This is a genomic window from Thalassotalea ponticola, from assembly GCF_041379045.1.
In the GTDB taxonomy this organism is placed as follows: domain Bacteria; phylum Pseudomonadota; class Gammaproteobacteria; order Enterobacterales; family Alteromonadaceae; genus Thalassotalea_A; species Thalassotalea_A ponticola.
In genome coordinates, this window is the sequence record NZ_CP166871.1 from 173015 (window position 1) to 288357 (window position 115343).

Consider the following 115343-nt stretch of genomic DNA (forward strand, 5'->3'; position numbering starts at 1 on the left):
GATGGCGTATCTCAAAATAAACACCTGATTGATTGAGCCCGCCACTTTGTCCGACCAGGGCTATGGGTTCACCCACTTCTACGCGCTCACCGACGTTTTTCAACAGGGTTTGATTGTGGCCATACAGGCTCATATAACCATCACCGTGGTCGATTACAATCACTAAACCATAACCTTTGAGCCAGTCGGCAAATAACACTGTGCCATTGTATACCGCGTTAACATCTCGCCCGACTGGGGCGCGCATCATCACCCCTTTCCAACGCAAATAACCTTGCTTTTTAGTACCAAAACTATGTGCAATTCGGCCTTTAACAGGCCATTTTAATTTTCGTTTGAGTTTGCTCAAACCATTCAGTTCTGTTTGCTTTTGCAACTGTGCTTGTAGTTTGGCTAAGGTTTTAATTAGCGATCTTTCTTCGTTTTCAAGCTTGTTTAAGCGCTGCTTTGAACCGCGAATTTTGGCATTTAACGAAGCTATCGTTTGCTCACGGCCTGCTTGCTGTGCAACTAATTCTTGTTGTTGCTGCTGTTGTTGTTCAACCAGCTTAGTTAGCTTGTTCGCTTGCTCTTGCTGTTGTTGCTCAACATCAGCGAGCTGTTCGATAGTTTTAGTAAAGGCACCAATACTGTCGATACGCGCATCATTGACATAGGTGTAGTAGGTCAAGGTGCGTTGTACTTGCTCCGGTTTTTGCTGATTGAGCAGCAGTTTTAGGTAGTCGTGATGACCTGATGAGTAAGCGCTGCGAAGTTGCTCTCCCAACAGTTGTTCTTGTTGCGCTTTATTGGCGTTAAGCTGCTTTTGTTGTTGTTTTAAATCACCGATTTTTTGTTGCGTAAGCTGTAGCTGCTGCTTTGTTTTATTCAGTTTTTGCGCCGATTTAGCAATCGCTATATCATCTTTTTTGAGTTGTTCTTGCAAGTCGGCTATCTGTGAATTGCTTTGTTTAAGCTCTTGCTTTTGCGATTCGATTTGTTGTTTTACTACGTTTAAGTCTTTGCGAGTTTCACGTTTTTCTTGCTCGGTTGCAAAAGCCAAGCACGGCAACAAACAGCAAAGCATTAACGCTCTGCTGTATTTGTGACGTCGAATCGTTGGCAGGGCGCTACTCACTTAGCGTCATCAATGGAGTACCTGTCATTTCAGCTGGCTGCTCCATTGCCATAAGGTGAAGAATGGTCGGCGCAATATCACTTAACGCACCCGACGAGGCCACATTGGCGTGTCGGCCCACGTAGATCAGTGGTACTGGCTCTGTGGTGTGTGCGGTGTGAGCTTGACCTGTTTCACTGTTGACCATCATTTCAGCGTTACCGTGATCGGCGGTAATCAAACACTCGCCACCGACGCGCTTTAATGTGTCAACAACTCTGCCGATAGATTTATCTACCGCTTCGCATGCTTTAACCGCTGCGTCAAACTTGCCTGTATGACCGACCATATCACCATTTGGGTAATTGCAAACGATAACGTCGTATTTACCCGACTCAATAGCATCAACGAGTTTGTCGGTTAACAAGTTCGAGTTCATTTCCGGTTGTAGATCATAGGTGGCCACTTGTGGCGATGGCACTAAGATGCGATCTTCACCGATAAAGGTATCTTCGCGACCACCGCTGAAGAAAAACGTAACATGCGCATATTTTTCTGTCTCAGAAATGCGCAATTGTGTCTTGTTGTGCTTTTCTAACCAAGCGCCCAGCACATTAACCAAGTCTTCGGGTGGGAAGGCGATGCTGGTTTTTATATCTGCCGCGTATTCAGTGAGCATGACAAAATCACTGAGTTGTGGAATTTTTTTGCGCTCAAAACCATCAAAGTTTGGTTCGCTAAAACAGCGTGTAAACTGACGTGCGCGATCGGCTCTAAAATTCATAAAGATCATTGCATCGCCATCGCGTACTTCAATGGCATGACCATCGCTGTCAAGGATGCGCGTGGCGCTGACGAACTCATCATTTTCATCGCGTGCATAGGCGGCTTCTAATCCCGCCACGGCGTCTTGAGCTGTGTACTTTGCGTCACCGCTGACAATGAGATTATACGCTTGCTCAACTCGCTCCCAACGCTGGTCTCTGTCCATCGCGTAGTAGCGACCGATCAAGGAAGCGACTTGTCCGTTACCGAGTTCTGCAAATTTTTTCTCGGCTTTTTGCAATGATGCCTCGGCACTGCGCGGCGGCGTATCGCGACCATCGAGAAACGCGTGTAAATAAACCTTTTCGGCGCCGCGTTGTTTGGCCATCTCCAGAAGCGCAAAAATGTGATCTTCATGGCTGTGTACGCCACCTGGCGACAACAAACCAAATACGTGAATGGCGTTGCCTTTGCTTTGAGCACCGTCAATGGCGTTTACTAACGCTTGATTATTGACTAATTCATTATCTTCAATTGCTTTGGTGATACGGGTAAAGTCTTGATAAACAATGCGACCCGCTCCAAGATTGACGTGACCGACTTCTGAGTTGCCCATTTGCCCTTCAGGAAGGCCTACGGCCATGCCAGAGGTGTTGATAAGCATGCTTGGGTATTGTTTAAACAACGAGTCCATCACCGGCGTGTTGGCGTGGAATATTGCATTCGATTGTTCGTTTTCGCGGTAACCCCATCCATCAAGGATTAGCAGCACCATAGGCTTTTTGTTACTCATTAAGAGGCCTCAGATTCAAAGTTTGACGGTTAGCTCAATTGATATACCGATAAATTTTGCCAAATAACTTAGCAAAGAGCTATAGGCATAGCCAATTCTAGGCTATATTTTTCCATTATACTGGATTCTTTAAATGCAGACGGTATACTTGGCCTTCAATTTATTTATTACCAGTGCAACAGAGATACGAACCAAATGGATCAGTTTTTAACATTTATCGCAAACAATCAATTATTGGCCATGTTGTGGTTGGCGATAGCAACGTTACTTGTAGTGTCAATTATCAAAAGTAAGTTGTCAAAAATTAACGAGATAAACCCCCATGAGTTAACCTTATTAGTTAACCGAGAAAATGGTGTAATCGTTGATATTCGCAATGATGGCGAGTTTAAGAAGGGTCATATTATTGGTTCAAAATCACTGGCTCTTGACAAAATTAACGAGAATAATTTTCAGGGCCTTGAAAACAGCAAAGACAAACCCATTATAGTGGTATGTACAGCTGGAATTTCTGCGGTAAAAGCGGCCAATGCGTTGGCCAAGGCCGGTTTTGAAAAAGTCAGTGTACTCAAAGGTGGGTTTAACGCTTGGCAGAGTGCCAACTTACCCATTGCCAAGTAACAAATTAACGTCACGTCTAGGAAAGTAGAAAAATGACACAAGTGGTAATTTATACGCGTCATACTTGTGGTTTTTGCGTTCGAGCAAAAATGCTCTTACAGCAAAAGCAGATTGATTTTACCGAAATAAGCATTGATGACTTTCCTGATAAGCGGACAGAAATGATTGAACGCAGTCACGGGCGCACGACTGTGCCGCAAATATTCATTAACGAGCAACCCATTGGTGGCTGTGATGACTTGTTTGCACTGCATTACAACGGCCGTCTTGATGCACTATTAAATGAATAATTAAATCCGTATTGAGACAATACATTATTTTTATATTTAGGAAGTAAACATGTCAGAAGTAAACCAAAACCCTGAAGCAAACGGTGCCGATCAACAAGCTCAACCGCAATTTGCTATTCAGCGCATCTACACCAAGGATATCTCATTTGAAACTCCAGCAAGCCCAGCTGTTTTCCAAAAAGAGTGGCAGCCTGAAGTGAAACTTGACCTTGATACGCGTTCAAACCAAATTGCGGAAAACACCTATGAAGTGATTTTAGCACTAACGGTTACGGCTAAGCTTGGTGAAGAAGTTGCTTTCCTATGTGAAGTACAACAAGCAGGTATCTTCAGCGTTGCTAACATGCCTGAGCCACAATTAGCACACACATTGGGTTCATTCTGTCCAAACACTTTATTCCCGTATGCACGTGAAGCGGTAGCAAGCTTAGTATCGCGCGGTACGTTCCCACAATTAAACTTAGCACCAGTAAACTTTGACGCGTTATTTGCATCATATGTACAAAAACGCGCAGCCGAAGCTCAAGCTGCTGGTGAGCAACCAAAAGTAGACGCTTAATGGTCGCAACACGAGCGGATATTAGCGTTATAGGCGCAGGGTCATATGGCACTGCGCTAGCGTTCTGCTTGGCCCGCAATGGTCATAAAACCCTATTGTGGGGGCGCGATAAGCAGCATGCAGAGCAAATGCAAGCATCGCGCAGTAATGATAAATACCTACCGGGGTTTACCTTCCCTGAGTCACTGCAAATCGAGTCGGATTTAGAGACTGTTATCGCGGCCTCTGATAACTTGCTGTTAGTGGTTCCCAGTCACGCGTTCACCGATATGCTGCATCAAATTAAGCCGCTGCTTAATACTCAGCATCGCCTTGCATGGGCAACCAAGGGGTTAGACCCTGAGCACGGCCGTTTACTCAGCGAGGTGACTGAAGAGTTATTGGGAGAGCAGATACCATTAGCGGTGTTGTCTGGCCCAACGTTTGCCAAAGAAATGGCAGCGGGCTTGCCAACGGCAATTACAGTAGCTGCAACTAACGCCAATTTTGCTCACGACCTTTCAGAGTTATTGCATTGTGAACGCAGTTTTCGAGTTTACGAAAATCACGATATGCTCGGTGTTCAGCTCGGAGGCGCGGTGAAAAACGTGATCGCTATCGGTGCCGGTATGGCCGATGGAATGGGCTTTGGCGCCAATGCTCGAACAGCCTTAATTACCCGAGGCTTAGCTGAAATGTCGCGCCTTGGTCTCGCCATTGGCGCTCAGCCACAAACGTTTATGGGTATGGCGGGTCTTGGTGACTTAGTGTTAACCTGTACCGATAACCAGTCGCGCAATCGGCGTTTTGGTTTAGCCTTAGGGCAAGATCAGTCGGTAGAAAAAGCTATGGCTGATATTGGTCAGGTGGTAGAAGGTTACCGCAATACCAAAGAAGTCTACATGTTAGCGCAACGAGAATCGGTTGAAATGCCTATAGTAGAGCAAATATATCAAGTGCTCTATCAAGCAAAACCGGTCAAAGAGGCGGCGCTTGATTTGCTCGGACGGGATCGCAAAAGCGAGGCTAACTAAAGCACAAGCACATAGCTACTCGCGGTGCAGTTAACGCTTAACTTAAACGCCTAGAGCACACAGTTCTAGGCGTTTTTATTTGGCAAATTGTTATTTTTTTAAGCTGAGTTTACCGGTAATTCGCGACTTTTTATCACTGCTATTGGCATTGCTGCGGTGTTTTTGGTTGGCCGGACGAGTGGGTTTTGAATTGCGGTGCGACTGGCCTTTAGTTGATTGGTCGCTATGCTCGGCTTTGACTCGTGCTTTATTGGTCGACTTTGGCTTCTGGTTGTTACCTGCAACGTCAGGGTTGTGCTTTGGTTGATACTTTACTTCTTTACCGAGCTTTTGTTCCGCACGCTCAGATGTTTTGCGCGAGCCAGCAACTGCTTGGTTGATTTGTTGCATCTCCTTGGCGGTTAAATAGCGCCATTGGCCAGCTTTTAAGGTATCCAAAGAGATCGACATAATGCGCGTGCGCTTAAGACTGGTAACCTGATAACCTAAGTATTCACACATGCGTCGAATTTGCCGATTTAGCCCTTGTGTGAGCACAATTTTAAAACTGTTTCGTCCTGTCGCCTCTACCTGACACGGTTTGGTTACCGTCCCCAAAATAGGTACACCTTGCGCCATGCGTTTAACAAAGCGCTCACTGATCGGTTTGTCAACGCGCACTACGTACTCTTTGTCATGGGCGTTTTCAGCGCGCAAAATTTTATTGACGATATCGCCATCGTTGGTTAAAAAGATCAGTCCTTCTGAGGGCTTATCTAGGCGGCCAATAGGAAAGATACGCTCGCGATGAGCTATGGCATCAACAATATTACCGCGCACTTGTCGTTCGGTAGTACAGGTAATACCTATCGGCTTGTTGTAAGCGATGTAAATGCGATCGGATTTATTGTCGGCGACGGCACCGATGGGTTGACCATTCACTTTAACTACATCGCCTGGCATCACTTTACTGCCGAGCTCGGGTGGCTTGCCGTTAATGGTTACTTGCTGTTGTTCAATTAACTTATCGGCTTCGCGACGCGAGCAAAAGCCGCTATCACTGATGTATTTATTTAATCGTTTACCGCTCGCTGTGTTCACTTTGGCACTCTTGCTGACATGGATTGGCGTAATTATCGCTTAAATTGGTAAAAAAAGCATAAAAAAACCGGTCGATTGACCGGTTTAATAACGCGCTTGAGGCGATTTATTTACGCTTCATCGCGTCAAAAAATTCATCGTTAGTTTTCGTCATCGCTAACTTATCAATGAGAAACTCCATCGCATCAATTTCACCCATTTCATGGACGATTTTACGCAGAATCCACAGTTTTTGTAGTTCATCTGCTTTGGTCAGCATTTCTTCGCGACGGGTACCAGAACGGTTGAAGTGGATGGCTGGGAATACGCGCTTTTCAGCGATTTTACGAGATAAGTGTAGTTCCATGTTACCGGTACCTTTAAATTCCTCGTAAATAACTTCGTCCATCTTAGAGCCAGTATCTACAAGCGCGGTTGCGATAATCGTTAAGCTACCACCTTCTTCGATGTTTCGCGCAGCACCAAAAAAGCGCTTAGGGCGATGTAGGGCATTGGCGTCAACACCACCGGTAAGGATTTTACCCGATGATGGAATCACGGTGTTGTAAGCTCGTGCTAAACGGGTAATTGAATCAAGTAGAATCACCACGTCTTTTTTGTGCTCGGTTAAACGCTTGGCTTTTTCAATGACCATTTCCGCTACTTGTACGTGACGGCTGGCTGGCTCGTCAAACGTTGAAGCGACAACCTCGCCTTTGACAAGGCGTTGCATTTCGGTCACTTCTTCAGGACGCTCGTCAATTAACAACACCATTAACTCACATTCGGGGTGATTGTGCGCAATACTTTGGGCGATGTTTTGTAGTAGTAGTGTTTTACCCGCTTTTGGTGGTGCAACGATAAGACCGCGTTGTCCCTTGCCAATCGGCGCTGCAAGATCGAGTACACGCGCGGTGATATCTTCTGTACTGCCGTTACCGCGTTCCATGGTTAAACGCTCGTCCGGATGCACAGGTGTTAAGTTTTCAAATAAAATTTTGGTGCGCGAGTTTTCCGGTTTGTCAAAGTTAACTTCATTGACTTTTAATAAGGCAAAATAACGCTCGCCATCTTTCGGTGGACGGATTTTACCGAAAATCGTGTCGCCGGTGCGCAGGCTGAAACGGCGAATTTGGCTTGGCGAGACATAAATGTCATCAGGACCGGCTAAAAACGATGAATCGGCACTGCGCAAAAAGCCAAAACCGTCTTGTAAAATTTCAAGAACCCCGCCACCAAAAATATCTTCGCCGCTTTTCGCATGCGCTTTCAAAATAGCAAAAATCACGTCTTGCTTGCGATTGCGAGCTAAGTGCTCAAGATTCATACTCTCTGCCAGCTTTAAAAGCTCGCCAATAGGTTTATCTTTTAATTCGATTAGATTCATAGTGAAGGGTCTTTTGATTGTAATTTGTTTTTGCTTACGTTATTTCGGGTCTAGAACAGGAGTAACTGCCGAAACGAAAAGGGTTAATAATAAAGAGTTTAGGTATGTTTAAGTTAAAACTAGCACTAAAGTCGCCTTAGGTAAAGGCTGCTTCACAGCTAATTGATGAACATGATTATGGTAGGGATTTTACGTAATGTAAAGAAAAAAGGCCAACACTCGTTGACCTTTTTACTCGAGCTTAACGCCAAATTAGACGTTGGCGTCCAAAAACTCTTTTAACTGATTTTTCGATAACGCACCAACTTTTGTGTCAGCTACTTCACCGTTTTTGAACAGTAGCAGCGTTGGGATACCGCGAATACCAAATTTTTGTGGTGATGCTGAGTGCTGATCGATGTTGAGTTTAGCAACAGTTACCTTGCCGTCGTACTCGTCAGCGATTTCGTTTAGGATTGGAGCGATCATTTTACATGGACCACACCACTCAGCCCAGAAATCAACAAGAACTGGGGTAGATGAATTAACAACGTCATCAAAGCTGTCATCAGTTAACTGTACAATTTTATCGCTCATTATATTCTCCAATGTGTATGCGTTACGCGCATTAATTCGCAATTCTCATAGATCTTGGGTCTCAAGACAACAATTACAAGGGGCAAATCTGTAATTGCGTTAATTTTTTACCTATCAACCGACAATAACCCATTTTACAGAAGAAAAAACTGTTTATCATCTGCACAAAGGCAGATATAAATATATCATTCTGTTACTATATATCTAATCTATTGTAAAAATTGAGTGTTATCGCAAAAAGCATGAATAAGACACATTTAACCCACGTTAAGTTCAGCGAGTTAGGTTTGAACGAAAAAGTGGTTGCCGGTCTTGAAAAGATGGGTTTTCACAACTGCACCATGATTCAAGCACAGTCGTTACCCATTGTTCTCACAGGTAAGGACATTGCTGGTCAGGCGCAAACGGGTGAGGGTAAAACCATTGCCTTTTTAGCGGCAACATTTCATCACTTGTTGCAAGTTCCTGCGCCATCGCACAATCAGCCTCGTGCTATTATTATGGCACCAACTCGAGAGCTAGCGATTCAAATAGCCAATGACGCTAAACACATGGCTCAACAAACGGGGATGCGTCTTGGTGTGATATACGGTGGCGAAGGTTACGAAAGCCAACGCCACACCCTAGAGCAAGGGGTTGATATCCTGATCGGTACTTGCGGTCGCTTAATCGATTATTACAAGCAAGGTATTTATCGCCTAGACAATATTGAAGTGGTGGTGCTTGACGAAGCTGATCGCATGTTTGATCTCGGCTTTATCAAGGATATTCGCTTTATGTTTCGCCGCATGCCTGCGCCGGATAAACGCTTGAATATGCTGTTTTCAGCAACGCTATCATACCGCGTAAAAGAGCTGGCTTTCGAGCACATGAATGAGCCGGTGAGCGTAGAAGTTGAACCTGAACAAAAAACCAATGTGCGCATCAGCGAAGAGCTATTTTACCCGTCAAACGAAGATAAAATGGCCTTGTTGCAAACGCTTATCGAAGAAGAGTGGCCCGATAAAGCCATTGTGTTTGCCAATACCAAGCACAGCTGTGAGCGTGTATATGCCCACTTGCAAGCCGATAATCACCGCGTCGGTTTGTTAACTGGTGATGTTGCCCAAAATAAGCGTCTGAAAATTTTAGAGCAGTTTAGTAAAGGTCAATTAGATATTTTGGTGGCCACCGACGTAGCCGCCCGCGGTCTGCATATCCCCGCTGTAACTCATGTGTTTAATTATGATTTACCGGATGATTGCGAAGACTATGTACACCGCATTGGTCGTACGGGACGCGCTGGTGCAACCGGTCATGCAATCAGTCTGGCCTGTGAAGAGTACGTATTTAATTTACCTGCGATTGAAGAATATATCGACCATAACCTGCCGGTGAGTAAATACGATCCGGATGCGTTGTTAACTGACTTACCCAAGCCTAAACCCAAACAACGCCGTCATCGCCCAGCGCCAAAGCGCGGGGGCAAAGGCAATAGCAAGCCGCGCGGTCAAACTTCGAGGTAGTTTGCTGGTGACAGATAAATCGCTTCCATCGTGCTCGCAGCCTTTATATGCGGTGATCGATTTAGGGTCAAACTCATTCCATATGTTAATTGCACGCTTAGTCGCCGACAGTGTGCAAATTGTCGATAAAGTAAAACGCAAAGTGCGTTTAGCTTCAGGGCTTGATAGCGAATACAACCTAGATGCCAAGGCCATGGCTCGAGGCTGGGAGTGTTTGAGTTTTTTTGCTGAACGGCTACAAGATATTCCACCGCAAAACATTCGCGTTGTCGGGACCGCAACGTTGCGGTTAGCGCAAAACCGCCAACAATTTCTCGACCGAGCCGAGCGCATTTTAGGGCATCCGATTGAGGTTATCTCCGGCCAACAAGAGGCTCAAAATATATACTTAGGCGTCGCTCATACTACCTGTAGTGCCAACAAACGCTTAGTTATAGACATCGGCGGCGCAAGTACCGAGCTCGTTGTTGGCGAAGGCTTTGACTGTGCCTTAGCATGCTCGGTTAATATCGGTTGTGTAACGTTTAATAAGACTTTTTTTAAGGGCGATCAATATACTCACAGCTCGTTTGAACAAGCCGTTACTGCGGCGCGAACGGCACTTGCCCCGCACAAACAGGCGTATCAGCAACAAGGTTGGGATATTGCTTTAGGCGTCTCAGGCACATTGCAAGCAGTCGCTGAAATTCTCACCGAACAAGGTAAAGTACAACAGATCACCCGAGATAATCTGCAACAAATCAGCGAGCTCGCGATTCATTGTGGTCACTTAGCAGCACTTGAGATAGAAGGCTTGACCGCTGAGCGCAAGCCGGTTTTTGTTGCCGGATTAGCGATTTTGATCGCCATCGTCGATGAGTTTGAGCTAACGCGTGTGATCCTTGCGCAAGGGGCAATTCGAGAAGGTATTCTATACGAATTACTGCCCAATATGCGCAATGTAAATATTCGTCAGCGCACTATTAGCGGCTTAATTCAGCGCTTTAGTATTGATGAACGACATGCGTATCGCGTCGCCAACATTGCCGATTCTGCGTTTACTCAGCTGGCTAAAGCCTGGTCTTTAACTTTGCCTATGTCGAGTATTTTACAGTCGGCGTGCGCGTTGCACGAGATTGGCTTGTTACTCGAATACAAAAACAATAAACAGCACGGTCAATACATTTTGGCGAACGCCGACTTAGCTGGTTTTTCACAAGCAGAGCGCTTGTTATTGATTGCACTGGTCGGCAATTACAAGGGAGACTTTGACCACCGGGCAATTGACCAACAAAATTTTATCGACTCGCAATCGACCTTGTATCTCATTGTTATTCTGCGCTTGGCCGTTATTCTCGCCAAGCGACGCAAAGATGATGTGATGCCATCATTTCGAATTAACGGCAAACCTCAGGCGGCACAGTTGGTCTTAGACCGCTCATTTTTACACAGCCACCCACTGATATCAGCCGAGCTAAAGCAAGAGGTTACCGATTTGGCTGCACAAGGCTTTAACTTGACCATAAGCGCGAAAGAATAACGTTCGCAGTACTCAAGGTGTCTTGGCTCAGACAATACCGCTAGCGCAGCCGGTGACAGCTGTGTTATCTACCCACGGTGTTTAGACATTACGCTTTTACCGATCTCGGCATCGAGCTGATGCTGGCCCACGCGCAGGTAACTACAATTAACACTGAGCCGATGACGGTTGGGGTGCTGATACTCTCGCCGAGCAAAAAGTAAGCGGCCACAATGCCGTAAACGGGTTCTAAGCTAAAACTCACGCTGACAGTGAAGGCGGGAAGAAAGCGCAAACAGTAAATGATCAATGCATGAGTAAGGGCGGTGAAAAACACGCCGAGCACGGCAAAGGCAAGCCAGTCCGTTGTGCTTGGCAGTTGTGGCCATACAAACAGCCACGGTGTTAGCCAGATTAATGCGGCGCCCTGTTGGAATACGCTAATCACCACCGGGTTGTGTTGTTGTACGTAGTGGTGATTAAACACTGTTAATAGGGCAAAACTGAGGGCTGAAAATACCCCTAATACCACCCCTAGCCAAGTGGCATCGCTTACTGGCTGATGAGCGACTAACAAGTACACGCCCAATATACAGAGTAGGCCTTGTACCAGCAGTATCGGCTGAATCGTCTGTTGCAATAAAACGCGGTTTATCAGCGGCACAAACAATGGAAACGTGGCAAAGGTAAGCAGACCGACAGCAACATTGGTCAGTTGAATCGATTGAAAAAAGCTCCACCAGTGCAAGGCGAGTAAGACGCCGCTGATCAACAATCGCCGGCGCAAGCGCGCATTGATGTTTAAGTTGAGTTGCTTGCCGTAACTGACGATATAAAGCGCGATAAACGCGAATAAACAGCGACCCCAAACAATGTACAGTGCGGGTAGTTCAATCCATTTAGCAAATAGCGCACACACAGCTAACATGGCGATAGCTGTGTGCAGAACAACAAAGGCTTGCTTGGGCGACGTTATCTGTTAGCCCTCTTGTAACCAACGGGCGACGTCTTTGGCAAAGTAGGTGAGGATGCCGTCAGCACCGGCGCGCTTAAATGCTAATAAGCCTTCCATTACGCAGGGCCTTTCGGCTAACCAACCGTTTTGAATGGCCGCCATGTGCATTGCGTACTCACCACTGACTTGATAGGCGTAGGTTGGCACTTGAAAGTTATCTTTAACGCGGCGAACGATATCTAAATACGGCATACCAGGTTTTACCATAACCATATCGGCACCCTCGTAGATATCTTGGGCTATTTCGTGTAACGCTTCATCGGAATTAGCCGGATCCATTTGATAAGAATACTTGTTACCGCCTTTAATGTTGCCAGCTGAGCCGACAGCATCGCGAAATGGTCCATAGTAATTTGACGCGTATTTGGCTGAGTAAGCGAGAATACGGGTGTTGACAAAGCCGTCTTGCTCAAGCGCTTGACGAATGGCGCCAACACGGCCATCCATCATATCCGAGGGCGCAACCACATCGGCACCGGCACGAGCATGAGATAATGCTTGCTTGACTAAAATGTCTTTGGTTACGTCATTTAGTACATAACCTTGTTCGTCGATAATGCCATCCTGGCCATGTGTGGTGAACGGATCTAAAGCGACATCAGTAATCACCCCAAGTTGCGGAAACTTGTGCTTAAGCGCACGCACAGCTCGTTGTGCAAGGCCATCGTCATTGTATGCTTCTTCAGCCATCAATGACTTATTCGCTTGTGGTGTGACTGGAAATAACGCAATCGCAGGGACGCCCAAATCAACCAGTTCCGCCGCTTCTTCAAGTAATAAATCAATACTCTTGCGCTCGACGCCAGGCATTGACGGCACGGCTTCTCGCTGTTGTTCACCCTCGAGAACAAAAACAGGGTAAATAAGGTCGTTAACGGTAAGTTGGTGTTCCGCCATTAAACGACGAGAAAAGTCATCGCGACGCATGCGGCGCATTCGACGTGCGGGAAATTGGCCAAATTGATTGACGTTGTTCATGTGCAGATAGCTCCTAGTCAGCCAGAGCAAATAATCGATTGCTATTTGCCGTGGCGTGTTCAATAAGTAAGTCTCTGTCAACCTGCATAGCGGTTGCCAATGTATCGACAACGCTGTGTAAATACTTGGGCTCGTTGCGACTTGATTTTGGTTTTGGACGAATATTTTTAGGGGTTAAATACGGTGCATCGGTTTCAACCATAACCCGGTCTAAGGGAATGTAGCGGGCAATATCATATAACTCAGTACCGCGTTTGGGATCGGTAATCCAGCCAGTAATGCCAATGTACAGGCCCATGTCTAAGCACTGTTTTAATTGCGGCTTATCACCGGTAAAGCAATGGCTTACGCCACCGGCTAATTGAGGCGTGTATGCGCTGAGTATTTGCTGCCACGTGGTAAATGCATCGCGTTGGTGTAGAAACACCGGCAAGTTAAATTCAACCGCCAATTGCAATTGTTGGGCAAACACCCGCTGCTGATTTTCAGGGCTAGAAAAGTTGCGGTTAAAGTCTAATCCACACTCACCTACCGCTTTTACTTTTGGGTGTTTCAATAACGCTTTGAGTCGGTCGACGTAGTCGTCTGGGACGTTATCGGCGTCGTGAGGGTGTACTCCAGCGGTGCTATACAGCCCTGAAAATTGGCTGCACAGCTGCGCTGCTTGCTCACTTGCGTCAACGTTGGTGCCGGTGATCAGCATCTTGGTGATCCCCGCTTGTTGGGCACTAGCAACAACCTCGGCTCGGTCGTTATCGAATCGCGAGCTAGTGAGATTTACCCCAATATCAATAAGCATAGCGGTATCTAGTTAAGCCGTTTGATTTTGGTGGTGCGGTTAGAGTCAACGGCGCTAATGGTAAACGAATTAAAAATACCGCGCGAGATAACCACCTCTTGACCGGCTTTAAATTTAATTCGTTTATTGGATAAGGTGCGCCATTGCTGGCCGTTTTCGAACCACAGGGTCCACTCGCCGTGCAAGCTTTGTTTCGCCTTGCTGATCGTCATCGTTAACGCGTCGACGGCCTGCTCTTGTTCGGTCATTTTGTGCTCTAGACCAAAGCCGGCTTGGACGGAACCTTGCGCAGTGTCGCTTGCCGCGTTAGTCGCAGCCGCCGTCGCCGCCGTCGCCGTGGTCACAGTAGGTGCAGGGGCTACAGCCTCAGGTACCGGGTCAGTTGCTGACGGGGCACTCGTTGGCTCGCTTTTCAACGAGTTGGCGACGCGGTCGTAACAGGCGAGTCGGTCATCGTTATTGTTAATGTTGCTACAATCAAGCCAACGCTGGGAGTCAAATGCGAAAGCAGAACTGCACGTCAACAGTGCTACGGTAAGTAATATAGGTCTCATTTTATCTTATTCACCTTGTTGTGCGGTATCGTCTGCGTCTTGACGAGGACGATAAAAAGAAGCCAAAACTAGCCCCAATTCAAATAACAACCACATAGGTAGTGCTAACAGGGTTTGCGAAATTACATCAGGAGGAGTTAACAACATACCTACCACGAATACCCCGACAATAACGTAAGGGCGTTTGGCGCGCAAGCTTGCCACCGTAGTGAAACCGGTCCAACACATCAGTATGATGGCAATCGGAATTTCAAACGCTGCGCCAAAGGCAAAAAATAGCTTTAATACAAAATCGAGGTAACTGGATATATCGGTGGCAATAGTGACGCCTTCTGGGGCAACGCTATTAAAAAAAGCAAACGCCAAAGGGAACACAATGAAATACGCAAACGCAACGCCGCCGTAAAACAATATACTTGAACCAAACAGCAAGGGGGCGATTAACCTTTTTTCGTTGGCATAAAGGCCCGGCGCAATAAACGCCCAAATTTGATAAAGAATGTATGGCATCGCGGCGAAAATAGACACCACCATGGTGAGTTTAAAGGGCGCAAAGAAAGGCGAGGCAACGTCTGTGGCGATCATGTTGCTGCCTTCTGGCATCACCGCCAATAACGGCTCGGCTAGATATTGGTATATATCTTGGGCAAAATAGGCCAAACACAAAAACACCACCAATACACTAACGACCATAGCTAATAGTCGCGAGCGCAGTTCTAAAAGGTGTTCAAACAAAGAAGAGCCTGAAGATGCATTTGTCATCGCTTATATCACTTGTTATTGCTGTTTTCGGGGTGTGAGCTTGAGTTGTTGTCTGGTGCAGAGCGCTCGCTATCAACGGCTGACGGGTCCTGATTGAGCGGATTGTGTTGTTTGGCGTAAGGGCGATTGGCATCTGCGGCTGCCGACTTGAGTTGATCAACCGAATCCTGTAGCTCAGGCGACAAATCTTTCATGCCCTGTTGTTCGGCCTTGCGCAAGTTTTCGTGTAACTCATGAATGCGCAACTCTTCTTTCAACTCGGTTTGTACCGAAGAGCTAAATTGTTTGATATTGCGAACCCAACCTCTGACCGTGCGAATGGCCACCGGCATGCGTTCCGGTCCAAGCACCACCAACGCCATGACGGCGATAACTGTCAGCTCCCAAAAACCAATATCAAACATCGACTACGCCTGATCTTTTTCTTTTGATTTGGTTTTATCTTGTTGTTGATCGGCTTGCTTTAATTGTTCAACTTTTGGTTCTGCAGAGTCTGATTTGCTGTCTTGCTCGTCATTTACCGCTTTTTTGAAGCCTTTTACCGCTGAACCTAAATCGCTACCAATGTTGCGTAACTTCTTGGTTCCGAATAATAAAATAATAATTGCAAAAATAATTAACAGTTGCCAAATACTGATACCGGCCATACCCACTCCAGAAAATCTTTATATCTAGTACAAGTTTGTGCCATATCATACCAATTTACAAACGGATATGCCTAGTGATTTCCTCGTTATACGATAATTATTTATTTGATATCTCTTAGTTTTTTAACTATTTGTTAAACTAAGGTGGCGTTGTTCTAACGGCTATTTTTACCGACTAAGTTTATGAGAATAAAGGGTAAATGAAAATCATCTGCATTGGCATGGCCATGCTGTTTGGGTGCTATACAAGCTTCGCAGTGTCAGCTGAAGAGGAGGAGCAGGAGTACGCCGAATATATGATTGTTCACCCCAAGCCAGAGGATGATTGGTTATTCGGTTTTCACTCAACCATTAGTGATTCTTTTTACGGCACCGCCAAGTGGTTTGACAGTTTTTTTGCCACCGATGAAGACGATGACATCACGCCTACCTCATTAGCTCGTATTCGCCTTGGTTATGAACCTAGAGCACGAGATTTTGCTGTGTTTACCCAAAAATTTAAGTTGCGGGTGAAGCTTCCCAATTTAGAAGATCGCGTTGATTTATTGCTGTCAGATGAAGATGACGATAGTCGCACCTCAACTAAAGACGAAGCAGATCGCCTGTCACGAGTAAACCGAGAAGAGGCGTTTACGGCATCGCTGAGGGTGGTAAATGTAGACAATCTAGGCGAATTTATCGACTCTCGCGTAGGTATATCGGGGGGCGATATTTTTGTTAAAGGGCGGATGAAGTTACAGTACGAGCTCGCCGAAAAACACCGTTTTGAACTAGAGCCATCGATATATTACTACCTCGACGACGGCCTTGGCGCGCGCCTGTTTATGGAATACGAATTTAACTATTCTGAAAAGCAACAATTTCGAGTCAATTACAGTATGCGTGGCTCAGAATCTTTTCACGGTTACCGCTGGCGTCATGGCTATTTTTATTTGCATCAAATCGATCGCTTTAGAGCGACCAGCTTGGGAGTCGAAATATATGGCGAGGACAACGGTGACGACGATTTTTTTATCGACAACACAGTGCTAAATTATCGGTTTCGGGTTAATGCCTATCGGCGCTGGCTGTATTTTGAAATTGAACCCTTTATTGAGTGGCCGTATGACAACGATCACAAACCAACGCCAGGCATTGCTTTGCGCGTTGAAGGCTATTTTGAAAAATCACAACGTTAACCGCTTATCCCGCGCCGCGCAGTGAGCCAACGAGTAATAAGGCGCTTAATACGCCAGTGATGGTGGCCGCAACGGGCGCATTAAATACTGCCAAAATACCACTAGTGATCAATAGCGAGCTACCCGTTATGGTTAACCTCAAACGCTTAAATTGCTGCTCTTGGCGGCGTTGCATATCAGCCAACAGCTGCTGTTGCTGTTCCGCATTTTTGTGGCCGGACTGTAGGTATTGATAGACTAAGTTGGGCAGTTCAGGCATTTTCTCAGCCCAATAAGGCAAGTTGTCTTTGATCGCGTCAAATAACGCTTTGGGGCCCATTTGTTGCTTAACCCAATCTTCTAAAAACGGTTTGGCGGTTTTCCACAGATCCAGCTGTGGATACAACTGTCGGCCGAGACCCTCAATATACAGTAAGGTCTTTTGCAGCAACACTAATTGCGGTTGTACTTCCATATTGAAACGGCGGGCAGTGTTAAACAAATTGACCAGCACTTGACCAAATGAAATCTCGGCCAGCGGTTTTTCGAAAATGGGCTCGCATACGGTGCGAATAGCAAATTCAAATTCATCAACACTGGTGTCTCTGGGCACCCATCCAGAGTCGACATGTAGTTGCGCTACTTTGTGATAATCGCGATTAAAAAAGGCGACGAAATTTTCTGCTAAATAGCGCTTGTCTTCTTTGTTCAAGGTACCAACAATGCCGCAATCTATAGCAATCCAAGTGGGGTCGTTAACATCGGTAACGTCAACAAACACGTTACCTGGATGCATGTCCGCATGAAAAAAGCTATCGCGAAACACTTGCGTAAAAAATACTTCCACGCCGCGTTCAGCGAGTAGTGGCATGTTGACATTGAGTTGCTTTAATCGCTCAACTTCGCCAACGCCGACGCCGTAAATACGCTCCATAACCATGACGTTTTTATGGCAAAATTCACTGTAAACCTCAGGTACATAGAGAATTTTGTCACCGTCAAAATTGCGTTTTAACTGAATGGCGTTGGCCGCTTCTCGCAGTAAATCCAATTCGTCCAATATCGTCCGTTTGTATTCGTTTACTACTTCGACGGGGCGAAGGCGCTTACCTTCAGTGTAAAACCGGCTCAGCAGGCGCGCAAAGGTGTGCATCACTTGGATGTCGGCGTGAATGGTTTTTTCGATATTCGGTCGGATAACTTTGATCACCACGTCGTGCTCTTTGCCATCAATCGACAGCGTCGCAGCGTGAACTTGAGCAATCGATGCCGACGCAAGCGGGTTTGCTTCAAAATGGCTAAAGTGCTGGTTAAATTTTTGTTCACCAATGGCATCGACAATAATACCTTTTGCGGTATCGCGGTCAAACGCGTTGACATTGTCCTGCAACAAGGCCAATTCAGCGGCAAATGCTTGCGACAGCAAATCGCGCCGTGTTGACAGCATTTGTCCAAACTTAATAAATACCGGTCCTAAGCTTTCAACAGCCAAGCGAAAGCGTTGTTCAATTGGTTTGTCTTTGTGTTTATTGCGCAACCAAAACAAGCTCGTTCGAGCGATTTTTGCTGCCAGTGGTAGGCGCTCTCGCGGGATGAGTTCATCAAGACCGTAGTTGAGAAAGGTTTTGACGATTTGATAAAGGCGTTTGCTGCGCACGAAATATCCTACCTTATTGTTTTATTAGCCGGTTGGCAGCGTTTTGCACGCGTTGCGCTAATTGCGCTGTTTGCTGTTGCAGTTGCGTTACTTGTTGGTTGAAATAGGCAACGTCACTGGTACTGACCACCAGTTTTGCTTCGTGCAATAAAAACTCACTGGCGTCTTCACTGATTTGCTGTTTGGCAAAGTGTAATTTGCTCGCCAACCAGTTGACTAATTTCACCGTTTGATGGGTTGGCACGTCACCAATATAAACGGCCAGTTTTGATTGCCAATCGAGCGATAGCGAATCCTTTATGCTGGCAAATTGTTGCGCCACTTTAACGTCGCCAATAATATCGAGCTCTCCCGATTTTATTAGCGAGGTTAACAACTCTAAATTTTTTAGCTTAGCCAAGGTTTGCATATTGGTGGCAATGAGACAGTCATCGTTGAGTTTGTTGGCGATAACACTAATATGGCCTTGGCTGACGTGAAACGTCAATGGAAAGCCAATTTCATTGACTAACAGCGTCAGTGAGCGATTGTCTAAGGCCGATAACTGGTTAACGACCAATGGCTCATCAGCGAGAACCGCATTGACAAGGCGCTCTAATAAAGCAGTTGCCGCTTGCTTGGGCATCAGTTGGTCTAATCGGCTGTTAGTCGCAGGGGACGCCATTAGAACTTGTAACCCTTGTGCAATGCGACGATACCACCGGTTAAATTGTGGTAACTAGTCTGTTCAAAGCCGGCATCACCCATCATTTGTTTTAGTGTTTCTTGATCGGGGTGCATGCGAATCGATTCAGCGAGGTATTGGTAGCTATCACCGTCTTTAGCGACGAGTTCACCCATTTTGGGTAAGATATTGAACGAGTAAAAATCATAGGCTTTACTCAGCAGTTCTTGCTCGGGCTTAGAGAACTCAAGTACCAACAAGCGACCACCGGGTTTTAATACGCGATAAATTGACGCCAGCGCCTTGTCTTTGTTGGTGACATTGCGCAAGCCAAACGCAATGGTGACAATATCAAACGTATTATCGTCAAACGGCAGAGCCTCGGCATTTGCTTGAACGTAATCAACGTTGCCAACCACGCCGCGGTCGCGCAGCTTATCACGGCCTACCTGCAACATCGATGAATTGATATCCGCTAAAATAACCTTACCCGTTGGTCCGGTCAGTTTGGAAAACTTGGCGGTTAAGTCGCCTGTGCCACCGGCTAAATCTAAAATTTGATTACCGGGGCGCACACCGCTGGCATCAATAGTAAAGCGTTTCCACAGACGGTGAATGCCCAACGACATTAAATCGTTCATCACATCATACTGTTTTGCTACCGAATGAAATACTCCGGCAACCAAGGATTCTTTGTCGTCGGTATTAACGGTCTTGTAACCAAAATGGGTGGTGTCTTTATTGTCGTTGCTCATGAAAAACGCTTAGCTCTGGCAAATTACAGGTATAGTGTTAGTGTAAAGGATAATTGTGGGCAGGGAAAATGGTTTTAACAATTAATCACCGGGCAATAACATCGACACGTTCTAGGCATTAGAATACTTTTCTTTTTGTGCTAGCCAGCGATTTATCAGGCGTTGGGCTAATTCTGGGTATTGACGCCACAACAGATACGCTTGCTGTTGTATTTCTGGAATTAAGTCGCCGTCGCGAACTAAATCGGCAATTTTCAACTCGGCTAACCCGGTTTGGCGCGTACCCAGTAGCTCGCCGGGTCCGCGAATTTCTAAGTCTTGCTGTGCCAAGTAAAAGCCATCGTTGGATTCGCGCAAGACACTGAGGCGCTTGGTTGCGGTTTTCGACAGCGGACTTTTATACATCAACACACAATGAGAAGCGACACTGCCTCGGCCGACGCGACCGCGCAGCTGGTGCAGTTGCGCGAGTCCCAGTCGCTCCGGATTTTCGATGATCATCAAGCTGGCATTGGGTACGTCAACGCCAACTTCGATCACTGTGGTGGCCACCAATAAGTGAATGTTGCCGGCTTTGAACTCATCCATGACCGCTTGTTTTTCATCGGCTTTCATTCGACCGTGCACGAGTCCGACTCGCAAGCCTTGCAACTGTTGCTGTAAATACTCTGCGGTATCCTCTGCCGCTTGGCATTCAAGCACTTCCGACTCTTCGATTAAGGTACACACCCAGTAGGCCTGACGATTGTCATTCAAGCAGTTGAGGCGCACTCGCTCAATTACCTCATCGCGACGTAAATCCGAAATGGCAACCGTTTTAATCGGCGTTCGCCCAGGTGGTAGTTCATCAATAATCGAGGTATCTAAGTCGGCGTAGGCGGTCATTGCCAAAGTACGCGGGATCGGTGTTGCGGTCATGATCAACTGATGTGGATAACAGCCATCAAACTTGCCTTTTTCACGCAATTCCAAACGTTGCTGCACGCCAAAGCGGTGTTGCTCGTCGATTATCAGCAAGGTCATATTGTGAAACTCCACTTGCTGTTGAAACAGTGCGTGGGTGCCGACAATCATTTGTAACTCACCGCTTTTTATCGCTGCCAGCGTTTCTCGTTTTTGTTTGGCTTTGCCTTTACTGGCTAACCACGCCACCTTGATCCCCAGAGGTTCAAACCACTTGCTAAAGTTTATTGCATGTTGTTCGGCCAAGATTTCAGTCGGTGCCATCAGTGATACTTGATAGCCTTGACCTATGGCGGTAAGCGCCGCCAATGCCGCAACCAAGGTTTTACCAGACCCCACATCGCCTTGTACCAAACGCATCATTGGTACGGTTTGTTTTAAATCTTGACGAATATCGCTGACCACCCGTTGTTGAGCGCCGGTAGGTGAAAACGGCAAACTGGCGAGAAACTGTTGCTCGAGGGTGGTGTCTATGGTCATTGCCTTAGCCGGGTGCTTATCACTTGATTGGCGCAGTTTAAGCATGCTCAGGTTATGAGCGAGCAATTCTTCGCGGATCAACCTGATTTGAGCAGGGTGACGCCCTTGTTCGAGTAACTGAGTTGACATCTCAGGTGTTGGCTTGTGAATTTGCTTTATCGCCTCGGCTAAGGTGAGACCGTCGTTGCGAAATTGTTGTGGTAACAGCTCTTCTACTTGGCCCCGTTCAAGGCGTTGTAGCGCTTGTTCACAAATGTTGCGAATGCTGATTTGGCGCAAGCCATCAGTTGTTGGGTAAACCGCCGTCAGCGTTTGCTCTACGGGTATCGCATCTTGGTTTGCATCGGCGATCTTGTATTCGGGGTGAATCATTTCAAAGCCCCGACCACCGCGCTGAATCTCACCGAAGCAACGAACTGTGGCACCCGTTGATAAGTTGTTTTTTTGGGCAGCAGAAAAGTGGAAGAAGCGCAAGGTCAACTCTGCGCTGCCGTCATTAATGCGCACCAATAGCATGCGCCGTTTGCCGAACTGCACGTGATTGTCAACAACGGTGCCAACGACCGCGACATGAATGCCTGGCATCAAGTCGCGAATTCGGTAAACTCGTGTGCGATCTTCGTATCGCAACGGTAAATGGAACAGCAAATCCTGCACACTGCACAGACCGAGTTTTTCAAGTTTACTGGCAATACTCGGCCCCACGCCTTTAAGCACAGAAACGGGCACTTGCGCTAAGTTTGCGAGCCCTTGATGTTGTGAGAGCTGTTCGAGTTCCATGTTGTTTGCTATCGTCACTGTTTTCCGTTGGACGTTTCACCTATTTGCTGACGTTGATCACGCGCTAACACTGAGGGTTAATCGTCGAGATCTTGCCACGCTTCTTTGTTCATTTGCATTTTTTGCCACCACTGCTCGCTGGCGACGATTTGGCCGTCGGCATCAATCTGCGGATAAGGCAAGCCCTTGCGTTGGCACGCTTGGGCAAAAATCGGGTGACCGCCTTCAAATAACACTTTATTGCGTTGCTCTTGGCTAAGCTGCGAAGGGGTATCGTACATTCCCGCAGCTTGGCGCTGGCGTTGTGCCTCATACAAGGTTACCGCGCACGCTACGCTCACGTTTAACGATTGCACCATGCCGACCATCGGAATAATAATATCTTGGTCGGCCATTGCCAACGCCTCGTCAGACGCACCAAACTTTTCTTGACCTAAAATGATCGCCGTCGGCTTGGTGTAATCAATATCGCGAAAATCGACGGCAGTATCAGACAAATTGGTAACCAATATTTGCATACCCTGCTCTTTGAGACGACTAAGTGCCTCTTTGGTACTGGTATAATTGTGTAAATTGACCCAGTTTTGCGAGCCCAGAGCGGTGCCACCACCGACGCGCATACGCTCATTTTTCCACACGGCGTGAACGTCGTTGACGCCAATTGCATCACAGGTGCGCACCACAGCGGCTAGGTTGTGTGGTTTGTGCACGCCTTCCATGCATACGGTTAAGTCTACTTGGCGTTTGTTGAGCATATCGAGTATGCGTTTGTGTCTTTCAGGAGTCATAAATATTAGTTTAGGTTAGGAAGTTCCAAAATGCCGTCTATTTCGATATCCACGCCCTTGGGAAGTTGGCTGACGCCTATCGCTGCGCGCGCTGGATACGGTTGGACAAAGTACTGCGCCATGATTTCATTGACCACGGCAAATTGATTTAAATCGGTCATATAAATATTGACCTTGACCATATCATCGAGTCCACCACCGGCAGCTTTACACACCGCTGACAAATTTTTAAATACCTGATGGGTTTGCGCGGCAAAGTCACCATCGACAATAGTCATCGATTCAGCAACGAGCGGGATTTGACCAGAAAGATACACCGTGTTGTTGACTTTAACGGCTTGACTATAAGTGCCAATAGCACTGGGTGCGAGGTCTGTATTGATGATTGTTTTCATTGTAATCTCTTTTATTTTCTTGGTCTAAACACGCGCTGAACATCCGGCATTCTTTTTATTTTACGAATAATATCAGCAATATGGATGCGGTTTTGACAGGTTATTTCCATCGAAATAAGGTATAAGTTCGAATCTTTTTCTTCTGTTGATAAGGTGCGAATATGGGAATCCGCCTTGGTAATAATAGCGGTTAGCTTGGACAAAGCACCTTGGTGGTTGATGATTTCTACTTTTATCGCCGCCACAAACTCGTTGTCGATATCCTCATCCCAACGCACGGGGAAAAATTTACCCAGTTCTTTTTCTCGGCCTTTAATATTGCGACAACCGTCTTGGTGGACCATTAAACCTTTACCCGAACTCATGTAGGCAACGATATCGTCACCAGGTATCGGGTGACAACACTTGCCATAAGTAACTAACATGCCCTCAGAGCCTTTTATCGGCATTTTTGCTTTGCCGTATATCGGCGCTTTCGCGTCACTGGTAAATTCACCGGTTAAACGCCGCGCAATACCAATACTCAGTGCATTGCCGAGGCCGATGTTAACCATTAATTCGTCGAGATCCTTATAACCGGCTTCTCTCACCACTTCGTTAATGACCTGCTCACTAATACTTTCAAGCTTGGTACTGCCCAGTGCGTGGGTTAGTAATCGGTGACCTAAATTGAGCGACTGGTTGTGTTCCATCGAACGCAGGTAGTTGCGGATTTGCAATCGGGCTTTGGCAGTGACCACAAAATTGAGCCACGTCGCGTTGGGGCGTGCCCCGCTCGAGGTAATAATTTCTACCGTCTGTCCCGATACCAGAGGCTTTCTCAATGGATATGGCTTGCGTTCTGCTTTGGCACCAACACAGCTATTACCTACATCAGTGTGCACCGCATAGGCAAAGTCGACAGCGGTGGCTCCCATAGGTAACTCAATAATTTTGCCGTCTGGGGTAAACACGTAAATCTCTTCTGGGAAGAGTTCGGTCTTTACGTTTTCAATAAACTCAAAACTACTACCAGCGCTGTGTTGTAGTTCCATTAAGCTCTGCATCCATTTGCGTGCGCGCACTTGCGCGGTGGTGCCGTCGTTAGTATCGCTTTGTTGTTTGTACAGCCAGTGAGCGGCAACCCCTCTATCCGCCATGTGGTCCATATCTTGGGTGCGTATTTGAATTTCCACCGGTATACCGTGCGGTCCGACGAGAGAGGTATGCAACGATTGGTAGCCGTTGGTTTTGGGAATGGCGATGTAGTCTTTAAAGCGGGTTTCAATTGGCTTGTACAAATTGTGCACCGCCCCTAAAGCGCGATAACAGGTATCAAACTTGTTATCGACAATAATGCGAAATGCATAAATGTCCATCACCTCGTTAAACATTAATTCTTTGCTCAACATCTTTCGATAAATCGAGTAAAGGTGTTTTTCACGTCCGACGACTTGTGCGTCAATACCCGATTCTTCCAAACGAGCGGCGATCTCTTGGCGAATATTTTCAATGATTTCTTTGCGATTGCCCCGCGCCTGTGAAACCGCTTCTTTCAGAGCTCGATGACGCATTGGGTACAAGGCTTGAAAACCCAACAGCTCCAATTCGTTTTTAATGCCGTGGATACCTAGCCTGTTGGCTATCGGGGCGTAGATCTCCAGTGTTTCGCGAGCAATGCGTCGGCGTTTATCGGGGCGCAAAGCTCCTAAAGTACGCATGTTGTGGGTGCGGTCGGCAAGCTTTATTAGAATAACCCGAATGTCCTGCACCATAGCCATGATCATTTTGCGAAAGTTTTCGGCTTGCATCTCTTGCTTGTTGCTGAAGCTGAGCTTATCGAGCTTACTCACCCCTTCGACGAGCTCGGCGACGGTATTGCCAAATTGTTCGGCTAACTCATCACCAGTAACCTCGGTATCTTCAATGACATCGTGTAATAACGCAGCCATTAAGGTTTCGTGATCTAAGTGCATTTCTGCCAAGTTACGCGCCACCGCCACAGGATGAGTGATGTATGGATCGCCACTTGAGCGCATTTGTCCATCGTGAGCGTTTTGGGCAACGATATATGCTTGTTTTAATTGTTCAACTTGGTCATCAGGCAAATAGGTTGCCGCCAGTTTTTTTAATGGTTCAAAAAGGTACACTTAATGCTCCAACACCATATGTTGCGAAGAATGTTATAGGTTACTACAGGATATGATTGGCTCTTCTAAAGATACCCTTTAATTGCAAGAAAGCCAATGACAGAGTCATTGGCTTTTCTTTATACGTCGACATAAGAGAGTGCTCTCTTATACTTGATTTCCAACAATAGCAGCAACGGCAGCAAGCTCAGCTGATTCGTGCTGAACAGCTTCTTGGCGATCTGCGTTGTCCATAACTTCGTTGTTAATTAGGTTAGCTTCAATTTCACGAAGCGCCAACACCGTTGGTTTGTCGTTTTCTTCTTCAACCATTGGGTCTTTACCACCGGTTGCGATTTGACGTGCACGACGAGCGGCAACAAGTACTAGGTCAAAACGGTTGCCTACTTTTTCAACTGCATCTTCAACAGTAACGCGAGCCATCTATTTACTCCACAAAGCTAATTTTAAATCGGTAAGTACGATAGTTTACTAAATGCTTAATCTTTATGCTAGATCTTTGTCGATCTAAATATTGATCATCGGTATTTATTTTACCTGCCTTACTGTTACTGGCTCACTAGCTGTTCGAATAACGACGCGTATTTTTGCGTTTGTTGAGAGCGCTTCAGGCGCTGGTTGTTGATGATAATATTGAGATCGTTCAACGCTTGCTCAAAATCGTCATTCACCACAATGTAATCGAACTCTTGATAGTGCGAACACTCGGCTTTAGCCGCGGTCATTCGATCGCGTATCACCTCATCGCTGTCTTGGCCGCGGTTGCGCAAGCGTTGTTCGAGCGCACTGATTGACGGTGGACAGATAAAAATACTGGTTACCTGTGGTTTTTTTAGCCGAACTTGTTGTGCACCTTGCCAATCAATATCGAGAAATACATCAATACCTTGCTCTAGCTGTGCATCAATGGCGGCTTCGCTGGTACCGTAATAGTTACCAAATACCTCTGCCCACTCGTAAAATTCGCCATCGGCAATGCGTTGTTCAAATTGCTCTTTGCTGACAAAGTGGTAGTGTACACCGTCTTGCTCACCGGGGCGCGGTGCTCGGGTGGTGTGTGATACTGAGACCTGCATTGGTCGACTGTTGTGTTGCTCTAACAGAGCTTTGATTAGGCTTGATTTGCCGGCGCCGCTCGGTGCCGAAAGAATAAACAGGTTGCCAGAAACCATCACTTTGATTCCTCAAAATGTAAGATACGCTAATTTGCATGCTATTGTAGCCTAAAAGGCTTGAATCGACTATATCAATTAGACCGATAATTTTAGCGTTCAACCACCGAATCGTTGAGCGTTAGGCGCTGTTGATATAAGTCCAAATACAGTGACATCGAACTTTGTACTAGCTGTTGCTGCGCCTCGGTAAGGGGCTGATTGTGTTGTTTAAATGGGCTAAAACTCGTCGAATTCTGCACGTTTTGGTACCAATGACTAGCCCAAACACCATCACTAGCTCGCGATCCTTTTGGCCAACAAAGCATGGCTGGATCAAAGTCAATGTCGAGTTGGCGACAAAGCGCTTCTAACATGCCCTTGGGGTTGTTGACCACGTCATCACTGTCAATAATCGGAATGTGCTTACCGGTTATGGTACACAGCTGTTGATACAGTTGATGCTGGCGCACAATGCCGATGTCGTCGGCGTTCACATCGGTCATTTTTTTCACATAGGATTGCACCACATCGCGCGGGTTGCGAATTAAAAAACAATGGTCTATCGATTTACACCAGCTCAGATCGATCTCGTTTAACATGTGATGAGTCATCATTTTTTGATAGCAGATCGGCGTGTTGAAAGTACCGGTAAGTTGGTTGACTACCTGTTGCCAAGTACTCGGTTGACTGGCAATAACAGATTCGGCCATGGGGTGTGGCAACCCCGTTTGCTGCAAATAATAGCCGTAAAACGGTTCGTCAATAACTTGGCAGTCACCTCGATTTTCAAACGAGCGCATCATTGCCGTTGAAATATTGCGCGGTCCCGACCACATGGCGATTATCTTGCTCATTATGTCACTCCTAGCGGCATTGTTCGCAAATCATTTGTTGATAAAGGTCTTGCAAGCGTCTAACCATCGGCCCTTTGCCATCATTGGCAAAGCTGCCAATAGTTCGCCCATCGACTTGCGCCACTGGGGTTACCCCAGCAAAGGTTCCGGTAACAAATGCCTCATCGGCGGCATAAACGTCAGACAAGGTGAAGTTACCTTGTACCACGCTTATTCGATGTTTTTTGCACAGCTCAATGACATTGCTGCGGGTGATACCGGCGAGACAGTAATTACCAGTTGAGGTGAATACGGTGTTATCGCGAACGAAAAAAAAGTGGGTCGAATTACAGGTGGAGACAAACCCGTGAGGGTCGAGCATCAGCGCCTCATCTGCACCGGCTTTAGTAGATTGTATGCAGGCAAAGATGCAGTTGAGTTTGGAGTGGGTATTGAGCTTTTGATCCTGTACATCAGGCGCACCGCGCCGCACGTAGACGGTATAGAGATTAAGACCGAATGTATCACTGGTGGGGGAAGGTTGTTTGTATTCGGCAATAATCACAATGGTTGCTTTGCCAACATTGACTCTGGGATCCTGATACGGCGTTGATTTTTCACCGCGGGTCACCATTAAGCGAATGTGCACATTATCGTCCATATTATTGGCTTGGCAGGTGTAGAGGATGCGCTCGATAAGCTGTTGTTGACTGATGCCGATATCTAAATCTAATGCTTTGGCACCATCGTAGAGTCGACGCATATGACGGTCGATAAAAGGCAGTTTACCCCGATGTAGGCGCAATCCCTCCCAGACGCCATCACCTAAAATAAAGCCAGAATCAAAAACCGATATTTTCGCCTCATTCCGGGCGAATAGCTCACCATTGATGTTTACTTTTATATCTTGGTTACGCGGATCGGCGCCGCTGTGATGACTACCTTTATGCATGCAAAGCTCTGTATAATATAAAGAAAATACTTAGGCTAAGTTAACGCTAATTATGGTGTTGGTCAAATAGTATACGAAGTGAAAAAATGCGAGAAAGAAAGCGTAGCAAGGTGTAAAACACGAGCAGCTAACCGGGCTTGGCTAAGTCCGGTTAGCTGTGATGACGTAACGCAGGATGCCTTAAAGAACTTTGGCTATGCTCTTGGCTAAGTAATCCACGTTTGAATTGGCAATGCCGGCAATGCTCATGCGACTTGAGCCAACCATGTAAATGCTAAACTCATCTTGTAGGCGTTGCACTTGCTCAGGGGTAATGCCTAAAAATGAAAACATACCTTTTTGTTGGGTGATAAAGTTAAAGTCGCGGGTTACGCCTTGTTCTTTTAGTTTATCTACCAGCAGTTGGCGATTACCATTGATGCGGTTGCGCATTTGAGCCAGTTCTTGATGCCATTGCTGAGTCAATTCTGTTGAGTCTAAAATGGTTTCAACAATGGCGGCGCCGTGCGCAGGTGGCATTGAGTAAATACAACGAACAACACTCAACAACACCGAGTATGCGACGTCGGTAACGGTGCTGTCTTTACCAATGATCGAACAGGCGCCAATGCGCTCGCGGTATAAGCCGAAGTTCTTTGAACACGAGCTGGCTAAGATCATTTCATCGACGCTATCAGCCATTAAACGCACGCCATAGGCATCTTCGTCTAAGCCATCGCCAAACCCTTGATAGGCCATATCAATAAGTGGAGTGAAACCCTTTTGTTTGGCTATCTCAGCCATGACTTGCCATTGTTGTTGATTTAAATCCATACCACTTGGGTTGTGACAACAAGCGTGGAACAGAACAACATCATCACTGGCCACGTTTTCAATGACGGCTTTCATGTCGTCAAATTTTAGATTTTTATTGTCGAAATCGTAGTAAGGGTAAGTTTTGACGTTGAGACCTGCGGCTTGAAATAGACCTGTGTGGTTCGCCCAAGTCGGGTCGCTTACCCAAATGGTCGCGCCTGGTTTACAAGCGCGGATAAATTCAGCAGCAACTCGCAATGCACCGGTGCCACCCGGGGTAGATACTGTGCGCACCCGATTTTGTTCTATTACTTGGTGCTGACCAAACGCGAGTTCGGTCATTTTTTCATTAAACAGCGGTGTACCAGCAGGACCAATGTAAACTTTGCTATCTTCGTTATCAAAGCGCATTTTCTCAGCGATTTTTACACAATCGAGAATCGCCGTATGGCCGGATTCATCTTTGTAAACACCAACGCCTAAATCAATTTTATTTGGATTTTCATCTAGTCTGTATTTTGCCAGAAGGCCCAAAATTGGGTCGGCTGGTAAAGCTGATAAATTGCCGAACATGGTCGTAATTTCCTGAATGTTAAGTGTGCCCTTACCAATGTGGTTGCGGCCGTTGCAATGAAACGTAAAGAATATATCAGAACGCGTTACAAATTAAGACAAAACTGTGAATTTTTAGCGTTGCGATGGCTTGCATCTGTGCGCTTTTTTGTACGCTTATACGCTATAACCATAGTGCACTAGATCAGTAGTGCACTAATCAAACCGATTAAGCCGCCAAATACACCACCCCAAACGACCAACCAACCAAGGTGTTTTTTGATCATGTCTTGAATAATTTGTTTAACCAATTGTGGGGTTAGCTCATCTAAACGCTTATTTACGATGGCTTCTACTTTGTCCCGTACCGAGGCGATGACATCCGGTTGCTCAAGCTCAGCGCGCACCATCTCGTGAAAACTATCACTGCTCGATATCTCAACCAATGAAGTTTTCATTTTATCAATAAACTTTTGCTTTAGTGGTTGCAATGCTTGGCTACCGCCAAACATAGCCAACATACTGGCAAACTGAGACTCTTCAATGGTCTTCACTAATGAGTCAAACGCCGGTTCTAAATCAACCTTGGCGATGATGTTCGCCAGATCAAAGTCGCTCGCTCGGCCATCTTTTTCAGACAGAAAACGATCGATATTTTGTTCGGTAAAAAATTGTGTCATCATCAAATCGCGAATGCCGGCTTTAAATTCTTCAAAGCGCGCTGGAATCACTCCTGAGCCATACAACAACGGCACTTTTTCAAATAGCATGTGAATAGCCAGACTGTTGGTTACAGCCCCCGATAAAGCAAATAAGCCAACATAAAATACAATGTCATTTGCTAGCACATAGCCAGCAACTGTTGCTGTTAACGCTAAGGTGTTGGTTATCAATGATTTATTCATAAGCAGATCATCGTTTATGGTTAACGAGTTAAGACAAAAAAGCCCATGTTACAAGGCGCTATGAAGGCTTGCAAGAGAGCTTGCGTTAGAGTCTTAGCAATGTAGCTACGATCGCCTGTTACCACGTTGTCTGAAGATATTTTAAAGTTTGGTTGTTGACGCATTGAGTAAAGCTCTTTTGTCTTTCTGCCCGTGGCAAACTGGTTAATACCGCACTTACTTGTTTGAGGTTTTGTTGGCGCTCAGATGATTCAAGATCGGCCATTTGATCGTAAAAACAAGCAAAAATACCGTAGTTTAACGCTTGATCTGAGGCGAGTGAATGTTCACCAAGACAGTCGGTTAATTGCTCCGCCAACTGCGCTTTGTCGGTGTCCTCAATCAGTGCCTTTAAATCGACCCACGATTGCTCTTTGGCGTGTAGGCAACCCGCATACATATCGGCGACAGCAACTTTTGGCATCAGCTCCTGATGCTGTTTGGCAAACGCCTTAACGATAGGGCTTTGCTCGTTGTCCTGTTCTGTTGAGTCGGTATCAAAGGCATGCGCAGTGTGGCTGAACACAGCCAGCAATATGACACTGAAAAATGTTTTCATAAGTGAGGTTCCTTGCAGGGTGTGTGCACAGGGTAATGAAAGTTGGCGTAAAAAAAAAGCCCCACACGCTGTAGGGCTCAAAAAAAGGGATATCTCAGGGAGAGAAAAGAGTGAAATAAGTCACTCACTGCCAATTATAACTAGCTTGGTTTGAAAAGCTGTTATGCAAGTGTAATCGTTGCACTAAAATTGTATCACTGCTCAGTTTGGCAACCCGCACGTGGCAAAGCCCTTACTGAGTGGCTTTCTCAACCGGATACAAATGCACATCGCGCTGTGGAAATGGAATGGTGATACCTTCCTCATCAAACGCCAATTTCAGTTGTTCGTGAATGGCAAAATAAACATCCCAGTAATGCTCTGTTTTACTCCACGGGCGAACAAACAGGATAATGGAATCACTGCCGTGCTCGGCGACAAATATATCCGGTTTAGGTTCTTTTAAAATGCGTTCATCTGCCGATAAAACACGTTCAATAACCTGTTTTACATGGGGGATGGAGTCGCTGTAACTGACGCCAAATTTCATATCGATACGGCGGGTTTTAAAGGAAAAACTGTTGATTAAACAACCGTTAGACAACAGCCCGTTGGGGATGAATACTTTGCGATTGTCGAGGGTAATCAAAATGGTATTAAAAATTTGTATTTCGTCGACTCGACCAATATAACCTTGTGCCTCAATCACATCGCCGGCTTTAAACGGACGGAAAAATAAAATGATTATGCCACCGGCAAAGTTGGCCAGGCTGCCTTGCAGTGCTAAACCGACGGCAAGACCGGCGGCACCGAGTAGGGCAATTAACGATGCTGTTTCAACCCCCAGCATTGATGCGAAAATGATAATCGCGATAGCTTTCAACGCTAAGTTGATGATGTTAAGTAGAAATTTTTGTAGGGTGATTTCAACCTTGCGCTTCGTCATCGCCGCGTCAATAAAGTTAATAAAGCGCTTTAAGATCCAAAGTGAAATCCACAGAACAATGACCGCAATGACAATTTTGGTGGCTAAAACCATCGTCATTTCGGCAAACGTATTAAGGTGATCTTGCAGTGATAAAGGACCTGCACGGTTGACAATTTCGACGTCTTCAAGGGTGTCCATACAAATTTCTCTCTCATTTTTATTGGTATCTTTGACTATAGACGATTCTCAATAAAATTTGCGTAACCAAGACATTTTTTGCGACGCTGACCACTGCAGCGCGACGAGACTTGCCCGCATCGGGTTAATAGAGTGAGTAAATCAAGGTTAAGCAACTCCTCTGTAGCCTCATTTTTGAGGCGCCTTGTTGATTAAATATGTTTAATAGCTGGCATACTTGGTATATTAGCGCGGTTGTTTACGGGGCTTAACTGGCGCTTTTTCGGCTTGAGCTGATCAGGCTGGCGCAGGTGAAGCTCAATGTGATGGTATCCATTTTTTACAGATGAATGTTGTGAGATGAAATTTATTTTAGGCTTCGCCATGTTGTTGGCGTATCAATTACTGGGTGAAGTCCTAGTGATTTTATTTGAATTACCGGTGTCGGGGCCGGTTATCGGTTTATTGCTGTTATTGGCGACGCTGATTATTCGCGGTCGCGTTGGTGAATCACTGACCACATCGTCAACTCACCTACTTAGCCATTTATCGCTGATGTTTATCCCAGCAGGAGTGGGTTTAATGACTCACTATCAACTGCTGACGAGTGAATGGTTAGCGATAAGCGTTGCACTTGTGGTTGGCACCTTGTTGATGTTGGCAAGCTGCGCACTGATTATGCAATTTTTGCTCAAGCGCTTTCAGGCGGAGGCTTTCGATGATCAGTGATGCAAAACTAGCTGCTTTAGCGACATTGTTGCAAAGCTCAGAGCTCACCGGCTTAATTATTACCTTACTGGCTTACACTCTGGCCGTGGCGCTGTTTAAGCGCAGTGGCGCAAATCCGATCGTTAATCCGGTTATCGTCTCGGTGATCATCATTATCAGTGTGTTATTGGTGACGGGCATCAGTTATGAGCAATACTTTGTCGGCGGCAAACTCGTTCACTTCTTACTCGGTCCTGCGGTGGTCGCGCTGGCCATTCCGCTATATCAACAAATACACCGCATTAAATCCTTGCTGCTACCAATTACCATCACCCTAATGTGTTCAATTTTTATCGGCGCGTTTAGTGCGATTTATTTAGTTCAGTGGTTAGGTGGCAGTGAGTTAACCCAATTGTCGATTGCGCCTAAGTCAACAACCACCCCTGTGGCGATGGGTATTGCCGATAACTTAGGTGGCATTGTGTCACTGGCAGCGGGATTAGCCGCCATGACCGGCGTAATCGGGGCGATATTTGGCACTAAGGTGTTCTCGTTGGTCGGGGTAAAAGACGACAGTGTCAAAGGCGTTGCAATGGGACTAACATCTCACGGTATCGGTACCGCGCGAGCGTTTCAGGTAAGCCCTACGATGGGGGCTTTTTCCGGTTTAGCGATGGCTCTGACCGCTTGCGTAACTGCGATACTGCTACCACTGATTTTGGCGTTTTTTAATTTCATTTAAGCTATCGCCACGTTGTCGAGTTGAGATAGCCCTTTAATGTGCTATCTCATCTTCGGCCATCACTAACCGCCTAATAATTCAGTTAAAATTGGTAAGTCCCAATGGCGCTTGGCAGTAATCGCATAAAAACTTTCGGTTACCGACTCTAAGCTGCCGTAATTTTTTAACACACCCGTTTGGATCTCGTCTTGTACGACGACTTCGGGCACCACGGCAACGCCTCCCGCATCGCGCGCTAACAGGCGCAACATTGCCATATCATCTACTTCGGCATACGGGGTAACACTGATCCCGTGTAATTCACAAAACATATCAAACTGACTGCGAATTTCGTTATTCGCACCGGGTAGGAGTATTTTGACCTCAGCCAGGGCTTGTGGAAATGACAAGGCGTTAAATTGGTCGGTATTCGGACCGACCAAACACACGCGTTGTTGCGCTAACAGTTTACAGCGCCACGGGGTACTTGAGTCAGACGCCACCGCGCGGTTTGATAAGATTAAATCCAGTTTGTGCACTTGCAGTTGGTTGAGTAAGTCATCTAGATTAGACGATTTGATCACCAACTTAATGTTGTTTTTGCCGATCACCGGCTGGAGAAAATTTTCTTGGAAGTTTCGCGATAAAGTGGCACTGGCACCAATGCGTAATTGCTGCACTTTTTGATACTCGCCCGTTTGCATTGATGCCATTAACTCGCTCGACAAATTAAAGATACTCTCGGCGTACTCCAATACCAAATGACCCGCCTCACTAAGCAGTAGCGAGCGACCTTGACGGTAAAACAAATCGTGTCCTAATTGACTCTCTAGTTGACGTATCTGCGACGACAGCGCTGACTGCGACACATTCAGTTTTTGTGCTGAGCGCGTTAGGTGACCCTCTTTTGCCACCGTCCAAAAATAATATAAGTGATGAAAATTTAAATGGCGCATAACAAGAGACCCTCAATTGTTCTGTTTACGAGAACGATTTGTGATTAACTATCTATTTTACATTGGTATCGCCTTACTGCAACATAAGTGCGAATAAAATAATGCATTAAGGGAGATCACAGTGATTGCATGGTTACTTAACGGTGGGCTTGTCGCTGTTATATATATGCTCGGGTTGATATTGAGCTTGGCTCAAGGCCAGCGGGTTTGGTCAATTGCCCGCGTAAGCGCATTGCTGAGCTTGTTAGTGAGTGTGTTGACACCACTCGTGTCATTGGTTTATCAACCGCAGACCTTATCACCCATTATTGCGTTGGTTACCGCACTCGTCGCCTTTTTGGGTTGGGTTATTATTAGTTATTCGGCCACTTATTTGCAGGGGGATTCAAGACAGCCGCGATTTGTGCGCGCGATGTTATTTACTATCGCTAGTGTATTGGTCTTGGTCAGTAGTCAACACCTGCTACTTATGGTCCTAGGCTGGAGTGCCAGCAGTGTTGGTCTGCATTATTTACTCACCCATTATCAACACAGAAAAGCCGCGCAAATTGTTGCCCATAAAAAATTTATCGTCAGCCGCTTAGCTGATGTCAGCTTGATCGTTGCACTGGCACTTATCTACCAAGCCGTTGGCTCGCTGTCGCTTGACGCACTGCAGACCAGCCTACAAAATTTATCCGCAGGCCAAACACTGCCCAACTCTCTGCATGTGGCGGCAGTGTTATTTGTTATTGCCGGCGCTTTAAAATCGGCGCAATTACCATTACACGGTTGGTTAATTCAAGTCATGGAAGCGCCCACCCCGGTATCCGCTATCTTACACGCAGGGGTGGTTAATATGAGTGGCTTTGTGCTTATCTCGCTTGCCGCCTTGCTAAACCAGGCGCCTGTAGCACAAGCATTACTGGTGATTATGGGTAGCATCACCGCGGTACTGGCGAGCTGGGTGATGATGACTCGGATCAGTATTAAGGTGCGCTTAGCGTGGTCGACATGTGCACAAATGGGGTTTATGTTGATTGAAATTGGCCTCGGGCTATACGAGCTCGCCTTACTGCATTTGGTTGCCCACTCGCTCTACAAAGCACACGCATTTTTATCGGCTGGTGACGTGGTTAAATACAATCGTCAACAGGATTTAATCGGCAAAGAAAAAGCCATATCAGGGGCAGTGATTTCAGTATTTGCCAGTGCCAGTTTAATTTGGTTGATGACCCTAGCGTGGCAGTTTTTATTCCCTAGCTTGCGCTTGCCGACCGCGGCAGTGGTGGTTCTAACCCTAGGCTTTGCGCCGCTGTTCTGGCAGGGGAAGCACGTTTCTTGGTCAAGGTTGATGGTAGGGGCTGGTTTGATAGCGGTGCTGTTTCACGTGTACTTGTTATGGCACTGGCTATTTGCCGGAATTGCTCCCACGGCCAACCCCGTCGATGGCACCTTACTGAGTATTGTGATAGTCAGTTTTACTCTGTTATACGCAGGACAAGTGGTCATTCACTTATACGCTAAACAGGCATTAGTAAAACGCATTTTTCCTTGGGTTTATAACGGTTTCTATCTCGATGAAACCTTTACCCGGTTGACCTTTAAACTTTGGCCAGCAAAACTCGATTTGGCCGGTTCAAAACCGTCCATTAGCACATCGACGCACAGTCAATATACCGACAAACCAATGAGAGATATGTGATGAGCAACGCAAGTGTAAGCAAAACTGTAACTGCGGCTGAGGATATCGGCGCAACCATAGATGATGTAGGGCTTGAACAGGCAATAACCAGCGTTTGCAACAGTATTGCGCCAACGTGGCCACTGGATCAAATGATAGCAGTGAATCCGTATTGGTCTTTGGTCGATAAGCCATTTAGTCAGGTCGCTCATCACTTGGCGCTGTTTGCTGGTTCAAATTTAACTATGTCGTTGGCTTACTATGGTAATTTGTGGCGACAAGGTGAGATAACTGAACCCGACGTACGCCAAGCGCTAGCGCAATTAACCGACGATGACAGCCGAGAACGACTAACGGCTCAGTACAATCTTGACGCCATTATTGACGCGGTGTCGTTACCAGAGCAGTCACTGCCTACTGTACCGCTGTTATGTGATGCATTAGACGCACATCGAGATTTGCAACACCAACCGGCGTGGTGTGACACCATTACTCATCAAATCGCCCAGTTTTGTGCCGCTTACTTTGATCAGGATCAGGCAGACTGGCATCCAAATGACACGCTTGGTTTGTATCAGAGCTGGCGCGAGACGCTAGCACATGATCACAGCGTGGCACTGTTAATGAAAGCACCGGATATTGCCAGTAAAGCACGCAAATTAGCCGCAACGCCTCGCTTGCAAATTGCCCAAGCGTTACAACAATTAAATGTACCCACAGAGCAGTGGCGCGACTACTTGCAAGCGATAATCTATCGCATTGGCGGTTGGGCGGCGTGGTGTGCCTATCGACAGTTTCAGGCCGATTTACAGCAACAAGACAGCGATGAGTTAGTCCACTTGTTGGCTATTCGCCTCAGTTGGGAATGCTTAATTGACGATAATATTCGCCATGCACGTTCGCTGTGGCAGTACTGGCAAAACCAGTGGCAACAGCACTTTGCCACTTATCAGCCGAATAACACTGACATTAAACTGATTTGGCAACGCGCGCACGAGTTGAGCTATCAGCGACACCTAGCTCATGTGTTGAGCTCGTCGCCGGTTAATAAACGACAACCGCAACAACCTGCGCAGGCATTGCCGCACAGACCACGAGTGCAAGCGGCGTTTTGTATCGATGTCCGCTCTGAGGTCTATCGTCGCCATTTTGAAGCACAAGGCAATGACATTCAAACCTTGGGATTTGCCGGCTTTTTTGGCTTGCCAATTCGGTATAATCCGATTGGCAGTGACGCCAAAATTGAGCATTTACCTGGGCTTTTCGCGTCATCAATGGCGGTTTGCGACTCAACCGGCTGTGATCAACAAGATAAAAAAATCGCCGCTAAACGCCAACAGGCATTAGCTAAAAAGCAGGGCTGGAAAGCCTTTGTCTCGGCGCCAACATCGGCATTTACGTTAGTCGAAACCCTAGGATTGAGTTACGTCGCCAAGTTGGTCAAGCACAGTTTGCCAAGGCGCTTCAAGCCGCAACCGACGCAGCTAGGCTTGTCAAAAGCTCAAATGCTAAAACTCAGTCCAATGCTTAACGTCGATGTCGGACAACAGTTGGAGTTGGCAAAAAATATCTTATCGGCAATGGGGTTATCAGACAATATCGCCCCCATTGTGTTATTGGTTGGACATGGCAGCGAGAACATTAACAACCCGCAAAAAGCCGGTTTGGATTGCGGCGCGTGCTGTGGTCAAACGGGTGATGTCAATGCCCGTGCCCTCGCCCATTTGCTCAACAGTGAAGCGGTGCGCCAAGGGCTAAAAGCAGAGCATATTGATATTCCAAGTGATACCAAGTTTATTGCCGCATTACACAACACCACCACTGACGAAGTGACGTTATACGACACGCACTTTGGTGACGTAGCCGATACCGAGATCTATAACCAGCACCTGTCTTGGTTAACAAAATCACTGGCTAAAGCCAGTAAACTGACTCGTCAAGAGCGCGCTCAGCAACTTGGTTTACAGGGCTTAGTCAGCGATCCTGAAAAACTCGCGCAAGCGTTTAGCAAGCGAGCGACCGACTGGTCGCAAACGCAACCTGAGTGGGGGCTTGCCAATAACGCGGCGTTTATCGTTGCCCCGCGCCATCGCACTCAAGGCCTTAATTTAAACGGGCGGACGTTTTTACACGACTATCAAAGTGAACGCGATGAAGATGCCAGTTTACTGACTCAAATAATGACCGCACCTATGGTGGTAACCAATTGGATTAACATGCAATATTATGCATCGACCGTTGATAACTCGCGTTACGGCAGTGGCAATAAAACCCTGCACAATGTGGTTGGTGGACGCCTCGGCGTGTTTGAGGGTAATGGTGGTGACTTGCGCATCGGCTTAGCAAAACAGTCATTACACGATGGTGATAATTGGTTGCATCAACCGCTTAGGCTCACGGTGGTGATTGACGCCCCGAGTGAAAAAATTGAATCGGTGATAAACCAGCATCACCTGGTGGCTAATTTAGTCAATAATAACTGGTTATACATCGCTCGCTTTGCTGATGATGGCATCCACTTTTATCAACAGGGACAGTGGCAAGCGCTAACCGATTGTCAATAAACGCGCTTAAACCAATGTGCGCTATTATCAGCCAAACAAATAACAGAATAGCAAGATGAACAAAAAAAATCCGCAGTCTACCCCGACAGCGTTATGTAACCAAACCCATGTGACCGACGCTCAGAGCGAGCGACAAACAGTGGTGTTACTCACTAAGCACGGGAAACAGCAACAAGTGGCACCCGAGTTAGCAAAATTAGGCTTTCGCGTTGAGGTAACACAACAATGTGATACCGACCAACTAGGCACCTTTTGCGGTGAAGTAGAGCGAAGCTTGTCGCCAATTGAGTGCGCGATCAAAAAAGCGCGTTTGGCGACTGAAGTATCCGGCGAGCGCTGGGGGCTGGGTAGTGAAGGCAGTTTTGGTCAGGGTCCAATACCTGGGTTGTTCAATTGGGACAGCGAACTTTTGGCGCTGTACGATGCTACAACTCAACAAACCATCGTCGCCTCAGCCGCTGGACCGGTGATGCTTACGCGTTATCAAGGTAATGATCTCAATGCGATGCGTGCGGCTTTAGCTGAGGTAACACCTGGCCAGGCGTTGATTTTAAAAACCGAGTCAACGATAAGCAAAGGCTTGGCCACGGTTGACGACGTCGTTGAACGACTGAGGTCTTCGCAGCTTATTGAAAATGAGACTAAACTTGTGGAATCTATCGTGGTAGAGCCTGATTTACGAGCGATGCACTGTCCACAGCGCCAAGCCTATATTGTAAAGGCGGCACAACAATTGGTTGAACGCATGCAATCATTGTGTCCACAGTGCAACGCACCTAATTTTTACTATGTTAAAGCCATTACGGGCTTACCCTGTGGTGATTGCGGTACGCCGACAGAGCGGGCCAAGGCGTATTTGAAGCAATGCTCACAGTGTCAGCATCAGTACCAACAGCCTTGCGCTGAAGCCGTCGCCGATCCTTATGTATGTCAGTGGTGTAACCCATGAAAACGCTCATTTTAGACTCGAGAAAAGCCAAAGATATTGAACGTGCAGCAACCTTGCTAAAGGCTGGCGAGCTGGTCGCCTTGCCTACCGAAACGGTATACGGTTTAGCAGCAGATGCCAGTAACCCCGAGGCAGTGGCAAAAATTTTTGCGGCTAAGCAGCGACCCACGGATCATCCACTGATCACCCACATTGGCGATCTAGCAAAGCTTAAAAACTGGGTTAAGCAGGTACCTGATTGGGTTTATCCACTCGCCGAAAAGTTTTGGCCAGGTCCGCTTACGTTAATTTTTGAGCGGGGAGAGCATGTATCGGATGTGATAACCGGTGGTTTACCGACCATTGGTATTAGGATACCTGATCACCCGTTGCTGTTGTCTTTGCTCAAACAATACAACTTGGCCGTTGCAGCACCGTCGGCCAATCCGTATCAAAAGCTAAGCCCGACGACAGCCGAGCATGTGTTGGCTGGACTTGATGGTAAAATTGCTGCCGTAGTTGATGGCGGTCCGTGCCAAGTGGGCACCGAGTCGACCATCCTGCGCATTAGTGAACACCGTGCTGAAATCCTGCGCAGTGGTCCGTTGGCAGCCGCTGATTTACAGCCCTTTGTCAAAGTGCCAATCAGCACGCCGTTGGCACACCAGCAGGCGGTATCTGGTAATAAAAAAATCCACTACCAACCCAATGCGAAGGTGGTTATTTGCTCGAGTGATGAAATTACCCACCGAGTTGCCCAGAGTGATACTAATACCGCGGTATTGCTGTATGGCCAAGGTGTTAGTGATGAGGGCAGAGATAAGCTCTCGTGTCGAGTGGTAAAAAACATGCCGGTAGATCATCACGGTTATCGCAAGGCGCTTTATGCGGCGTTATACGAGCTGGATATCATCGGCGTGCAGGAAATCTTGATTGAGACGCCACCTAAAGAGGAGAGTTGGAATGATATTTGGGATCGCTTGAGTCGTGCGGCCGCAAGTTAACATTGAGACTGAGTGACTAATATAATAAAGCGTTGCTGCTTGCGTAATAACGACAGACAGCAACGCATTATATACATCATCGGGCGGTGCGCTAAGCAGTGCGCTAAGTAGTGGCTAAGTTTATTTTGGCAACAGCACCACAGCTTCACCATCAACACACACTTTACCGTGTTGATCGACAACTTGAGTTTTAACCGTGGCAATGGGCTTGTCGTCGCGGATATGTGCTATGGTCACTATGGCCGTCACTTGATCACCTACGTAAACAGGGCGCTTAAAGGAGAGGTTCTGACCTAAGTAAATCGTACCTTGTCCTGGCATTTTATAACCGAGCAAACCTGATATTAGGCTGGATACCAACATACCATGTACAATGGTGCCACCAAACTGAGTATTTTTCGCGTACTCTTCATCCAGATGGACAGGATTAAAATCTTCCGATAACTCGGCAAATTGACCAACGGCTTGTTGATCAAATCGCTTAGTAACCTGTGCTGATTGTCCTACTTCAAACGTCATGCAGTGTGCTCCTTTACTGTGTCAATTTCGATATCGCCGCTAAGTGGGGCAATGCGTTGGCGAACATAATCACCTGGCGCATTGGCAAGAGACTGGTCGAGTGTGCGCGCTGCAACTTGCTGGTCATCGCTGATCGAGGCCATCCATTGCATCCAACTCGGCCAAAAGCTGCCTTCGTTAAGCGTGGCATTTTCAAACCAGGTATCGGCATTGTCGCACAGCTCACCGGTAAAGTGGCCGTATTTGCCGCCTGGTGGGTTAATGATACCGGCGATGTGCCCAGATTGGCCCAACACAAAGGTTTTATCGCCACCGAGCTTAAGCATCCCCTGATACGTACCTTGCCACAAGGCAATATGATCTTCGATGGTTGAGACGAAATAGGTTGGAGCGTTCACTTTCGCTAAATCGATCGGGGTACCTCGAACGCTAAACTCACCTGTTTGCACTAACTCATTTTGCAGGTAAAAATGGCGTAGCATGGTTGAATGTGCTTTGCCCGCAACATGAGTATTATCGCAGTTCCAATACAGTAATTCGTGCGCCACAGGGCGCTTACCTTTTAGGTAACCATCGATGTAATAGTTCCAGTAAAGGTTATTTTCACGCAATAAACTAAATGAAACAGCAAGTTGTCGTCCATCCATAATACCGTTAGCCGCATTTTGCTGTTCGATGGCTGAGACCATAGGCTCATTGATAAAGTGCCCCAACTCGCCTGGGTGACTAAAGTCTAAGATGGTGGTAAACAAGGTTGCCGATTGCACCCTTTTTTTCATGCGCCGAGCAGCCATATAAGCCATGGCGGTGACGAGTGCTGTACCGCCGATGCAGTAACCAATAGCGTTTACCTCTCGTTCTCCACATGCGGTTTCAACGGCATTGAGGGCTTCGACGACACCATCAACAATGTAGTCTTCAAAGTCAATTTTGCCACCAAGTTGCTTGTCGGGGTTGACCCACGACACCATAAATACCGTTTGGCCTTGGTCGACAAGATATTTAACCATCGACTTTTTCGCACTCAGGTCCATGATGTAATACTTGTTGACAAACGGTGGCACAATTAAGCTTGGTCGTTTGGCGACTTTTTTGGTGGTTGGCTGATATTGAAGTAATTCAAATAGGTGATTTTTAAATACCACTTTACCCGGCGTTGCCGCTAAGTCTTTACCCAGTTCAAATGCGCTTTGATCGGTCATACTGATGTTGAGCATACTGGCACTGCGCTTAAAATCTTCACTAATAAGCTGCAAACCATCAATCAGGTTCTGACCATTAGTTTGTTGGGTAAGTTTTAAAATTTCAGGGTTCAACGACAAAAAATTACTCGGAGCTAAGGCGCTGGTGTATTGGCGGGCGAAGAATTTCATCCGATTTTTTTGCGCGTCATCGGTGTCAGGTAGATTATCAATCCACTCAAAAATATTATTGCTCATCGCCAGGTAAGATTGCTTGATAAAATCGAACCAAGGGTGCGAGTGCCACTCATCACTGTTAAAGCGGCGATCGCCTTTTTCTGGCGAGACCAAAGGCTGGTGATTACTGTCAGTGGCACGCAACATGGTATTTTGAAAAATGGATACTTGATCTTGCCACCACTTCATTTGTTGATTTAACAAGTGAAATGGATTTTGCGCGTTTTGATTGACGGCGCTTGAGAAATCGTTGGTTTGTAAATTTAACAGTGAACTAAATGTTTCTTGCTGTGATTTTGTAATTGATTCAAGCATTTGTTGGTTTACTTGGCACATTGAATCAAAAAGTTGAGAGAATCCAGGGATGTTCATAAGAAGTCCTTTGCGTTAATGCAGCACAGAAAAGAGAGCTCGGGCGTGTTTACCTTTGTTTAATCATGCTCATGTAGCTAGTGCAAAAAATAGCCCATTGTAAACAATGCCAGCAAAGGTCAACGCCCGAGGTGATAGCTCTCCCTGTGTGATCTGTAAAGCAGAGTGCGGTCGTTGCTGGCTATACCGCCGCTTTCGCCGCAGACTCATAAGCCGCTTTTAGATCTTTGTTAATTTCGACTAATTTTTGGGTATCGGCTTGAACGCGCGCTTGAATTTCTTTGGCTAGCTCAACTTGCTTAGCACCCAGTTGGCTGATGTCTGCCGGTGACTGAATTTCGCTTAATTGCTTAAGTTGAGTTAAGCCAATCTCACTGTAAAACTTTGCAGAGTCTAATTGCGCTGCCGTTAGCGTTTCTACTTGTTTTACCACTGCGCTGTTAAGTTCAACCCACGGTTTCATTCCCGCTTGGACTTGTTCGCTAAATCCTTTAAACATGTCGTTGTACATAATTTTCCCCTTAGCTTGTTGTGAATACTTTTTGTACTAGTTGAAAAATATACAAACATTCGTTTAAAGTAAAGACTCTACTCCTCTGATCAGTTACAATGTTTAGGTTTTATACCTATATTTGATGAATAATTATTCTTATTGTTTTGGTGTTGGTTTTTTTGAGTATTAGCTCTATCAAGGGGTGCAGGCCAATGGCAAATATAAAAAATGCCAGTTGTTTAATTTTTATTCAATCGAAATTTTTTTTATAAATTTGTATTTATTTTAGGGTTTTGTTGGTTTTTTAGATGCTGTTCACTAAGTGGTTGCGCTTGTTATTGGTTTTTTTATTTTGTCGTATAAAGTAAATTCATTGACGTGAATAAGCTATATAACGTAATTTTTAGTCCATTTGGAGTATGCATAAATATTCTTTTGTCTAGGCTGGGGTAAGGCGCAATGCGTTGTGTTTCTCGCGTTGTTTTGATTTGCAATGTTGAATATATCGGTGCTGATTTACAGCTTTTAGGCTGGTAACACTAAGCAGTACTTATTGTTGATTACTGTGGTGTTACGGTAAGTGTAAACAAATTGTATTAACGCTTGTTTTTTAAAGTAATCTTTAGCATATTGGCGCAGAAAGTTGGTCACTACTATTGGCTAATAAGTACTTATGAGTACCCAAAAAGCTTGAGACGACTATAATCAAATTATTATTTGCCTGTACCGTGTAAGTCGCGTGTGTATATCGCGTTACCTTGGCTATCTTCGATCTGGGTCGTTGCGGTAAATGTGGTGACTGGCAAAGCTTAATATCCAACAGGTACGGCATCAATGCGCGCATTTTTATCTCTATATCTCTCCAATTTGTTTTTAGTCGGTGGCTCGGGCCTGCTCACCACGTACTTGGCGGTCTTACTAACCCGCGATGCGGTATCAACCGGTTTAATTGGCTTAATGACATCCTTGTATTATTTAGGTTTGTTACTCGGGGCGAGAATTGGCTACATGTTGATCGCAAACGTCGGTCATATTCGCACGTTCGGGGCCAGTACGGCCATTGTTACCGCCTGTGTTGCCTGCCACGGTATGGTTGATAACACCTACTTTTGGTTGTTATTGCGCTTGGTCGTGGGCATCGCGATGATGTGTAATTATATGGTGTTAGAAAGCTGGCTGAACGAACAGGCCAGTGCTGAACAACGCGGGCGGATATTTTCGGTGTATATGATCACTTCTTATTTGGGCACGATGTTGGGGCAGTGGTCTTTGTCGTACTACCCAGAGCTTGGTCTGGAGCCGCTGCTACTTATTTGTTTGGCACTGGCAATTGGTGTTGTGCCACTGACCATCACCAGACGTATTCACCCCAAGCCACTAAAGCCAGTATCGGTAAGCTTTTTTTACTTTTTCAAGAAGGCGCCACAGGCCCTTATGGCGGTATTCTTTGCCGGTATGATCAGCGGTAGTTTTTACGGCTTGGCACCGGTGTTTGGGCAAAAGGCGGGGTTTGACGCCGAACAAGTCGCGCTTTACATGTTTGTTACCGTGTTAGCGGGCTTTTTAGCACAGTGGCCAATGGGGGTGTTATCCGACAGGGTCGCGCGCAGTGCATTAATGCGCGGTAATGCACTATTTATCGCGATTATATCGGCTTTTATTTTTGTTTTACCTGTGCACCAAATATACTCATTTGTACTTACCTTTGCATTTGGTTTGGGTATTTTTACCTTGTATCCACTGAGCTCGGCGTTGGCTAATTCACGTGTTGACGATGAAGATAGAGTGGGTATTGCATCGGCCTTGTTGATTTCGTTTGGTTTAGGTGCGGCACTCGGTTCGGGGGTACTTGCCAAGGTGATGGATATGTTTGGTTATGCATCATTGTACGGGGCGACAGCCATACTGGCATTCATCATGCTTATCGCACTCACCTTAATAAATACCCAGCAAGACGACGAAGAGCCGGGCGAGAACGATTACATGGTGTCAGCGTCCGATGTTAATGCCTCGCCCATGGTTTCCTCACTTGATCCGCGTATTGAAGAAGAGGTCGCCCAGGAACAACTTATGGTGACCGATGAAGACGAGATGTTACAAGAACTCAATGAAGAAGAGCAGCAACTAGAAGGTGAGTGGGAGCAGCTCGTCACTTCGGTGAATAAACAACGCGACAGCGATGGATAAACCGACGATATTGACATGAACAACGCGAGTATCAATAGCGTTAGTTACACTCGTCGGCAAGACATGTTTTAAAGTCATTGATAAACGCTGGGTTTTGATTGTCTTTGCGATAGGCTAAATATATCGGACGCAATACCTGTAGCTGTGTGTCAATTAGATGCAACGATTGATCATTGAGCTGCTCAGCCACCAGTTCGCTTGGTAGGTAGGCAAAGCCGCCATTACTGCTGATGTATTGCTGGGCAATTTTAGCGGTAGTGGTTTTTAAACACGGCGTTAGTTTGTGGTGCATGGCGTGTTCTTTGGCAAAGGTTAACCCCCAATCGACCATCACATAGTTCGCCACATCATCGCTAAATTGCGCCGAGCTACCCACCAGCGACAAACTAAAATGGGCGAGCTTTTCACAGTGAATTTCATGGTCGCTAATTGGATCGGTGAGGAGTGCAACATCTAATGAGCGATCTAATAATTTTCGTTGAATGGCTTCTCTTACCGATATTTCGGCACTCAGCACAAACTGTTCAAAACGCGATATAAGCAATGGCATGCGCGAGTTTAAAAATGCATCCCAGACATTGGACGTGGTCGCTAAATAGACGGCGGGTTTTTGATTGGTTATCCGCTTGAGCGCCATCTTTGATTCGTCTAACTGCTTCACCATTTGATAGGCGTAAGCAAGCAGAGCCTCTCCCTGCTCCGTTAAACGCAAGTTGTTTTTATCGCGAATCAGTAAGCTTGTATTGTAAAAGCTTTCCAGTTGCTTAATGCGCGCGCTAACGGCCGCGGGCGTTATAAATAACGTATTGGCTGCATGGCCAAAATGCCGGTGGTTAGCCACCTCAATAAAGGTTTTAAAGACGCGAATATCCATGCCAAAACATACAACAAAGATCAACATACCCAAGGTAGAATCTAACTAAAACTTGTCGTCACGACAAATTTTTTTTGATGTTTTTAACGACATTTTTTGCATACATTTACAAAAAATAACGTTTTTGACAATCACCTATGAGAGGGTTAATCGTGGAAACAGATATTCGCAAAGGTATAAACAGCTTTTATGGTGACCCCATTTTTAAAACGGGCCTTTCGCGTAGCGGTCATTTCACTATAAAAGAAGCGCAGTTGTTAAAAGACTACGGTTGGACGTTACAAAGCTTAAGTAACGGCACGTTATTTGCCGATAACAATGAAGAGCGCACTTTCATTGAGCAAATAAACAGTGACGAACCGCCGACGCTGTATTTGGCCTCGCTTTGGAAAAAGTACTTGGCCGCTATACAGCGCAGTAAGGTTGGTTATGGGTTTTCGGTGTGTAATCGCGCGCCGGCGACATTTGAACCAGCCCCGGATTATCGCAGCAGTGATGATTTGGAATTTATGGACTAACCATTGTCACGTTTGCAGTAAATCAATACGCTAAGGCGCGGTATTTCGCGCCTTGATAATCCAACAACTAACGATACGCACGTCGGCTTGGTGTTGTTCGCCACATAGACACTGCTCAACGGTATTAATACTCCCACCTTTTTTGCATATATTGGCTGATGTGTAACAATAAATTACACCGTAGCCAATTACATATACCGTTGATGAAAACATTAACTACCCTGCTAACGCTGCTTGTTGCCAGCGCCTCAATTGCTCAAAATGCGGTGGCAAAAAACAGCGAACCATATCAACACTTCCCAGCGCTTGAATCGCCAAATACGCAAGTTGCGCTGTGTCATTTAACGCGCTTTAATCAGCAGCTAAAGGCAATTACTGACAAGCCCGAGCTGTCTGCGCAAGACATGGTAAAAGTGCATCAACTCACCTATACCCTCGAAAATGCGTTGATGCGCTTACAAACCGATTTAAAAGACATCGCGGCTGATTTAGAAACGGTGCACATTGCCTCGGAGCAGCTTGATGCCGCTGCGATTAAAAGCGCCGGTGACGACTACTTACAAGCGCTAGACCTACTGCTCAACCCCAAATCGTGTCCTTAGCGATAGTTAAAGCTCTTGAGCTGATAAACTCGGTTAGCGACTCGCGAGCGATACATTGCTTGGCTATGGTTAATTAATACGCCCAGTTCGGGTACGGTTAGCAGGTGTGGTTTTGAGCCATTGGCAACGTGTGATAAGCCGCTAGCCGAACTGACTTGTAGACAGTCGACCTGCACAGAGGTAAACAAAATAGGAGCAGTGATGATGCGATGTATGTATCTTGCCGGCTTGCTGATGATAGGCCAATTACAGGCCGAACCGTTAAGCCAACAGCAGCTTGAGGCCGAAGCAACAAAACGAATGCAAAGCTTTGCCGGTGAATTGCAGAGTACCCTGATGAATGCGATACAGGCGGGCGGACTTGAAGCCGGCGTTGAAGTGTGCAGTGCACAAGCGCCAGAAATAGCTAAAAAATATTCCAAAGACGGTTGGCAACTAAGCCGAACCAGCCTGAAAACCCGCAATCCAAGTAATCGAGCTGATGCCATGGAAAAAGACGCTTTAATGGGCTTTGTTGATAAAATGGCACAGGGGCATCAGTTGACCAGTTTGAGCTTTACGTCATACAACGTTGAAACACAGCAATTTGTATTGATCAAACCCATAGGGACGCAAGCGGTGTGTTTAAGCTGCCACGGCAATGCAATTGACCCTAAACTGCACGATAAAATTAAATTGCTTTACCCCGAAGATACCGCAACCGGTTTTAGTCTTGGCGATTTACGCGGGGCTTTTGTGGTGCGCTATCAAGGCGTTGCAGAACAATAGATTTTGCCGCGGGTCATGACATACGCGATTTATTAAAGCGTTGGTGTAAGCGGTATTGCATCATAGCCGGCTTTTCACGCGCACAACGCTTTGACACATCGCTTATTATTGATTAAATTCACTGCTTAATTTCAGCGACACCATTATTAATACAGACATTATGAATACAAAACGCAGCGCGAATAGCGATTTAGTTAAGCAGGGTGACCTCGAGGTCATCTATATTGCAGGCGGTTGTCTGTGGGGTGTTCAAGAATTTGCCAAACACATCCCTGGGGTAGAGCATACGCAAGCGGGTAGAGCCAATGGCAGTAGTCACACAACTGATGCTCCTTATGATGGCTACGCAGAATGTGTAAAAATCACATTTAATCCCAACGCGGTCTCTGTTGATTCACTGATGGACTACTTCTTTGAAATTATTGACCCCTACAGCCTAAATAAACAGGGCGATGACGTAGGTGAAAAGTATCGCACTGGTGTTTACAGTGAACACGCACATCACCTTGATACCGTGCGCAAGTATATTGCTGCCCGTGACGATAGCGACGATATTGTGGTTGAGGTACTGCCTTTGTTGAACTATGTGAAAAGTGACGACGAGCATCAAGACCGACTGACTCGTTTTCCACAAGACTATTGTCATATTCCTCAAGCGCTGTTGCACAAGTACAAGCCCCAATAAAAAAAGCCCCAATTTTTTGCTGGGGCTTTTTTTGTCACACGGTGTGAAACACCAATCTCGGTTTACAACTCGCTTTACCTGTTGGCTGTTACCCGCGTACCAATAACTAGTGCCACAGCAATGGTTATAGCACCTGCTGCTAAGCGCATTAGGTCTTCGGTTGAGCGCTCATCTGCTTCACCAAACACAAACAAAGAGGCAAACATAGCTAACGGCACCACCGCATTGTTAAATGCCGAGAGCGCACCAACGGTGGTTTTCGTTGCACCTTTATTCCAACAGAAGAAACCGATGCCAGAGGCGATAACGCCGAGGTACACTATCACTGCCCATTGTTTAGGGCTGGCTGATAACGGCACGGGTATTTGATTAAAAATAACCACGGTTACCAAGGTTGTGAACAGCAACGCGCCGAGGTACAAAAAGCCAAATATCGCGCTGTTATCTACCTCAGGTCTGGCGTGCTTCCAGTTGCGGTAATAAACCTGACCAAAAGCGAATGACAAATTGGCAATTTGCATCAGAGCAAAGCCCAACCAGATGTCGTCAGTGGCAAATGTGTCGGCTTTTATTATGGCCGCACCTAATACCGACAATAAAGCAGCCACTAAGTACCACGGGGTAAATTTGCGTTTGCTCAAGTCGTAAATAAGCACCACGTACAATGGCGTTAACACACTAAATAACGCCACTAAATGCGACGGTAAAAAGCGAAACGCCAACATGTAACAGGTATACATCACCCCATACTGTATTGCGCCCAATCCAAGCAGTTGTAGCTTTTCTTGGTGGTTGGTTTGTCCCAATTTTAGAAACGGCAAAAACGCCAGTGATGCCAATAGCAATCGCATATCGGCGATTTGCATTGGCTCAATACCTTGTAACGTGTTGCCAATGAGGCCAAAAGAAAAGGCCCAAATTAGCGTAGTGATGGTCAAATACAGCATGGTTATATCTAGTTTTGTCAGTTAGCTTATTGTGGCACGTTAAGTGCCACATGACTCAAACTTTTACCAGTGGTAATTGGCGGTGATCGAAAACTGGTCGCCGCGTCCTGGTGTGCCCGGAATTTCTTCAAATGATTCATCCCATGCATTATCCACGGCAAAGACAATGTCGAGCGCGTCAAATTGTACTGGTGAATAGGTGAGGGTGATATGCGTAAACAGGGCACTGTCATCACCATTTCTCAAGGCGTTGTCTTGTTGTTTTCGCCACTCGTTGTCAATGCGCATTTCAAGGCTTTCACCAAGCTCCCAAATGGCACCAAGCGTTAGCCGATGAGGTGGATAATTTAACGCGTAAAAGCTGGCGTCGATGCTGTCGTCAAAGTAATTTTCAGATTTGTCTAAGAAGGTATAACTGACAACAATGTTGGCACTGTCGAACGATTTAATGGCAATAAACTCAACCCCAATGGTTTCGATATCCACTTGGTTTGCCGAACGCGCCGAGGTTGAATCAAAACTGTAGGTCCAGTCGGTGAGTTGATTATCCCAGCGGTAGAACACGGCAGAGTCAATGCGCCAATCAAGATTTTCTACTGATAAGCCCAGCTCTAAATTTTTACTGGTTTCGCGTTGAAGGTCGTAATTACTGCGAAATAGCCCGCCGGTGTCGCTACCACCAATGGCCGAATAACCTGCCACTTGTGTAGCTTCAGCATAAGACAAATACAGGTGACGAGTCGAGTTATCAGCATTTACTGTATGCCAAGACAAATCACTGATAAATGAAAAATCGGCGTCGTCGCGATTGGTATCGTCAAACGCGCCACCTAAGCGAAAGGTCAGACGTTGATTATCCGCTAGGTTTGTTTGGTACTCTGGTACCACACTGACTTTGTAGTAGTCACGCGAGGTGAAGTTATTTTCCAAGGTGGTTGATTCAATGGAGTCGGCCATCACTTGACTCGAGTAGTTAATCGATAACCCATCATTGACATGGTGCTCACCGGAAAACGCTAGCGATTTAACGTCGGTTTGGTGAAATGCTTGAAACGCTCGCGGATTTTCTCGTGAGAAAACGTAGTGATCATTGTGTTTGCGATAGTACGCCGACAGTTCAAAACTACTGTCAGAGCCGTATTGTTGGCCGTGATTGAGCATCAGTAATCGGGTGCGCAACTGTTCGGTTTCATTGACATTGTACGGCGTATACATGTTAGGCCAGCCAAAGAATTTTTCTTGGTAGCCAAAAAACAGGTCGGTTTGAGAGTCGCTGTCGCTGTATTGCAGGCGAGCAGAAGCGCGTTCAAACTGATGATCGCCGTTGTCTATGCTACCGTCACTTTCAGAGCGAGAGTACTCGCCCTCAACACCCCAGCTGCCTTGGGCTGAATTGCTTGGCCACGTGTACGCGCTATACAGGCGCTGTATGTTAAAGCCATTATTGCCGAAGCCTGCCGATAAGCCGCCACCGGTATTAATCTGTTTCCATTGATACGACACACTACCCACCGAACTGTTAACGCCGTATAAAGCGTTATCGACACCGGTTAAAATTGCCGCAGCGGTTAACATTTCTGGGGCAATCGGGATTTCAGCAAAATAGTGTCCGGTTTGCGGATCGTACAGTGTTGCGCTGCCTACGCGAAATCCGGTGTTTTCAAAAATACCACCGCGAATGGTCACGTCAGCCTGAGCTTCTGCCATATTGCGCGACTGTAAATCAACACGAGGGTCATACTCTAAGTTAGAGATCGGAGAGGCAAATGTTCCCACGGGAAGCGTATTGGCGGTTACCTTGCCTTCAACCGTGATATTTTCAATATTATCAGTGTTTGTTTCGGCATTGGTATCAGCCAAAGAGACCATGGAGATGGCACTTAATACCAAGGTGTTGACAGCTCGGAGCATTATATTTCCTTTTACACTATTTTTATTTTCAAATTTGCAGTTAGCCGCAGTGGCCGTCTGTATACCATTGCAACAATCGATATACTGAGACTTGGCGTGCGACAAAGCGTGGCTGCATTATAGTGATTTGCTATGTCGCGTTAAGGCTTGAGTCGGCAAATGGTTTACCAATGGTTGATTTTTAAGCGGTGGGGGCGTTATACTAGGTACAGTGTCTTGGTCTAGTATACTGAGAGCCTTGGCGATGACTTGAATCTACACCGAGTATTGCTTGATGGTTTTTCTCACTGATGGCAGCATTCGTCGACTAACCGGCACGACTTGCTCGTTGCTCAGGTGCAAATTGTTTCCCCCGTCCGCTGTATTGCTACTCAAACAAGATACCTGTTCGAGATTAACAATAAACGAGCGGTGCACTTTTAAGAAGGTCGACGGTAGTGCAGTTTCTAATTGCTTAAGCGTACCCGAATACAACACTTGTTTTTGATTTGACATGTGTACCTGTACGTAGTCGCCAGAGGCTTGGCAATAGGCGATATCTGATGTGCTAATAAAGTGGGTTTTACCACCAACCGAGGCTTCTATTTTGGTTGGCGTTTGCTGTTCTGCTTGTTGTGCTAAACGATACTCTAACTTAGCAATTAATTGTTGATCTTTGTTGCGTTCCAATTGCAGTAGCGTCAGCTCTTGGGCGTGTCGGTTAAAGATAAACATCAGTAATACACCAATGATCACAAAGTGGATGATTTCGTGAAAACCCGATGCGCTGTAAACTATGGTCATGGCGATAATACTTTGTACAATCAACCATTTGAGTAAATTTTTATCTTTTGACCGGCGCCAGCAAAGCCAAATTTGCACTATGCCCACCAACAGCGGCACAAATATCGCCAACGTGGTTTTGGTATCGAATCCCGGTATAAATAAAATCGCTAATATTGACGCAAAAGCACCCGTATAAATCCAGTGTAAGGCGTTTTTGGGGTGCGTTTTAATGGAGCTGTAAGTGAGTAATAACACACCCAGCACAAACGAACACAAGGTGACGACCACTAACCGCACATCGTGATATGGGTAGCGATAATCCAAAATTCCCCGGGATAACTCGGTAAACAATTGAATAGCGGCGATAAAACACAGTGCAGTAAACAGTTTAAAGTTTACAATACTCGGTTGTTTAAGGCTCAGCATGAGAAAATACACACCACCTAACACAAAGGCCCCAACCAGTACTAATCCCCATGCTGAATAGCGTTGCACAAAGGACTTGGGATCCGCATATCCGCCAAAACCGATAAGGTGGATTGGGTGATCGAGCGACACCAGACTTCGATGACCCGACAAATGCATCACCAGTTGATTGTTTTTGGCTTTAATTAGATGTTCAGGAATAAAGAAAACGGTGTCCATATGCCCTGATAGTTCATCTTGTTCGCTGTTGGCCGGAGTGCCATTTGTCCCTAACAGCGTATCATTTAGGTAGACGACACTGGATGCTTTACCAAACAGGTAAAGTCCGTATGGGGCGGCAAACATTGCGGTTGCTTCGGGCTCGTCAAAGCTAAATTTAATCCAGAGTTCGCGTTGTTGAGGATCAATGCTGGCAAGTACAGTTTCACCACATTGCGGTTCATTAAACTCGGGTAACTGTTGTTTTGGCTGGTCAAATTCACATACGGTTACGGCTGTAGAATGAGAAAACGGCACCACCCATTCACTCGCTTTAGCCTCAGTAATGCTTGCGGCAAGAATAAGGGTAAAAAATAAAAATGTGATATATTTCAACTTTATGAGTGACATATTTTGGCCAACCGTTTACCGAAAATACCATACCGTTTGTCCATTCACCACGATTTTATTGGCCTTTGACCGAATAAAACTCGCATTGCTCAGAGCTTAGCCTTTTAATGAACACAAATTGAAAGGAGACGCATATGAAACTTAAATTATTACCACTTACTGCCTTAACCTTAACGTTATCGTTACTGCCACAGGTACACGCAACGCCGTATAAAAATGAAACACCGATAACATTTAAAGCTCATAGTGGTGAGACCACAGACGCTTATGAAGGCCATTTTTTTGTACCTGAAAATCGCGCAAAGCCAAATTCGCGTTTGATTCGGGTTGACTATGTTCGCTTTCCTGCACTGAATGAAGCGAAGGGTTATCCCACCGTGTATTTGTCTGGTGGTCCTGGCGGTTCAGGTATTGGTACCGCACAAGCACGCCGCTACCCAATGTTTCAGGCAATGCGCGAGTTTGGTGACGTAATCGCTCTCGATCAAAGAGGCACTGGCCGCTCACAACGAGCGCCTAGATGTGAATCGAATTATCGCGTGCCATTGGACAAGGTGGTTAGCCAACAACAGATTGTCGAAAGTTACCGCAATGCGGCCGAGCAATGTTTTGCAAACTGGCAGGAGCAAGGTTGGGATATTCATGGTTACACCACCGAGCAAAACGCATTAGATCTTGAATCGCTGCGTCAACATCTCAACGCCAAAAAAGTGAATTTGTGGGGCATTTCATATGGCTCTCATTTAGCCATGGCGGCGATGCGAAATATTCCTGATGCACTCAATAAAGTGATAATAGCCAGTGCCGAGGGATTGGATCAAACGGTTAAACTACCGGCGCAAACAAATCAATATTTTCAGTCTGTACAGTCGATCATTGACCAACAGCCGCTGGGTAAAGACGTTACCGATTTACCCCAACTTATGCGTTCGGTACACGAGAAACTGTTAAAGCAGCCGATTGCCCTGTCTGTTACAACGCAACAGGGCGGCGAGTTGTCGATATTATTTCAACCTCACCACATACAAATGCTTGCCAGCATGATGATCGCTGATCCGAATCAGTACGTGGCGATGCTCGTGCAAATGTATCGCGAGCTTGATCAAGGTAAAACGACCGTGATCGAGTACATTCTGCAACAAGGTGTGTTTAACAACCAACCCATTGGTTTTGATTTAATGCCTCTGGCGATGGATGTGGCATCGGGTATGTCACCGGCGCGTGCAACACAAGTTGATGAACAGCTAAAAAGCGCATTATTGGGGCAATGGTTAAACTTCCCAATGCCAGCGCTTAATCGCATCGATACGGATTTAGATTTAGGTGACGATTTTAGAGCGCCGTTGACGTCAAACGTGCCCACCTTGTTGTTTACTGGCACGCTTGATGGTCGCACCTACCCACAAGAACAAACCGAGGCGGTAGCTGGGTTGAGTCAATTAACCCAAATCACGGTAAAGCACGCAGGACATAACTTGTATATGTCATCTCCTGAGGTGTTTGAGCGAATGCGCGCATTTATGCTAGACAAACCCGTTGACCAAACGGCTATTGAACTGCCGTTACCGGATTTGGCGTTCAAACCTCAGTAAGCGCAATGAGTTTATAAAAGTAGCCTTTTATCCTGCTGGGTAAAAGGCTACTTATTTGCGTTGATTGATGTAGCCATTGCAGTGGTGCTTACTCCAGTGTACCGAGGAGAAAGAGCCAAAATTTTTTAATAATGTATTATCTAATATTGTGCATTATTGCTCTGGTACGTGTGTTGCTATTTCTGTATCACCAACAAAAATTCACTTCGTTAATTCCTTTTCCCATGTGGCCCCTAAAATGCCACTGAACAGCGGCGCAAAGAGTAACCACAGCCAAGGCATTGGCGATGGGTTAAACCTGATTAAGCGAGTTGCTGAACTTTGTGGTTGGTCAGTTAATGTGGCTACTACAAATGATGAATTTCATTTGTCGATTCAGATAACCGCAGATGAGATTTGAACTAACGAAATAGGCCACATACCAGCAAGCCTGTAACGATTCTAATTACTAGCGGTAGTTATTTTCACTGTGTATGGTTAAGCGCACGCAGTGCTTTTTTGCCTTTTTGAACCTTCCAATAGCCGTAGTAAAACATCAAACTTATCCAAGTGACGCTCCAACACACTACGTACAGCCACTGTTTACTTGACGTGATCAACGGCTCAGCGGAGAACCACTGTTCAATGACAAATACCAAAAGCATCGATGCTGTGACAATGAGATTGGCTAAATTAAACAGTTTGCCGACTTTTATGTCGCTGTTGGCACGAGCGATGAGATAATGGTGATACGCGTTGGTGTCGGCGGTTAACGCCTGTTCACTGCGTTTGCGAATATTAAAAAATTGCCAGCCTAACCAAACGCCAAATACACACGCGATAGCTAACCACGCTAACACTACCGCAGAGGCACCGCGTTGCCACATAATAATAAACATGCCAACTAAGACTAAATTACCTAACAAATCGGCAGCAAAAATAAGCGCATTGTTGCGTTTGGCTTTTTTGCCAATGCGTTCTAATTGGTTAGCAGTTGGGCCATTATCAGGCTCTATTGAACGCCAAATATCTGCTAAATTTAGTTGCGATTTATCGTCATTGTTCATTTAAACTCACCTGTAATTTTTGCTTACCGCGATTGATAAGGGCGCCGACATTACTCGCACTTAAACCGGTAATTTCTGCGATTTGCTGATAACTAAACCCTTCGAATAATAGGCTTATTACTTGTTTTTGATTTAACGATAGCGAGCGCATGGCATTGATCAGTGCTTGTTGTTGTCGGCTCTCACTCCCAGTTACTTGAGAAACTGAAATGCCATCGGTGTCCATATCTATCGTGGGCACTTTTTTCACCTGATAGCTCACGTGATTAACCGCTTGGTTATGAGCAATGCGATAGACAAAGGCTTTTACTGCCGATTCATCGCGACAATGAGGCAGGGCTCGCCAAATTGCCAAGCCAATTTCTTGCATTAACTCTTGCTGTTCTTCAGGATTCGCCTCATAACTGCGTACCAGCCGGCTAATACCTGTTTGGTGCTCCTGCCAAAGCGATTTGAAATCCAAGGTAATGTCCTATCCCGCTAACTTACTTGCAAACAACAATGCAACCACCACTAAGATAACTTCTAACGCAATATAAGCGCCCCCTAATTGCACCAGACGTTTGGTCCAAGGGCTTGATTTTAATTTCAATTTTATTTGTTCTAGGCTCATGGTGACTCTCCAAGTTAACGTATCACCTATTAAGTCTTCAATAATTTTTATTTATTACACTGTAATAAAATTTTTATTTTCAAGACTAGATAATTAACACCATTAGTGAGCACCGCTACCGAGTGTACTCAGCAACACATTACTTAGGAGTTAGTTATGTTAGAAAAAATTATCTTAATAACAGTATTAACCGCGTTTATTCTGGTTTTAGCCTACGTCGATAAAAAGTATCAGTTAGGCTTAACTGACGACACTGCATCAACCGACCACAAAAAGCCATCAACACACGACACTAAGCAACTGCAAAAACGCATTGAAGTACTAGAAAAAATTGTTACCGAGCCCAGCTATGAATTAAACCAAGAGCTTGAAAAGATGGCGAAGCGTTAGGGGATTTTTTACCTACGCTTTGCGTGATTGAAGAGAGTTTTTTAATAGGAAGTAAATTAACAAGCGATATAAGCTAACGAAGTGTTACAACGTCAGCCTAATGAATTTTTTATGATCCTAAGCTAGTTACTTTACGATTGCAGAGTAACCGCTTGAATATAAATCAATACCCTGTAACTATAGCTATCTAAGAAGGAACTAGGCAAGAGCGCATGAATCAAACAGGAATTTACGAGCAACTCATTACTAACTTAATATCTGGTCAATTAAACCGTGATAAATTTTATGTTGGCGATAAGGTACTCGAGCAAGCCGATGCAGCTGTTTGGTTATCTCGCTTTTTGTCGAGAGTGATTGAGTATGCAGTTAACTGCCTACCTTCCGGTGATGATCAGCTTCAGCGCCAGATTGAGTTATCTAACGAGCTTATTCTGTGGCTTAAAGACAAACTTCAGGGCGACGACTTTTTTGATGAGAACTTGCTTGAAGGGCAGGGAAAAATACTCACTGCACTTTACGAATTGGAAAATCCAGTAGCTTCAGACTTAAAAAAGTACGTTGAAGGTATATTTCCGCTAACTGGCCTCACGCAAAGTGAACTGTTCTGTGGTAGCAATGCTGGTTTGTCGCTAGAGAGTGAGTTAAAACGAGAGATCTTATCGTCCGACACAATTTATTGGCTGGTGTCATTTATTAAGTGGGCGGGTATTCGAATTTTTCGTAACGAACTTGAAGAGTTTACACGAAGTGGGCGGAAATTAAAGGTAATCACGACTTCCTATATGGGAGCAACAGATGCCAAAGCGGTGGAGTTTTTAGCATCATTACCTAATACAGAAGTTAAGCTTAGTTACAATACTCAGCGCGAGCGTTTGCATGCTAAAAGCTATTTGTTTTTGCGTAATACCGGCTTTAATACGGGTTACATTGGTTCATCAAACTTATCTCATTCTGCTTTAACTAGTGGCCTAGAGTGGAATCTAAAAATAACGTCCCAGGAAATTCCACATATTATTGACCGTTCTATCAATACATTTGAGGCATATTGGAACTCAACTGAATTCGAAGTATTTGACGGCAAATTAGCAGCGAAAGAAAAGTTAACAACAGCACTAAAGCAAGCGCGGATTGGTGACGGCGGAAATGAATCATCGGTGCATTATTTTGAAATTAAGCCATTTACTCATCAAAAAGAGATCCTCGAGCAGCTTGAAGTCGAGCGGTCGTTACATAAGCGATATAAGAATCTCGTGGTCGCGGCTACGGGAACAGGTAAAACGTTAATATCGGCTTTCGATTTTGCTCGTTTCTTAAAGTTGAAGCCGAACGCTAAATTTTTATTTGTGGCCCATCGCTTAGAGATCTTAAAGCAAGCTCGATTAGCATATCGCGGCGTGTTAAAAAATGCAGATTTTGGTGACTTGTGGGTAGGCAAGTACAAACCTGAGCGTTATGAACAATTGTTTGCGTCTGTACAAACGCTAAATAACCAATTATCCGATCTAAACTTATCTGCGGATTATTATGACTATATAGTCATAGATGAAGTGCATCATGTAGCCGCCAGTTCTTACCGCAGTATTTTAGCTCGATTTGAACCGCAAATTTTACTTGGTTTAACGGCCACACCAGAAAGGCATGATGGATCTAACATTCTTGATGACTTTTGCGGTGTTATTGCGGCAGAGATAAGATTACCTGAAGCAATCAATCGTCGTCATTTATGCCCGTTTCAGTATTTTGGTATCGATGATGATACAGATCTTCGCAATATCAGTTGGAGTCGAGGTCGCTACGACATAGCGCAGCTTACCAATCTTTACACGCATAACCAGCAGCGAGTTAACAAAATATACCAAACCCTACAGGAACTCATAACCTCAATAAGTAACATGCGAGCGCTGGCGTTTTGTGTCAGCAAAGAACATGCTGAATATATGCGTAAACAATTCATGCTCAAAGGTGTTAAATGTGATTCTTTAACGAGTGACAATAGCCAAGACAGAGGGCAAAAGCAGCAGGCTCTTAGAAGTGGCGAAATAAACATCTTGTTTGTTGTCGATATTTTTAATGAGGGTGTGGACATTCCTGAGGTAGATACACTGCTGTTTTTGCGCCCAACAGAAAGCCTTACCATATTTTTGCAGCAACTGGGACGAGGCTTGCGCTTAGCTGATGATAAAGAAATTTGCACGGTATTTGATTTTGTTGGCAATGCTAATGCCGATTATGACTTTGCACATAAGTTTCGAGCGCTGGTGGGTAAAACCGATGGCGCTATCAGTGATGAAATCAAAAATGGATTTCCTCATGCACCGCTAGGCTGTCGAATTGAGTTGTCAAAACAAACTCAAGACGTTGTGCTGCGAAACATCAGAAATGCAACCTTGAGTAGGCAACGTTTAGTTGGGTTAGCACGATCATTTTCACGAGATTCAACACTGGATTTTAACTTGGCTAATTTCATTAAAGTATATCCACAGGTTGAAATAGAAGCTTTGTATAAAAGGCTAAGCTGGACTGAGCTTTGTTTAGAAGCTGGTTTGCTAAATGAGGCAGAGCCTGAAATTATTCGTCACTTCGCTCGAATGGTAAAGACACGGTTATTAGTGTGCGATGATCATGAGTACCTAATAAGTCTGCATAGTTTTGCTACTGTAGGTACGATAGCTTCTGAGTTGCATCAATTAATGTTGCATTATGACTTCTGGCAACAGTCGGGTAAAAAACTCGGTTTTGAGGATGTGAACGACAGTTTGAATAAACTAGAACATTCGTGGCTAAAAGCTGAGTTAGCGAGCTTAGCGTCAGTATTAATAGATCGCATTCATCATAAACAAGAAAGCATGCCTTTAATGAAGGAACATTCCATCAAGCTTCATGCTCGTTACGCTCGTGAGCAAATTTTAGTTGGATTTGGTGCTACTACTTTTGACACACAACCTAGTTCAAGGGAAGGGGTATATAACATCAAAGATCAGAATATTGAGTTGATGTTTGTTACCTTAAATAAAAACGATAAGCAGTTTTCACCAACAACCATGTATCACGACTACGCTATTAACGAGCGTCTGTTTCATTGGCAAAGTCAAAACTCGACCAGACCTGATCGCGGCAAAGGTTTAGAGTACATTACACATAAAGAAAATGGGAAAAGGCTTTTTCTTTTTGTTCGAGAGCAAACTAATGATGAGTATGGTAGGACAGTGGGTTTTGTTAATTTTGGTGAAGTTGAATATGTTTCCCATACAGGGAGCCAGCCAATGAGCATTACTTGGAAACTCAGAAATCCCATGCCGGCGTTTATGTGGAAACAAGCCGCTAAACTGGCAATGGCTTAAATTGAACGGTACTCGATACATGAACAACACCCTTCGCTTTTATCAGCAAAATACAAACAGTTTGATTGAGCAATACGATAGTGTTGAGTTTGAGGCCGTTCATAAAGACTGGCTCGACTGTGTTCCTTTGCAGGGCACTGTTCTTGATATTGGCGCAGGTTCAGGGCGCGATGCTCGATACTTGGCAAAAAATGGCTTAACGGTGTTTGCGGTTGAGCCGGTGTTTGAGTTGATAAGTGCAGCTAAAGACAATTCGACAGATTTAGATATCACTTGGGTTGAAGACAGCTTGCCTAACTTAGATACAAGCAAACAACTCAATACGCACTTTGACTTGATTTTGTTAAGTGCAGTGTGGATGCATTTATCGCCGACAGAACGCAAATTATCAATGCAGAACATGTCGTCGTTGCTAAATCATAGTGGTAGGTTGGTGATTACCTTGCGCTATGGTGAATTTGCCGATGGCCGTGTTGCGTATCCAGTCAGCGCAGCTGAAGTTACCGAGCTTGCACATGGTCATGGCTTAAAGGTATTGCGAGAAACTGATGTTAGGCGAGATCAACTGGGCCGCGGTGACGTGATTTGGCAAACCCTGGTGTTAGGAAAGTAAATGGAAGCATTGTATAAACATCAGATCGATTTTATTTCTTATCTGCAACGTCTGCTGCAAGAAGGCACGTTTACCTCCACATACAAATTTGCGTTTTTACATGCGCTTGCCGATATCTGTATCGAAAAAGAAATACCTGATAACGGTCGGCTGGTGATCAGCTTTGCTGAAATTGTCGATAAGTTAATCGTACTTTACTGGCAACACGCAATGCCATTTAATGAGGAGTTACCAACCGGGGCACTATTGCAGAGTACAGATAACCAAGCAAAAATTATCACTGACATTACCGAGTTGCAGCAAAACGGAATTAGAAATTTAGACCAAGCTAAGCAGTCACCGTACTGGAAATCAATTTATCGAAATACCATGAATACTTTGAAGCAAGGGCCATTATGGCGTTTGCAAGTTCTTTCTCGCCAAGAAGATTGCTATTTGTTTCCTCATATTAAAAATCGTGACTATATAGAGTTAAATCCTGGTATTGCAGATTGCTTTCGCCAGTTTCACGACTTGGTGGTGCAATTTGCGCGTCAAGGGTGGATTGAAAAGGTGTCAAAAATTCAACAGAACCAGTCAGTTATTGGTAGAGCGGGTGAGCTGTCAGACTTTTTATTTGGTACATCTCGAAATTCATTAAAATCGGCAAGTCTTGTATTAAAAGACATTCAACAGGGCAATTGTTTTTATTGTCAAAAGCCTCTTAAAGGGAATGCCGAAGTCGACCACTTTATTCCATTTACTAAATACAATAATGATCTGGCGCACAACTTTGTGCTTGCCCACAAAGCGTGTAACAACAATAAACGCGACTATTTAGCAGCTCCAGTACACAGAGATAAATGGCAAGAGCAAAACTTAGTGTTGAACACCAGCCAAATTACTCGCGAGCTTGCAAACTATTTTGTATGCGACCCTAAAAGAACAGCTCATGTGGCCAATTGGGCGTATGATATTGCCGAGAAAAATGGCAATAAATTTTGGTTAGCGACTAAAGATGTTTTCATTTGAACCATTTGGGTTATCGCAGCCGCATAAGCAGCTACGTTATTAACTAACCTATTGTGAAAAGCTAAATTCCCCCAATACACAGATATTTAATTTCTAAATAGTCGTCTAAACCGTACTTAGAGCCTTCTCGGCCAATACCCGATTGCTTTACGCCGCCAAAGGGTGCGGCTGCATTTGAAATAATGCCTTCGTTGATACCAATCATACCGTATTGAAGGGCCTCAGATACACGCCATACACGGCCTATATCTCGAGCGTAAAAATACGCGGCTAAGCCGTATTCGGTATCGTTTGCCATATTGATAACCTCGTCTTCATCGGTAAATGAAATAATGGCTGATACAGGGCCAAAAATTTCTTCTTTCGCAATTGGCATGTCATTTGTCACGTTGGTTAATACCGTTGGTTGGTAAAAATGCGAACCTTGTTTGGCAACACTACCGCCCAATGTTACTTTTGCCCCCAAGATTACTGACGCGTTTACTAGGTTATCAACGTCGGCTACCGCCTTGGTTGAAATCATCGGGCCAATGTGAGTGCTTTCGTGTAGGCCGTTGCCAATAGTAAGTTTACTTACCGTCTTGCTGAACTTATGGGTAAATTCTTCGAGGATCGAGTCGTGAACAAAAATGCGGTTAGCGCACACGCACGTTTGACCGGCATTGCGATATTTTGCAGCGATGGCGCCCTGTACTGCAGCATCAATATCGGCATCGTCAAACACTATAAAAGGGGCATTACCGCCAAGCTCCATCGATACCTTTTTTACCGTGCTAGCGCATTGGGCAATAAGTTGACGGCCCACTTGGGTTGAACCTGTAAAGGTAAATTTGGCAATGTCAGGGTGTTGAGTAAGCACTTGGCCAATACCTTTGGCATCATCATCAACAACAATGTTAAACACGCCACTAGGTATACCTGCGCGCTCGGCAAGTTCTGCCATGGCAAGGGCCGACAAAGGCGTTTGCGAAGCCGGACGACCGACAAAGGTGCAACCGGCGGCAAGTGCAGCCGCCGCTTTACGAGCGATCATGGCGTTGGGAAAATTCCACGGGGTAATTGAGGCGACAACACCAACGGGCTGTTTTATGACCACAATGCGCTTGTCGTTTGCTGGCGCAGGGATGGTATCGCCATAAATGCGCTTACCTTCTTCTGCAAACCATTCAATATAAGCTGCCCCATAGGCAATTTCTGCTTTTGCTTCTGCCAGCGGTTTACCTTGTTCGAGCGTTAAAATGGTAGCAAGGTCTTGTTGATTGGCGATGAGTAAATCAAACCACTTGCGCATCAGGTTTGCTCGCTCAGCTGCTGTGTGCGCTGACCACGTTTTAAAGGCGACTTTGGCGGCATCAATTGCCAGCTCTACGTCACTGATGCCCGCGTCAGATACGTAACCAATTACCTCGTTGGTTGCGGGATTGGTTACGGCAATTTGTGTGTCGCTAGGATGCCATTGGCCATTGATATAAGAATGACACTTTAACAATGACGGGTCGTTTAATTTATCCATGGGGTTTCTCAACGTTAATAACTGGTGTGGTTCGTGTAATGCGTGATCTTGCACCGCTTCAGAGTTGGCCAAGTGTTGCTATAACACCGTAAACCTTGCCGAGGTGAACGACACAATATGTGCACGACGTAAGTACTTGGGCACACTAAAGCGGAATAAACTCTTTATTATCACCTGGAATTGACGGAAATTTACCGTCTATCCAATCTTGTTTTGCACGCTCTATACGCTCTTTATTGAACGAGACAAAATTCCAGTGAATGTATGGCACCACATCAAACTTTTGTCCACCTAGCATGATAAATCGGCCACACTCGTTGACAACAATATCATTGTCTTGCTCATCAAGTAACACAAACTCACCTTGTGAATAGTCGGTGCCGTTAATAGATACGCGACCAGATACCACAAAAATTGCGGTTTCCTGATTGGGGTGTGGCTTGGTTATAGTACTTCCCTTTGACGCGGCTACATCAATGTAAAACATTGGTGAGTAGGTTTTAACCGGTGAACTTAAGCCATACGCTTCACCAACAACCAAGCGCATCATCACACCCTCGTGAATAAGGTGCGGCAAATCTTGCTTTTTAACATGATTAAATGATGGTTCGAGTTCGGCCATTGCCTCGGGCAGGGCTATCCAACACTGAAGGCCACTAATTGAATGGTTATTTGCTCTTACTTCAAAGGTTTCACGTTCTGAGTGAACAATACCTTTACCCGCGGTCATCCAATTGACATCGCCGGGGAATATTTCAAGGTGATTACCTAACGAATCTCGGTGCAATATTGAGCCATCAAATAGATACGTTAACGTAGACAAACCAATATGAGGGTGAGGCCGTACGTTAATTCCTTGGCCCGCTTTAAACGTGCTAGGCCCCATTTGATCAAAAAATATAAACGGACCAACCATGCGTTTTTGTTGATTTGGCAAGAGTCTTTTTACAAACAAACCACCAATATCATGTTCTACTGCTGTTAGCGCTGTCGCCATAATTATCGCCCTTTCTTGAATTGCTAACCGTGAAGCTCTGCTTAAGAGTATCTATAAAACTAGCCCATACCAATAAAAACGCGTTCATAATCAACATCATTTTTATTTGGTTGAAGCTTTTATTCATTGTATAGGCGATTGGCTGATTTAATAAATTCGCTTTAATAGAATCAATTGTGAGTTTTTAAGTAATTTTGTTTGTGCACCATTTTGGCAATAATTCCCCCTACGTTTTTTGACATTCGATTAATTAACTCGAACAGGCGATATAACCATGAATCAGATTTTATTTATTAAAACATCGTTAAGTGATGAGCAAAGTAACTCAAATAAACTTGCTAGCGAGTTAATTGCAAAATTTAAACAGCAAACTAACGCCAGCGTTGTGACTCGCGATGTAGCCAAACATCCATTACCGCATTTAACTCAGCAAGAAATGGCCGCGTGGATGACACCACAAGATGAGCGCAATGCACAACAGCAAGACCTTGCCAATATTTCTGACACGTTAGTACAAGAATTAAAAGACAGCGATACCATTGTTGTTGCCATACCTATGTACAATTTTGGTGTGCCATCAACGTTTAAAGCTTGGGTAGACCGCATCGCCAGAGCCGGCGTTACGTTTAGCTATACAGAAAATGGCCCTGTAGGCCTGTTAACAAACAAAAAAGTTATCATTGTTGCCGCTCGCGGTGGCATGTACAAAGGCACCGAAAAAGACTCGCAAACACAGTTTTTAAAAGATTTTTTCTCATTCATTGGCTTAACCGATGTGCGCTTTATTTATGCCGAAGGTTTAAATATGCCAGGTGCTGATTTGAGCTTAGCGGCGGCTCAGTCAGAAATTGAAAGCTTTGCCGTTTAACAATACCGCTAACAGGTACGTTTTTTGCGCAATTTGGCATTAAACAGTAAACAACCTCTGAAAAACTAGCATACCTGTAACCATTAATCGTTAGCTCAAACATTATGTGTTTGGGCTAATTTTCCCCTGCTCACTATCGGCAAACGCGATATCTCCCAGCTCAATTGGTACGCCGTGGCATCGACTTTGTCAGTGCTATTACGCCCTATATTGTCAAAAAGCAGATATGTTTATGTCAGAGCCTTCAAGCTTTGGTGACTCAATCGATAGTGATTAACTTGAGCTAGATCATTGGTTTTATTTAATTAATCAATTAGTCTAAATGATAAGGTTTTTATTCGATTAACATTGGTAGCTTATGAACTGGCTTAAGTGGTTGCTATTGGCACTCGCTGCCGTGACATTAATTTGGTTCTTCAACCAAGAAAAACCGCTGCAAGTTACTTGGCAACATCCAGATATTGGTAGTGTAGAAACCATTGTCGCTAATACGCGCTCCGGCACCGTTGAGTCGTGTCAGCGAGCGAAAATGTCATTTGCTATTGGTGGTCAAATCGAGAAAATTCACGTTGTGGAAGGGGAATTAGTTAAGCAAGGCGACTTGCTAATGACGCTTTGGCAGCAAGATCGTTTAGCCCGGGTTAGTGAAGCACAAGCGCTTATTCAATCGCGTATACAGCAGCAAAAAAGCATATGTATTAACGCAGTAAATGATAAAAAAACGGTTAAACGTTATCAACGCTTACTCAACCAAAAACTCATCGCACAAGAAACCTTAGATAATGCGTTAGCAAAAGCCGACGCATCAGCTGCAGCCTGTTTGTCAGCTAAATCAGAGGTCGATGTGGCCAAAGCCTTAAAGCAAACCGCAAAGGCAAGCCTTGCCCAAACAGAGCTTTATGCGCCTTTTGATGGCATGGTAGCGGAAATAACGGGCGAATTGGGAGAGTTTGCCACACCCTCACCAACTGGAATTGTCATGCCGCCAGCGATAGACATTCTTACTCATGACTGCCATTACGTAACGGCACCTATTGATGAAGTGGATGCTGGCCAGCTTAGCGTTGGTATGCCCGTTAAAATTACCATTGACGCATATGAGCAACAGCAGTTTTCGGGCACTATCCAGAGAATTTCGCCCTATGTGCAAGACTATGCAAAACAAGCGCGCACGGTCGACGTTGATGTTAGCTTTGATAATTCGACCCTCACTAATGTTAGCCAGTTGCTTACCGGTTACAGCACGGATATCGCCATTACCGTCGCTAAAATTGATCAAACCCTGCGTTTGCCAAGTGAATTAATTGTTGATGAGAAATATGTTTATATTCTTGATAATGAGGATGTTATTCGTAAAAAAGAAATTGAAACAGGCTTGAGTAATTGGCAGTTTACGCAAGTAACATCAGGACTCTCTAGCCAAGATAAAGTGATTAGTTCGTTAGCAATTTCTGGGCTCAAAGACGGGCAAGTTGCCATCGCTGAGCAAGAAAGTGCTCAGGCAAACTAAACCGCTTAATTTATGCCTACTATGCCCGTGACACCTACACCACTGATAGAGCTAAACAATATCGATAAAACTTACCTCGTAGGTGAGCAACCACTTAATGTCCTCAAACACGTGTCGCTAACTATCAACCAAGGAGAGTACGTGTCTATTATGGGGCCGTCAGGTTCGGGTAAATCTACACTGTTAAATATGATGGGGTTACTTGATCGCCCAGATAGTGGCAGTGTGCATATTGATGGCATTGAAACGAGAACGTTACCGGAAGAAGAGCGAGCTGCGCTAAGGCGAGACAATATCGGTTTTATCTTTCAAAACTTTCAACTAATTCGACGACTTACGGCTGAAGAAAATGCCGCTTTGCCAATGATGCTAGCGGGCATGCCAATTAAAGAGCGCAAAAAACGCGTTGCCGAGTTATTTGCGCAGCTTGGTATTGAGCATCGACTACATCACCTGCCAAAACAGTTATCCGGAGGTGAACTTCAACGGGTTGCTATTGCCCGCGCCATGGTAATGCAGCCAAAAATTCTGCTCGCGGACGAGCCAACAGGAAACCTTGACCAACACTCTGGTAAGGACGTGATTGATGTACTTGAAACCTTGAACAATAGCGGTATAACGCTACTCGTGGTTACTCATGATATCGCCCTTGGCAAAAGAGCTACTAGGCAGTTAGCGATGGTCGATGGTGTGATCACCCAAGATAGCCGTTTACCAGGTCAGCGAAATGATTAAATGGGCGGATCGCTGGCGTTTTTCGGCTCAGGTATTGCGTTTAAATCCGTTACGCGCGTTTATTCTTATGTTCACGGTGGCGATTGGCGTCTGCTCGGTATTGATATTAACCAGCATCGGTGAAGGTGCACGAACCTACATCAACCAAGAGTTTAGTAACATCGGCTCTGACTTGCTTATTGTTTTACCTGGTAAAAAAGAAACGTCTGGTGGGTCGCTACCACTTTATAGCACCACGCCAAGAGAACTGACCTGGCAGGATGCCAATGCCATTAAGCAATTGTCATCAGTACAGGAGGTTGCGCCTATTAATGCCGGCACTGCTTTAGTTAGCCATGCTAATTTAAGCCGAGAGGTAATTGTAATTGGCTCTACGTCTGGCTTTCTTAAAGTGCGCAAACTTAACATCGCCAAAGGTAGAGGCTTTATGCAAGATGATAAACACCGAGCCCGCCATGAATGTGTGCTGGGCGCAAAACTAGCACGCAGCCTATTCGGTAATCAAAATGCCATTGGTCAGTGGGTAAATATTGCCGATAGGCGTTATCGAGTGGTTGGGGTATTAGCTGAGCGCGGCGAATCATTAGGGCTTGATATGCGAGATATGGCGCTCATTCCAATTAGCTCTGCTGAAAGCCTATTTAACTCAACCGCGCTATTTCGAGTGTTAGTATCGCTAAGCCAATACAGTGAAGAACAAGCAGTAAAAAAACAAATTATCGAGTTAATTAAAACCCGTCATGAGGGCGAAGAAGACATCACCATTATCAGTCAAAATGCGATGATGGATGCCTTTAATAACATAACCCAAGTCGTTACTGCCGCGATTGGTGTGATTGCCGGAATTAGCTTACTTGTTGCTGGCTTCTTGATGATGAATGTTAGCTATGTATCAGTAGTTAAACGCAAAGCAGAAATAGGCTTGTTAAAAGCTATCGGCGCCAGTAAAAAAGAAGTGCAGTGGATGTTCCTACAAGAGTCGAGTCTCCTTACCTTGCTTGGCGCAGGATTAGGTGTGCTAATGGGCTATGCGTTAGTCTGGTTGGCAAACCAATTTATTCCTTATTTTTCAATGACAATACCACTTTGGGCAACATTAGCTTCTGTCGCATCAGCGGTGGTTATCAGCTTAGTATTTACGTGGTTTCCCGCCAGTAATGCCGCTGATTTAGACCCAGTTATTGCAATGCGAGGTAACTAATGAGCTTGGCCGATATTTTTAGTTGGGTAACTACGTCGCTTAAACACCAGGGGCGACGAGCAATATTATCGATCACCGGCTTTGCCATTGGTGTTGCAGCCGTGGTAATGATGACCGCGATAGGTGAGTCACTAACCCAATATATTTTAAAAGAGTTTACCCAGTTTGGTAGCAATATTATCGCCGTGTCACCGGGCAAAACCGAAACGTTTGGTGTTGGTGGTTTACTAAATACCATTAGGCCTCTGTCAGTGGCCGATAGCATTGCAATCAATCAATTAGCGAGTGTTATGTACACAGTGCCCGTCATTGCCGGCACCGCTAAGGTAAAAGCCTCTGCGAAATTTCGTTATACCGATGTGGTGGGGGTAAATGCATTAGCTGATAAAGCCTGGCAGTTAGAAATGGCGCAAGGCAAGTTTCTTCCTAATGATGATATTAATCGTCCTCGCAATTTTGCAGTACTTGGCGCCACAGTCGCGAGTAGCTTATATGGTTTTTCAAATCCTGTCGGTCAGTTTATTCATATTGGTGGTAAGCGCTTTAGAATTGTTGGTGTGTTAAAAGAAAAAGGCCAATTTGTTGGCCAAAGCCTTGATGAAATGGTCTATGTGCCAACGACTATTGCCATGGAGCTTTTTAATCGTGAAAGCGTGATGGAAATTGATATTTTCTATCGTGAAAATTACAGCAGTGAACAAGTAGCAAAAGCGATCAAAAAGCTACTGATAAAACGCCACGGCAGAGAAGATTTCACCATTGTTACCCAAGATGACATGTTATCGAGCTTAGATAATATTTTGTCTGTGGTAAAAATAGCCGGTGCTGCATTAGGTGTCATATCACTTATCGTTGGCGCGATAGGCATAGCTACCATCATGTCGATAAATGTCTCAGAGCGCATCGGCGAAATAGGTTTGCTGCGCGCGGTTGGCTGTTCGTCAACGCAATTAGTGGTGCTGCTGGTTAGCGAAGCCATTGCTTTGGCTGTACTTAGCGGTATTATTGGTTTTGCTATTGTGCTACTGGTGATGCTTTCGACCCAGTTAGCAGGGCTCAATGTCATAACTGGGGTCAATGTATCGGTGTTTATTTACACCTTAATTTTTTCCGGTTTTGTTGGCTTGTTATCAGGTATTATTCCTGCACTCAAAGCGGCGAGAGCCACACCAATCGAAGCCTTAAGAGAAGAATAACAACAAGAATGATGACTAAGATTGTTACTTTGCACTTAAATTTGAACCACGAATTGCATTCAAAAATGATCCGAACTAATAAAAAAATTGTCTTTCATTTAGATAATTAGCATTTATTTGGGCTCGCATTCGAATGCAACTTTGCTGTGCTTTTTGATATTTATGTATCCGGAATATTGAATATTACCCACCGTTTTACCCACCACTTTGCGGTGGGTAAACGTGGACATCAAAAATCGCCCCTGGAAACCAAAAGCAAAAAAGCCCTTTTAAAACAGGGCTTTAAAAACTTTATGAATTCTTGGAAATCTTTATTCGATATTTTGGATCTATTTGGGAATATTCCCTTCTAGCCCTTATATAGCCTGGCTTTCCTCAATTTCTCAAAATTCGTCAGTACAATTTCGAGTACAACTCTTCGTTTTATCGGTGCTTTCGAATTAGTGTAGCATTTAAATTTATTCTACAACTTTGTTGTCCAATATTTATTGCACATCTTTCACTGTGATATGTCAAGTTTACAAAATTGCATGAATGGGTTCTAATCATAATTACTGCACATATAAGGATTAATATGTCTCATCGAATCCAAAATGATGTGGGTTATAAAAAAAAAATTTATCCCATGTCCCGCACTGAAGATGATGGCTTTTGCCACTATTGTGGTCGGAAACCGAACATTACATTAAGGTTAGAGTGGGATCATGTTCCTGCTCTTAATGTTAAGATTCCAGAAGGTTGTGAATCTATAAGAAAGACGTTAATTCGGGCATGTCGCGAGTGCAATGGGTTGGCCAGTGATATTCCTCATATGGATTATTTGGATCGTCATTATTGGTTAAAAGGTGCGTATCTCCGACGTTATAAACGTTTTTTGTTGAATGATGGAGGTGCAGACATTGACACAAGTCATATGAATGGCTTCCTATTAGCGGCTATTAGTAATGCTGAATATAAATATGAAGAGATTCTTTCTGTCATAGGCTTTGGGATACGCAGCATTTATGATATCGAATCGCCAATTCTTGAACTTAAAACTGTATCCAAGAAGAAGTTATCAAGTGTTATTATAAAATACTTGCATTCACCAATTGATGAGGATGATGACGAGGATGATGAGCAAGCGTTAGAGCAATTATTAGAAACGACAAATGAGTTACAGCCTATTTGAGTTTATTGAGTTTCTAGTTAGTGAAAGTGAAGCCGGGCACTTAATAGATTCATTAGAATCATACCAATTTTGGTACAAAAGAAATTTATCTCGTGCCCTAAGTCTGGATTTACCTGAATTACCTCATGAAATGTTAGGAGTTTCTTGGACTAGAATTGGAGCTTTACTGGAAAGAGAATCAGAATCTCAAAACATAAAAGATATGAACGAAGATAACTATGTCAGCCAATCATTAAGAGACTTGATTTCAAATCATCAATTTGAAAATGAGATACCTCTTTCTCGTTCTCAAATGAGAGATATCACAAGACAACATAGTATCAATTCTTACAATGATTATGCTGATTTCCGGTCAAAATTAGCAGGGGATGATATGGAGTTTTGTTTAGTTGAAAATCCCGAGCGATATTATGAAAATTGGTTTTGGAGTGAATATTAACAGTAGTGATAATGTTGTCACCCACGCATAAAATCAAAATCGCTTTTATCAGAGTTTTTCTTTGTTGTTAAAGCTACTGATACAGCAATATGAAAACATAACACTTAACGGAAATGCGAATATCACCAATTTGATCGAGGGGAATCAAGGTGTAAGAACGGAGACTGAAGTATCTCGCACGCATGGTGCCAGTAAACCACATATTATTATTGGAAAACCAGGTCAAGCACTTTATCAATAGCTTTCATTGATTGCGAAGTTATTCAATACTTGACAGAAACCTATCGATATCATTATCTGATATTTCATTAATCATCTCTCGAATTGAGTTGTGTTCTACTTCTATACCGAGTGACTCTTTTGCTATGTTCAAGGCTTCTTGCTTGCAACCATGGTGGTCTGTTTGGAGCAGTAAAATGATTTTAGCAAGAGCTTTTGTGTGTTCAGTTTCCATAATTATTCTCCAATTCTTAACCAAGATTTAATATATCACGCGGTCCTAGATTAACAAGTAAATCTCCAGTGGCTGTACGAGATAATTTATTGTACACTACTGTTTCTATTTACAGTTTGATTCAGCGTAATGAAAGCAGAAATATACAAAGACTTTACCTTTGAAGCGGCACACAAACTCCCGAATGTGCCAGATGGCCATAAATGTGGAAGGTTGCATGGTCACTCTTATCATATCCGTCTTCACTTAATAGGTGAGGTCAATGACCATGATGGATGGTTCATTGATTTTGCCGACGTCAAGAAATTATTCAAGCCAATATATGATCAACTGGATCATTATTATTTAAACGATATTGAAGGTTTAGATAACCCAACTGCTGAAAATATTGCTAAATGGGTGTGGTTGAAGCTAAAGCCTAACTTAAAAGAATTGTCTGCTATAGAACTCAAAGAAACGTGTACCTGTGGTGTCGTTTACAAAGGCGAGTAATGAAGTTTCATTTAATAACAAACTGTACAAATAGTAAAAGTTCAAAAGCGAAAAAGAAGATAAAATTCTCCGACTCTATTGGTAAGCAATGTGTCGAAAGTCACTGGCTTGATTCTATTTATGCCGACAGTCCAAGTATTAAAGCTATTGATCTGTATGTGGGCGATCATTGGAGCAATGTAAAAAGATTATCTGAAGTATGTTCAGAAATATCAGTGGTTTCTGCTGGATATGGGCTTATTTCTTCAGAACAATTGATCCACTCTTATGATGCTACATTTTCATCAAACACTGAAAATTCTGTAGGACAAATATATGATTCAAAGCTTTTAGCTGACAGGAATAGGTTGTGGTGGAATGCAATACATCGGCACAACCATTACGATGTTGGGCCAATATATTCACTTTATAAAAGTGTAGAGCCCTCAATTTTTGTTTTTGCATTATCACCAAGTTATTTAAAGGTTGTTGAACCTGAACTGGTTGCATTGCGAAAAGAAAATATTGCAACACCAGATAATACTTTGATCATTTCTAGCGATGCAAAAATAGATGATTCTCTAGAAAAGATGTTTTATCGAAACTCAGAAGATTTCTGTACAGAATTAGGGGGCAGCAGAGTTTCATTAAATATTAGACTCGCGAAATTCTTTATTGAGAGGCTCAATAATAACTCAGCTTTTTCAACACAGGCGGCCAGTATTTATAAAGAGATACAAAAAAGAGCAAAACCCGCAACTAAATTTAATAGAAAAAAGCTTACAGATGAAGACGTTATTTTGTTCATTAGAGATGAGATAAAAGTTGCCGGTAAGGCGAAATTTTCTGCGTCCACACTTTTGAAGAAGTTGAGAGATAAAGGCCTAGCTTGTGAGCAGAAACGATTCGGATCGCTTTATAAGCAAGTTGTGAATAGCAAATAAATTGAAATGATTTAATAATGAAGTTTTTTTTCCCTGATAGTCACGATTATGTCGATCCTACTTTCGACTTTGAGACTGAAAAGAATAACGAACATAGAGTTATTCAACGAGATGATAAATATGCACATGAACTGTTTTCGAAACCAGTTTATGACGGAATTCTTGTATCCAAGGCAATTGTCGACGGTGTGAGCGGTGTTAAAGGGCGATATTCGGTAGCACAACGTCAACGGTTTTTCCGGGAGGGGATATATCGATTTTTTAGGTTGCCGAAAACTTACTTAACCATGGGGGATTGTGGTGCATTTAGTTATGCTAAAGAGCATGAGCCTATTTACACCGTAGATGAAGTTAACGAGTTTTATTCGAATGCTGGTTTTACCTACGGTATATCTCTGGATCACATTATTTTTGACTTTGAAACGGCAAAAAAGAAAGTAGAGGGTGATCAATTAGAGGAATGCTTACGACGACAAGAAATTACTCTTGAAAAAGCCGAAGAGTTTCTTATTAAGAATAAAGGACTGAACTTTGGAGCTTACGGCGTAGCACATGGATGGAATCCTGAGTCTTATGCCGATTCAGTTATTAAGTTGCAAAAGATGGGGTATAAACGCATTGCCATTGGAGGCATGATCCCTCTTAAAAGCCCAGAAATTCTCAAAGTATTAAAGTGTGTTAATGACATCAGAAAGCCCGATACTCAATTTCATTTATTAGGTATAAATCGTTTGGAGCATATTGCTGAATTTGCTAACTATGGTGTGACTTCATTTGATAGTACTTCGCCACTGATGAAAGGGCTTAAGGATGATAAAAAGAACTATCACACATCAACAGAAGACTATACGGCGATTGGGGTGCCTCAAGTTGATGCCAACAATAATATGAGAAAGTTAGTTGCATCGGGGGCAATTAACCAAAATGAAGCGTTTAAGTTAGAAAAAGCATGTTTAGAAAGCCTAATCGGCTTTGATAGTGGTAAGGTGGCTAAAGAAGATGTTTTATCAATTCTTACTGAATACGAAAAGCTATACAACCCTAAGGCTTCAAGAGTTGAGTTGATGGATAAAGTGCTTACAGATAAACCATGGAAAAAATGTCCGTGTGATATCTGTACAGATATAGGCATACATGTAGTATTAAAAAGAGCTGCAGCTCGCAATAGGAGAAGGGGGTTTCATAACCTTTATATAGCCTATGAAAAGCTGCAATTAGAATTAAAAAAAATTAATCAGGTTAAATAAATGAACACTATTAGCTTACCGGCTCTTAAGATCGAGCAAGGTCCAGGGCGAGCATTATTCAGCTTCGCTATTAAAGGAAAAGATATTCAATCTATAGCTTCAATATCACGAGTCAAAAGACACGAAGATGAGTTGGTAGGCTATCAGCGCCCAGAAGTATCAAATCACATTAATGAGATTAAAAAGTATTTAGAATCTGAAAACCCTATGATACCTAATGCGTTGGTAATAGCATTTAATAGCACTGTAAAGTTTGTGCCTTCGGAGCACAATAAAAACTTTGGCACGTTAGTTATTCCAATTGTTGAAGATGAAGAAAATAAACCAGGTTTAATTGTTGACGGTCAGCAAAGAGCAGCAGCAATGCGTGAAGCTGACATAGATGCTTTCCAAATGCCTGTAAGTGCTTTTATTACTGATGATTCACAGGAGCAACGTGAACAGTTTATTTTAGTAAACTCAACGAAGCCTTTACCTAAAGGTTTAATTTATGAATTACTACCTTACACAGAAACAAAGCTTGCTTCATCACTTCAAAAGAGGCGATTCCCTGCAAGAATTTTAGATGAGCTTAACCACAGAAAAAATTCACCGTTCTATCAACTTATCCAAACAGCAACTAATCCGGCAGGAGTAGTGAAAGATAACTCTATTTTGAAATTGATCGAAGCAAGCCTCAATGAAGGGGCACTTTATTTCTATCGTGATGCCGCAACAGGTACTGGAGATATTGATGCTATGATAGACGTGCTTTGTAATTATTGGAGCGCAGTTAGTAAAACCTTTCCAGAAGCATGGAATAAGAAACCTAAAGAATCCCGATTAATGCATGGAGCCGGAATGACGGCATTAGGTCATCTAATGGATACCATTTTTGAACGTTATTACGTAGATATGGGACAAGATACAGTTACTGAAGAAAATTTTCAATCTGATCTAGAGCGAATAAAGCCTTACTGTAAGTGGACTAGTGGTTTTTGGGATTTTGGGAGAGTAGAAGACTTAGCTGATGATGTTAAGCCTAAGGTCAAGTTTGATCGACAAGCTGAGAATGTAAAATGGAATGAGCTTCAAAATGTTTCTAAAGACTTGCAAAAGCTTACTAATTACATACTTGCTAGATATAGAGAAGAGGTTTGGAACTAGTATGGTAAAAATAGTGGTTATCTATTCAGGTGGAATGGACTCTTTTACAGTATTAAATAAGGCAGTAAAAGAAGGGTATGATGTCTATGCTTTGTCATTTGACTACGGGCAAAAACATAATAAAGAATTAATGTGTGCTAAAGAGGTCTGCTGTGATTTAAACATCCCTCACAAAATTCTAGACATTACTTCTATTTCTAGCCTATTCACCTCTTCATCATTAGTTTCATCTGATGTTGATGTTCCTGATGGGCACTATGAAGAGGAAAATATGAAATCGACGATTGTGCCAAATCGCAACATGATTTTGATCTCGCTGGCTATTGGCTACGCTGTTGATATCAATGCTGAATCAGTTTGGTACGGTGCTCATTCAGGCGACCATACGATCTACCCAGATTGTCGCCCAGAGTTTGTCAAAGTGATGGACGAGGCTTCTAAAGTAGCTAATTTTGAGCCAGTCTCGGTTTATGCCCCTTATCTTAATACGGATAAAATTGGTATCCTTAAAGAAGGCTTAGCAATGGGGTTAGATTACTCTAAAACTTGGACATGTTATAAAGGACAAGCAAAGGCTTGTGGTACTTGCGGCTCTTGTGTAGAGCGTCTTGAGGCATTTGAAGCCAATGACCTTCAAGACCCACTATTATACAGTGAATAATTGCTGTATCCATTAAGCTTTTGATTCTAATGGGGAATGTTTGGCTAAACTCGATTGGCTTAGGCCTATCATGACTGTTACTCATTCCTTTTTAACCAATCATCTGCATTATAATAATTATCCTGAAATTTTCTGAAAGTAAGCTGTCGCACATGCTTCCAGACTTTGCCACATTCGATATATAGCTGTTTGAGATTTCAATTTTATTTTTATAGGTAGAGGGGCAGCCTCAACCCATTCATATAATTTAATGGTTTCTGATTCATGACATGTCTGAGCATAATTGAGAATAAAGGTAATCGAAGGCTCGTCATAATTGTATGAATTAGGATCTAGGGGCTCATTAATTTTTAGTTTTACGGCATTAATGTTTGTATCTTGTAATATGAGAGCATCTAACCATTCTTCACCTACTTGGCATGATAGTACCTTACTGATACCTGAAACATTGATGGCATGAGCAACAATCCCCCATAATTGCCAATCAATTTCTTGTTCAAATTTAGGGGATTTTACTATTAACGAAATAAAGTCTTGTGCGCTTTCATTTAATTTTGGCCAATTAATTTCAAAGCTAATTAAAGCCTTGGAATTTTCACATGACGTAAAAACTAAAGCATTTAAAATGGCAGCGACTACACCGCTAGAAATAACTTGTGCAGCGACGTTTCTTTCATGAGCGAGTTGAATTATTTCTTCCCATTTTTTTTCTTTTTCAAGTCGCATAAATTTAAGCGTTTCTTTATTTCGTCGATCAATATCTTCTCTAGCGTCAATTTCATCATATAAGCTTGATAACTGTTCAATTTTTTTGTCTTTGTAAGCTTGTATAAACTCGTTTATAAGCATTCCTACAGGCTTATCACTTTCATGTCTTAGATTTGGTGATTCGTTAAATCGTTGTATCATACTATCAAGTGAAGCTATGCATTCGCGTACACCCATACGAACAAAGTCTTTATATTTGTCAGTAGGAAACTCAGTGCTTTTCTGATTCCAGATAGGTACTTTAAGAAAACCATGTTCTGAATGCTTTAAAAGGCTAGCCTCAAAATCAAATTCAGGCTTTTTACATGGGCGTGCATATTGAGCGTAAAACCTAGGGAGTGCGCAATTTAACCAGTCTTTAGTGTGTTCCATTAACTTTCCTGTTTCACACAAAATGTAGAATGTAGGTACTCCCCCTTGTGGATAGCCGAGTAGATAATGAATCTTATTTGAACTTTGAAGATTAGCTCTTGCCTCTTCAATTGTATTACTCCAAATACTATTGGGAGTAATACGGTTTTGACCCTGATAGAAATTTTCCAAAATATTATTAATAGAACCATTCATCGCCATCTTCCGATTCTACTTTCGTGTTATTAGATATACTGAAATAAAGGTCTTCATAGCTATTTCTTTTCTCTGCTATCAGACTTTTGTCTGTCGTGTATGTTATGCCTTCGTAATTTATTGTTGCCCCAAAATAGGTGAAGTTCATTGAACCTCTTATTAATGCATTTTCAGTAAGCAGACCTTTCTCGTGAATTTTATCTAGCTCTATGACAATAAATCGTGTCGAATAATTTTTCAGACTCTGCTCTAGTTGGCTAATTTTCTCCCTATTCTCTCTGATGGCTAGTTTTAAAATTGCTCCAGATTCAACACAGTTCTTTAATAGTTCGAAAAAGCTAACGTGTCTATGCCCCCAATTCGGATTTACAGCATCGAAATTCCCTGATGTATTGTCTAAAACTGGAAAATCCGATATCCAGGGACTCAAGATATAGATGGTGCCAGGATTTAAGGACTCAGCTACTAATAGTGATGAAAGTAAATCTTTTACATGTGCTCGCCCGATAGCCTCTTTAGTCTCTATAGAGCGCTCATTTTGAACTATCATTGTAAAATATCCCTAATCTCAATGGTAACATGAAGGGATTCAAAAGATGTTTTTACTCTTGTAACCCTCGGGTAGAACATCATTTTATTGTATTCAATCATACAAACATTTAGGCGACTGATCGCTTCTTTTACATGGCTCCTATCTTCACCCGTGAAAACTAGTGTAGCTTTACCACTTGATTCCAAATAATTAGATAAGGTGCTATGCCAAAGACCTTGGCGATCATAATCAACTAAAGCTTCGTTTTGAGTTATTAATTTCGAAAGGAGTAACCTTTCAGTTTGATTTGCCGATATATTAAACGGATTATAAAAACTAAGTTCTTGAGCTCTAATCATTGCACCTCTTTGCCATAAAACTGCTTGAATTCGATTTTTTTGTTTAAATATCTCGCTTGGTAAACCACCTTTTTCTTTGGCTAATAAAAACGCCATAATATGTAGCGGTATTTCAATATCAATCTCCTGTTCTCTCTTATTCCATCTATCTAAATAGGATATCAAGGTAGCATCACTTGATGCATTGGAGCCTGACTTTAATACTCGTGAATACAAAATACTGTTCCATGCATGGGTTGTTAATATTCCGAGCTTAGCTATCTGGTGCCTTAAGGTCGTGGTTGTTGCCGCTCTAACTTCTAAACTTGGCGCCTCTCGAACTTCTTTTAAAATATTTTGCAACCCGGCATTTTTTGAGAGTTCCATCAAGAAGTATTGCAAGTCAAAGTTAACCTGTTCATATTCACCAGTTTCGAATGAGTGGACTAAGAGTCCTAAAGTGCGAAGCGGGTCTTCTTTAAAAAGCTCTCTAAATTTTGTGACATAGCCAACACCGCCCATTTCATTTTCATTAATCCAAACATTTAAAGTGCTTCCTTCCCATTTATGGTCAATGTTAAAAGACTGATCAGATACATCTGATACTAATTTTAAAAACATAGCATTTAACCCGCCACAAACGGTTTGACCTAACAACTCTTTTCCCCAATTAAAGTAATCTTGAGTTTTTGCATAGTTAGGATCAAGTTTGAGAGCATTTTTGAGAACGAATATATTGTCTTCATTAGAGAAATATTCAGATAGTCTTAAGTGTAAATCTTGCTCTTCATCGCCACTTGCGGTCTCTCGTCGCTGGAAAAAGCTATCAATGACATCTGAGACCACATCTCTTCCTCTATCTAAATATAAAAGCTCAAACACATCAGAGAGTGGCTTGTTTTCGCTATGACTCAAAATTAATAGAGCACACATCAAGCATTCGAATATCCAGTTTGCCAGAAAGTATTCATGTTCGAATGATTCATGATTCAAAAATTCATATAAAAGATACTGATAGTAAAGTGCCTTTTTATTTTCATCGTCAAAAATCATCTTTTTAATTGTGCTATCAGAAAACTCGAAGGTAAACTTAGTTGAATCAACCCATAGTTTTGCACCTATGGCTACGGGCTTTGATTCATATTTCCATTTAAAGTGAACATTGGCCTCACCTTTATTGCCAGAAAACGGAATACTTGCTTTAGCACCTGTTGTGTATCGAGTGATTTCTATCGGCGTAGAGTTGTCATGAGTAAAAAAATCAATAGACTTCAGTATGTTATTCCATTCACTATTTTTAGGAGGAATGATTTTACTCTGAGCTTCAGGCTCCTTAATGGCAAAACCCCACTGAAGAATGCTGCTACTTTTATTCATCAGAGTGTTTTTACTTGAACGTTTAGAATAAGCTAGCCTAGGTTGATACACGGGGATTTTTTCTCCGTCATGGTTCACTTCATCTTGGTAAACTTGTTTGGATACGCTGCCAAAAGCTTCTTCGATATCAAAGTTAATTTCTTCAATTGTGCCTGGCGTTGGAAAAAAATTAGATGGAACAAGCCAGTCTGGCTCGTTGATTGACTTAGCGGTATATCTTTTTGTCATCCTCCCTGGAGCATATTCCTTTAGGGCTTGAAAAAAGGCCATCGGTTCGACTTTAAATTTTTCATATTTTTCTGTCGATCTATCTAATACAATTGACAAGTTTTGTGTATCTAATGCGGCAAAAAGTTGCGGCGCTATATACTTTGGCATAGGGCCTGTATTTTTTTCACTTAATCCCTCCCAACGCTTACCTTTTGCTCCCCATTTAAACTGTAAACTTTGTTTTAACTCAGGCAAAAAGGACATCATGATTGCTCGTGGGGGAGCCCACATGACAGATTTCACTTGTTCTTCATTCAGGTTCAGGGCGTATTTTAAATGTTTAGAAAGGCGCTGAGCTTCTGATGGATTATTTAATACATTTGAAACGGCTTCATTTAAAAGTTTTAACTGATATCCAAATCTTAGTTTCCCATCGTGTGTTGTTTTGTTGGGTTCTTTGAGAATCGCCCAAATATTTGTCCTACGAAGGTTATATTGTTTAACCAACCACTCCAAAGTAGCTAATGCTGCGTGCATTTTATGGATATGGGAGTTTACTATAGGTAATTTAGTCGTAGATACTTTGGGGGAGATTAGTTGCTCATATTGTTGAAATGCAATTCGATCTTGCCCATAGTCGGATAGAACGGTGTACATCCATGGACGTGTTCCTCTTCGACGACCTGCTCGTCCTTTTCTTTGTAAATATGAAGCTATGTTTCTAGGAGCTTTGTGTTGTATGACAGCGCCGACGTCTGGATCGTTATAACCTACCTCGAGAGATGCTGTTGCAATAACAACTGTTGCACCGTGATCTACACCACTATCTTGACTTGATGTACGTTCAATGCGTGGTGAGTGATCTAACACATGCCCTATGCTTTCTGCTGATGACCAATCTTGCCCTAACTCTTTTTGTAGCCTTTCAGAGTAATTTTTATGATTCGAGGAGCGCTTATAAGCTAAAGGTTGTTCATTCCTCCTACTCGGTTTTAGATTTCCATTACCAAAATAATCTTCAAGTCCCTCCGCATCTAGGTAATCGTTATATAATCTGTTGATTACATCTAAATCGTCAGTAAACACGAATGTCTTTTGGCCAAAAACTCCTTGAGAGATATCTTTATACGGGCCTTGGTGAGTATCAAGCATTCGACTGGCTAGCATAGTTGATTGGATTGTTGCAGACAATAGCCCGGTCTGTGAAGCAGGGTCGCCACGAAGAGCTAGCATGTATTCAGCACCTTCTTCTTCTAACTCGCTATCAAGAGATTCGATGAGTTCTGTATTATGTGGTTTTGTACCTGTTAAGTCCGAAAAGAAATTTTTAGCATCAGCCAATGTTGCAGATAACCCGACAAAGTGAGGTTTAATACCGCTAAATGCCATCCAGCGTTTCAATAAATATGAAGTTTGAGCCCCACTGCTGCCCTCATAGGTATGAACTTCATCAAGAAGGACCAGTGGGATAGATAAAGTTTTATTGTTAATACCAAATAAGTGATTGTATTCATCATCACTTAGTCGTTGATTAAGCATCTCTGTTGTTGTGAATAAAATATCTGGTGGATTCTTTTTAACTCTTTCACGACTCGTAATCACCTCGTCATTTGCTAAAGGGGTTTTACAAGAGTCGCAAATCACTTGTTTGTATTGTTTATTAAACTTAAGTACTCCCGAGCATTGGCTAGCAGGGCAGATCATAGGCTCATAAATAGTTTGGTCTTCTGCAAAGGTTTCCCATAATGTATCGCCGTAAAATGTACCAATAGTTACTTTTCGTTTGCCATGGCTATGTAGATACTTATCAAGTTTGCGGGCTTCTTTGTAAGTTTCAGAAAACTGATCTTTCAATAGCTCTTTTCGAGGGTAAATAGCTAGTATGCGCACTCGTATGCTGTCATCTTGCAACAGTTCAGACGCAAGTTTAGTCATGGCAGGTAAATAGAATGAAAGTGTTTTACCGCTACCTGTGCCTGCACATACAATTGTTGCGCTGGCTTCCTTACTATCCTTAGATTTGTGCTTATCAAACTTTTCTATAATACGTTCTGTCGAACGAACTTGAAAACCTGACAACTTGAACCATTTCTCATTACTTCGAAGAAGGCTGGTAAGTATGTCCTTCTCATGTTTTGCTTTTAACAACGAGAGCGAAGCCCAGTGTTCAATTAATTTTTCCGCACAGTGGTTCCGTTTTGGATATTGACGTGTTTTTTTTATAAAACGAAAATCAGATATGAGTGGGCGTGCTTCTTCGACAGTTTGCTTGCCAACCCATTGACGGGAAAGGACTTGCAGTCGGACGGTTTCTGCCATGCGAGAACGATAAATATCATGACCGACTTGAAAGATTAAACAGCGTTTTAATAACTCATGAAAATATTCTGTGATATAAAGCTCTGGTACTTCGGTTTGCTTGATGCAAAACTCGATTTCCGATTTACTTAAGAAGACATTTATATCGCCCCAAGTTAGCAGTTCAGTTTCTTTATTCTCTATTTTATCTAATGCTTCGATAAGCTTTTCATCTTTTATAAAGCTACTCATCATTTCTGCCTTATGATTAACGTATCGAGTTTGTTATTTTTTTCCAACCAGTCCATTACTTCCGGTGTGAGTAAAGAAACATATGCAATTCTTCCGACAGTGTTTAGGGTATCAAACAGTTTTTTAACATCTTCAGGCAAGTTTTCAGTATTCATGTGCCCTTTAAACTCGGAACATTTTTTAGCAAGCGCCTGAATTAGAGTTATTTTATTTATGTCGAAGTCAAAATTTTCTATGTATAAATCAAATTGTCTTTTGGCCTCATTGTATTGTTTATACAGTTCGAAATTACCGTGAACACTTTTTTGTTGCTCTAAAATAAGTGTATCTACGTTAGCTATATTTTTTTGATTGTTTGACCATTCATTCCAAGTCCCTTGATGGTAATCGGAATAAATCTTGGCAGTGTGTTTTACAGACTCTGTTAAAGAAAATAGAGTGTTTTCCTCATCAGTTAAGCTACCTTCCTCTTTGTTATTCCAAAGATCTTTATATGCTCTCAGTTTAGCCTGAGATTGTATTAACGCATCTCTAGCAGTGTCACCACTCAATGGTAAACTAGCAACTTTTTGCAAGCACTCATGCTTTCTAACTTCGATTTCAATATTATTGCTAGATTGATGCAAGCGACGTGATATCGTTTTTAGAGCTTCTTTTTTATTTTCAAGATTTTCGCTATCATGGTAATAGTCAATTTCTTTGCGTAACTCTTCTATTTGACTTTTAAGACTCACTTGGGCCTCCTAATTTTTCAAACGAAGCATCTAATGTCGAAAGGTGTGCATTTATAACGTCGTTATATTGTTCAATTTTATTTGAACCATTTTCATAATTGTACTTTTGGATGCTTTTTACAACCTGTGGATAAATAGCTTTCCAATCCGTAAGTACAGCCTTCCATAGTTTTAATTCATCACCATTGATTTTATTTAGGATTTTAGATGGGCTATGAGTATTCAAATCTGCTAATACAGCTTTTGGGGTTTCGGAACTTACTTGTTTTATTAAATCTTTAACTTTCTTCCTCACAGTATCTAATTGGATGCTGTAATTTGGTCGCATACCGGCAGGTATATTTTTATAAATTTTGTCCAGAGACTCTAATAGTTCCATTAGCTCTTGTTTTGTTTCTGAACCATCAAGGTGCTCAGATAGCAATAATCGTTCAGCCTCTAGTCCCTTAACGACCGGTAACAAATCAAGCTCATTATGAATACCATCATTAATATCTTTAATTTTCTTATAAGCATTATCGAAATCGATAGGTTGTATGGCATTATTTGTTCCAACAACAACAGCGCGGAGCCATTGACTTCTGTATACGTCCCATTTCTCCAACCATTTTGATAAAACCTCTTTATGATGGTCATTTATAGGAGGTGGAAGTTGTTCTTTAATGTATTCTGATGTTTGAATTAACCGGCTTAATCGTTGCGGTCGAGAGGACAGATCTATACTCAAACATTGGGCAAGACCCAGTTGCTGTTTAAGGGGCTCTATAGCACTCTCCTTTGCTATTTTTAAACAAGTTTGAATTGCATTGGGAAGCCACTTTTGAACAAACTCTTGGTAGTAAATGTAATCTTCAAAGCCATTACTATAATTCCAACCCTTAGCTTGTTCTCTTTTGGATTGCTGTGTGGGGTTGTTCTCGGTAAACCTAAGAATGGCAAGCATTTGCCGTTTTAGGTCGATTGAATCGAGCGAGTCTGATAGTTCTTTTTCCTCAAATACACTTATTACTTTTTTATTTGAAATGTTGGTGGCAGACCCCGGAATGTCGATCTTAATAATAGAGCCATCTTTTAATACAAACTCGAGTAAGCTTTTATCATTTTTAAGGCCCCATTTTTTGGATTTATCGACAGAGTAATCATTTATTCCCTTGTGTTGTTCCAAGATGAAGTATAAACCTTGCCTTAATTGGTTACTTAAGCCTTGATTTAATAAGGCCTTACCAGAAAACCAGTCATCAACTTTCTTCTTTAATATGTCCTCTATTGGCTCCCACTGGAGACCGCCCGTTTCAGGTCGATTTATAGATATAGGGGGTATATTGCCTTGTTGTGGGGGGGGCGTAGTTACATTTCCTTTAGGTTCAACGGTTACATCGTCGGAAAAAATAGAAGAATCAAGATTAAAAACATTGGCTTGGCCAGCGCTAATTTGCTTAAAGTTCTCTTCTTTTGAATTCGCGTCAGAATATAAAGACATAAAGCCCACAAGTCTTTTAGCCATTTCTTGATTTGGAATATTCTGTAGTATAAATTGCGCTGTTTCGTCATGGCGAAAATCGCTGATAGTACTTTCTAGCCAAACACTCGGATACTCTTTTTTACTGTAACTCTCGCTATGGTCTCTAAGTATGGCTAACAGGACTTTTTGAATAGCTACTCTTGGGTTGAAACGCATTCTTCCAGCGCTGAAGACATATTTATTAACAAGTTTTAAAATAGCTTGCTTATTGTATGGAAATAGTGGGATACCGTTTGGAGAATAGCCAAACTCATCTAATATTTTTTGTTCTGAGTCACTTAACTCTCTTTTCCAAATAGGTACACCTTGCTCTATTTGTAAGACATCAGCATATTTTTCAACGTCATAGATACCATGACGAGCAGCATTGATATAACGAGCGCAAAAGCTCAAAACATCTTCATTTGAAAAAACAAGCTCTGGAAATCGATTGACATCATTATCATCAGGTAGGCGCCACTCGTAAATTCCTCGAGTCCATATTGTGCTACGATGACTTTGATAGCTTTCTAAACCATCTGTTGCTGCAATAACCGACTTCATTCGGCATAAAACTTGTTCTCCGTCATTTTGGTCTTGCTCCAATAAGCTTTCAATCAAAACGTTATCTATTGCAGAAATAGCAGCTAAGTCTTCCACTAATACTACGAGTGTTTTATTTTCTCTAAGAAGGTATTTACGAATTTCTTTGAATAGATCTTGGAAGTTACCAGTGTTAAACCTGAATAGGCGATTAAACATTAGCTTACATGCTCTATCTATTGCTTGGTTAGTTACTTTGGCTGCCATTTTTCGTTTATGCTCGTCAGACTCTAACTGAAGGTTGCTATATGCAACTTTAGCCTGGCTACCTAAGTGAACAGAAATATCATCTCCAGAGGTGAATAAAAAATCGTGCTCGGAAAGCTCAAAGTGCTCTTCCAAAAGTTCAGCATAACTTTTAATTTCAATCAAACGAGAAACTCTGTTATTGATGACTGATTTTTTGCCTGAAAACTTAGATTTTATATGAGGGTCTGCGAAAAAGTTGTCTAGTTGAGTAGCAAAAGTAATTTTATCTCTAATTTCTTTGTTTTTTTCTGTTGTAAGCTTTCCTTCACTTTTTAAAGCGGTACCTTCTTTTTTAAGATCATCCCTAATATTTTTTAGTGCTTCATTAATGTGAGTAAATAATAAGTTTCTGGTAGATTCTTCGTTAAGGTCGTTGCTTACTTGGCTGATACGTTTGCGAGCTTGGTCAAATAAGTCTCCTTGTAGGCGCTCATCTAATATAATTTTAAGAACCTGTGATAAGCTCGCATTTTTTGGTATCCTGATAATGTGCCAATTTTCTTCAATGGCCTGTGGGTGATACTTAGCAACAGCATGAAGCCATCTGATTAGGTGTGACTTTCCGCTACCTGATTCGCCTAATAATGGAATGATATCGTTAGACTTTAAAAGCTGGTTTAATAGATCTTGCTGACTCTTTACTTCTGGTATTTGTGTCCCGTATTCAGTTGAAATCAACTTTGCAGGGTGGTGCACTGCAATTAATAGCTTATCACTTAAGCGCTCTGCCTCACTTAATATACAGTTTTCAACATTGTTTAAGGATGGCCAGTATGTTTGAATACTCACTTAGTCACCTCACTAGTTCTGCGTAAATGTGTTACTTGTTTGCTGACCGAGGTTGGTATAGTGAGATTAAATCGAAAACGGCTATCAGAGCGAACCTCTAAGCGCAGTAAATTTTTCTTCTCGAGTCGATATAGCGCTAAACTCAAAGCAGATGACATTTGTATACTTCCATCATTTAGGTTTCCTACCGGGCGCTTCTTATTCAAATAATTAGGAAGACTTTCTTGATATGGACCAGTATCAAAGATGGGAAGAATGAGATTTAACCGGTCTAAAAACTCCTGGATGTCTAATTCATTTTGTTCCATAAACACTTCTGATAAGTACCATTGAATAAAGCGAGTCGGATCAACTATATATAAGTCCTTATCAACTACTTCAAAAAAGCCTAAAAGATGACCGTATTCCATCACGTTAGCTTCTTCTGAAGCGTTGAAAGTAACTTTTACATTACCTTGGATTACACTATCGGACATTAACTGCCTGGCGAAACTTTTAGTTAGAAATATTTGATTTTGAAAGTTTGATTCTTCTTGATATAAGAAAAAACATATTGCGAAAATAAAGGTACTGAAGTCTTTCGGAAGCTCATCATTTGAATACAGTTCTTCTAAACTCATTTTTAATTTCTTGTCAGCAAAAAAGTGTTTCGAAATTACATCTAAAATTCTTTTCGGTAAGTTTTCTTTGGTAGATGTGAACCAGTTTGATTGATAACCCACCTCTCCATCTGGTAATTGAGTTGACTCCCATAGTCCATGCTCGGTCCAAAAATCTAAAGACTCGCGCATTTTCTTTTGAGCGTTAGTATTTATTTCGAACTCATCATTCTTACCTTTGCGGTATAAAGATTCAGGCATGCAAGGCCCCAATATTTTAGAACGAGGCAGATAACTTTCTGGCTTTTTAGTGTTGAATTTAAGTAACAACTCGTCAATAAGTATTAATGTAGGAATATGACTTCCTCGGTGTGCATTATTTATAATAGCCATGATTATGAACTCACTAAGTACCCTAAATGTTTAACGGTATTACCAGACTCCCACCACTTCCTATGTGGATTTATAGGGTCTTTCAGTTGTGCATTGGCAATAAAAATATTGGAACAGTTTTCTTGCCATTCATCCGGTATTTGTGCCGTTTCGAGAAAGAAGACATCGTCTTGAACAATAAACTTTGAGTAATTAAACAGATACTCTTTACCTTCAGCGTAATCATCAAATGTTTCATAAAACCACGCTTGCTTATTAAGTCTTTTTAAATAAGGTTGAGCTAGATTAAGAAATTGCTTTGAACATACCAGCATAGATATTTGCCCACGAATGAGTGCCTTTTTAAATGCTTTTATAATTTCTTCGGTAGAAGTGATGGATTGGTCATAATAAAAAAGGCTGTTCTTCGGGAAATCTTCAAACATTTTAGTTATTTTTATGTTGTGACCAACTAAGTATTTATGTTGTTCACGATTATTATCTACATCACAAGTGCCACAAGCTTTTAAAGGCACGAATCCATCTAATGTAAAACTTTTTGCTAGAGTGTCACAAAGGTAATTAGAGTCATTCAGCCAATCCATTAGATAGTTTAATCTTTTCTGTTCAATTTTTATTTCTTGGTCACGATGAGGCGCTAGTGTATTTTCCCAGGTATCTGTAATGAGGTGCCTGTCGTGTAAAGTTTCCACTATCACTGTATTTGTGAAATGTCGCCAAAATGTTGGCCAATCTTCTTTATCTTTTGGCACTGAAGTTGGGTCTGGATAGGAAAGCCTTATCAGGTTTGAGCGTTGCATCAGTAACAAGGTCTTCCAGTTCCATATTTCATTGGCATCGGTATTACGCTCAATGTGATATGCTTGAGTATTGACCTGGACTTGGTAAGTATTCTCTGTGATCTGTTTTCGAGTTCTCCACATTGCGTGCCAACGTTTATAACCGAGTTCAGCACTTATTCTTTTGTTTTTATTTCGAATGTTTAGTTGTTTTTGGTGATATATCACTTCACAATACGAAGCTTTACCATCGCGACCGCTTCTTCCAATCTCTTGGTAATATGAATCGATATTTTCACTCACCCCAGCATGAAGAACACACCTTACATCGGCTTTGTCAATCCCTACTCCAAAAGCAGATGTTGCGATTATTATATCTATTTCATTTTTTTCCCATAGTTCAATAATTTTGCTTCGTTCGGTACCTACAGTATCAGAAGTAAATATTCGTAGTCTTTCGAGACAGGACTCCGACAATTGCTTATAAATTTGAGCGCAATCATTTTTAGTAGCCGAGTAAACTATTAAAGGCTTGGGACTAGAAATAATTCTATTGATTAATTCTGGCAGGTAGTCAATCTCTTGAACTTTCTTCTTTTTAATAATTGGTTCAGGCCTTAAAAAGGCTCCATTAACCGTAATCAGCTTATCTTGATCGCTTGAAAATAATGTTTTAATAGTAATAAGCGCTTGTTCAGTGAACGTAGCAGATAAAAATACTTTTCTGAACTCGCCACCTTTTTGTGTAAGAGAGTTAAGGAAGGCCCCAACCTTTTGAAACTCAGGACGAAATGATTCCCCCCATGTATCTATCAAGTGTGCCTCATCGAAAATTACATTTTTTAAGCGTTTAGCCTCTGCTACCTTGGATAGCGTTGGTAATAATCCTCCAATAAAGGCTTCTGGAGAAACGAACAATATGCGTTGTTTACCCGATAAAATATCGGCTTTTATGGTCTCTTTGACTTCTTGAGGCAAATCTCCACGCCATGCATATTCAGCAACAGTGTGGTACCCCATATTACTAATGAACTTTTTTAGTCGCCTAGCTTGATCAATAGCTAAAGACGTTGTTGGTACAATAACTATATTTAGCTCATTAGGTTTAATGAAAGCAGTTAAAGTTTCTGTAACTAGTGTTTTACCACAACCTGTCGGTAAATTCACAATAACAGTTGAATCTGACGGTGATAATAGGGTAGTTCTCACTGCTTCTTGTTGAGCTTGACTTGTAAATGTCGAATATGGAAGGTTTAAGTCAGTTAATATTGGATCGTGAGCAGGTTCTTCGGAATGCCGTTTTTCAATTAATTGATATACAGGTCCCACATACCTCGAAAGTGACTTAGGATTAAACGTAACTGAGTTTGAACTTGAATCAAAAGTTAGCCCGCAAAGTCGAGCGAACTGAAACTCTACCGTAGAGGGTCTAATACCCAAGTAAAGACTAGGCATCTCATCTATTGATTCAGATGCCAGTACGTCTTTCACCAAATACCAAAATTCGTTTAATTGAAGATCTTTTGAATCTATTGCCTTGGTGAGCCTTTGTTTAAACTGTGTATCTTCAAAGTGCCAAATATTAGCAAGCAAATCTGATTTCTTTTCTTTAGGATAGAAATCCCAAAATAACATTATGATAGTCCCCCAAAAAGCAAGATGTATTTTAAAGTTAGAAGGGTCGCTTTATAAGGTGAGTTTTTATCAATTGAATCTTCATAAAATGCATTTACCGCTGATTTTAGACTACTGTCGTAGACTACATCTACAGCTGTTTCAAAGCGCCTTTTATCAACTTGTCCTTCAATTAATGTCCAAACATCAATAAGTTGTTCTTCGCCTGATATGGTTATGTTTGTATCGCTGTATAGTATTGCCTGTTGCTCGTGAAATATTTTGTTTTTGGTTCTGCTATAAGGTGCGTTAATTAAAGTATTAATGATAGGTGTAGTCTCTAATTGACCTACTTCATTAAACACTTTTGCAAATATTAAAGTATTGTTAGTGGCGTTTATTGCTGTAGGCAAGTTTTGAGATGTGTTGTCTACCTCTATTAACCATTGTGGGATGAAGAACAACTTAGGTTGCATTTTTCCTGGGATTTGCCTGATAATTGCACTGCTATTACCCAGTGGTGATGCTTTTGATGCTTCCGCGATTGCATCAACAAAAGGTTGCCCGTATCTCAGAGGATAGCTACCACTTTCCACACTAAGTCTTCTAGACAGTGATAATTCACAGGTGACAGGAGCATTATATGACGATGATTCGATATCTAGACCAACAATACATCTATCGATTAAGGTCGACGATTTCATTTTTGTTCTACCGGGGATATAGCGAAAGCGATAACTACTATCGTCTATTTTTTGTTTGCTAAATAGAATACCCTCTGTGATCCAATCACTTAATGCCTTTGATTCATCAAAAACATCATCAGAGTGGCGCATATCAGCCAAGATTTTCTTAGCGTTAACCTTATCGAGGTCCACTGTCGCAAGTTTTGCTATTATTTCACGGCTGCGATAAATTTCTCGTGTGGTATTTTTCAATATGTTGATAGCATCATCTAGCGCAGCATATCCATTTTCAAGAATATTTGGCCATATATCTGTTTCTAATTTTGAATCAATTTCGTCTTGTATATTGGCTCTATAATAATTAAAACAGCCAATACCTTCTTGTAACGCGAGAGCCCATTTTTTATAAAAGGTATCTTGCTTAGGTGTCAAAACGAAAGTATCGATACCAGATACACCTTTAGACGTTGCACTATATCTATTTAAGCGTCCATTACGTTGCTCTATTCGACTCAGTAAAATAGGCATACTATAGTGAATAGCTAGTCTTTTGTTACCATGGAGGTTTAACCCATCTTCTCCTTTTTCATCACAAACTAGCACTCGAATATCGTCATCATCATTAAATGCTAATGTTTCATTTACTCTGTGACGCTTAATTCCTACTTTTAATTTTTTTAGTAAAAATGAGAATACATCATCAGCGGTTGCGACCTCACCACAAAAAATGACAGCCTTACCATTTGGGTTGTTATTTAACCACTCTGAAAGGGCCTTCTCTAATGCGTTATTCTTTGATTCCTGCTCAAGAGGGGCCTGCTCAATTATATTCATCCAATGTTCAGTTTCGATGTCGGATAGATTGCTTTTTGATAGGTAGTCCCGAACTTTTTCTGAGAAAAAAATCGGACTGGTCAACAAGGATTCTGACCACGCCTTAAACTGCTCTAATGACATTGGACGGAATAAATCTGTATTATTAGCTAATTCGGAGCGGTATTGTTCAAAGTGTTCGTCTAAATATGAGCTGCCATTTGGACTCTCCCAATTAATAAATTGAGCTTTATTTAATCCCGGAAATAACAGTTCGATATCGCTATCTTTCGAACTTGACTCTTCGAATCCTGTAGCGCGAGAATTTCTTAACATGCGAAAGTCATACAAGTAACTTTGCTTGAAGTGATTCGAAATCTCAAGAATTAATTCATTTCGTCTGTTTGGATCATCATTGTCTGAAAACAAATCGACTAATGGTCTCAAATCAACAATAAGTCTTTGAAGGAAATCATCATTTAAATTGAAAGCCTCTATATCGTCTAACGCGCCATCAATTAAGTCGTCATCATTTTCAGGTTTAAGTAATCGAGAAACTTCCTGAAAGCGATTCTGTAATGGTAAAGATTGATTAAATACAGAAATAGAAGACTCTGTTATTGGAAAGCGGTTTTGATCAAGTAAATGCAGTAATGCATAATATGATGACGGATGTCCTGTCATTGGCGTGCCGGTCAATAATAGTGTCACTTCTGATTGGCTAGTTAGTCCCGAAATCGAATTAAATAATAACTGCTCTGTTATCTTAGCATTGAAAGGGAAGCTTGATATTTGATGGGCTTCATCTAGTACGACCATAGATGGTATATCATCATACATCATAGCTTTCGCATATGAAGAAATATGGATTATTTGAGTAGTGTTGTCTGGATCAGTATTAAGTAAGCTTCCTAAATGAAAGCGTTTGGTTAATTCCCATTCCCATTGTTCAATTAATGTATCTGGAACTATTATTAAAACCTTACTCTCTCGCCCTTTCTCAATAATATGTTGGCGGATTACAAAACCAGCTTCAATTGTCTTACCCAGTCCAACTTCATCACACAATAGGTATTTTTTATTATCTGACTTTAATATTTCTTGAACGACTGCAAGTTGATGAGCTTCCAACTCTACCGAACTTGAAATGAGTGATGATAGGCCATGACATGAGCGTTTTTGTTCATAGTAGTTATGATAAAACTTAGATAACGTATTACATAAATATGGTGATGATGTACCTTGCCCTTTTAAGAAGTTAGAGGGACAAAATTCAGTGTTTGGAAATGCGTTAGGGATGAATAGTTCTGTGAAGTCATAGACATCTCGCATATCTTTCGAAAAGGATATTAAAGCCTGATTACCAGGGCGATCACCATCGTAATGTCCCATCTTCCATGTGTTTGTATTGGGAAACTTAACAAACACTTCAGATCTTTCACCTAGTGATGTAACTAACTCTAAGTGTTCAATATCAATTTCTATTTGATTTGAAAGAGGTTTGTTGGGAGCAATGAAAAAGGCAACTAATGCAGTCAGACCATCGCCAGAAAATGAAGCTATCTTTCCAATTCCAGCAAAGTTGGAAGGGGAGCTAACTAATGCCCCAATACTTAAATTCACAATACACTCCTAACTAAACCACAAGAAATTCGAAGATTTTATAGGAAGTATGATATGAGTAAAATAGGTTCAAAGCTGTAATATTTTGTGCTCGCCATCTTCCATGAAAAAGCATCTTTTAGTCACTATACTATCAATGAATATCGAAAGGAAATAGTAAATATCACACAGCCTCCAGGCTCAGGTATAACCTCTAGTTATTGATGATTCTTAATCTTAAATTTGTCGCAAGAGACTTGGTTATTACTATGTTAGATGTGGATGGGGCCCTACACTAACAGAAAACTATACCTTAATTATGAAAAGCAGATAACATCACGATATTCTGTGCAGTATTAGTGGCCGTAATGGCTTAAGGTAATTTGGCCTTGTTAACTTCACTTATTCAATTGCGTACTCCTATCGGAAGGCGTATTTAATTCCGCTAATACATTAGCTTAAGTCAGAGTTTGCAATATCTACTTGCTCCTTAGCCACATTGTATACAGTAGTGCGACTACAATTAAGGCTTCGAGCAATACTGTTCTTCGAGTAACCAGAACGTAGTAATTCCAAAATTTTCAATCGCAACACCGTGTCTTTATGCCGACCTAAGTGTTTTCCTTCTGCTTTGGCTTTGTCTTGACCTTCTTTACGGCGCTGATTTATACGCTTTCGCTCTAGTTCAGCGAAAGTAGACATGACTGTGAAAATAACATGACCAAGGTCACTATTGATATCCACGTCGCCTAAATCTAGAAGCTTAAGGCCAATACCATTATCTTTTAGCTGCTTTGCTATTGTGAGGGCATCTATTGTATTTCTTGCTAGCCGATCGGTCTTGGTTACAATGATAGTGTCGCCTTCCCGAGCAAAGCTCATCAACTCGTTTAGTTTTGGCCTATTTGATGATTTACCTGATATCTTTTCAGAGAATATTTTTTTACAGCCTAATTTTGTAAGCTGGTCCATTTGGAGTTTTAGATCTTGGTCAGTCGTGCTCACACGAGCGTAGCCTATCTTCATTGTTCTTATCCTTAGGTGTACAAAATGTTTAGAACTATTGTGTGTACAGTACAGAAATTCATGTACCTAACTTTTTGAACAACCTTATCGCACTTTTTTGCTATGTCCAGAAAGGTACACCTTTTTGAACAATGGAGAGGCAAAGTCTGAATCGACTAGTTATTGGACTTGAAAGAAAGCTTAGTGCTCTTATAAGTTAGTTAAAAGAGAAATTACAAGTTATTGATTTATTTATTGTTGTGTATAATTTAGGCTTAATGATATTACTAACTCAGGAATATATTGATGGAAAAGTACGTAGATGTAACTAAAACTGCAGCAGAGGTTGGCTATGGCTTCAGTACATTAAAAGCGCCTGTATTGATATCACCCAAATTATGGGATATTTGCGTTCGATGGAATGATGAAGACACGAATGCCCAAGAATACCAAGAGCAAGAGACCAGGCTGTGGGATATTCTTTTTGTGTGTGGAACAACGTTAGAAATGAATATTAATAGCTTCATTAATTCGATGGCTCACCAGTTCCATATTCTTGTCATTCCAAGAGATGGTGAATCAATAATGCCAGTAAAGGCAGTAATGAAAGCCACAGGAAATCCTGAACATGGCACACTTGAAATTGATCTTTTTGAACTGATATCTGAAGAAAGCGAAGAGTTGTGGTAAATAATCAGGAGAAATATTGAAAGTATTCAGTTAAGTAAACTTGAGATTAGATAGAGTAAGGACGACTCCGCTAGGAAGTTACTAAAAAACCGGTTGAATAGACGAAAGGTATAATCATCCTATGGAATTTCATGATAAGAAAAATAATTTGATAATGGTCACTAATGACGGTCTCAACGTGATTGCTTACCATAACGATATAGAAATCGGCCGTATTGAATTTGATGAACGCGATGAAGGTACAATTTTGTATTACATGAATGTGGAGGCTAACTACCAAAGACAGGGTATCGCACGTCAGATGATGAATGAAGCCGTAAATATCCATGGAAATAATTTTGGGAAACCAAGTTTTTCATCATCAGGAGGAGAGTGCCATGAGTACTATACTCAAGAAGGTGCCGCATTTATTCATTACTGTATCAAAAAAGGTTTGTTATTAGATACTGAAATTCAAGAGTATGACAGCTAAGTGATAATATGTACTTTGAGTCTTCTGAGATCTCTCTCATAGCTTTTTCAGTCGGTAAAAGTCGTTACTGTTGGTCTATTCAAAGCTTACACGGAGCATTTCTTAAATATAGCGCCTTTGTAACTGATAGCGCCGTCATGTATTAAAGTACACTATTTGGGGCAGTTGGCTTCATAAACGGTGTTGGCCTCTCAGTAGCATCTGAATTCATAAGCAAGCTAAATTCAACATCGATTAATTGATATACCTCCTGGGGTATATTTAATGCTTTATACCGTTAAAGGTATAAAGTTCAACCATTGACATATATACCCTTAAAGGTATATATGTATAAATAAACCCTTTGGGGTATAAAGTGATCTGGTGGTTGTTATGAAGTTGAATAATTCAAAAGAGTTAGCTGACTATATAAAGATGCAACGTAAAAAGTTGCAACGTACACAAACTGATGTGGCACAACATGTTGGCCTAAAGCAGAAAACAATTTCAGCTATTGAAAACTCGGCTGGCACATCAAGAATTGATACCTTATTCAAGGTAGCTAATGAGTTGGGGTTATCTGTCGAGCTCAAGCCTAAACAAGAAAACACCGGTGACGGAGCACAAAATTCCAGTTGGGATCAGGAGTGGTAAAATGGAGCTGTTTGTCAGTTTGAATGGTATCCATGTCGGTACCTTGGAAAAAGATAAAAGCGGAGGTATGCACTTTTCGTATACTGATGCATGGATAAATCGTCCTGGCGCCCGACCGATTTCTTTGTCGTTACCAATCACGCAAAAAATCTACTCAGGTGATGTGGTATATAACTTCTTTGATAACTTACTTCCTGATAACTCGGATATTCGAAATAAAATACAAGCGCGATTTAAAGTCGGCTCTGGGCATGCGTTTGATCTTTTAGCCGCTGTTGGTAGTGATTGTGTTGGGGCTATTCAACTATCGTCTGAAGAGCCTAGGGATGTCAGACATATAGAGTATAAGTCGATATCTGAGCATGATATTGAAAAGCTATTACAGGGCTATAAATATAGCCCACTGGGCATGGAAGTCGATGATGAAGACTTTAGGATTTCAATTGCCGGAGCGCAAGAAAAAACGGCACTACTGAAAATAGCAAATCAATGGGCCAAGCCAATAGGGACAACCCCGACAAGCCACATCATAAAGTTACCGATGGGCGAGCTGCCACAGGTTGGAATCGATTTAACCGATAGCTGTGAGAATGAATTTATTTGCCTAGAACTTGCCAGAGCTTTTGGTTTTGATGTGGCTAATTCAGAGGTGTTGTACTTTGGTGAGCAAAAAGTATTAAGTGTTGAACGCTTTGACCGTAAATATGCCTTGGATGGTTCATGGCTAATGCGATTGCCACAAGAAGACTTCTGTCAAGCAATGGGCATCTCATCAGCTCAGAAATACCAATCAGATGGTGGTCCAAGTATTTCGGACTGTTTAAGTTTGCTATCAGCATCTTCAAACATTGACGATAGAGAAACTTTTTTTAAGACACAGATATTCTTTTGGTTGATTGCTGCTATTGATGGGCATGGGAAGAACTTTAGCGTATTCCTTCAATCTGACAACAACTATTGTATGACGCCGCTGTACGACATCATCTCAGCATACCCTGTACTGTCTAAAAAGGGACTGCAAGCTCAAAAAATAAAAATGGCCATGTCGTTAAAGGGCAAGAATACTCAATGGCGGTGGAGCAAGATTCAGCCTCGTCATTTTTTATCTACGGCTCAACATGTCAAATATCCGGTAGATAAAGTGACACAGCATTACGAATACTTTATCGAAAATGTTGAAAACGCAATTACTCAGGTGGAAGCAAAAATTGCTGATCACTTTCCCGCTTATGTAGCAGAATCAATATTTACAGGCTTACGAAAGCAAGCGACAAAAAAGTTATGATCAAAGTGTTCTATTGTCGCCATGTCTTGGTGCGACTTAGCATACTATAAAATGGGGAACCAATCGACACCCTATTTTATAATATGTATCTCTCAATGAATTTTCGAAAAAACGACTAGAGTTATTTTTGTTCCAATAGCCGATATAATGTGTTGATTAGCTCATTTACGCGTTGACGAACGCTTTTGATATGGCCTTGGAGGCAAAATTTATCTATTAAGTCTTGACCAAAGCGGATTCGTGTTTGTCTTCGGAGATCTTTGATTATACAGTCTCCCTGAAAGCCTTGATATGCGTCTTCCAGAAAATCATCAATTTGAGCCTTAAGTGATTTCACCTCTGTAATTGCTTTTTTGAGTTCATCTCTTTGACTTGTTGATGGAACTTGATGGGAAGGCTCAAAAAAGGCTTGAGCAAAGTGAGTGAGCTCATCGCCGTTAATTTTCAGTGTATGAGCAAGGTTAGTAAACGTTGCTGAATCCTTAAGTAGCAGATAAGTGTTCGTTTTCAATGTTAATAGTTCCTTATAAAGGTTGATTTTAAAATGAGAGATATCATCACAATAACTTAAAAATTGAATCCGTCTAGAAACTCAATGGTCTGGTTTTTACTAGTGACTTATTGCTTATCTTCATCGTTTAAACACAACGCTATTAAGATGTTAATAGCGATCTCTACATCGGTATCTTGGTTGCTTTCAATCACCTGTTGAACGGAAATTTGCCTCTCCAAAACTTTTTTTTCCACGCATCAGCTTGTCGCTTGCTGATACCCAAAATCATTAGATCTTCTATTTTTAAAAAGCCTTTTATCAGTAACATGCCGATTAATAGGCGTTCGAGTTTAGTTGCTTTACGCATAGTTGGTCCCCTAATTCAAAGATAAGACCAACCTAACGTATTCAACTGTGTGTTACTTTGTAAAATGACCTCTAAATCGTGGGCGTTTTGATTTCTGTCGGTATTTCAAGTAAACAAAGAAAACCATCTCTGCGCTAGCGTATGTGATCGTCGATATTCATCATTAGGCAGTCGATAGCGATATAGGGCAGAGTGCATTATGCTAAAACGGAGATTTAATAGAAGTGTCAACGATGTCTTAGAGAGTCTTGAGGGTAAGACAAAGGCACTCATGATGACCTTCATCAGAGTGGACTTTCTGCTATTATCATTTACATATTCAGGGTGGTCGCTAGCCCGCATAAAGTACGCGAGGTAGCGGCATCCCCAAAATAACCCTCCCAAATAATAATTAATGATTGCATATTGGGTCGACCCGGTGAACCGGTATCAGCGCTAATTGACAAATTCAAACCTTTCCTAGCAGTGGGGCCGCGGCTGTTCTTATATACCCACATCTCGGCTGAACTTGTGACAATCAGTTTGTATACCTGACTCCTTTCGCTGACTTTTTTACGTGAGAACGTTGCTTCATTCAAGTGTGTACCTTTTGCACTTATTTATCTGTGCAACTACAATGCCTTCAAGCCTGCATATTATTCCTCGCAGAAAACAAGTTATCCTGCAATGGCGCTAACTCGATGTTGGCATAAACGTCTGCGAGAACTCGCAGAAAAGAATTCTTACTACAAAAATGACGGGCCTAAAGTCCTGCGAGAACTTGCAGGGTTTTCTCGAGCTTGTACACCATATACACAGACGTGAAATGAGCTCTGCGAGTTATCGCAGGAGTGGCATTCTGGTAGAAGTGAAAAAGCCCACCTTGATGTATGGTGAGCTTTATTTCGGAGGGACTAATCTATTACGCTATGTCTAAACTTGCACGCCATTCTTCTACTTCAGACAGTCGCCATCCAATTCTCTTTGGACCCAATTGATAGGCTTTGGGGAAGTCAGATTCTTTGCGGCGCCGATAAATCGTTGCGCGTGATAAAGAGGTTAATTCAATAAGTTCTTTAACAGAGATATATCTATCAGAAAATACAGTCATAAGGACTCCTTTGTTTTTTCAAGTAATATTTTATTGATTATGTCAGCGATATATTTTGCCAATTTTTCATGGGCGATTTTTCTTGGTTCTAATTGAAGGTAGTGGGAATAGTCGCCACCGTGCCGGTGATTGAGGCATAACTCTCGAACATACTCAGATATACCGAGATATTGCATGAGCATGCTTCCTGTGTGCCTTGTACCGTGCATGTTGGTATGATATTTAGAAAATATCGGGGCAAACGCTTTGTTAAATGTTGATTCCGATACCACTGGCGACGCTGATTTTTTTCGAGCGGGTATAACAAATTCTGAATTCGGGTGCATTGAAAACAACTCTTCCAGCCAAGATACCACGACATCTGGTAGCGGTATGGCGATAGAAACCCCTGTTTTACTCGTGAATACTGTTTTACCTTGATACGTCCGCTTAGCAGGCAAGTGCCAAAGTTGATTTTTAAAATCAAACTCAGCTTTTTTTGCCCAAATTAGTTCGTTCTTGCGAATTAGGAGTGTGATCAGAACATATAAGATAAGTACGTTCTCACGTCCTTGGTTCGCGTTAATGATATCGGTTAAAAAGGGCTTGATTTCATCAGTGCCAATGACTCGGCCACCACGTTTTTGCGTGAGTACATAATCTTTTGACGTCAATGTTATGATCGCAACGCCACTGACAGGAAAGCCATATTGCATTGCGAACTTTATTGGACGTTTGATTTCTCTCAATACTTTATCATCGTACGATTCGCCCTTGACGTGAGCCATGATGTCATCAACGTGATAGACGCCTATGTGCTCTATCGGCAAGTGGCCAATTTTGGGAAGAATATGGTTTTCTAAAATGCTTAAGACATTTTGAGGGCGCTTATGGTGTGGTTTGACCCGCCGTTCAAAACATAATAGTGCGACGTCACGAAACGTTTTGTGCGTATGCAATGTTAGCGCGCGATCTCGGGCTGCCTTCGGCGTAATGCCCTGAGCAATACTTTGGCTCATGTCATCTCGCTGACTAACCAATGTCGCTAACGATATCGCCGGGTACTGTCCAAGTTTGAGTTTAATGGGGTGCCCCTGGCACTGCTTGCGAAAGTACGCAGTCGCAGATCCTCTTTCAGTGCCTTTGATGAACGTGAGGCCAAAGCCATCCGATAGGGATTGCTTTGATGGTTCATGTAAAAAATTGGTGAGGTCTAGTTCTGAAATGGTTTTTGGCATCGTCCTGCTCTCTGATTCGTAGATGCCAAAATGTTACCAGTCAGATCTTTTGTCAGGAATTATGCAAATTCGATTTTTTATTAAGCACAGACTCTCTCTAAAGTATCAACATCAACTTTTTATACAGCGAGTCCTCTAAAAAGAGTGTTAGGCATAAGTTGCTTTTTTGTTAGCTAAGTTTGAATGGCCTTTTGAGGGAGATATGCACGCAAAATACTTGTAGTCAATTAAATAACAGGTGTTTTTAGAGAGACGCATAGTCTCCAAAAATCAATGGAGCCGATAATGAACTAAGTCGTTGTAAAGCCTCGGCTATTTCATAAAAAAAGCGTATCGGTCGTATACGGCTTGCAACTTAGGTAGCTTATGATTGAGGCAAAGTTCTGCAATTTTCGGGGGAGACTTTAATCTCTGCAGAAAGCAGAGTACGAGATGTGCGACGAATATCGTGAGGTGAAAAAGAAAAAGAGAGAGGCAATTGTTTAAAGGCATGATTCAAGGTATCGGGGTAAAGGTGCGGTAGAATGCCTTTCTTTTTCGCCGGAAACACCCAGCTACTGCCATTAGCGAATACTCTTAGCTCGTTAAGCCATATGATAGCCTTGTTGGAGAGTGGGATATCAACAGCGCAACGAGACTTTGTTCGCTACCGGCGTCTTTGGTAGTGAAAGAGAGATAGACCTTGTGACGTATTAAATCTAGTTTAGCTATTGCTAAAATACGTCTTTGAGTAAATACAATACACCGTTCATTATGGATGGGCGATGCCGTTTGCCTCAACTTCTCTGCGTACTCAGAAATTTTTACCAACTGTAAACCTACTTAGTTGAATAGCTCATTTATTAACACATCTTTTGGTTACCAATATACTGTTTTATTAGCCGCTATGTTTGCACGCCTACCTATCTCTTCCAGAATAGGCAACAAATATGTGCTCTCAATGAACAGATTGATATCATTGAATTTATCTTTACTTCTTTTTAAAGCTTCTAGGTATAACAACGCTTTTTCTTTTGCAGATAGAGCGTGAAGAAATTTTTTTACAGGCTGTTCATACTCCCAAATGCGGGGTACAGAGTCAGCACTACCGAACTCAAAACATTGTCTCTTAAGTTCCCACCACAAGTATGTATTACTGCGAATGATTCGCTTTATTGTCTCTTTTAATATTTGTTGTTCTTTTCTGGTCATAGGTGATGGGCTACTGCCGCTAAGACTGCATTTATTATTAAATTAGAATACCACCAAGTTGGGTTATGGCTATTATTTTCTTTAAAGAAACGCTCTTTAATTGGTCAAACTTAAAATATTTACTGATTTTTACTTAATTTTGCTCCTCAAAAAATTAATGGCGCCAATAATGAACTAAGTCGTTGTAAAGCCTCGGCTCTTTCATCAAAAAAAGCGTATCGGTCGTATACGGCTTGCAACTTAGGTAGCTTATGATTGAGGCATAACTCAGCAATTTGCGGGGAGACTTTAATCTCTGCAGAAAGCAGAGTACGAGAGGTGCGACGAATATCGTGAGGTGAAAAAGAAAAAGAGAGAGGCAACTTTTTAAAGGCATGATTCAAGGTATCGGGGTAAAGGTGCGGTAGAACGCCTTTCTTTTTCGCTGGAAACACCCAGTTACTGCCATTAGCGAATACTCTTAGCTCGTTAAGCCATATGATAGCCTCGTTTGAGAGTGGGATATCAACAGCGCGTCGAGATTTATTGCGCTCTGCCGGTAGATGCCAGATCTGATTGGTCAAGTCAAATTCCTCCCACGGCGCGCCTAACAGTTCCATTTTGCGTGTGCAGGTGACAAAAAGAAGAGCGGACGCTAGGTAATTGGTGCGAGTAAATGATGGCGCATTACTCCGAGCGGTAGCAAAAAACATCTTGATTTGCTCTAAATTTAAATGCGTATCTTTGGGGTGCTCGGGGCCGCCAGCGTCTTTCGCGGTAAACGATAGGGCCACGTTGTGTCGGGTTAAATCGAGTTTGACGGCGTGTTTAAACAGGTTTTTAAGCAAATACAACACATCGTTGGCAATTGATGGGCGAGGGGGCTTGCATCTGGTGCCACGCTTTATCGCTTGCACGAGATCACTGATATGGAAACCGTCAATTTCGTTGATAAGCTTATGCCCCAATACGCGTTTGATGTCGTTTTGGTATAACGCAAGAAGTCGTTCAGGGTATTTATAGCGGTCAACAATTGTCGTTTGGTAGTAGTGCTCGAAGATGCTGTTCAGCGTCGAGCGATGCCGGCGCTCTTCACGTCGTAAGATATCTTTGGGATCTTTATCTTGAGCAAGGTGGGTTTTGTGGCGTTTGGCCTGCTCTCTCGCATCCTTCAACGACAGTTCAGGGTAACGCCCTAGAAACAATTTTCGAGGTTGCCCGTGATACTGATAACGAAAATAGAAGCTGGCGTTACCGGACTTGGCGAGTGAGAATTGTAAGCCGTTACCGTCGGACTTGCCGCTAATAATGCACTTTTTTTTGATCCATTGCTTGATGAGTTTGTCGCTAAGCATAGAGTTTTCCTAAGGTTTAAAGGAAAGCGCCAAAGACAAAACGAAGACAAACTGAGTACAACTTTGAGTACAAATTTGCTTGAAATTGATGAGATAAATGAGATAAATGAGAAAAGAGACACATCATAAGCCCTTGATATATAAGGGCTATGATACAGGTGAGACAAATGATTTCCTATTCAATGTTCTGGATCTGAATATTTTGTAATTGCCAGGTTGCATTGTTTTATGAGGCTTTCAGCTTTCACTTAGGTGGTTTTGCTTTTCTGTGTCTACGGTTGTTTTTCGAATGTTCGCGGAAAATAGCATACCGTTGGCCCAATTAATCACATGTAATTTTACCTAGTTGATTGCACTAATGTTACCAATAGGTCGCTAAACGACCTTGTGGCGGTAACGAAAATGTCTCAGGTATGGCCTAGTAGCTGCCTCTTCAAATTAATAGTTATTGCAAAACGCCGGTGGCTAGCGAGTATATTTCTGGAATTTAGAAAAGTTGTTTAACGCTTCTTGCGCCGAGAAAACATTCCAGCCTTTACTTTTTAAAACCGGTGCATTTGCTGAATTAATTATTACTGCAACTTTTTTTCTTGGCCAAGACAAATCAAGTGGTATGTTAACTTCATTATGCAGAGCAATTAATCCAAGTTCGGGAGCCGGCAAACTTGTTTGTTTACATTTCATTAGCAGACCCATTAAAGCGGTATCAGCATAACTAATAGCTTGTGAATAATTGGCCGTATCAAGCTTGTGCTGTTCTCTGCGAAGTCTATTGATAGTGACTACGTCATCTGGTTTTATATATAAGTGTTCATGATTTGGCTGTTTTTTATGACAATCGGCACAGACAACCCTTAGATTTTTGATGCTGTTGTTTGATTTGACTCCATCAACATGATGAACGTGCAGAAGGTTTTTATAGTCAGAAAGGTTGATTCCACATTGCTCACAGGTATGATTGTTTTCACTTTTTAGCCTAGATGAAATAGTCGGCCAGTCTGGTGTATATTTATCTACGGCTGTACTTTTCTTGGGCGGCAAACTACTAAAGTATGAACTATAAGTTTTGAAAAACTCCTCAAAGTTAAAGCGATTAAAAATTTCTTTTTTTTGATAACCACTAAATCCACCGTACCCTTGATAATTCAACTTGCTTAAGCAGTTTTTACATACTTTTAAATCGGCCGAGCCCTCTAAATGCTCGCCACTCTGCTCACTTGTACCGTAGACTGCATAGTCCCCATCGGTATTGTTGGTAACCTCATATCGCGGGAATCTTCCTGTATCTCGCATTAGATCTATAGTAGAGCATTCGGCTATGTGTATTCGTCTTCCTTGGCTTCCATCAACTAAAACCGTATCGATGTCATCGCCTTGATCTGGAATATAAAGCATCACTTGGTGACCTTTATAATTAAGGACGCCATTCTCATGTGTAATTTCAGATAGAGAGATATCTTTATCAAGCACACCTGAAATGGTTATCCCAACATTTAGCTCACCAGCTTCCTCAAAGATCAAATCATCGAAATTTACAGAGCTGGCTCCCATTTGCTCTACCGCATTGTGCAGTAATGACAAGTCAACATGTATTCTCATTAACTTGTTTCCAGGATACGCTTTATTTGGATATGCGCGTTAGTGATGGCTCTAAAAGAAACTCTACGAGACTTTTCAGCATTCTCATTGCCAAATTCGTCGACTACAAGTCGTGACGATGAAAAGCCAACAGCGGCGATGTTTGCTTTTATCCATTTGGTCTCACTTGGCACCAAGCCGTATAGGTATGCTAGTACAGATCTGGTTCTGCCCTGTGATAATCGCATATTGTTGAAGTAAGCTTCACTATCGGTGCTTGTGCTATTCCAGGCACTGCTCGTGTGCCCTTCAATACGCACTTCATCCATAGAGGCTCTGTAGGGTTTTAATACGTTTAGGTACCTAGGGAAAAAATCGTTAAGGATTAGTTGAAATTCAGGTTTTAGATCGATCTTTCCATTGTCGAACAACACGTCAGGTGACTTAAAGTTGAATGACAATGTTTCCTTATCAATCTCTGCGCCCCACTTAGGAAGATCTGTTTCAAATTCTTGTAATAAAGCTTCATAGATGGCGACTTGGTTTTCTTGATAGGCAACGGCAACATCTTTAATTTTCTGACTTTCTTGCATCGTATGGCGCATAAAGACTATGGCAATAAACAAAAAAACCATCATAAGTCCAGCCATTAAATCAGAAATGGTAAGCCAATGCTCTCCGCTTTCAGATATAGTCTTGTTTTCACCGAATATCGCTTTCATTAGAATTCTGCTTTCTCACGAACAATTTTGTGCATGGCATTGGTTAGCTGTTGGTAATCCTGAGTAAACTTGCCAGCGATCTTACCAAGTGAGCGACCCATTTCATTCATGACCCGCTGAATCTCAGCCTGCATGCTTTGATCAATCAAGCCTAGCTGCTCTTTTACCGCTTCATCTGTTAAGCCTATTTGCTGTTTAACTGATTGCTCCATTGAGTCAAAAGTACGTTGGGCTTGGCTGATTTGCTGTTTAGCTGATTCTTCAAGCATTGATTGCAACTGTTGTTGCAAGCTCTCAGTTGAATTTACAAATGAATCACGGACTTTTTGTGTATCAGAAATTAGGTCGGTATTGGCTTCTTTAAACGTTGTATTTAGTACTTTTGCATCGTCTACTAGTTTGGCAATCATATCCCTGAATGCGTTATTAAGGTCGGTGATGGTGTCGTCTAGGGTGGCTTTAATCTTTGCAGATTGCTCAGCTAAATAGTCCGAGGAGGTCTGCAAGCTTTCATTAGTACGCGCTGTGTTATTAGTAAACTCGGTGCCAGCTAAGTCTATTTCCTTGCCCATTTTTTCAGAGCTTTCGATTAGCTTAGTTCCAATAGCTTCGATGTTAGATTCGGTTTCAGACTTAAATTTGGTCAGTAGCTCTTCCGATGTGCTGATGTGTTTATTGATAAATTCGTCTGATTCAGTTAAAAGTCTCTCGTAATGCTTACTGGCATCGTTCACTGCACCGCTAATATCTGCTACTGTTCTTTCTACCTGAGCACGTATTTCAGGAACAGCTTCAACTGCCCTATCACGCATATCTTTAAACGCTTCTAGGTGGTTATCTAACTCTGATATTTGATGTTGGTTAACCTCAAGTACATTTTTAAGGTTATTCATTGTTTCAGGAATTACCTGGGCTTCCTGACTTATCTTGGAGATAGAGGCTTCTGTTGATGCGATAGATTGAACGCCGTGTTCATATTGTGCATTCATCTGTTCTAATTGCTGTTTATAGTTTTCCTGCCATTCAACAAGCTTTATGACAGCTTCATTTAACTGCTTAAAGTTGTCGCCGAATTGCTCAGTCAAATTGTTGTTGAAATCAGCTATAACCTGCTTCAACGCTTCGATTATTTCTTCTGTTGCCGACTTCGATAGGGTATCCGCAAAATCCTGCAATTTTAGCCAAAGCTTTTCAGAGAACTCATTGAAATTCTTTACCAACTTTTCGTTTTGTTCCTCAAGAAGCTGCTTATGTAGTTTGGCATTGTCATTGACATCGCCTCGCATAATTTTAAGTTGACCGAATAAAGTAGACTCCTCATTGCCTACAAGTGCCTCTTTTAGTGCGACAGTTTCTTTTACTTGAGTTTGTATAGCTCCAAGGATTGCTTCAGGAGATGCCACAGATACTTGTTCTATTCCTTGTTTTGGTTTTAATACAGGTGTTGTCAAAAGGGACTTAAACACTATTGAAGATAGCATGCCTACCAAGCTGGTGATAAACGCTGTTTTGAGGCCCGCCAACAAGGCGCTGATACTCTGATCAATCTGTGTATGATCAAACTCCATTAGGCCGATAACTATACCTACAAATGTGCCAAATATACCAACTGTGGTAAGTAAAGTGGGGGTATATTGGACAAACTCGTGAGCTTTATTTTGGCGAATCAAATATGTCGACAAAAAGAATACAATGACAATTAATAGAATTACAAAGCTGGTAAACAGCTCGGGATCGATAGTTAGCAACAGCGATTCGATCATGGTTTTCCTTCGCGATTAATTTATTAGAAATACAGCGCGATTTTACAATAATCAAAGTAAAAAAAAAGTAGGAGTTACATTTCTGCGAAACTTTTCCGTTAGGGGGAGGGGGGGACTGTAATTGTTCGAGGTGGTTGAGATAGTGTAACGATTTTTCTAGGTAATAAAGTTCTTGAATTCAACTAAAAAGTGCAATGTAACTCTCCCTTAAAATCTGAATCGCTTTTATAGAGTTTTCCGTTTACCTAACGAAGTATCACTGAGTCCCACAGCATATATGGCTTTTGGGGACTCAGTCAAAACATATGATTTCCTACTCGATATTTTGAATTTGTTCTCTCATCTGCTCAATCAGCACTTTCAATTCCACTGCAGCTGCGGTGATGTCGGTGTTGATTGATTTTGAGCCTAGGGTGTTGGCTTCGCGGTTGAACTCTTGCATCATAAAATCTAAGCGGCGGCCTTGGGCACCACCTTTTTTAAGGATTTTTTGGGTTTCTTTTACGTGGCTAAACAGGCGGTCGATTTCTTCATCTACGTCCATTTTTTGTGCCATAAGCACCAGTTCTTGCTCTAGGCGCGTTGAGTCGGGATCGATGCCGGCATCGTTGAATTTTTCTTGAATGCGCTCGCGTTGCCATTTGATGATCTCAGGCATGTGCGCTTTTACTTTGGTTGCTTGCTCACCAATGGCTTGTAGGCGGTCGGTAATAAGCGTGGCCATGTTGGCACCTTCTGATGCGCGGGCGGCAATAAAATCGTTAAGTGCTTGGTCAAAACCTTTGAGTAATTCGGCCGAAATGGCATCCATATCGGCTTCTTCGGCTTCCATTACGCCTGGCCAGCGCATAATGTCTACTGGGTTAAAGCCTTGGTTGCCGGCTTTGTCGTTAATCCATTGGGCACTACTTATCAGCTGTTCTGCCAATTTTTCGTTAATGGTTAAATTGCTTTTTGCCGCAGGGTTGGCATTAAAGCGCAAGCTACACTCTACTTTACCGCGGGCCAGTTGTTTGCGAAAACGCTCGCGTAGCACTGGTTCTAAACCGCGAAATTGTTCAGGTAGGCGAAAGTAGGTTTCTAAAAAGCGTTGGTTAACCGAGCGAATTTCCCAAATGGCATTGCCCCAGTCGCTTTTTACTTCGTGGCGCGCGAATGCCGTCATTGAATGGATCATGATATTACCCTTGTGTTGTTAATCTAAAGGGCAATCGGCACGCCTAACGATATTTGATGTGTGCCAATTGCTACCTAAGATTATGCTACACCCGCGCTATTTGGGCAAACGCTAGTTGGCTTAGTCGCCGTTACTAGCTCAACCGTTTTGCAATGTGCTCAGCCACGCGAAACGCATTGGCGTAAATGGTATAGGTATAGGGTACGCTACCTCCGGTGGGCATAAACGAACCGTCGGTAATATATAAGTTGTCGACATCATGCGCCTTACAGTTGCGATCAAGTACCGATGTTTTAGGATCGTCACCAAAACGACAACCACCGGCTTGTAAATTTGCCGGCGGGTAGCTGCTGACCGAAGAGCTGATATTGGTTGCTCCCATGGCATGCAGTAGCGATTCAGCTTTGGCGCTTAGATATTCTCCTACCTTAATATCGTGGGGATGAGCACCAATGCGCACTTTGGCAACGGGGTCGCCCCATTTGTCGGTGGTCTCAGGGTCAAGCTCAACAAAACAATTATCGGTGGGTAACCAGTCGTTAAATACTTCAAAACGCAGGGTTTTGCCAAAATTAAACGCCTCTTGTAAGTTGGTTTTAAGTTGCTCACCCCAAACCAACTCGCCGTCGTCGTTCCACTTGGTGGCGCCAGCCTTAGATATCGGGTTTTGATGAAATAAGAAATCAATGGTGCCACCTTTACTCGGTGCCCCAAAGGTTTTGTCATCGATTTTGTACCAGTCTTGTAACGCGCGGTTGATAAACGGGCCGACTACGCGAAGCTGTGCTTCTTGCTCTTTGCCGATGTCACTAAAGACAAAATCTCCACGGCCTGTTCCGCCAGCAGAAAAGATCATATTTTTTCCCACTTGGTTGTTATTATTGGCTAAGCCATTGGCGTGTTTAGGCCCTGTAGATGCCAATAATAACCTCGATGTTTCAATGGCTTGGCAAGCTACCACATAAATGTTGGCGGTCACTTTGTGTTGGCGATTGTGTTTGTCGTAGTACCACACGCCACTGACTTCCCCCTGTTCATTAGACTCTAATTTAAACACTTTACTGTGGGGGCGAATGGTACAGTTACCGGTGGCTACTGCGTGATTTAACAGAGCCGCACGGCCACTGCCTTTGGCACCAGAGGCACAGCCATAATTTGAACAATAACCTGAATACTCACAACTTCGACGACCCATCGCTGGGCGCGACAGTATGGCGCGTGGAACTGGAAAAGTGTGATAGCCGAGCTTCTTGGCGGCATCGTCTATCCAAGCCGATATTGGGTGCTCGGCCGTTGGCGGAAAAGGGTAATCACTGCTGTGTGGTTCCAGATATGGGTGCTGTACCACTTTGCCCGACACACCAACAATGTTGTCGACCATATCGTAATACGGCGCTAATTCATCGTAGCTAATCGGCCAATCAGCAATGTTGGCGCCTTGAATGTCACCAAACTCTGATTTTAAGCGAAAGTCCATGGGTTTTAAGCGATGAAAATAGCCACTCATTAAATTCGATGAGCCACCCACCATATTGCCGTTCCAAAAGTCCCAACCCGACTCGCTAGTCGCTTCGCCTTGCCAGTAGCTATTGCCGTTGTCGTCAAGGTATTCCTCTTCAATAACGTGCTGTTCATCCTCAAGCTTAGGTGAGTAGGTCGTACGGCGACAGCAGGCTAACTCGTCTTTGTAAAAGTCACCTTCGTTAAGCCACGGCCCTTTTTCTAAGACCAAAACCTGTTTACCTTGTTTGGCCAGCTGGTAAGCAACCGGCGAAGCGCCTGCACCACTGCCGACAATCACTGCATCATAATTGTTTTTCATTAGCGCGCCTTGTTGTCTTTGTCTGCATCGGGTTGTTGTTTGATGTCGATGCGACCGTAGGCATCGAGTTCAAAGTAGCGTTTGCCGTTAGTAGGCATGGGAAAACCAGGCTTGTGTTGTAGCCATTGCCAGCCAATGCCATTGGGGTTTCCGCCGTATGCGCTTGGCGCTAACATGGCTTCAAAAATATAGGTAATTAATGTGCTTAGCCAGTTTTCACCCGCGCGTGATTTACTTATTGCCGTTAGGGCTTGTTGTTTATCACTGGTGCTTAGTTGATAAAACTCGGAGTTGAAGTGCTTGTTCGTATATCCATTGAGCCAGCCCACACCCTTTTTTACAAACTGCTTTTCAGCATCGTCTATGGGTTGCTCAGTCAGCAATAAATACAGGTAGTTAATGGCGTGAAATTCTTTTGCCCCAGGGCCTGATGCGGAACTTGGCAATAAATGCTGCATCACCTGATCTAAGGTACGCCAAGGCTCTGCGGTAAAATCAACGTGCGATACATGGTCTTGTGCCCAACTTAGCCTGGTGGCGCTAGCCGCACCTGCAGCAGCGGCGGTCATTGCCGCTGACTTTAAAAATGCCCGCCGTGAGATGCGCTTTTTTATCGCCGCAGGGGTTTGATAGTGTTGCTCAAAAAAGGAGTTCATACAGAAACCTTGCTTTTATAATATCGGTTAATCGTTGGTTGTTGTGTGGCGCTGGTTGAGTTTATTCAATTCAAATTGACGCAAATTGGCTTGATTATTCGCCGCCTTAAACGTATCGATAAAACTCAGCCACGCTTGGCGTGAATACTCAACGCCCGATTGATCTAAAAACTCCGCCGTGTCTTTTGACAAAATCACTTTGCCTTCGGTGGTTGCCACATACATGTGCGGATAGCCAAGTACTTTTGGAAAACTGGCCATAAATTTGGCGTTGTCATTTTCATCACTGACGTTAACCTTTAACAACACAAAGTTGTTGTGCAACGCTTGGTACACGTCGGGGTTTGCTGTTAAAAAGGCATCGATTTTGTGACACCAAGTACACCAATCACCGCCAATTTCTATTAACACATTACGATTGCTTTCACCCGCGAGTTTAATGGCGGCGCGAGCATCACTAAAGGCATCGCGCTTGGCGTCGTATACGGTGGAATACAACGGTAGGTCGCTATTTGATGCGCTGTCACTAGCCAGGCTGGTATTGTTCCATAGCAGCATACACAACAGCACACCAGTAAGTTGTTTTAACAATGATTTAAATGCGTTTTGATTACAGCAAACATTCATAATGGATTTTTGGTAAATTGCCCAAGGTTATGTATACGACCGTACTAGTATTAACTAAATTTCAACAAGATGCACCTAGGATCAAAATAGCACAGCAAACCCGTGTAGCTCTATTAAACTTAGTGGATACGTTTTATAATGCGCGCCATTATCATTTCAACATTAGGAAAGACTATGCGACCAAGTGGCAGAAGTGCAGGGCAAATTCGCCCGGTAACTATTACCCGTCAATTTACTGCGCATGCAGAAGGCTCAGTGTTAATCGAGTTTGGTGACACCAAAGTGATCTGTACAGCGACTGTAGAAGAAGGTGTACCGAGATTTTTGAAAGGCCAAGGCAAAGGCTGGATCACTGCTGAATACGGTATGTTACCGCGCTCAACGCACACCCGTATGCGCCGCGAAGCCACGCAAGGCAAACAAAGTGGTCGTACTCAAGAAATTTCTCGCCTAATTGCGCGTTCACTGCGCGCCGCGGTTGATTTAGCAGCCCTTGGTGAAAACACTATCACCGTAGACTGCGACGTGATTCAAGCCGACGGCGGTACTCGTACCGCGTCTATTACAGGTGCTTGCGTTGCCCTAGTCGACGCGCTTAATCATATGCGTAGCAAAGGTTTGGTTAAAACCAACCCGCTTAAGCACATGATTGCCGCCGTGTCTGTGGGTATTTATGACGGTGTGGCTGTTGCCGACCTCGACTACCCTGAAGACAGCGCTGCCGAAACTGACATGAACGTGGTTATGACCGACACCGGCAAGTTAATTGAAGTTCAAGGTACTGCCGAAGAAGCGCCATTCACGTTTGAAGAAATGAACGAAATGATGCTGTTGGCAAAAGCTGGTATCAATGAATTATTTGACGCTCAACAAGCGGCTTTAAATTAGTAGTAATTACCGAGATAACGATGAAAGATTATCAACGCGAGTTTATTCAGTTTGCTCTTGAAAAAAACGTCTTACGTTTTGGCGAATTCACCTTAAAGTCAGGACGCACGAGCCCGTACTTCTTCAATGCCGGCTTGTTTAATACCGGTCGAGATTTAGCGCGTTTAGGTCGCTTTTACGCCGCAGCCTTGGTCGATGCAGGTATTGATTACGATTTACTATTTGGTCCCGCTTATAAAGGCATTCCGATTGCTACTACCACTGCTGTGGCACTAGCTGATCAGCACAACATTGACGTGCCATATTGCTTTAACCGCAAAGAGGCCAAAACCCATGGCGAAGGCGGTAACTTAGTTGGCTCTGCGCTTGAAGGCAAAGTAATGTTGGTTGATGATGTGATCACCGCAGGTACCGCAATTCGCGAGTCAATGGAAATCATTAAGGCCAATGGTGCACAATTGTCGGGTGTGTTAATTGCTTTAGACCGTCAAGAAAAAGGTCAAGGCGAGCTATCGGCGATTCAAGAAGTTGAACGTGATTTTGACACCCAAGTGGTGTCGATTGTGAGCTTAAATGATGTGATCAGCTACCTAACTGAAAACAGCGACATGGCTGAGCACTTAGATGCGGTTAAAGCCTATCGCGCGCAATACGGTATTGCCTAATACGCATTGAACTCATACGGTATGCTGTGACCCAGTAGCCAATGTAAGAAAGCCGCTTTATGCGGCTTTTTTTATCGGCACAAAAATGAATGCCAAGGTGTGATAACCAGCAAAGTCTATGCTGTTACGGCTCGGTTACTTGCAACAAGCGCTGATTGTAGCGCGGAATGGCTTTGCCCAAGGCGATAGACAGCACTGTGAATAAGCTGATGCCAAGAAAGTTAGCGGCCAAATCGTACAAACTAAAGGTACGTGTGGTAATAAAGATTTGGCTAAATTCTTCCAATGTTGAAAGCGCCAGCACCGCTACACTGCCGTATTGCAGCCAAGTAAAACCAGCCACATGGCGAAAGCGCACGGCAAAGTTAGCCAGCATCGCCAAGCCGCCAAACAGCATAAAATGACCAATTTTATCGCCAAACGGTAAATCGCGCTTTAGTTGAAAAAACACGTTATCTTGGCCTGTATTGGCCATAAATAATAAGCCGATGATGAAAATCAACATCAGTGTGGCGATTAATCTCATGAATACCCCTAAAACGTTTAGCTACGATACGCAGCCACTTTACCGAGCGCTATTTTATAAACTTCTGCCCATCAAAGCTGTGACAGTTTGTTAATAATGTGTTGCATCGGTTGGGGCGCGAACACAGCCTCGCTCAACGGCACAGCAGCGCTGCCAGCAACGCCTATAGTGTGTATTTGATGCGTGTGTGTATTAGCGCCTTGTACGGTTTATCTTATTGTTATCTATGTCATATTCTTGTGTATGACAGTATTTATCAGTAACAGCTGTTGTTTAATAGTAATGGATACTGTGTAAGTTGGTACTTACTACGAGTTTGTGTCCTCACTCATGGATTTCACCAGCTCAATCGCTTGCTCGGTGTTGTCGGCGCCAATTTTGGCGACACAGCAATGCGCCAATAGCGCCGCGTGGGCGCGTACCAATTCCATTATTTGGTCAACGGTTGCAACCGCCAGTACATTAGCGCTGTCAATGTTGCTTTGCACCTCGGGCAAGCTAAACACTTGGCCGAGGCTGTCAATTAATACGTCTGCATCGGTAAAAAAATACAGCAACATTTCTTCATCGTTGAGCCACTGTTCGCGGTTGGCGATGTAAATCAGTTCATCTTCGCCGTCGTGTTTAATAATCGCGGGCCAGTTAATCACGACATGGTACCGCCGCGTTGACCACTTACCGCCGATTTGTCCGCATCAACCGTTAGCGTTGATAAATCAACGTTACTCGGTAATTCTTTTATGTATAAGTCGCGTTTAGCATATGGGATTTCAATGTTGTGTTCGGCAAATTTTTTGAATATCGCATTGTTGATTTGATGCAGTATACGACCTCGGTTTTCGGGTAAGTCAATCCAGCCCATTAATTCAAAATCTAGACTTGAACCGCCAAAGGCGCGAAACCGCACCACCGGTTGAGGAAATCGACACAGCTCTTTTTCTTCTTGTGCAACTTGCATCAACACTTCTTGCACTAAGTCGATATCACTGTCGTAGGCACAACCTACTTGCGCTCTAATACGTGACTTGGTGCTTGGCCCAGCTGACTCGTTAATAATTTTGGTGTTGCCCATCATTGAATTGG

Annotated in this window: 108 protein-coding genes (2 of these 108 running past the window's edge); 42 read left to right on the forward strand and 66 right to left on the reverse strand. The window is 43.0% G+C overall.

The features are described 5' to 3' along the window. Nucleotides 1-1117, reverse strand: the 5' portion of a protein-coding gene (locus ACAY30_RS00760; RefSeq protein ID WP_290251261.1) for a murein hydrolase activator EnvC. Its footprint begins 38 nt before the window's first position; 1117 of the gene's 1155 nt are visible here — the first part of the coding sequence; it begins with the start codon at nucleotides 1115-1117; its stop codon lies beyond the left edge, outside the window. Then, on the reverse strand, nucleotides 1110-2654 hold the full coding sequence (gene gpmM, locus ACAY30_RS00765) for a 2,3-bisphosphoglycerate-independent phosphoglycerate mutase (protein WP_290251260.1): 1545 nt from the start codon (nucleotides 2652-2654) through the stop codon (nucleotides 1110-1112). Before gpmM ends, ACAY30_RS00760 begins: the two co-directional genes overlap by 8 nt. Before the next feature lie 195 nt (nucleotides 2655-2849). On the opposite strand from gpmM, the gene ACAY30_RS00770 reads away from it, so the two are divergent. From ACAY30_RS00770 to gpsA, 4 genes are read left to right on the forward strand one after another with little or no spacing between them, the layout of a single operon-like run. Beyond that, nucleotides 2850-3275 (forward strand): rhodanese-like domain-containing protein, encoded by a 426-nt coding sequence (locus ACAY30_RS00770; protein ID WP_290251259.1) that lies wholly within the window; start codon nucleotides 2850-2852, stop codon nucleotides 3273-3275. A gap of 32 nt (nucleotides 3276-3307) precedes the next feature. Beyond that, on the forward strand, nucleotides 3308-3565 hold the full coding sequence (grxC, locus tag ACAY30_RS00775) for a glutaredoxin 3 (protein WP_290251258.1): 258 nt from the start codon (nucleotides 3308-3310) through the stop codon (nucleotides 3563-3565). 49 nt (nucleotides 3566-3614) lie between these two features. Further along, nucleotides 3615-4124 (forward strand): protein-export chaperone SecB, encoded by a 510-nt coding sequence (gene secB / locus ACAY30_RS00780; RefSeq protein WP_290251257.1) that lies wholly within the window; start codon nucleotides 3615-3617, stop codon nucleotides 4122-4124. After that, nucleotides 4124-5137 (forward strand): NAD(P)H-dependent glycerol-3-phosphate dehydrogenase, encoded by a 1014-nt coding sequence (gene gpsA, locus ACAY30_RS00785; RefSeq protein ID WP_290251256.1) that lies wholly within the window; start codon nucleotides 4124-4126, stop codon nucleotides 5135-5137. Before secB ends, gpsA begins: the two co-directional genes overlap by 1 nt. 90 nt (nucleotides 5138-5227) lie before the next feature. On the opposite strand, the gene rluF is transcribed toward gpsA, so the two are convergent. From rluF to trxA, 3 genes are all read right to left on the reverse strand, one after another. After that, nucleotides 5228-6217, reverse strand: coding sequence for a 23S rRNA pseudouridine(2604) synthase RluF (gene rluF, locus ACAY30_RS00790; RefSeq protein ID WP_290251255.1), 990 nt, complete (start codon nucleotides 6215-6217; stop codon nucleotides 5228-5230). Nucleotides 6218-6323: 106 nt separating this feature from the next. Continuing rightward, on the reverse strand, nucleotides 6324-7583 hold the full coding sequence (gene rho / locus ACAY30_RS00795) for a transcription termination factor Rho (RefSeq protein ID WP_290251254.1): 1260 nt from the start codon (nucleotides 7581-7583) through the stop codon (nucleotides 6324-6326). A 252-nt stretch (nucleotides 7584-7835) separates the two neighbouring features. After that, nucleotides 7836-8159: a thioredoxin TrxA gene (gene trxA, locus ACAY30_RS00800; protein ID WP_290251253.1), complete on the reverse strand. Its 324-nt coding sequence runs from the start codon at nucleotides 8157-8159 to the stop codon at nucleotides 7836-7838. A gap of 242 nt (nucleotides 8160-8401) precedes the next feature. Between trxA and rhlB the strand changes: the two genes are divergently transcribed. After that, entirely contained in the window at nucleotides 8402-9664 is a 1263-nt protein-coding gene (gene rhlB / locus ACAY30_RS00805; RefSeq protein WP_290251252.1) for an ATP-dependent RNA helicase RhlB, read from the forward strand. A gap of 82 nt (nucleotides 9665-9746) precedes the next feature. Continuing rightward, nucleotides 9747-11183 carry a guanosine-5'-triphosphate,3'-diphosphate pyrophosphatase gene (locus ACAY30_RS00810; RefSeq protein WP_371189965.1) on the forward strand — a complete coding sequence of 479 codons (1437 nt, stop codon included), beginning with the start codon at nucleotides 9747-9749 and terminating at the stop codon, nucleotides 11181-11183. A gap of 88 nt (nucleotides 11184-11271) precedes the next feature. Here ACAY30_RS00810 and ACAY30_RS00815 read toward each other — a convergent pair whose 3' ends face one another. From ACAY30_RS00815 to tatA, 7 genes are read right to left on the reverse strand one after another with little or no spacing between them, the layout of a single operon-like run. After that, nucleotides 11272-12090, reverse strand: coding sequence for a DMT family transporter (locus tag ACAY30_RS00815; protein WP_290251250.1), 819 nt, complete (start codon nucleotides 12088-12090; stop codon nucleotides 11272-11274). Between the two features lie 51 nt (nucleotides 12091-12141). Then, nucleotides 12142-13155 carry a porphobilinogen synthase gene (gene hemB / locus ACAY30_RS00820; protein WP_290251249.1) on the reverse strand — a complete coding sequence of 338 codons (1014 nt, stop codon included), beginning with the start codon at nucleotides 13153-13155 and terminating at the stop codon, nucleotides 12142-12144. A gap of 13 nt (nucleotides 13156-13168) precedes the next feature. Next, nucleotides 13169-13954 carry a TatD family hydrolase gene (locus ACAY30_RS00825; protein ID WP_290251248.1) on the reverse strand — a complete coding sequence of 262 codons (786 nt, stop codon included), beginning with the start codon at nucleotides 13952-13954 and terminating at the stop codon, nucleotides 13169-13171. Nucleotides 13955-13962: 8 nt separating this feature from the next. Next, the gene (locus tag ACAY30_RS00830) at nucleotides 13963-14508 is read right to left on the reverse strand and encodes a hypothetical protein (RefSeq protein WP_290251247.1); all 546 of its coding nucleotides are present in this window, start codon (nucleotides 14506-14508) and stop codon (nucleotides 13963-13965) included. A 6-nt stretch (nucleotides 14509-14514) separates the two neighbouring features. Next, on the reverse strand, nucleotides 14515-15270 hold the full coding sequence (gene tatC, locus ACAY30_RS00835) for a twin-arginine translocase subunit TatC (protein WP_290251246.1): 756 nt from the start codon (nucleotides 15268-15270) through the stop codon (nucleotides 14515-14517). Between the two features lie 8 nt (nucleotides 15271-15278). Next, nucleotides 15279-15674: a Sec-independent protein translocase protein TatB gene (tatB, locus tag ACAY30_RS00840; RefSeq protein ID WP_290251245.1), complete on the reverse strand. Its 396-nt coding sequence runs from the start codon at nucleotides 15672-15674 to the stop codon at nucleotides 15279-15281. A 3-nt stretch (nucleotides 15675-15677) separates the two neighbouring features. Then, nucleotides 15678-15923, reverse strand: a complete 246-nt coding sequence (gene tatA, locus ACAY30_RS00845; protein WP_290251244.1) for a Sec-independent protein translocase subunit TatA — start codon at nucleotides 15921-15923, stop codon at nucleotides 15678-15680. 194 nt (nucleotides 15924-16117) lie between these two features. Here tatA and ACAY30_RS00850 point away from each other — a divergent pair, with 194 nt between their 5' ends. After that, nucleotides 16118-17095 (forward strand): hypothetical protein, encoded by a 978-nt coding sequence (locus tag ACAY30_RS00850; protein ID WP_290251243.1) that lies wholly within the window; start codon nucleotides 16118-16120, stop codon nucleotides 17093-17095. A 4-nt stretch (nucleotides 17096-17099) separates the two neighbouring features. Here the strand turns inward: ACAY30_RS00850 and ubiB are convergent, their stop codons facing one another. The 15 genes from ubiB to ACAY30_RS00925 form a co-directional block, all read right to left on the reverse strand. Then, nucleotides 17100-18731 (reverse strand): ubiquinone biosynthesis regulatory protein kinase UbiB, encoded by a 1632-nt coding sequence (gene ubiB / locus ACAY30_RS00855; RefSeq protein WP_290251242.1) that lies wholly within the window; start codon nucleotides 18729-18731, stop codon nucleotides 17100-17102. Nucleotides 18732-18744: 13 nt separating this feature from the next. Beyond that, nucleotides 18745-19395 carry an SCP2 domain-containing protein gene (locus tag ACAY30_RS00860; RefSeq protein WP_290251241.1) on the reverse strand — a complete coding sequence of 217 codons (651 nt, stop codon included), beginning with the start codon at nucleotides 19393-19395 and terminating at the stop codon, nucleotides 18745-18747. Beyond that, a complete protein-coding gene (ubiE, locus tag ACAY30_RS00865) occupies nucleotides 19395-20150 on the reverse strand; it encodes a bifunctional demethylmenaquinone methyltransferase/2-methoxy-6-polyprenyl-1,4-benzoquinol methylase UbiE (RefSeq protein WP_290251240.1) in 756 nt (251 codons plus the stop codon). Before ubiE ends, ACAY30_RS00860 begins: the two co-directional genes overlap by 1 nt. A gap of 111 nt (nucleotides 20151-20261) precedes the next feature. After that, the gene (gene recG, locus ACAY30_RS00870; RefSeq protein WP_290251239.1) at nucleotides 20262-22373 is read right to left on the reverse strand and encodes an ATP-dependent DNA helicase RecG; all 2112 of its coding nucleotides are present in this window, start codon (nucleotides 22371-22373) and stop codon (nucleotides 20262-20264) included. Nucleotides 22374-22450: 77 nt separating this feature from the next. Further along, nucleotides 22451-23161: a tRNA (guanosine(18)-2'-O)-methyltransferase TrmH gene (gene trmH, locus ACAY30_RS00875; protein WP_290251238.1), complete on the reverse strand. Its 711-nt coding sequence runs from the start codon at nucleotides 23159-23161 to the stop codon at nucleotides 22451-22453. A 5-nt stretch (nucleotides 23162-23166) separates the two neighbouring features. Beyond that, nucleotides 23167-23556 carry a RidA family protein gene (locus tag ACAY30_RS00880; RefSeq protein ID WP_290251237.1) on the reverse strand — a complete coding sequence of 130 codons (390 nt, stop codon included), beginning with the start codon at nucleotides 23554-23556 and terminating at the stop codon, nucleotides 23167-23169. An 11-nt stretch (nucleotides 23557-23567) separates the two neighbouring features. Then, entirely contained in the window at nucleotides 23568-25685 is a 2118-nt protein-coding gene (spoT, locus tag ACAY30_RS00885; RefSeq protein WP_290251236.1) for a bifunctional GTP diphosphokinase/guanosine-3',5'-bis pyrophosphate 3'-pyrophosphohydrolase, read from the reverse strand. Nucleotides 25686-25832: 147 nt separating this feature from the next. Then, nucleotides 25833-26108 (reverse strand): DNA-directed RNA polymerase subunit omega, encoded by a 276-nt coding sequence (rpoZ, locus tag ACAY30_RS00890; protein WP_290251235.1) that lies wholly within the window; start codon nucleotides 26106-26108, stop codon nucleotides 25833-25835. A 125-nt stretch (nucleotides 26109-26233) separates the two neighbouring features. After that, nucleotides 26234-26857 (reverse strand): guanylate kinase, encoded by a 624-nt coding sequence (gmk, locus tag ACAY30_RS00895; protein ID WP_290251381.1) that lies wholly within the window; start codon nucleotides 26855-26857, stop codon nucleotides 26234-26236. 92 nt (nucleotides 26858-26949) lie between these two features. Then, nucleotides 26950-27693 (reverse strand): HAD family hydrolase, encoded by a 744-nt coding sequence (locus tag ACAY30_RS00900; RefSeq protein ID WP_290251234.1) that lies wholly within the window; start codon nucleotides 27691-27693, stop codon nucleotides 26950-26952. Nucleotides 27694-27703: 10 nt separating this feature from the next. Beyond that, nucleotides 27704-28624: an aminotransferase class IV gene (locus tag ACAY30_RS00905; RefSeq protein WP_290251233.1), complete on the reverse strand. Its 921-nt coding sequence runs from the start codon at nucleotides 28622-28624 to the stop codon at nucleotides 27704-27706. A gap of 180 nt (nucleotides 28625-28804) precedes the next feature. Then, nucleotides 28805-29992, reverse strand: coding sequence for an amino acid aminotransferase (locus ACAY30_RS00910; protein ID WP_290251232.1), 1188 nt, complete (start codon nucleotides 29990-29992; stop codon nucleotides 28805-28807). A gap of 179 nt (nucleotides 29993-30171) precedes the next feature. Further along, on the reverse strand, nucleotides 30172-30876 hold the full coding sequence (locus tag ACAY30_RS00915) for a DUF445 domain-containing protein (protein ID WP_290251231.1): 705 nt from the start codon (nucleotides 30874-30876) through the stop codon (nucleotides 30172-30174). Between the two features lie 118 nt (nucleotides 30877-30994). Further along, nucleotides 30995-31474 carry a hypothetical protein gene (locus tag ACAY30_RS00920; RefSeq protein ID WP_290251230.1) on the reverse strand — a complete coding sequence of 160 codons (480 nt, stop codon included), beginning with the start codon at nucleotides 31472-31474 and terminating at the stop codon, nucleotides 30995-30997. Between the two features lie 232 nt (nucleotides 31475-31706). Next, complete coding sequence (locus tag ACAY30_RS00925) at nucleotides 31707-32579, reverse strand: mechanosensitive ion channel family protein (protein ID WP_290251229.1); 873 nt, start codon at nucleotides 32577-32579, stop codon at nucleotides 31707-31709. Nucleotides 32580-32918: 339 nt separating this feature from the next. Between ACAY30_RS00925 and ACAY30_RS00930 the strand changes: the two genes are divergently transcribed. Together ACAY30_RS00930 and ACAY30_RS00935 are read left to right on the forward strand one after the other, a co-directional pair. Next, complete coding sequence (locus ACAY30_RS00930; RefSeq protein ID WP_290251228.1) at nucleotides 32919-33287, forward strand: CidA/LrgA family protein; 369 nt, start codon at nucleotides 32919-32921, stop codon at nucleotides 33285-33287. Then, complete coding sequence (locus ACAY30_RS00935) at nucleotides 33277-34008, forward strand: LrgB family protein (RefSeq protein ID WP_290251227.1); 732 nt, start codon at nucleotides 33277-33279, stop codon at nucleotides 34006-34008. The genes ACAY30_RS00930 and ACAY30_RS00935 overlap by 11 nt, the downstream gene beginning before the upstream one ends. 62 nt (nucleotides 34009-34070) lie before the next feature. On the opposite strand, the gene ACAY30_RS00940 is transcribed toward ACAY30_RS00935, so the two are convergent. After that, on the reverse strand, nucleotides 34071-34943 hold the full coding sequence (locus tag ACAY30_RS00940) for a LysR family transcriptional regulator (RefSeq protein ID WP_290251226.1): 873 nt from the start codon (nucleotides 34941-34943) through the stop codon (nucleotides 34071-34073). A gap of 121 nt (nucleotides 34944-35064) precedes the next feature. On the opposite strand from ACAY30_RS00940, the gene ACAY30_RS00945 reads away from it, so the two are divergent. The 4 genes from ACAY30_RS00945 to ACAY30_RS00960 are packed head-to-tail and all read left to right on the forward strand — an operon-like array spanning nucleotide 35065 to nucleotide 41102. Beyond that, on the forward strand, nucleotides 35065-36627 hold the full coding sequence (locus ACAY30_RS00945; protein ID WP_290251225.1) for an NADH-quinone oxidoreductase subunit L: 1563 nt from the start codon (nucleotides 35065-35067) through the stop codon (nucleotides 36625-36627). Continuing rightward, on the forward strand, nucleotides 36627-39170 hold the full coding sequence (locus tag ACAY30_RS00950; RefSeq protein WP_290251224.1) for a YbcC family protein: 2544 nt from the start codon (nucleotides 36627-36629) through the stop codon (nucleotides 39168-39170). The genes ACAY30_RS00945 and ACAY30_RS00950 overlap by 1 nt, the downstream gene beginning before the upstream one ends. 55 nt (nucleotides 39171-39225) lie before the next feature. Then, the gene (locus tag ACAY30_RS00955) at nucleotides 39226-40119 is read left to right on the forward strand and encodes a DUF6671 family protein (protein ID WP_290251223.1); all 894 of its coding nucleotides are present in this window, start codon (nucleotides 39226-39228) and stop codon (nucleotides 40117-40119) included. After that, nucleotides 40116-41102, forward strand: a complete 987-nt coding sequence (locus tag ACAY30_RS00960) for an L-threonylcarbamoyladenylate synthase (protein WP_290251222.1) — start codon at nucleotides 40116-40118, stop codon at nucleotides 41100-41102. Before ACAY30_RS00955 ends, ACAY30_RS00960 begins: the two co-directional genes overlap by 4 nt. A 120-nt stretch (nucleotides 41103-41222) precedes the next feature. Here the strand turns inward: ACAY30_RS00960 and ACAY30_RS00965 are convergent, their stop codons facing one another. The 3 genes from ACAY30_RS00965 to ACAY30_RS00975 all read right to left on the reverse strand — a co-directional run bounded on the left by ACAY30_RS00965 (nucleotide 41223) and on the right by ACAY30_RS00975 (nucleotide 43922). After that, nucleotides 41223-41621: a MaoC family dehydratase gene (locus tag ACAY30_RS00965; RefSeq protein WP_290251221.1), complete on the reverse strand. Its 399-nt coding sequence runs from the start codon at nucleotides 41619-41621 to the stop codon at nucleotides 41223-41225. Continuing rightward, nucleotides 41618-43411 (reverse strand): class I poly(R)-hydroxyalkanoic acid synthase, encoded by a 1794-nt coding sequence (phaC, locus tag ACAY30_RS00970; protein WP_290251220.1) that lies wholly within the window; start codon nucleotides 43409-43411, stop codon nucleotides 41618-41620. The genes ACAY30_RS00965 and phaC overlap by 4 nt, the downstream gene beginning before the upstream one ends. Nucleotides 43412-43592: 181 nt before the next feature. Then, complete coding sequence (locus ACAY30_RS00975) at nucleotides 43593-43922, reverse strand: phasin family protein (protein ID WP_290251219.1); 330 nt, start codon at nucleotides 43920-43922, stop codon at nucleotides 43593-43595. An 816-nt stretch (nucleotides 43923-44738) separates the two neighbouring features. Here ACAY30_RS00975 and ACAY30_RS00980 point away from each other — a divergent pair. Then, entirely contained in the window at nucleotides 44739-46091 is a 1353-nt protein-coding gene (locus tag ACAY30_RS00980) for an MFS transporter (protein WP_290251218.1), read from the forward strand. 40 nt (nucleotides 46092-46131) lie between these two features. Here the strand turns inward: ACAY30_RS00980 and ACAY30_RS00985 are convergent, their stop codons facing one another. Beyond that, on the reverse strand, nucleotides 46132-46965 hold the full coding sequence (locus ACAY30_RS00985; RefSeq protein WP_290251217.1) for a LysR family transcriptional regulator: 834 nt from the start codon (nucleotides 46963-46965) through the stop codon (nucleotides 46132-46134). 152 nt (nucleotides 46966-47117) lie between these two features. Here ACAY30_RS00985 and maoP point away from each other — a divergent pair, with 152 nt between their 5' ends. The 4 genes from maoP to ACAY30_RS01005 all read left to right on the forward strand — a co-directional run bounded on the left by maoP (nucleotide 47118) and on the right by ACAY30_RS01005 (nucleotide 49538). Next, on the forward strand, nucleotides 47118-47483 hold the full coding sequence (maoP, locus tag ACAY30_RS00990) for a DUF413 domain-containing protein (RefSeq protein ID WP_290251216.1): 366 nt from the start codon (nucleotides 47118-47120) through the stop codon (nucleotides 47481-47483). A 203-nt stretch (nucleotides 47484-47686) separates the two neighbouring features. Next, entirely contained in the window at nucleotides 47687-48085 is a 399-nt protein-coding gene (locus tag ACAY30_RS00995) for a DUF6746 family protein (RefSeq protein ID WP_290251215.1), read from the forward strand. 201 nt (nucleotides 48086-48286) lie between these two features. Beyond that, a complete protein-coding gene (locus ACAY30_RS01000; RefSeq protein WP_290251214.1) occupies nucleotides 48287-48853 on the forward strand; it encodes a DUF3365 domain-containing protein in 567 nt (188 codons plus the stop codon). A 160-nt stretch (nucleotides 48854-49013) separates the two neighbouring features. Further along, nucleotides 49014-49538 (forward strand): peptide-methionine (S)-S-oxide reductase, encoded by a 525-nt coding sequence (locus ACAY30_RS01005; RefSeq protein ID WP_290251213.1) that lies wholly within the window; start codon nucleotides 49014-49016, stop codon nucleotides 49536-49538. Nucleotides 49539-49612: 74 nt separating this feature from the next. On the opposite strand, the gene ACAY30_RS01010 is transcribed toward ACAY30_RS01005, so the two are convergent. The 3 genes from ACAY30_RS01010 to ACAY30_RS01020 all read right to left on the reverse strand — a co-directional run bounded on the left by ACAY30_RS01010 (nucleotide 49613) and on the right by ACAY30_RS01020 (nucleotide 54196). Continuing rightward, nucleotides 49613-50485 (reverse strand): EamA family transporter, encoded by an 873-nt coding sequence (locus tag ACAY30_RS01010; RefSeq protein ID WP_290251212.1) that lies wholly within the window; start codon nucleotides 50483-50485, stop codon nucleotides 49613-49615. 63 nt (nucleotides 50486-50548) lie between these two features. Continuing rightward, complete coding sequence (locus ACAY30_RS01015) at nucleotides 50549-52396, reverse strand: TonB-dependent receptor plug domain-containing protein (RefSeq protein WP_371189974.1); 1848 nt, start codon at nucleotides 52394-52396, stop codon at nucleotides 50549-50551. Between the two features lie 255 nt (nucleotides 52397-52651). After that, complete coding sequence (locus ACAY30_RS01020) at nucleotides 52652-54196, reverse strand: LytTR family DNA-binding domain-containing protein (RefSeq protein ID WP_290251211.1); 1545 nt, start codon at nucleotides 54194-54196, stop codon at nucleotides 52652-52654. Between the two features lie 134 nt (nucleotides 54197-54330). Between ACAY30_RS01020 and ACAY30_RS01025 the strand changes: the two genes are divergently transcribed. Next, nucleotides 54331-55788, forward strand: a complete 1458-nt coding sequence (locus ACAY30_RS01025) for an alpha/beta fold hydrolase (RefSeq protein WP_290251210.1) — start codon at nucleotides 54331-54333, stop codon at nucleotides 55786-55788. Between the two features lie 238 nt (nucleotides 55789-56026). Next, nucleotides 56027-56188 carry a hypothetical protein gene (locus tag ACAY30_RS01030; protein ID WP_290251209.1) on the forward strand — a complete coding sequence of 54 codons (162 nt, stop codon included), beginning with the start codon at nucleotides 56027-56029 and terminating at the stop codon, nucleotides 56186-56188. A gap of 64 nt (nucleotides 56189-56252) precedes the next feature. Here the strand turns inward: ACAY30_RS01030 and ACAY30_RS01035 are convergent, their stop codons facing one another. Genes ACAY30_RS01035 through ACAY30_RS01045 form a run of 3 tightly spaced genes read right to left on the reverse strand, consistent with a single transcriptional unit; the run spans nucleotide 56253 to nucleotide 57447 of the window. After that, nucleotides 56253-56834, reverse strand: a complete 582-nt coding sequence (locus ACAY30_RS01035) for a hypothetical protein (RefSeq protein WP_290251208.1) — start codon at nucleotides 56832-56834, stop codon at nucleotides 56253-56255. Then, nucleotides 56824-57297: an RNA polymerase sigma factor gene (locus ACAY30_RS01040; RefSeq protein ID WP_290251207.1), complete on the reverse strand. Its 474-nt coding sequence runs from the start codon at nucleotides 57295-57297 to the stop codon at nucleotides 56824-56826. The genes ACAY30_RS01035 and ACAY30_RS01040 overlap by 11 nt, the downstream gene beginning before the upstream one ends. 9 nt (nucleotides 57298-57306) lie before the next feature. After that, nucleotides 57307-57447: a hypothetical protein gene (locus tag ACAY30_RS01045; RefSeq protein ID WP_290251206.1), complete on the reverse strand. Its 141-nt coding sequence runs from the start codon at nucleotides 57445-57447 to the stop codon at nucleotides 57307-57309. Nucleotides 57448-57603: 156 nt separating this feature from the next. Here ACAY30_RS01045 and ACAY30_RS01050 point away from each other — a divergent pair, with 156 nt between their 5' ends. The 4 genes from ACAY30_RS01050 to ACAY30_RS01065 all read left to right on the forward strand — a co-directional run bounded on the left by ACAY30_RS01050 (nucleotide 57604) and on the right by ACAY30_RS01065 (nucleotide 62802). Next, the gene (locus ACAY30_RS01050) at nucleotides 57604-57837 is read left to right on the forward strand and encodes a hypothetical protein (RefSeq protein ID WP_290251205.1); all 234 of its coding nucleotides are present in this window, start codon (nucleotides 57604-57606) and stop codon (nucleotides 57835-57837) included. Between the two features lie 212 nt (nucleotides 57838-58049). Next, nucleotides 58050-61178, forward strand: a complete 3129-nt coding sequence (locus ACAY30_RS01055) for a DUF3427 domain-containing protein (RefSeq protein ID WP_290251204.1) — start codon at nucleotides 58050-58052, stop codon at nucleotides 61176-61178. A 19-nt stretch (nucleotides 61179-61197) separates the two neighbouring features. Then, the gene (locus ACAY30_RS01060) at nucleotides 61198-61791 is read left to right on the forward strand and encodes a bifunctional 2-polyprenyl-6-hydroxyphenol methylase/3-demethylubiquinol 3-O-methyltransferase UbiG (protein ID WP_290251203.1); all 594 of its coding nucleotides are present in this window, start codon (nucleotides 61198-61200) and stop codon (nucleotides 61789-61791) included. Next, nucleotides 61792-62802: an HNH endonuclease gene (locus tag ACAY30_RS01065; RefSeq protein WP_290251202.1), complete on the forward strand. Its 1011-nt coding sequence runs from the start codon at nucleotides 61792-61794 to the stop codon at nucleotides 62800-62802. A gap of 61 nt (nucleotides 62803-62863) precedes the next feature. Here the strand turns inward: ACAY30_RS01065 and ACAY30_RS01070 are convergent, their stop codons facing one another. Together ACAY30_RS01070 and ACAY30_RS01075 are read right to left on the reverse strand one after the other, a co-directional pair. Next, the gene (locus ACAY30_RS01070) at nucleotides 62864-64315 is read right to left on the reverse strand and encodes an NAD-dependent succinate-semialdehyde dehydrogenase (protein ID WP_290251201.1); all 1452 of its coding nucleotides are present in this window, start codon (nucleotides 64313-64315) and stop codon (nucleotides 62864-62866) included. Between the two features lie 145 nt (nucleotides 64316-64460). After that, nucleotides 64461-65312, reverse strand: coding sequence for a pirin family protein (locus ACAY30_RS01075; RefSeq protein WP_290251200.1), 852 nt, complete (start codon nucleotides 65310-65312; stop codon nucleotides 64461-64463). Nucleotides 65313-65586: 274 nt separating this feature from the next. Between ACAY30_RS01075 and ACAY30_RS01080 the strand changes: the two genes are divergently transcribed. The 7 genes from ACAY30_RS01080 (at nucleotide 65587) to ACAY30_RS01110 (ending at nucleotide 72432) form a co-directional block, all read left to right on the forward strand. Beyond that, a complete protein-coding gene (locus ACAY30_RS01080; RefSeq protein WP_290251199.1) occupies nucleotides 65587-66180 on the forward strand; it encodes an FMN-dependent NADH-azoreductase in 594 nt (197 codons plus the stop codon). Nucleotides 66181-66538: 358 nt separating this feature from the next. Beyond that, nucleotides 66539-67690 (forward strand): efflux RND transporter periplasmic adaptor subunit, encoded by a 1152-nt coding sequence (locus ACAY30_RS01085; protein ID WP_290251198.1) that lies wholly within the window; start codon nucleotides 66539-66541, stop codon nucleotides 67688-67690. A 12-nt stretch (nucleotides 67691-67702) separates the two neighbouring features. Then, nucleotides 67703-68425: an ABC transporter ATP-binding protein gene (locus ACAY30_RS01090; protein WP_290251197.1), complete on the forward strand. Its 723-nt coding sequence runs from the start codon at nucleotides 67703-67705 to the stop codon at nucleotides 68423-68425. Next, nucleotides 68418-69626 carry an ABC transporter permease gene (locus ACAY30_RS01095; RefSeq protein WP_290251196.1) on the forward strand — a complete coding sequence of 403 codons (1209 nt, stop codon included), beginning with the start codon at nucleotides 68418-68420 and terminating at the stop codon, nucleotides 69624-69626. Before ACAY30_RS01090 ends, ACAY30_RS01095 begins: the two co-directional genes overlap by 8 nt. Next, a complete protein-coding gene (locus ACAY30_RS01100) occupies nucleotides 69626-70822 on the forward strand; it encodes an ABC transporter permease (protein ID WP_290251195.1) in 1197 nt (398 codons plus the stop codon). The genes ACAY30_RS01095 and ACAY30_RS01100 overlap by 1 nt, the downstream gene beginning before the upstream one ends. Nucleotides 70823-71396: 574 nt before the next feature. Next, the gene (locus tag ACAY30_RS01105; protein WP_290251194.1) at nucleotides 71397-71993 is read left to right on the forward strand and encodes a hypothetical protein; all 597 of its coding nucleotides are present in this window, start codon (nucleotides 71397-71399) and stop codon (nucleotides 71991-71993) included. Continuing rightward, nucleotides 71974-72432 carry a hypothetical protein gene (locus tag ACAY30_RS01110; protein ID WP_290251193.1) on the forward strand — a complete coding sequence of 153 codons (459 nt, stop codon included), beginning with the start codon at nucleotides 71974-71976 and terminating at the stop codon, nucleotides 72430-72432. Before ACAY30_RS01105 ends, ACAY30_RS01110 begins: the two co-directional genes overlap by 20 nt. 259 nt (nucleotides 72433-72691) lie before the next feature. On the opposite strand, the gene ACAY30_RS01115 is transcribed toward ACAY30_RS01110, so the two are convergent. Next, nucleotides 72692-72886: a hypothetical protein gene (locus tag ACAY30_RS01115; RefSeq protein WP_290251192.1), complete on the reverse strand. Its 195-nt coding sequence runs from the start codon at nucleotides 72884-72886 to the stop codon at nucleotides 72692-72694. A gap of 129 nt (nucleotides 72887-73015) precedes the next feature. On the opposite strand from ACAY30_RS01115, the gene queD reads away from it, so the two are divergent. From queD to queC, 5 genes are read left to right on the forward strand one after another with little or no spacing between them, the layout of a single operon-like run. After that, nucleotides 73016-73378: a 6-carboxytetrahydropterin synthase QueD gene (gene queD, locus ACAY30_RS01120; protein ID WP_290251191.1), complete on the forward strand. Its 363-nt coding sequence runs from the start codon at nucleotides 73016-73018 to the stop codon at nucleotides 73376-73378. Beyond that, complete coding sequence (locus tag ACAY30_RS01125; RefSeq protein ID WP_290251190.1) at nucleotides 73378-74301, forward strand: hypothetical protein; 924 nt, start codon at nucleotides 73378-73380, stop codon at nucleotides 74299-74301. Before queD ends, ACAY30_RS01125 begins: the two co-directional genes overlap by 1 nt. 17 nt (nucleotides 74302-74318) lie before the next feature. Further along, nucleotides 74319-75548, forward strand: a complete 1230-nt coding sequence (gene dpdA, locus ACAY30_RS01130; RefSeq protein WP_290251189.1) for a tRNA-guanine transglycosylase DpdA — start codon at nucleotides 74319-74321, stop codon at nucleotides 75546-75548. Beyond that, nucleotides 75549-76694 (forward strand): DGQHR domain-containing protein DpdB, encoded by a 1146-nt coding sequence (gene dbpB, locus ACAY30_RS01135; protein WP_290251188.1) that lies wholly within the window; start codon nucleotides 75549-75551, stop codon nucleotides 76692-76694. Nucleotide 76695: 1 nt separating this feature from the next. Beyond that, nucleotides 76696-77355: a 7-cyano-7-deazaguanine synthase QueC gene (queC, locus tag ACAY30_RS01140; RefSeq protein WP_290251187.1), complete on the forward strand. Its 660-nt coding sequence runs from the start codon at nucleotides 76696-76698 to the stop codon at nucleotides 77353-77355. 117 nt (nucleotides 77356-77472) lie between these two features. Here the strand turns inward: queC and ACAY30_RS01145 are convergent, their stop codons facing one another. The 9 genes from ACAY30_RS01145 to ACAY30_RS01185 form a co-directional block, all read right to left on the reverse strand. Further along, nucleotides 77473-78690: a hypothetical protein gene (locus tag ACAY30_RS01145; protein ID WP_290251186.1), complete on the reverse strand. Its 1218-nt coding sequence runs from the start codon at nucleotides 78688-78690 to the stop codon at nucleotides 77473-77475. Next, nucleotides 78674-79240, reverse strand: coding sequence for a phospholipase D-like domain-containing protein DpdK (gene dpdK, locus ACAY30_RS01150; protein ID WP_290251185.1), 567 nt, complete (start codon nucleotides 79238-79240; stop codon nucleotides 78674-78676). Before dpdK ends, ACAY30_RS01145 begins: the two co-directional genes overlap by 17 nt. Beyond that, on the reverse strand, nucleotides 79237-83700 hold the full coding sequence (dpdJ, locus tag ACAY30_RS01155) for a protein DpdJ (RefSeq protein ID WP_371189981.1): 4464 nt from the start codon (nucleotides 83698-83700) through the stop codon (nucleotides 79237-79239). The genes dpdK and dpdJ overlap by 4 nt, the downstream gene beginning before the upstream one ends. After that, on the reverse strand, nucleotides 83697-84431 hold the full coding sequence (gene dpdI, locus ACAY30_RS01160; protein ID WP_290251183.1) for a protein DpdI: 735 nt from the start codon (nucleotides 84429-84431) through the stop codon (nucleotides 83697-83699). The genes dpdJ and dpdI overlap by 4 nt, the downstream gene beginning before the upstream one ends. Beyond that, entirely contained in the window at nucleotides 84421-87573 is a 3153-nt protein-coding gene (dpdH, locus tag ACAY30_RS01165) for a protein DpdH (RefSeq protein ID WP_290251182.1), read from the reverse strand. The genes dpdI and dpdH overlap by 11 nt, the downstream gene beginning before the upstream one ends. Then, entirely contained in the window at nucleotides 87570-88565 is a 996-nt protein-coding gene (dpdG, locus tag ACAY30_RS01170) for a protein DpdG (protein WP_290251181.1), read from the reverse strand. The genes dpdH and dpdG overlap by 4 nt, the downstream gene beginning before the upstream one ends. Before the next feature lie 2 nt (nucleotides 88566-88567). Further along, entirely contained in the window at nucleotides 88568-90979 is a 2412-nt protein-coding gene (dpdF, locus tag ACAY30_RS01175; RefSeq protein WP_290251180.1) for a protein DpdF, read from the reverse strand. Next, nucleotides 90979-94080 (reverse strand): protein DpdE, encoded by a 3102-nt coding sequence (gene dpdE, locus ACAY30_RS01180; RefSeq protein ID WP_290251179.1) that lies wholly within the window; start codon nucleotides 94078-94080, stop codon nucleotides 90979-90981. The genes dpdF and dpdE overlap by 1 nt, the downstream gene beginning before the upstream one ends. A 432-nt stretch (nucleotides 94081-94512) precedes the next feature. Further along, on the reverse strand, nucleotides 94513-95085 hold the full coding sequence (locus ACAY30_RS01185) for a recombinase family protein (RefSeq protein ID WP_290251178.1): 573 nt from the start codon (nucleotides 95083-95085) through the stop codon (nucleotides 94513-94515). A gap of 285 nt (nucleotides 95086-95370) precedes the next feature. Between ACAY30_RS01185 and ACAY30_RS01190 the strand changes: the two genes are divergently transcribed. The 4 genes from ACAY30_RS01190 (at nucleotide 95371) to ACAY30_RS01205 (ending at nucleotide 98144) form a co-directional block, all read left to right on the forward strand. Beyond that, complete coding sequence (locus ACAY30_RS01190; RefSeq protein WP_290251177.1) at nucleotides 95371-95754, forward strand: hypothetical protein; 384 nt, start codon at nucleotides 95371-95373, stop codon at nucleotides 95752-95754. Nucleotides 95755-95875: 121 nt separating this feature from the next. Then, nucleotides 95876-96226, forward strand: coding sequence for a GNAT family N-acetyltransferase (locus ACAY30_RS01195; protein ID WP_290251176.1), 351 nt, complete (start codon nucleotides 95876-95878; stop codon nucleotides 96224-96226). 372 nt (nucleotides 96227-96598) lie between these two features. Then, entirely contained in the window at nucleotides 96599-96859 is a 261-nt protein-coding gene (locus tag ACAY30_RS01200; protein WP_290251175.1) for a helix-turn-helix domain-containing protein, read from the forward strand. A gap of 1 nt (nucleotide 96860) precedes the next feature. Next, on the forward strand, nucleotides 96861-98144 hold the full coding sequence (locus ACAY30_RS01205) for a type II toxin-antitoxin system HipA family toxin (protein ID WP_290251174.1): 1284 nt from the start codon (nucleotides 96861-96863) through the stop codon (nucleotides 98142-98144). A 121-nt stretch (nucleotides 98145-98265) separates the two neighbouring features. Here the strand turns inward: ACAY30_RS01205 and ACAY30_RS01210 are convergent, their stop codons facing one another. The 13 genes from ACAY30_RS01210 to ACAY30_RS01270 form a co-directional block, all read right to left on the reverse strand. Beyond that, nucleotides 98266-98655 carry a hypothetical protein gene (locus ACAY30_RS01210; RefSeq protein ID WP_290251173.1) on the reverse strand — a complete coding sequence of 130 codons (390 nt, stop codon included), beginning with the start codon at nucleotides 98653-98655 and terminating at the stop codon, nucleotides 98266-98268. 190 nt (nucleotides 98656-98845) lie between these two features. Next, a complete protein-coding gene (locus ACAY30_RS01215; RefSeq protein WP_290251172.1) occupies nucleotides 98846-99004 on the reverse strand; it encodes a hypothetical protein in 159 nt (52 codons plus the stop codon). A 901-nt stretch (nucleotides 99005-99905) separates the two neighbouring features. Then, nucleotides 99906-100094 carry an AlpA family transcriptional regulator gene (locus ACAY30_RS01220; protein ID WP_290251171.1) on the reverse strand — a complete coding sequence of 63 codons (189 nt, stop codon included), beginning with the start codon at nucleotides 100092-100094 and terminating at the stop codon, nucleotides 99906-99908. Next, entirely contained in the window at nucleotides 100091-101311 is a 1221-nt protein-coding gene (locus ACAY30_RS01225; protein WP_290251170.1) for a tyrosine-type recombinase/integrase, read from the reverse strand. Before ACAY30_RS01225 ends, ACAY30_RS01220 begins: the two co-directional genes overlap by 4 nt. Nucleotides 101312-102169: 858 nt before the next feature. Further along, nucleotides 102170-102502, reverse strand: coding sequence for a hypothetical protein (locus ACAY30_RS01230; protein WP_290251169.1), 333 nt, complete (start codon nucleotides 102500-102502; stop codon nucleotides 102170-102172). Nucleotides 102503-102648: 146 nt separating this feature from the next. Further along, complete coding sequence (locus tag ACAY30_RS01235; protein WP_290251168.1) at nucleotides 102649-103836, reverse strand: site-specific integrase; 1188 nt, start codon at nucleotides 103834-103836, stop codon at nucleotides 102649-102651. Between the two features lie 465 nt (nucleotides 103837-104301). Next, entirely contained in the window at nucleotides 104302-105435 is a 1134-nt protein-coding gene (locus ACAY30_RS01240) for an HNH endonuclease (protein ID WP_290251167.1), read from the reverse strand. Next, a complete protein-coding gene (locus ACAY30_RS01245; protein ID WP_290251166.1) occupies nucleotides 105435-106136 on the reverse strand; it encodes an OmpA family protein in 702 nt (233 codons plus the stop codon). The genes ACAY30_RS01240 and ACAY30_RS01245 overlap by 1 nt, the downstream gene beginning before the upstream one ends. Beyond that, the gene (locus ACAY30_RS01250; RefSeq protein WP_290251165.1) at nucleotides 106136-107899 is read right to left on the reverse strand and encodes a MotA/TolQ/ExbB proton channel family protein; all 1764 of its coding nucleotides are present in this window, start codon (nucleotides 107897-107899) and stop codon (nucleotides 106136-106138) included. Before ACAY30_RS01250 ends, ACAY30_RS01245 begins: the two co-directional genes overlap by 1 nt. A gap of 313 nt (nucleotides 107900-108212) precedes the next feature. Beyond that, on the reverse strand, nucleotides 108213-109076 hold the full coding sequence (locus ACAY30_RS01255) for a YicC/YloC family endoribonuclease (RefSeq protein ID WP_290251164.1): 864 nt from the start codon (nucleotides 109074-109076) through the stop codon (nucleotides 108213-108215). A 133-nt stretch (nucleotides 109077-109209) separates the two neighbouring features. Next, a complete protein-coding gene (locus tag ACAY30_RS01260; protein ID WP_290251163.1) occupies nucleotides 109210-110898 on the reverse strand; it encodes a GMC family oxidoreductase in 1689 nt (562 codons plus the stop codon). After that, entirely contained in the window at nucleotides 110898-111554 is a 657-nt protein-coding gene (locus ACAY30_RS01265) for a gluconate 2-dehydrogenase subunit 3 family protein (protein WP_290251162.1), read from the reverse strand. Before ACAY30_RS01265 ends, ACAY30_RS01260 begins: the two co-directional genes overlap by 1 nt. A 27-nt stretch (nucleotides 111555-111581) precedes the next feature. After that, a complete protein-coding gene (locus ACAY30_RS01270) occupies nucleotides 111582-112181 on the reverse strand; it encodes a thioredoxin family protein (RefSeq protein ID WP_371189987.1) in 600 nt (199 codons plus the stop codon). A gap of 174 nt (nucleotides 112182-112355) precedes the next feature. Here ACAY30_RS01270 and rph point away from each other — a divergent pair, with 174 nt between their 5' ends. Then, nucleotides 112356-113069 carry a ribonuclease PH gene (gene rph / locus ACAY30_RS01275; protein WP_290251160.1) on the forward strand — a complete coding sequence of 238 codons (714 nt, stop codon included), beginning with the start codon at nucleotides 112356-112358 and terminating at the stop codon, nucleotides 113067-113069. A 20-nt stretch (nucleotides 113070-113089) separates the two neighbouring features. Beyond that, on the forward strand, nucleotides 113090-113734 hold the full coding sequence (gene pyrE, locus ACAY30_RS01280) for an orotate phosphoribosyltransferase (protein ID WP_290251159.1): 645 nt from the start codon (nucleotides 113090-113092) through the stop codon (nucleotides 113732-113734). Nucleotides 113735-113858: 124 nt separating this feature from the next. On the opposite strand, the gene ACAY30_RS01285 is transcribed toward pyrE, so the two are convergent. The 3 genes from ACAY30_RS01285 to ACAY30_RS01295 form a co-directional block, all read right to left on the reverse strand. After that, complete coding sequence (locus ACAY30_RS01285; protein ID WP_290251158.1) at nucleotides 113859-114260, reverse strand: VanZ family protein; 402 nt, start codon at nucleotides 114258-114260, stop codon at nucleotides 113859-113861. Nucleotides 114261-114568: 308 nt separating this feature from the next. Next, a complete protein-coding gene (locus ACAY30_RS01290) occupies nucleotides 114569-114910 on the reverse strand; it encodes a DUF4144 family protein (RefSeq protein WP_290251157.1) in 342 nt (113 codons plus the stop codon). Next, nucleotides 114907-115343, reverse strand: partial view of a mechanosensitive ion channel family protein gene (locus ACAY30_RS01295; protein ID WP_290251156.1) — the 3' end only. The gene runs 709 nt beyond the window's last position; only the last 437 of its 1146 coding nucleotides appear in the window; the start codon falls outside the window, past its right edge — the gene reads right to left on this strand; it ends in the stop codon at nucleotides 114907-114909. The genes ACAY30_RS01290 and ACAY30_RS01295 overlap by 4 nt, the downstream gene beginning before the upstream one ends.

Coding starts and splice junctions, on each gene's coding strand:
- gpmM (WP_290251260.1), bottom strand. CDS start 2,654: ATGAGTAACAAAAAGCCTATGGTGCTGCTAATCCTTGATGGATGGGGT.
- ACAY30_RS00770 (WP_290251259.1), top strand. CDS start 2,850: ATGGATCAGTTTTTAACATTTATCGCAAACAATCAATTATTGGCCATG.
- grxC (WP_290251258.1), top strand. CDS start 3,308: ATGACACAAGTGGTAATTTATACGCGTCATACTTGTGGTTTTTGCGTT.
- secB (WP_290251257.1), top strand. CDS start 3,615: ATGTCAGAAGTAAACCAAAACCCTGAAGCAAACGGTGCCGATCAACAA.
- gpsA (WP_290251256.1), top strand. CDS start 4,124: ATGGTCGCAACACGAGCGGATATTAGCGTTATAGGCGCAGGGTCATAT.
- rho (WP_290251254.1), bottom strand. CDS start 7,583: ATGAATCTAATCGAATTAAAAGATAAACCTATTGGCGAGCTTTTAAAG.
- trxA (WP_290251253.1), bottom strand. CDS start 8,159: ATGAGCGATAAAATTGTACAGTTAACTGATGACAGCTTTGATGACGTT.
- rhlB (WP_290251252.1), top strand. CDS start 8,402: ATGAATAAGACACATTTAACCCACGTTAAGTTCAGCGAGTTAGGTTTG.
- ACAY30_RS00810 (WP_371189965.1), top strand. CDS start 9,747: ATGTTAATTGCACGCTTAGTCGCCGACAGTGTGCAAATTGTCGATAAA.
- ACAY30_RS00815 (WP_290251250.1), bottom strand. CDS start 12,090: ATGTTAGCTGTGTGTGCGCTATTTGCTAAATGGATTGAACTACCCGCA.
- hemB (WP_290251249.1), bottom strand. CDS start 13,155: ATGAACAACGTCAATCAATTTGGCCAATTTCCCGCACGTCGAATGCGC.
- ACAY30_RS00825 (WP_290251248.1), bottom strand. CDS start 13,954: ATGCTTATTGATATTGGGGTAAATCTCACTAGCTCGCGATTCGATAAC.
- ACAY30_RS00830 (WP_290251247.1), bottom strand. CDS start 14,508: ATGAGACCTATATTACTTACCGTAGCACTGTTGACGTGCAGTTCTGCT.
- tatC (WP_290251246.1), bottom strand. CDS start 15,270: ATGACAAATGCATCTTCAGGCTCTTCTTTGTTTGAACACCTTTTAGAA.
- tatB (WP_290251245.1), bottom strand. CDS start 15,674: ATGTTTGATATTGGTTTTTGGGAGCTGACAGTTATCGCCGTCATGGCG.
- ACAY30_RS00850 (WP_290251243.1), top strand. CDS start 16,118: ATGAAAATCATCTGCATTGGCATGGCCATGCTGTTTGGGTGCTATACA.
- ACAY30_RS00860 (WP_290251241.1), bottom strand. CDS start 19,395: ATGGCGTCCCCTGCGACTAACAGCCGATTAGACCAACTGATGCCCAAG.
- ubiE (WP_290251240.1), bottom strand. CDS start 20,150: ATGAGCAACGACAATAAAGACACCACCCATTTTGGTTACAAGACCGTT.
- recG (WP_290251239.1), bottom strand. CDS start 22,373: ATGGAACTCGAACAGCTCTCACAACATCAAGGGCTCGCAAACTTAGCG.
- trmH (WP_290251238.1), bottom strand. CDS start 23,161: ATGACTCCTGAAAGACACAAACGCATACTCGATATGCTCAACAAACGC.
- ACAY30_RS00880 (WP_290251237.1), bottom strand. CDS start 23,556: ATGAAAACAATCATCAATACAGACCTCGCACCCAGTGCTATTGGCACT.
- rpoZ (WP_290251235.1), bottom strand. CDS start 26,108: ATGGCTCGCGTTACTGTTGAAGATGCAGTTGAAAAAGTAGGCAACCGT.
- gmk (WP_290251381.1), bottom strand. CDS start 26,857: ATGGTTTCTGGCAACCTGTTTATTCTTTCGGCACCGAGCGGCGCCGGC.
- ACAY30_RS00900 (WP_290251234.1), bottom strand. CDS start 27,693: ATGAGCAAGATAATCGCCATGTGGTCGGGACCGCGCAATATTTCAACG.
- ACAY30_RS00905 (WP_290251233.1), bottom strand. CDS start 28,624: ATGCATAAAGGTAGTCATCACAGCGGCGCCGATCCGCGTAACCAAGAT.
- ACAY30_RS00910 (WP_290251232.1), bottom strand. CDS start 29,992: ATGTTCGGCAATTTATCAGCTTTACCAGCCGACCCAATTTTGGGCCTT.
- ACAY30_RS00915 (WP_290251231.1), bottom strand. CDS start 30,876: ATGAATAAATCATTGATAACCAACACCTTAGCGTTAACAGCAACAGTT.
- ACAY30_RS00920 (WP_290251230.1), bottom strand. CDS start 31,474: ATGAAAACATTTTTCAGTGTCATATTGCTGGCTGTGTTCAGCCACACT.
- ACAY30_RS00925 (WP_290251229.1), bottom strand. CDS start 32,579: ATGGACACCCTTGAAGACGTCGAAATTGTCAACCGTGCAGGTCCTTTA.
- ACAY30_RS00930 (WP_290251228.1), top strand. CDS start 32,919: ATGAAATTTATTTTAGGCTTCGCCATGTTGTTGGCGTATCAATTACTG.
- ACAY30_RS00935 (WP_290251227.1), top strand. CDS start 33,277: ATGATCAGTGATGCAAAACTAGCTGCTTTAGCGACATTGTTGCAAAGC.
- ACAY30_RS00940 (WP_290251226.1), bottom strand. CDS start 34,943: ATGCGCCATTTAAATTTTCATCACTTATATTATTTTTGGACGGTGGCA.
- ACAY30_RS00950 (WP_290251224.1), top strand. CDS start 36,627: ATGAGCAACGCAAGTGTAAGCAAAACTGTAACTGCGGCTGAGGATATC.
- ACAY30_RS00955 (WP_290251223.1), top strand. CDS start 39,226: ATGAACAAAAAAAATCCGCAGTCTACCCCGACAGCGTTATGTAACCAA.
- ACAY30_RS00960 (WP_290251222.1), top strand. CDS start 40,116: ATGAAAACGCTCATTTTAGACTCGAGAAAAGCCAAAGATATTGAACGT.
- ACAY30_RS00965 (WP_290251221.1), bottom strand. CDS start 41,621: ATGACGTTTGAAGTAGGACAATCAGCACAGGTTACTAAGCGATTTGAT.
- phaC (WP_290251220.1), bottom strand. CDS start 43,411: ATGAACATCCCTGGATTCTCTCAACTTTTTGATTCAATGTGCCAAGTA.
- ACAY30_RS00975 (WP_290251219.1), bottom strand. CDS start 43,922: ATGTACAACGACATGTTTAAAGGATTTAGCGAACAAGTCCAAGCGGGA.
- ACAY30_RS00980 (WP_290251218.1), top strand. CDS start 44,739: ATGCGCGCATTTTTATCTCTATATCTCTCCAATTTGTTTTTAGTCGGT.
- ACAY30_RS00985 (WP_290251217.1), bottom strand. CDS start 46,965: ATGGATATTCGCGTCTTTAAAACCTTTATTGAGGTGGCTAACCACCGG.
- ACAY30_RS00995 (WP_290251215.1), top strand. CDS start 47,687: ATGAAAACATTAACTACCCTGCTAACGCTGCTTGTTGCCAGCGCCTCA.
- ACAY30_RS01000 (WP_290251214.1), top strand. CDS start 48,287: ATGATGCGATGTATGTATCTTGCCGGCTTGCTGATGATAGGCCAATTA.
- ACAY30_RS01005 (WP_290251213.1), top strand. CDS start 49,014: ATGAATACAAAACGCAGCGCGAATAGCGATTTAGTTAAGCAGGGTGAC.
- ACAY30_RS01010 (WP_290251212.1), bottom strand. CDS start 50,485: ATGCTGTATTTGACCATCACTACGCTAATTTGGGCCTTTTCTTTTGGC.
- ACAY30_RS01015 (WP_371189974.1), bottom strand. CDS start 52,396: ATGCTCCGAGCTGTCAACACCTTGGTATTAAGTGCCATCTCCATGGTC.
- ACAY30_RS01020 (WP_290251211.1), bottom strand. CDS start 54,196: ATGTCACTCATAAAGTTGAAATATATCACATTTTTATTTTTTACCCTT.
- ACAY30_RS01025 (WP_290251210.1), top strand. CDS start 54,331: ATGAAACTTAAATTATTACCACTTACTGCCTTAACCTTAACGTTATCG.
- ACAY30_RS01030 (WP_290251209.1), top strand. CDS start 56,027: ATGCCACTGAACAGCGGCGCAAAGAGTAACCACAGCCAAGGCATTGGC.
- ACAY30_RS01035 (WP_290251208.1), bottom strand. CDS start 56,834: ATGAACAATGACGATAAATCGCAACTAAATTTAGCAGATATTTGGCGT.
- ACAY30_RS01045 (WP_290251206.1), bottom strand. CDS start 57,447: ATGAGCCTAGAACAAATAAAATTGAAATTAAAATCAAGCCCTTGGACC.
- ACAY30_RS01050 (WP_290251205.1), top strand. CDS start 57,604: ATGTTAGAAAAAATTATCTTAATAACAGTATTAACCGCGTTTATTCTG.
- ACAY30_RS01055 (WP_290251204.1), top strand. CDS start 58,050: ATGAATCAAACAGGAATTTACGAGCAACTCATTACTAACTTAATATCT.
- ACAY30_RS01060 (WP_290251203.1), top strand. CDS start 61,198: ATGAACAACACCCTTCGCTTTTATCAGCAAAATACAAACAGTTTGATT.
- ACAY30_RS01065 (WP_290251202.1), top strand. CDS start 61,792: ATGGAAGCATTGTATAAACATCAGATCGATTTTATTTCTTATCTGCAA.
- ACAY30_RS01070 (WP_290251201.1), bottom strand. CDS start 64,315: ATGGATAAATTAAACGACCCGTCATTGTTAAAGTGTCATTCTTATATC.
- ACAY30_RS01075 (WP_290251200.1), bottom strand. CDS start 65,312: ATGGCGACAGCGCTAACAGCAGTAGAACATGATATTGGTGGTTTGTTT.
- ACAY30_RS01080 (WP_290251199.1), top strand. CDS start 65,587: ATGAATCAGATTTTATTTATTAAAACATCGTTAAGTGATGAGCAAAGT.
- ACAY30_RS01085 (WP_290251198.1), top strand. CDS start 66,539: ATGAACTGGCTTAAGTGGTTGCTATTGGCACTCGCTGCCGTGACATTA.
- ACAY30_RS01090 (WP_290251197.1), top strand. CDS start 67,703: ATGCCTACTATGCCCGTGACACCTACACCACTGATAGAGCTAAACAAT.
- ACAY30_RS01095 (WP_290251196.1), top strand. CDS start 68,418: ATGATTAAATGGGCGGATCGCTGGCGTTTTTCGGCTCAGGTATTGCGT.
- ACAY30_RS01100 (WP_290251195.1), top strand. CDS start 69,626: ATGAGCTTGGCCGATATTTTTAGTTGGGTAACTACGTCGCTTAAACAC.
- ACAY30_RS01105 (WP_290251194.1), top strand. CDS start 71,397: ATGTCTCATCGAATCCAAAATGATGTGGGTTATAAAAAAAAAATTTAT.
- ACAY30_RS01110 (WP_290251193.1), top strand. CDS start 71,974: ATGAGTTACAGCCTATTTGAGTTTATTGAGTTTCTAGTTAGTGAAAGT.
- ACAY30_RS01115 (WP_290251192.1), bottom strand. CDS start 72,886: ATGGAAACTGAACACACAAAAGCTCTTGCTAAAATCATTTTACTGCTC.
- queD (WP_290251191.1), top strand. CDS start 73,016: ATGAAAGCAGAAATATACAAAGACTTTACCTTTGAAGCGGCACACAAA.
- ACAY30_RS01125 (WP_290251190.1), top strand. CDS start 73,378: ATGAAGTTTCATTTAATAACAAACTGTACAAATAGTAAAAGTTCAAAA.
- dpdA (WP_290251189.1), top strand. CDS start 74,319: ATGAAGTTTTTTTTCCCTGATAGTCACGATTATGTCGATCCTACTTTC.
- dbpB (WP_290251188.1), top strand. CDS start 75,549: ATGAACACTATTAGCTTACCGGCTCTTAAGATCGAGCAAGGTCCAGGG.
- queC (WP_290251187.1), top strand. CDS start 76,696: ATGGTAAAAATAGTGGTTATCTATTCAGGTGGAATGGACTCTTTTACA.
- ACAY30_RS01145 (WP_290251186.1), bottom strand. CDS start 78,690: ATGAATGGTTCTATTAATAATATTTTGGAAAATTTCTATCAGGGTCAA.
- dpdK (WP_290251185.1), bottom strand. CDS start 79,240: ATGATAGTTCAAAATGAGCGCTCTATAGAGACTAAAGAGGCTATCGGG.
- dpdJ (WP_371189981.1), bottom strand. CDS start 83,700: ATGATGAGTAGCTTTATAAAAGATGAAAAGCTTATCGAAGCATTAGAT.
- dpdG (WP_290251181.1), bottom strand. CDS start 88,565: ATGGCTATTATAAATAATGCACACCGAGGAAGTCATATTCCTACATTA.
- dpdF (WP_290251180.1), bottom strand. CDS start 90,979: ATGTTATTTTGGGATTTCTATCCTAAAGAAAAGAAATCAGATTTGCTT.
- ACAY30_RS01185 (WP_290251178.1), bottom strand. CDS start 95,085: ATGAAGATAGGCTACGCTCGTGTGAGCACGACTGACCAAGATCTAAAA.
- ACAY30_RS01190 (WP_290251177.1), top strand. CDS start 95,371: ATGGAAAAGTACGTAGATGTAACTAAAACTGCAGCAGAGGTTGGCTAT.
- ACAY30_RS01195 (WP_290251176.1), top strand. CDS start 95,876: ATGGAATTTCATGATAAGAAAAATAATTTGATAATGGTCACTAATGAC.
- ACAY30_RS01200 (WP_290251175.1), top strand. CDS start 96,599: ATGAAGTTGAATAATTCAAAAGAGTTAGCTGACTATATAAAGATGCAA.
- ACAY30_RS01205 (WP_290251174.1), top strand. CDS start 96,861: ATGGAGCTGTTTGTCAGTTTGAATGGTATCCATGTCGGTACCTTGGAA.
- ACAY30_RS01215 (WP_290251172.1), bottom strand. CDS start 99,004: ATGCGTAAAGCAACTAAACTCGAACGCCTATTAATCGGCATGTTACTG.
- ACAY30_RS01220 (WP_290251171.1), bottom strand. CDS start 100,094: ATGACTGTATTTTCTGATAGATATATCTCTGTTAAAGAACTTATTGAA.
- ACAY30_RS01225 (WP_290251170.1), bottom strand. CDS start 101,311: ATGCCAAAAACCATTTCAGAACTAGACCTCACCAATTTTTTACATGAA.
- ACAY30_RS01230 (WP_290251169.1), bottom strand. CDS start 102,502: ATGACCAGAAAAGAACAACAAATATTAAAAGAGACAATAAAGCGAATC.
- ACAY30_RS01235 (WP_290251168.1), bottom strand. CDS start 103,836: ATGCTTAGCGACAAACTCATCAAGCAATGGATCAAAAAAAAGTGCATT.
- ACAY30_RS01240 (WP_290251167.1), bottom strand. CDS start 105,435: ATGAGAATACATGTTGACTTGTCATTACTGCACAATGCGGTAGAGCAA.
- ACAY30_RS01245 (WP_290251166.1), bottom strand. CDS start 106,136: ATGAAAGCGATATTCGGTGAAAACAAGACTATATCTGAAAGCGGAGAG.
- ACAY30_RS01250 (WP_290251165.1), bottom strand. CDS start 107,899: ATGATCGAATCGCTGTTGCTAACTATCGATCCCGAGCTGTTTACCAGC.
- ACAY30_RS01255 (WP_290251164.1), bottom strand. CDS start 109,076: ATGATCCATTCAATGACGGCATTCGCGCGCCACGAAGTAAAAAGCGAC.
- ACAY30_RS01260 (WP_290251163.1), bottom strand. CDS start 110,898: ATGAAAAACAATTATGATGCAGTGATTGTCGGCAGTGGTGCAGGCGCT.
- ACAY30_RS01265 (WP_290251162.1), bottom strand. CDS start 111,554: ATGAACTCCTTTTTTGAGCAACACTATCAAACCCCTGCGGCGATAAAA.
- ACAY30_RS01270 (WP_371189987.1), bottom strand. CDS start 112,181: ATGAATGTTTGCTGTAATCAAAACGCATTTAAATCATTGTTAAAACAA.
- rph (WP_290251160.1), top strand. CDS start 112,356: ATGCGACCAAGTGGCAGAAGTGCAGGGCAAATTCGCCCGGTAACTATT.
- pyrE (WP_290251159.1), top strand. CDS start 113,090: ATGAAAGATTATCAACGCGAGTTTATTCAGTTTGCTCTTGAAAAAAAC.
- ACAY30_RS01285 (WP_290251158.1), bottom strand. CDS start 114,260: ATGAGATTAATCGCCACACTGATGTTGATTTTCATCATCGGCTTATTA.